The sequence below is a fragment of the Nocardia sp. NPDC004151 genome (assembly GCF_042874235.1).
GTDB lineage: Bacteria > Actinomycetota > Actinomycetes > Mycobacteriales > Mycobacteriaceae > Nocardia.
On record NZ_JBIAMR010000001.1, the window covers coordinates 575,268 to 689,060 of the forward strand.

Annotated in this window: 100 protein-coding genes, 5 tRNA genes and 1 other RNA gene (2 of these 106 running past the window's edge); 42 read left to right on the top strand and 64 right to left on the bottom strand. The window is 68.6% G+C overall.

The features are described from left to right. Positions 1-508, top strand: partial view of an FAD-binding oxidoreductase gene (locus ACFYTS_RS02630; RefSeq protein ID WP_387301081.1) — the final stretch only. Its footprint begins 923 nt before the window's first position; the window shows 508 of its 1,431 coding nt (coding positions 924-1,431); the start codon falls outside the window, past its left edge; the stop codon is at positions 506-508. Further along, positions 505-1,821, top strand: coding sequence for a class I SAM-dependent methyltransferase (locus ACFYTS_RS02635; protein WP_357275389.1), 1,317 nt, complete (start codon positions 505-507; stop codon positions 1,819-1,821). The genes ACFYTS_RS02630 and ACFYTS_RS02635 overlap by 4 nt, the downstream gene beginning before the upstream one ends. Positions 1,822-1,898: 77 nt before the next feature. Here the strand turns inward: ACFYTS_RS02635 and ACFYTS_RS02640 are convergent, their stop codons facing one another. The 5 genes from ACFYTS_RS02640 to ACFYTS_RS02660 all read right to left on the bottom strand — a co-directional run bounded on the left by ACFYTS_RS02640 (position 1,899) and on the right by ACFYTS_RS02660 (position 13,692). Further along, a complete protein-coding gene (locus ACFYTS_RS02640; RefSeq protein ID WP_387300817.1) occupies positions 1,899-3,383 on the bottom strand; it encodes an alpha/beta hydrolase in 1,485 nt (494 codons plus the stop codon). A 57-nt stretch (positions 3,384-3,440) separates the two neighbouring features. Next, positions 3,441-7,022 carry a protein kinase gene (locus ACFYTS_RS02645; RefSeq protein ID WP_387300819.1) on the bottom strand — a complete coding sequence of 1,194 codons (3,582 nt, stop codon included), beginning with the start codon at positions 7,020-7,022 and terminating at the stop codon, positions 3,441-3,443. A gap of 208 nt (positions 7,023-7,230) precedes the next feature. After that, positions 7,231-9,384, bottom strand: a complete 2,154-nt coding sequence (locus ACFYTS_RS02650) for a 3-hydroxyacyl-CoA dehydrogenase NAD-binding domain-containing protein (protein WP_357275383.1) — start codon at positions 9,382-9,384, stop codon at positions 7,231-7,233. 37 nt (positions 9,385-9,421) lie between these two features. Then, positions 9,422-10,633, bottom strand: a complete 1,212-nt coding sequence (locus ACFYTS_RS02655) for an acetyl-CoA C-acetyltransferase (protein WP_357275380.1) — start codon at positions 10,631-10,633, stop codon at positions 9,422-9,424. Positions 10,634-10,890: 257 nt separating this feature from the next. After that, complete coding sequence (locus tag ACFYTS_RS02660) at positions 10,891-13,692, bottom strand: DNA polymerase III subunit gamma and tau (protein ID WP_387300822.1); 2,802 nt, start codon at positions 13,690-13,692, stop codon at positions 10,891-10,893. 400 nt (positions 13,693-14,092) lie between these two features. Between ACFYTS_RS02660 and ACFYTS_RS02665 the strand changes: the two genes are divergently transcribed. Continuing rightward, positions 14,093-14,926 carry a hypothetical protein gene (locus ACFYTS_RS02665; RefSeq protein ID WP_357275376.1) on the top strand — a complete coding sequence of 278 codons (834 nt, stop codon included), beginning with the start codon at positions 14,093-14,095 and terminating at the stop codon, positions 14,924-14,926. A gap of 105 nt (positions 14,927-15,031) precedes the next feature. Further along, positions 15,032-16,327 carry an ammonium transporter gene (locus tag ACFYTS_RS02670; protein ID WP_357275374.1) on the top strand — a complete coding sequence of 432 codons (1,296 nt, stop codon included), beginning with the start codon at positions 15,032-15,034 and terminating at the stop codon, positions 16,325-16,327. A gap of 57 nt (positions 16,328-16,384) precedes the next feature. Here ACFYTS_RS02670 and ACFYTS_RS02675 read toward each other — a convergent pair whose 3' ends face one another. Then, positions 16,385-17,314, bottom strand: coding sequence for a neutral zinc metallopeptidase (locus ACFYTS_RS02675; RefSeq protein WP_357275372.1), 930 nt, complete (start codon positions 17,312-17,314; stop codon positions 16,385-16,387). Positions 17,315-17,843: 529 nt separating this feature from the next. On the opposite strand from ACFYTS_RS02675, the gene ACFYTS_RS02680 reads away from it, so the two are divergent. Together ACFYTS_RS02680 and ACFYTS_RS02685 are read left to right on the top strand one after the other, a co-directional pair. Next, positions 17,844-19,445: a DUF2207 family protein gene (locus tag ACFYTS_RS02680; protein ID WP_387300825.1), complete on the top strand. Its 1,602-nt coding sequence runs from the start codon at positions 17,844-17,846 to the stop codon at positions 19,443-19,445. Positions 19,446-19,670: 225 nt separating this feature from the next. Further along, positions 19,671-20,456 carry an immunity 49 family protein gene (locus ACFYTS_RS02685; RefSeq protein WP_387300827.1) on the top strand — a complete coding sequence of 262 codons (786 nt, stop codon included), beginning with the start codon at positions 19,671-19,673 and terminating at the stop codon, positions 20,454-20,456. A gap of 21 nt (positions 20,457-20,477) precedes the next feature. Here ACFYTS_RS02685 and ACFYTS_RS02690 read toward each other — a convergent pair whose 3' ends face one another. The 6 genes from ACFYTS_RS02690 to ACFYTS_RS02715 are packed head-to-tail and all read right to left on the bottom strand — an operon-like array spanning position 20,478 to position 27,222. Continuing rightward, a complete protein-coding gene (locus ACFYTS_RS02690) occupies positions 20,478-23,174 on the bottom strand; it encodes a fumarate reductase/succinate dehydrogenase flavoprotein subunit (RefSeq protein ID WP_387300829.1) in 2,697 nt (898 codons plus the stop codon). After that, positions 23,174-23,935: an ABC transporter ATP-binding protein gene (locus ACFYTS_RS02695; protein WP_357275363.1), complete on the bottom strand. Its 762-nt coding sequence runs from the start codon at positions 23,933-23,935 to the stop codon at positions 23,174-23,176. The genes ACFYTS_RS02690 and ACFYTS_RS02695 overlap by 1 nt, the downstream gene beginning before the upstream one ends. Beyond that, entirely contained in the window at positions 23,932-24,798 is an 867-nt protein-coding gene (locus tag ACFYTS_RS02700; protein WP_387300832.1) for an ABC transporter permease, read from the bottom strand. The genes ACFYTS_RS02695 and ACFYTS_RS02700 overlap by 4 nt, the downstream gene beginning before the upstream one ends. Then, positions 24,795-26,183: an ABC transporter substrate-binding protein gene (locus ACFYTS_RS02705; protein WP_387300834.1), complete on the bottom strand. Its 1,389-nt coding sequence runs from the start codon at positions 26,181-26,183 to the stop codon at positions 24,795-24,797. The genes ACFYTS_RS02700 and ACFYTS_RS02705 overlap by 4 nt, the downstream gene beginning before the upstream one ends. A 22-nt stretch (positions 26,184-26,205) precedes the next feature. After that, positions 26,206-26,433 (bottom strand): ferredoxin family protein, encoded by a 228-nt coding sequence (locus ACFYTS_RS02710; RefSeq protein ID WP_357087910.1) that lies wholly within the window; start codon positions 26,431-26,433, stop codon positions 26,206-26,208. Beyond that, complete coding sequence (locus tag ACFYTS_RS02715) at positions 26,434-27,222, bottom strand: GntR family transcriptional regulator (RefSeq protein ID WP_387300836.1); 789 nt, start codon at positions 27,220-27,222, stop codon at positions 26,434-26,436. It lies immediately after the preceding gene. Between the two features lie 708 nt (positions 27,223-27,930). On the opposite strand from ACFYTS_RS02715, the gene ACFYTS_RS02720 reads away from it, so the two are divergent. Continuing rightward, the gene (locus ACFYTS_RS02720) at positions 27,931-29,205 is read left to right on the top strand and encodes an ROK family protein (RefSeq protein WP_387300838.1); all 1,275 of its coding nucleotides are present in this window, start codon (positions 27,931-27,933) and stop codon (positions 29,203-29,205) included. Positions 29,206-29,248: 43 nt separating this feature from the next. Here the strand turns inward: ACFYTS_RS02720 and ACFYTS_RS02725 are convergent, their stop codons facing one another. Next, positions 29,249-31,591: an ATP-binding protein gene (locus ACFYTS_RS02725; protein WP_387300840.1), complete on the bottom strand. Its 2,343-nt coding sequence runs from the start codon at positions 31,589-31,591 to the stop codon at positions 29,249-29,251. A gap of 148 nt (positions 31,592-31,739) precedes the next feature. On the opposite strand from ACFYTS_RS02725, the gene ACFYTS_RS02730 reads away from it, so the two are divergent. Then, the gene (locus tag ACFYTS_RS02730) at positions 31,740-32,051 is read left to right on the top strand and encodes a hypothetical protein (protein WP_387300842.1); all 312 of its coding nucleotides are present in this window, start codon (positions 31,740-31,742) and stop codon (positions 32,049-32,051) included. 155 nt (positions 32,052-32,206) lie between these two features. Here ACFYTS_RS02730 and ACFYTS_RS02735 read toward each other — a convergent pair whose 3' ends face one another. The 19 genes from ACFYTS_RS02735 to ACFYTS_RS02825 form a co-directional block, all read right to left on the bottom strand. Next, entirely contained in the window at positions 32,207-33,343 is a 1,137-nt protein-coding gene (locus tag ACFYTS_RS02735) for an LLM class flavin-dependent oxidoreductase (RefSeq protein ID WP_387300844.1), read from the bottom strand. Next, positions 33,340-34,149 (bottom strand): DUF1684 domain-containing protein, encoded by an 810-nt coding sequence (locus tag ACFYTS_RS02740; protein WP_357275344.1) that lies wholly within the window; start codon positions 34,147-34,149, stop codon positions 33,340-33,342. The genes ACFYTS_RS02735 and ACFYTS_RS02740 overlap by 4 nt, the downstream gene beginning before the upstream one ends. After that, complete coding sequence (locus ACFYTS_RS02745; RefSeq protein WP_357275342.1) at positions 34,146-35,510, bottom strand: NtaA/DmoA family FMN-dependent monooxygenase; 1,365 nt, start codon at positions 35,508-35,510, stop codon at positions 34,146-34,148. The genes ACFYTS_RS02740 and ACFYTS_RS02745 overlap by 4 nt, the downstream gene beginning before the upstream one ends. A gap of 12 nt (positions 35,511-35,522) precedes the next feature. Beyond that, positions 35,523-36,599 (bottom strand): LLM class flavin-dependent oxidoreductase, encoded by a 1,077-nt coding sequence (locus ACFYTS_RS02750; RefSeq protein ID WP_357275340.1) that lies wholly within the window; start codon positions 36,597-36,599, stop codon positions 35,523-35,525. Continuing rightward, on the bottom strand, positions 36,599-38,221 hold the full coding sequence (locus ACFYTS_RS02755) for a dipeptide ABC transporter ATP-binding protein (protein ID WP_387300847.1): 1,623 nt from the start codon (positions 38,219-38,221) through the stop codon (positions 36,599-36,601). Before ACFYTS_RS02755 ends, ACFYTS_RS02750 begins: the two co-directional genes overlap by 1 nt. Next, positions 38,218-39,096 carry an ABC transporter permease gene (locus ACFYTS_RS02760; protein WP_387300849.1) on the bottom strand — a complete coding sequence of 293 codons (879 nt, stop codon included), beginning with the start codon at positions 39,094-39,096 and terminating at the stop codon, positions 38,218-38,220. The genes ACFYTS_RS02755 and ACFYTS_RS02760 overlap by 4 nt, the downstream gene beginning before the upstream one ends. Then, positions 39,089-39,262, bottom strand: a complete 174-nt coding sequence (locus ACFYTS_RS02765) for a hypothetical protein (RefSeq protein ID WP_357275333.1) — start codon at positions 39,260-39,262, stop codon at positions 39,089-39,091. Before ACFYTS_RS02765 ends, ACFYTS_RS02760 begins: the two co-directional genes overlap by 8 nt. Beyond that, complete coding sequence (locus ACFYTS_RS02770; RefSeq protein ID WP_387300852.1) at positions 39,255-40,214, bottom strand: ABC transporter permease; 960 nt, start codon at positions 40,212-40,214, stop codon at positions 39,255-39,257. Before ACFYTS_RS02770 ends, ACFYTS_RS02765 begins: the two co-directional genes overlap by 8 nt. 4 nt (positions 40,215-40,218) lie before the next feature. Further along, positions 40,219-41,853 (bottom strand): ABC transporter substrate-binding protein, encoded by a 1,635-nt coding sequence (locus ACFYTS_RS02775; RefSeq protein WP_387300854.1) that lies wholly within the window; start codon positions 41,851-41,853, stop codon positions 40,219-40,221. After that, a complete protein-coding gene (locus tag ACFYTS_RS02780) occupies positions 41,850-42,920 on the bottom strand; it encodes an LLM class flavin-dependent oxidoreductase (protein WP_387300856.1) in 1,071 nt (356 codons plus the stop codon). The genes ACFYTS_RS02775 and ACFYTS_RS02780 overlap by 4 nt, the downstream gene beginning before the upstream one ends. Next, a complete protein-coding gene (locus ACFYTS_RS02785; RefSeq protein WP_387300858.1) occupies positions 42,917-43,420 on the bottom strand; it encodes a GNAT family N-acetyltransferase in 504 nt (167 codons plus the stop codon). The genes ACFYTS_RS02780 and ACFYTS_RS02785 overlap by 4 nt, the downstream gene beginning before the upstream one ends. Then, positions 43,417-44,403, bottom strand: a complete 987-nt coding sequence (locus tag ACFYTS_RS02790) for an ABC transporter substrate-binding protein (protein ID WP_357275323.1) — start codon at positions 44,401-44,403, stop codon at positions 43,417-43,419. The genes ACFYTS_RS02785 and ACFYTS_RS02790 overlap by 4 nt, the downstream gene beginning before the upstream one ends. A 28-nt stretch (positions 44,404-44,431) precedes the next feature. Next, a complete protein-coding gene (locus tag ACFYTS_RS02795; RefSeq protein WP_387300860.1) occupies positions 44,432-45,196 on the bottom strand; it encodes an amino acid ABC transporter ATP-binding protein in 765 nt (254 codons plus the stop codon). After that, on the bottom strand, positions 45,189-46,070 hold the full coding sequence (locus ACFYTS_RS02800) for an amino acid ABC transporter permease (RefSeq protein ID WP_357275319.1): 882 nt from the start codon (positions 46,068-46,070) through the stop codon (positions 45,189-45,191). The genes ACFYTS_RS02795 and ACFYTS_RS02800 overlap by 8 nt, the downstream gene beginning before the upstream one ends. Before the next feature lie 46 nt (positions 46,071-46,116). Further along, positions 46,117-46,665, bottom strand: a complete 549-nt coding sequence (locus ACFYTS_RS02805; protein WP_387300862.1) for a flavin reductase family protein — start codon at positions 46,663-46,665, stop codon at positions 46,117-46,119. A gap of 113 nt (positions 46,666-46,778) precedes the next feature. Further along, entirely contained in the window at positions 46,779-47,492 is a 714-nt protein-coding gene (locus tag ACFYTS_RS02810; protein WP_387300864.1) for a hypothetical protein, read from the bottom strand. Between the two features lie 204 nt (positions 47,493-47,696). Continuing rightward, positions 47,697-48,416 carry a hypothetical protein gene (locus tag ACFYTS_RS02815; protein WP_357275311.1) on the bottom strand — a complete coding sequence of 240 codons (720 nt, stop codon included), beginning with the start codon at positions 48,414-48,416 and terminating at the stop codon, positions 47,697-47,699. Between the two features lie 156 nt (positions 48,417-48,572). Next, positions 48,573-49,271 (bottom strand): hypothetical protein, encoded by a 699-nt coding sequence (locus tag ACFYTS_RS02820; protein ID WP_357275309.1) that lies wholly within the window; start codon positions 49,269-49,271, stop codon positions 48,573-48,575. Positions 49,272-49,387: 116 nt separating this feature from the next. Beyond that, positions 49,388-49,966: an HhH-GPD-type base excision DNA repair protein gene (locus tag ACFYTS_RS02825; RefSeq protein ID WP_387300866.1), complete on the bottom strand. Its 579-nt coding sequence runs from the start codon at positions 49,964-49,966 to the stop codon at positions 49,388-49,390. 96 nt (positions 49,967-50,062) lie between these two features. On the opposite strand from ACFYTS_RS02825, the gene ACFYTS_RS02830 reads away from it, so the two are divergent. After that, positions 50,063-50,881 (top strand): methyltransferase domain-containing protein, encoded by an 819-nt coding sequence (locus tag ACFYTS_RS02830; RefSeq protein WP_387300868.1) that lies wholly within the window; start codon positions 50,063-50,065, stop codon positions 50,879-50,881. Positions 50,882-51,047: 166 nt separating this feature from the next. Here ACFYTS_RS02830 and ACFYTS_RS02835 read toward each other — a convergent pair whose 3' ends face one another. Then, positions 51,048-52,355: an aminotransferase class I/II-fold pyridoxal phosphate-dependent enzyme gene (locus ACFYTS_RS02835; protein ID WP_387300870.1), complete on the bottom strand. Its 1,308-nt coding sequence runs from the start codon at positions 52,353-52,355 to the stop codon at positions 51,048-51,050. Between the two features lie 140 nt (positions 52,356-52,495). Continuing rightward, an RNA gene (ffs, locus tag ACFYTS_RS02840) (signal recognition particle sRNA small type) lies at positions 52,496-52,590 on the bottom strand. A 101-nt stretch (positions 52,591-52,691) separates the two neighbouring features. Here ffs and ACFYTS_RS02845 point away from each other — a divergent pair. From ACFYTS_RS02845 to ACFYTS_RS02860, 4 genes are all read left to right on the top strand, one after another. Beyond that, positions 52,692-53,729: a hypothetical protein gene (locus ACFYTS_RS02845; RefSeq protein WP_387300872.1), complete on the top strand. Its 1,038-nt coding sequence runs from the start codon at positions 52,692-52,694 to the stop codon at positions 53,727-53,729. 54 nt (positions 53,730-53,783) lie between these two features. Beyond that, positions 53,784-53,869 (top strand) — tRNA-Ser (locus ACFYTS_RS02850). 711 nt (positions 53,870-54,580) lie between these two features. Further along, positions 54,581-55,372, top strand: coding sequence for a DUF2637 domain-containing protein (locus tag ACFYTS_RS02855; RefSeq protein WP_387301083.1), 792 nt, complete (start codon positions 54,581-54,583; stop codon positions 55,370-55,372). A gap of 28 nt (positions 55,373-55,400) precedes the next feature. Beyond that, a complete protein-coding gene (locus ACFYTS_RS02860; RefSeq protein ID WP_357275297.1) occupies positions 55,401-55,826 on the top strand; it encodes a hypothetical protein in 426 nt (141 codons plus the stop codon). Positions 55,827-55,895: 69 nt separating this feature from the next. Here ACFYTS_RS02860 and ACFYTS_RS02865 read toward each other — a convergent pair whose 3' ends face one another. Further along, a complete protein-coding gene (locus ACFYTS_RS02865) occupies positions 55,896-57,305 on the bottom strand; it encodes a WS/DGAT domain-containing protein (RefSeq protein WP_357275295.1) in 1,410 nt (469 codons plus the stop codon). Positions 57,306-57,402: 97 nt separating this feature from the next. On the opposite strand from ACFYTS_RS02865, the gene ACFYTS_RS02870 reads away from it, so the two are divergent. Next, positions 57,403-59,022 carry a cytochrome bc complex cytochrome b subunit gene (locus tag ACFYTS_RS02870; protein ID WP_387300875.1) on the top strand — a complete coding sequence of 540 codons (1,620 nt, stop codon included), beginning with the start codon at positions 57,403-57,405 and terminating at the stop codon, positions 59,020-59,022. A 214-nt stretch (positions 59,023-59,236) separates the two neighbouring features. On the opposite strand, the gene ACFYTS_RS02875 is transcribed toward ACFYTS_RS02870, so the two are convergent. Next, entirely contained in the window at positions 59,237-59,446 is a 210-nt protein-coding gene (locus ACFYTS_RS02875; RefSeq protein ID WP_357275290.1) for a DUF397 domain-containing protein, read from the bottom strand. A 382-nt stretch (positions 59,447-59,828) separates the two neighbouring features. Between ACFYTS_RS02875 and ACFYTS_RS02880 the strand changes: the two genes are divergently transcribed. The 3 genes from ACFYTS_RS02880 (at position 59,829) to ACFYTS_RS02890 (ending at position 62,205) form a co-directional block, all read left to right on the top strand. After that, positions 59,829-60,326 carry a DUF309 domain-containing protein gene (locus ACFYTS_RS02880; RefSeq protein WP_387300877.1) on the top strand — a complete coding sequence of 166 codons (498 nt, stop codon included), beginning with the start codon at positions 59,829-59,831 and terminating at the stop codon, positions 60,324-60,326. A gap of 98 nt (positions 60,327-60,424) precedes the next feature. Then, positions 60,425-61,384 (top strand): tRNA glutamyl-Q(34) synthetase GluQRS, encoded by a 960-nt coding sequence (gene gluQRS / locus ACFYTS_RS02885; RefSeq protein ID WP_387300879.1) that lies wholly within the window; start codon positions 60,425-60,427, stop codon positions 61,382-61,384. 50 nt (positions 61,385-61,434) lie between these two features. Continuing rightward, entirely contained in the window at positions 61,435-62,205 is a 771-nt protein-coding gene (locus tag ACFYTS_RS02890) for an RDD family protein (protein ID WP_387300881.1), read from the top strand. A 96-nt stretch (positions 62,206-62,301) separates the two neighbouring features. On the opposite strand, the gene ACFYTS_RS02895 is transcribed toward ACFYTS_RS02890, so the two are convergent. Continuing rightward, positions 62,302-62,862 (bottom strand): DUF4190 domain-containing protein, encoded by a 561-nt coding sequence (locus ACFYTS_RS02895; RefSeq protein ID WP_387300883.1) that lies wholly within the window; start codon positions 62,860-62,862, stop codon positions 62,302-62,304. Positions 62,863-62,926: 64 nt separating this feature from the next. Here ACFYTS_RS02895 and ACFYTS_RS02900 point away from each other — a divergent pair, with 64 nt between their 5' ends. Next, the gene (locus ACFYTS_RS02900) at positions 62,927-63,697 is read left to right on the top strand and encodes a queuosine precursor transporter (RefSeq protein WP_387300885.1); all 771 of its coding nucleotides are present in this window, start codon (positions 62,927-62,929) and stop codon (positions 63,695-63,697) included. Between the two features lie 42 nt (positions 63,698-63,739). Here the strand turns inward: ACFYTS_RS02900 and tgt are convergent, their stop codons facing one another. From tgt to ACFYTS_RS02925, 5 genes are all read right to left on the bottom strand, one after another. Further along, positions 63,740-64,990, bottom strand: coding sequence for a tRNA guanosine(34) transglycosylase Tgt (gene tgt, locus ACFYTS_RS02905; RefSeq protein WP_387300887.1), 1,251 nt, complete (start codon positions 64,988-64,990; stop codon positions 63,740-63,742). A 102-nt stretch (positions 64,991-65,092) separates the two neighbouring features. Then, complete coding sequence (locus ACFYTS_RS02910; RefSeq protein WP_387300889.1) at positions 65,093-67,057, bottom strand: ABC transporter ATP-binding protein; 1,965 nt, start codon at positions 67,055-67,057, stop codon at positions 65,093-65,095. Next, entirely contained in the window at positions 67,054-68,787 is a 1,734-nt protein-coding gene (locus ACFYTS_RS02915) for an ABC transporter ATP-binding protein (protein WP_387300891.1), read from the bottom strand. Before ACFYTS_RS02915 ends, ACFYTS_RS02910 begins: the two co-directional genes overlap by 4 nt. A gap of 189 nt (positions 68,788-68,976) precedes the next feature. Next, on the bottom strand, positions 68,977-69,516 hold the full coding sequence (locus tag ACFYTS_RS02920) for an Rrf2 family transcriptional regulator (RefSeq protein ID WP_357275274.1): 540 nt from the start codon (positions 69,514-69,516) through the stop codon (positions 68,977-68,979). A 36-nt stretch (positions 69,517-69,552) separates the two neighbouring features. Then, positions 69,553-70,140 (bottom strand): TetR/AcrR family transcriptional regulator, encoded by a 588-nt coding sequence (locus ACFYTS_RS02925; RefSeq protein WP_357275272.1) that lies wholly within the window; start codon positions 70,138-70,140, stop codon positions 69,553-69,555. A gap of 217 nt (positions 70,141-70,357) precedes the next feature. Here ACFYTS_RS02925 and ACFYTS_RS02930 point away from each other — a divergent pair, with 217 nt between their 5' ends. After that, positions 70,358-72,685 carry an MMPL family transporter gene (locus tag ACFYTS_RS02930; RefSeq protein WP_387300893.1) on the top strand — a complete coding sequence of 776 codons (2,328 nt, stop codon included), beginning with the start codon at positions 70,358-70,360 and terminating at the stop codon, positions 72,683-72,685. Between the two features lie 71 nt (positions 72,686-72,756). Here ACFYTS_RS02930 and ACFYTS_RS02935 read toward each other — a convergent pair whose 3' ends face one another. Further along, positions 72,757-73,866 (bottom strand): FAD-dependent monooxygenase, encoded by a 1,110-nt coding sequence (locus ACFYTS_RS02935; protein ID WP_387300895.1) that lies wholly within the window; start codon positions 73,864-73,866, stop codon positions 72,757-72,759. An 89-nt stretch (positions 73,867-73,955) separates the two neighbouring features. Between ACFYTS_RS02935 and ACFYTS_RS02940 the strand changes: the two genes are divergently transcribed. After that, positions 73,956-74,522 (top strand): TetR/AcrR family transcriptional regulator, encoded by a 567-nt coding sequence (locus ACFYTS_RS02940; protein ID WP_357275267.1) that lies wholly within the window; start codon positions 73,956-73,958, stop codon positions 74,520-74,522. A gap of 114 nt (positions 74,523-74,636) precedes the next feature. Here the strand turns inward: ACFYTS_RS02940 and ACFYTS_RS02945 are convergent, their stop codons facing one another. The 5 genes from ACFYTS_RS02945 to ACFYTS_RS02965 all read right to left on the bottom strand — a co-directional run bounded on the left by ACFYTS_RS02945 (position 74,637) and on the right by ACFYTS_RS02965 (position 77,059). Next, complete coding sequence (locus ACFYTS_RS02945) at positions 74,637-75,158, bottom strand: hypothetical protein (protein WP_387300898.1); 522 nt, start codon at positions 75,156-75,158, stop codon at positions 74,637-74,639. Between the two features lie 143 nt (positions 75,159-75,301). After that, positions 75,302-75,775, bottom strand: a complete 474-nt coding sequence (locus tag ACFYTS_RS02950; protein WP_387300900.1) for a hypothetical protein — start codon at positions 75,773-75,775, stop codon at positions 75,302-75,304. A gap of 138 nt (positions 75,776-75,913) precedes the next feature. After that, positions 75,914-76,001, bottom strand: a tRNA-Ser gene (locus ACFYTS_RS02955). 54 nt (positions 76,002-76,055) lie between these two features. Continuing rightward, complete coding sequence (locus tag ACFYTS_RS02960; RefSeq protein WP_357275930.1) at positions 76,056-76,493, bottom strand: nucleoside deaminase; 438 nt, start codon at positions 76,491-76,493, stop codon at positions 76,056-76,058. A 26-nt stretch (positions 76,494-76,519) separates the two neighbouring features. Then, entirely contained in the window at positions 76,520-77,059 is a 540-nt protein-coding gene (locus tag ACFYTS_RS02965) for a tRNA adenosine deaminase-associated protein (protein WP_357275259.1), read from the bottom strand. 58 nt (positions 77,060-77,117) lie between these two features. On the opposite strand from ACFYTS_RS02965, the gene ACFYTS_RS02970 reads away from it, so the two are divergent. After that, positions 77,118-78,068, top strand: a complete 951-nt coding sequence (locus ACFYTS_RS02970; protein WP_387300902.1) for a prephenate dehydrogenase — start codon at positions 77,118-77,120, stop codon at positions 78,066-78,068. A gap of 65 nt (positions 78,069-78,133) precedes the next feature. Here the strand turns inward: ACFYTS_RS02970 and ACFYTS_RS02975 are convergent, their stop codons facing one another. Beyond that, entirely contained in the window at positions 78,134-78,736 is a 603-nt protein-coding gene (locus ACFYTS_RS02975) for a putative glycolipid-binding domain-containing protein (protein ID WP_357088043.1), read from the bottom strand. A 273-nt stretch (positions 78,737-79,009) separates the two neighbouring features. Between ACFYTS_RS02975 and ACFYTS_RS02980 the strand changes: the two genes are divergently transcribed. The 4 genes from ACFYTS_RS02980 (at position 79,010) to ACFYTS_RS02995 (ending at position 82,236) form a co-directional block, all read left to right on the top strand. Then, positions 79,010-80,152 (top strand): DNA (cytosine-5-)-methyltransferase, encoded by a 1,143-nt coding sequence (locus ACFYTS_RS02980; RefSeq protein WP_357275927.1) that lies wholly within the window; start codon positions 79,010-79,012, stop codon positions 80,150-80,152. A gap of 38 nt (positions 80,153-80,190) precedes the next feature. Continuing rightward, complete coding sequence (locus ACFYTS_RS02985) at positions 80,191-80,610, top strand: very short patch repair endonuclease (RefSeq protein ID WP_357275255.1); 420 nt, start codon at positions 80,191-80,193, stop codon at positions 80,608-80,610. 124 nt (positions 80,611-80,734) lie between these two features. After that, a complete protein-coding gene (locus ACFYTS_RS02990; protein WP_357275252.1) occupies positions 80,735-81,496 on the top strand; it encodes a DUF998 domain-containing protein in 762 nt (253 codons plus the stop codon). Positions 81,497-81,522: 26 nt separating this feature from the next. Then, positions 81,523-82,236 carry a maleylpyruvate isomerase family mycothiol-dependent enzyme gene (locus ACFYTS_RS02995; protein WP_387300905.1) on the top strand — a complete coding sequence of 238 codons (714 nt, stop codon included), beginning with the start codon at positions 81,523-81,525 and terminating at the stop codon, positions 82,234-82,236. 55 nt (positions 82,237-82,291) lie between these two features. Here the strand turns inward: ACFYTS_RS02995 and ACFYTS_RS03000 are convergent. The 3 genes from ACFYTS_RS03000 to ACFYTS_RS03010 form a co-directional block, all read right to left on the bottom strand. Continuing rightward, positions 82,292-82,364 (bottom strand) — tRNA-Arg (locus ACFYTS_RS03000). Positions 82,365-82,400: 36 nt separating this feature from the next. After that, positions 82,401-82,490, bottom strand: a tRNA-Ser gene (locus ACFYTS_RS03005). A gap of 88 nt (positions 82,491-82,578) precedes the next feature. Then, positions 82,579-83,268 (bottom strand): dienelactone hydrolase family protein, encoded by a 690-nt coding sequence (locus ACFYTS_RS03010; protein ID WP_357275248.1) that lies wholly within the window; start codon positions 83,266-83,268, stop codon positions 82,579-82,581. Positions 83,269-83,455: 187 nt separating this feature from the next. Between ACFYTS_RS03010 and hisC the strand changes: the two genes are divergently transcribed. Continuing rightward, a complete protein-coding gene (gene hisC / locus ACFYTS_RS03015) occupies positions 83,456-84,532 on the top strand; it encodes a histidinol-phosphate transaminase (protein WP_387300907.1) in 1,077 nt (358 codons plus the stop codon). Between the two features lie 87 nt (positions 84,533-84,619). Further along, the gene (locus ACFYTS_RS03020) at positions 84,620-85,420 is read left to right on the top strand and encodes an alpha/beta fold hydrolase (protein ID WP_387300909.1); all 801 of its coding nucleotides are present in this window, start codon (positions 84,620-84,622) and stop codon (positions 85,418-85,420) included. A gap of 56 nt (positions 85,421-85,476) precedes the next feature. Here the strand turns inward: ACFYTS_RS03020 and ACFYTS_RS03025 are convergent. The 3 genes from ACFYTS_RS03025 to ACFYTS_RS03035 all read right to left on the bottom strand — a co-directional run bounded on the left by ACFYTS_RS03025 (position 85,477) and on the right by ACFYTS_RS03035 (position 87,410). Then, positions 85,477-85,561 (bottom strand) — tRNA-Ser (locus ACFYTS_RS03025). A gap of 65 nt (positions 85,562-85,626) precedes the next feature. Beyond that, positions 85,627-86,139: a MarR family winged helix-turn-helix transcriptional regulator gene (locus tag ACFYTS_RS03030; RefSeq protein ID WP_387300911.1), complete on the bottom strand. Its 513-nt coding sequence runs from the start codon at positions 86,137-86,139 to the stop codon at positions 85,627-85,629. Between the two features lie 92 nt (positions 86,140-86,231). Next, positions 86,232-87,410 carry an alpha-hydroxy-acid oxidizing protein gene (locus tag ACFYTS_RS03035; protein ID WP_387300913.1) on the bottom strand — a complete coding sequence of 393 codons (1,179 nt, stop codon included), beginning with the start codon at positions 87,408-87,410 and terminating at the stop codon, positions 86,232-86,234. A 291-nt stretch (positions 87,411-87,701) separates the two neighbouring features. Here ACFYTS_RS03035 and ACFYTS_RS03040 point away from each other — a divergent pair, with 291 nt between their 5' ends. After that, entirely contained in the window at positions 87,702-88,694 is a 993-nt protein-coding gene (locus ACFYTS_RS03040) for an NAD(P)H-quinone oxidoreductase (protein ID WP_387300915.1), read from the top strand. 21 nt (positions 88,695-88,715) lie between these two features. Here the strand turns inward: ACFYTS_RS03040 and ACFYTS_RS03045 are convergent, their stop codons facing one another. Continuing rightward, on the bottom strand, positions 88,716-89,921 hold the full coding sequence (locus ACFYTS_RS03045) for a cysteine desulfurase-like protein (protein ID WP_357275234.1): 1,206 nt from the start codon (positions 89,919-89,921) through the stop codon (positions 88,716-88,718). 228 nt (positions 89,922-90,149) lie between these two features. Between ACFYTS_RS03045 and ACFYTS_RS03050 the strand changes: the two genes are divergently transcribed. The 7 genes from ACFYTS_RS03050 (at position 90,150) to ACFYTS_RS03080 (ending at position 97,004) form a co-directional block, all read left to right on the top strand. Then, positions 90,150-90,746, top strand: a complete 597-nt coding sequence (locus tag ACFYTS_RS03050) for a bacterial proteasome activator family protein (RefSeq protein WP_357275232.1) — start codon at positions 90,150-90,152, stop codon at positions 90,744-90,746. A 142-nt stretch (positions 90,747-90,888) separates the two neighbouring features. Next, complete coding sequence (locus tag ACFYTS_RS03055; protein ID WP_379103279.1) at positions 90,889-91,713, top strand: ABC transporter permease; 825 nt, start codon at positions 90,889-90,891, stop codon at positions 91,711-91,713. A 7-nt stretch (positions 91,714-91,720) separates the two neighbouring features. After that, positions 91,721-92,542 carry an ABC transporter ATP-binding protein gene (locus tag ACFYTS_RS03060; protein WP_379103277.1) on the top strand — a complete coding sequence of 274 codons (822 nt, stop codon included), beginning with the start codon at positions 91,721-91,723 and terminating at the stop codon, positions 92,540-92,542. Next, positions 92,539-93,462: a glycosyltransferase family 2 protein gene (locus ACFYTS_RS03065; protein WP_357275225.1), complete on the top strand. Its 924-nt coding sequence runs from the start codon at positions 92,539-92,541 to the stop codon at positions 93,460-93,462. Before ACFYTS_RS03060 ends, ACFYTS_RS03065 begins: the two co-directional genes overlap by 4 nt. Before the next feature lie 280 nt (positions 93,463-93,742). Further along, entirely contained in the window at positions 93,743-94,849 is a 1,107-nt protein-coding gene (gene rsgA / locus ACFYTS_RS03070) for a ribosome small subunit-dependent GTPase A (RefSeq protein ID WP_387300918.1), read from the top strand. Between the two features lie 123 nt (positions 94,850-94,972). After that, positions 94,973-96,322, top strand: coding sequence for a sensor histidine kinase (locus ACFYTS_RS03075; RefSeq protein WP_387300920.1), 1,350 nt, complete (start codon positions 94,973-94,975; stop codon positions 96,320-96,322). A gap of 34 nt (positions 96,323-96,356) precedes the next feature. Further along, positions 96,357-97,004 (top strand): response regulator transcription factor, encoded by a 648-nt coding sequence (locus ACFYTS_RS03080; RefSeq protein ID WP_357275219.1) that lies wholly within the window; start codon positions 96,357-96,359, stop codon positions 97,002-97,004. Here ACFYTS_RS03080 and ACFYTS_RS03085 read toward each other — a convergent pair whose 3' ends face one another. Together ACFYTS_RS03085 and ACFYTS_RS03090 are read right to left on the bottom strand one after the other, a co-directional pair. Beyond that, entirely contained in the window at positions 97,005-98,531 is a 1,527-nt protein-coding gene (locus tag ACFYTS_RS03085; RefSeq protein WP_387300922.1) for an alpha/beta hydrolase, read from the bottom strand. It abuts the gene before it with no gap. 11 nt (positions 98,532-98,542) lie between these two features. Then, the gene (locus ACFYTS_RS03090; protein ID WP_357275215.1) at positions 98,543-99,718 is read right to left on the bottom strand and encodes a serine hydrolase domain-containing protein; all 1,176 of its coding nucleotides are present in this window, start codon (positions 99,716-99,718) and stop codon (positions 98,543-98,545) included. A gap of 224 nt (positions 99,719-99,942) precedes the next feature. Between ACFYTS_RS03090 and ACFYTS_RS03095 the strand changes: the two genes are divergently transcribed. Next, entirely contained in the window at positions 99,943-100,791 is an 849-nt protein-coding gene (locus ACFYTS_RS03095) for an SDR family oxidoreductase (RefSeq protein ID WP_387300924.1), read from the top strand. Between the two features lie 66 nt (positions 100,792-100,857). On the opposite strand, the gene ACFYTS_RS03100 is transcribed toward ACFYTS_RS03095, so the two are convergent. Together ACFYTS_RS03100 and ACFYTS_RS03105 are read right to left on the bottom strand one after the other, a co-directional pair. Then, positions 100,858-102,762, bottom strand: a complete 1,905-nt coding sequence (locus ACFYTS_RS03100) for a glycosyltransferase (protein ID WP_357275211.1) — start codon at positions 102,760-102,762, stop codon at positions 100,858-100,860. Between the two features lie 94 nt (positions 102,763-102,856). Continuing rightward, on the bottom strand, positions 102,857-103,405 hold the full coding sequence (locus ACFYTS_RS03105) for a GtrA family protein (protein WP_357275208.1): 549 nt from the start codon (positions 103,403-103,405) through the stop codon (positions 102,857-102,859). Positions 103,406-103,503: 98 nt separating this feature from the next. Between ACFYTS_RS03105 and ACFYTS_RS03110 the strand changes: the two genes are divergently transcribed. Next, positions 103,504-104,475 (top strand): glycosyltransferase, encoded by a 972-nt coding sequence (locus tag ACFYTS_RS03110; RefSeq protein ID WP_357275206.1) that lies wholly within the window; start codon positions 103,504-103,506, stop codon positions 104,473-104,475. Beyond that, positions 104,472-106,037, top strand: a complete 1,566-nt coding sequence (locus ACFYTS_RS03115; RefSeq protein WP_387300927.1) for a DUF2142 domain-containing protein — start codon at positions 104,472-104,474, stop codon at positions 106,035-106,037. Before ACFYTS_RS03110 ends, ACFYTS_RS03115 begins: the two co-directional genes overlap by 4 nt. An 80-nt stretch (positions 106,038-106,117) precedes the next feature. On the opposite strand, the gene rfbB is transcribed toward ACFYTS_RS03115, so the two are convergent. Beyond that, positions 106,118-107,122, bottom strand: a complete 1,005-nt coding sequence (gene rfbB / locus ACFYTS_RS03120; RefSeq protein ID WP_387300929.1) for a dTDP-glucose 4,6-dehydratase — start codon at positions 107,120-107,122, stop codon at positions 106,118-106,120. A 435-nt stretch (positions 107,123-107,557) separates the two neighbouring features. On the opposite strand from rfbB, the gene ACFYTS_RS03125 reads away from it, so the two are divergent. Next, positions 107,558-108,274 carry a hypothetical protein gene (locus ACFYTS_RS03125; RefSeq protein ID WP_357275200.1) on the top strand — a complete coding sequence of 239 codons (717 nt, stop codon included), beginning with the start codon at positions 107,558-107,560 and terminating at the stop codon, positions 108,272-108,274. Between the two features lie 153 nt (positions 108,275-108,427). On the opposite strand, the gene ACFYTS_RS03130 is transcribed toward ACFYTS_RS03125, so the two are convergent. Beyond that, positions 108,428-109,429: an alpha/beta hydrolase gene (locus ACFYTS_RS03130; protein ID WP_357275197.1), complete on the bottom strand. Its 1,002-nt coding sequence runs from the start codon at positions 109,427-109,429 to the stop codon at positions 108,428-108,430. Positions 109,430-109,677: 248 nt separating this feature from the next. Between ACFYTS_RS03130 and rfbA the strand changes: the two genes are divergently transcribed. Then, positions 109,678-110,553 (top strand): glucose-1-phosphate thymidylyltransferase RfbA, encoded by an 876-nt coding sequence (gene rfbA / locus ACFYTS_RS03135; protein ID WP_357275195.1) that lies wholly within the window; start codon positions 109,678-109,680, stop codon positions 110,551-110,553. Between the two features lie 3 nt (positions 110,554-110,556). Continuing rightward, positions 110,557-111,141, top strand: coding sequence for a dTDP-4-dehydrorhamnose 3,5-epimerase (locus ACFYTS_RS03140; RefSeq protein WP_357275193.1), 585 nt, complete (start codon positions 110,557-110,559; stop codon positions 111,139-111,141). Between the two features lie 197 nt (positions 111,142-111,338). On the opposite strand, the gene ACFYTS_RS03145 is transcribed toward ACFYTS_RS03140, so the two are convergent. Continuing rightward, entirely contained in the window at positions 111,339-112,829 is a 1,491-nt protein-coding gene (locus tag ACFYTS_RS03145; protein WP_387300932.1) for an MFS transporter, read from the bottom strand. Positions 112,830-112,889: 60 nt separating this feature from the next. Between ACFYTS_RS03145 and ACFYTS_RS03150 the strand changes: the two genes are divergently transcribed. Next, positions 112,890-113,303, top strand: a complete 414-nt coding sequence (locus tag ACFYTS_RS03150) for a MarR family transcriptional regulator (protein ID WP_357275189.1) — start codon at positions 112,890-112,892, stop codon at positions 113,301-113,303. Between the two features lie 11 nt (positions 113,304-113,314). Here ACFYTS_RS03150 and ACFYTS_RS03155 read toward each other — a convergent pair whose 3' ends face one another. Then, positions 113,315-113,793: the 3' portion of a helix-turn-helix transcriptional regulator gene (locus tag ACFYTS_RS03155; protein WP_357275186.1), read on the bottom strand. 394 nt of this gene lie beyond the right edge of the window; the window shows 479 of its 873 coding nt (coding positions 395-873); its start codon lies off the right edge, out of view — the gene reads right to left on this strand; it ends in the stop codon at positions 113,315-113,317.

A 113,793-nucleotide genomic window follows, 5' to 3' on the forward strand; every position in this document is an offset into this window, starting at 1 on the left:
CTCCAGCTTCTACTGGAAACTCATCGCCCTCGACCACAAGTACGGCATCGGCGACAAGATCGAGGCGCGGCACGGGAATCCGCCCCGCGAACGGGTGGTGCAGGACATCGAAGTGCCGCTCGAGCACACCGCCGACTTCGTGGAGTGGTTCCTGCGGGAGATCCCGATCGAGCCGATCTGGCTGTGCCCGTTGCGATTGCGCGACAGCGACGGCGAACGGCCCTGGCCGCTCTACCCGCTGGAACCCGACCGCACCTATGTGAACGTCGGCTTCTGGTCGGCGGTGCCGACCGTGCCCGGACAGCCCGAGGGCGTGGCCAACCGCGCCATCGAACGCAGAGTGTCCGAACTGGACGGTCACAAATCGCTGTATTCGGACTCCTTCTACGACCAGGATGAATTCGCCGGCCTCTATTACGGCGGCGGCGCCTACTCCTCTCTCAAGAAACGCTACGACCCGGATTCTCGTCTACTGGATCTGTATTCGAAGGCGGTGCAACGCAAGTGACCACGTACAAGGACCGTTCCGACGTATTCGCCGAGCTCGGAACCAAACTGAGCATTGCCGAGATCTTCGCGACCCTGCTCGACGGCCCGGTGCCCATCCGCCTGACCTGTTACGACGGCAGCACCGCCGGACCCGAGGACTCCGAATTCGGCCTCGAGATCCTCACGCCCCGCGGCGTCAACTACATCGCCACCGCGCCCGGCGACCTCGGCATGGCGCGCGCCTACATCGCCGGGGACCTGATCGCCCACGGCGTCGAACCCGGCGACCCGTACGAACTGCTGAAGGCCATGGCGAGCATGAAGTTCCGCCGCCCCACCGCGCTGCAGCTGGTCGTCATCGCCCGTTCCCTGGGCTGGGAACTGCTCAAGCCGGTGCCCCCGCCGCCGCAGGAGGCCATGCCGCGCTGGCGGCGCATCGCGCTGGAGGGACTGCGGCACAGCAAGACTCGCGACGCCGAGGCCATCCACCACCACTACGACGTCTCCAACACGTTCTACGAATACGTGCTGGGCCCGTCCATGACCTACACCTGCGCCGCGTACGAGGACCCGGCCTGGACGCTGGAACAGGCGCAGGAGAACAAGTACCGCCTGGTCTTCGAGAAGCTGAACCTGAAGCCCGGCGACCGACTGCTCGACATCGGCTGCGGCTGGGGCGGCATGGTGCGCTACGCCGCCAAACACGGTGTCCACGTCATCGGCGCGACCCTGTCCGCCGAACAGGCCGAATGGGCGCAGTCCAAGATCGCCGAGGAAGGCCTGTCCGACCTCGCCGAGGTGCGGCACTCCGACTACCGCGACGTGCACGAGGGCAATTTCGACGCGGTGTCCTCCATCGGCCTGACCGAACACATCGGCGTGCACAACTACCCGGCCTACTTCGACTACATCAAGTCCAAGCTGAAGGTCGGCGGCTTGTTCCTCAATCACTCCATCACCCGGCCGGACAACACCCGCATCACCAAGGCGGGCGACTTCATCGACCGCTACGTCTTCCCCGACGGCGAACTCGCGGGCTCCGGGCGCATCATCTCCGAGATCCAGAACGTGGGCCTCGAGGTGCTGCACGAGGAGAACCTGCGCGAGCACTACGCCCTCACCCTCGCCGAATGGTGCGACAACCTGGTGAAGAACTGGGACGACGCGGTCGCCGAGGTCGGCGAGGGCACCGCCAAGGTGTGGGGCCTGTACATGGCGGGCTGCCAGCTCGGGTTCGAACGCAATGTGGTGCAGCTGCACCAGATCCTGGGCGTCAAACTCGCCGCGGACCAGACCTGGACGGTGCCCCTCCGCCCCTGGTGGAAGGCATGACTCTCATGGGCTCTCAGGGGTAGTCCCCCGAAACCCGGAGGACGGGCGTGCGGCCGGTGCCGCGCGCCCGTTCCCTCTCACGACGACAGGCCGGGCACCGGAAGCCCCAAACGGGCTGTCAGCCAAGGGAATGACGACGTGAAGGCCGAGGCGGCGAACTGCCAGGTGTGACCGCCGACCGTCGTGTGCACGGTGCAGTCGATGCCGACCTTGCGGCCCGCGTCGCACAGTTGCTCGGCGGCGCCTTCCTCGTTCGCGTCCTGGACGCCGTCGCGGCCGCCCTTGCCGATCTGTTCCTCGCTCACCTTGGGCGCGCCGGGGAAGTTCCGCGGCTGTCCGTTCGGTGCGCCGTTCGCGCCCGCGTTGTTGGTGCGCTTGGGTGCGGTCAGGTCGTCGAACAGGCCGACCACGCCCGTGTAGGGGCCGTGCTTCTCCATGACCGTCAGCGGATCGAATTGCGCCCAGGCATCGGCGTTTCCGCCGTACAGGCGTTTGATGGTCTGCTCCTTGGAGCCCGCGGTCGGGCCCAGGTCACCGGCGATGTCGACGAAGGTGCCGAACAGGTCCGGATGCATGACGGCCAGGTCGACCGCGCAGGTGCCGCCCATGGACCAGCCCACCACCGCCCATTGCGCCGGATCCTTCGAGACGCCGAACTCCGACTCCACGTAGCCGGGGACGTCCTTGGTGAGGTGGTCGGCCGCGTTGCCGCGCGGGCCGTTCACGCATTCGGTGTCGTTGTTGAAGCTGCCGCCGGAATCGACGAACACCAGCACCGGCGTCTGCCCGCTGTTCTTGGCCGCGAAAGCGTCCACGGCGGGCATGATCTGGCCGCTGCGGACCCAGTCGGCCGGAGTGTTGAACTCGCCGCCGATCATCATCACGGCGGGCAGGGCGGGCGGTGTGTCACCGGCGAACCAGGCGGGCGGCAGGTACACGTATTCGCGCCGATGCCGGAAGTCGCTGCCCGCCTCCGGAATATCCACCTCCACGATGCGCCCGGTCCCCACATCCGTCTTGCGCAATTCGGCGAGCTCGTCCAGATCCACCTGGTGCGGTAGCGGATCGGCGTTGAGCGCGTCCCAGGCCGCCTGCACCGTCGGGTAGTAGCCGACCCACTGGTTGAGCACCACGCCCGTGTACAGCAGCGCCGCCGGGACCGCCAGCACCGCCGCGATCCGCTGCCACCAGCCGCCGGTCCGCAGTCCGACGATCGCGGCCACCAGTCCGGCGGCCGTCAATCCGATCGACGCCCACAACAACACCGGCGCCGGATCCGAGGCCAGTCCCTGATCGTCCACGAAATCCCAGGCCGCCCACGCCGCCGCGACGCCGCCCACCGCGCACACCGGCATCCACAGCACCCACCAGCGCCGCGTCGCCCGCGCGAACGCGATCACCAGCAGCAGCACCGCCACGAACGCCACCACCTGCGGCACCCACCCGTGCAATAGCGAAACCCCGTGGTGGAAGCCCCCGTAGCCGCTGCGGGCGGCGGGCGGGTGCGGCGCGGGCGGCGGCCCGAGCGGCGGTGACTGCGACGGCGCATGCGGCGAGAACACGACGGCGATTGTGTCCGCCGTTCCTCGAGAAACGCTGTGAATACCCTGCGACCCGTCCTACAGCAGTGAATCCAGGAAGCGGCGCGGCGCCTCCTGACCGTCCGCGTCCAACGGCATCTCGTGCCGCATGGTCCGCAGGATGGTCAGCACACCCGGCCCGGCATCCAGCAGCGGCCGCGACCAGCCCAGCTCGGCGCACCGCAGCACCACCGGCGTGAGCGTCGCGATCGACTCCCCGAGCCAGCCCGCCGTGGAGAGGCACTCGGCCAGCAGCAGCGCCGAATCGAGTTCGGCCCGGGGCCGGTGCTGTTCCTGGATCCGGGCGTGCAGGACGCGGGCCCGTTTCACCACGGTGTCGTCGGTGCCGAGCGGGGCCAGGTCGTCGGTGGCGCGGTCGTCGCCGCGATAGTGGCGGGCCAGCAGCGCCCGGATGGTGGCGATCTCCTCGGCCTCGGCGGTCAGCACCGCCGCACCGGTGGCATGCCGCGGTGTGCGCGCCATCGGGTCGGTGACCAGGCCCGCGCTCAGTGAATCGGCGGGCAGGCCCAGCCGCAGGCGCTCGGCCCGGACCTGCGCGGCCAGCCGGGTGAGCTTACGGTCGGCGGCTATCCGCGCGCCCTCGTCCAGGCGAACCGCGGCGGTCTCCAGGTCGCCGCGCACCGCCTTCACGCGCGCGCCGCTCACGAAGATGGTGACCAGGAAGTCGACCGGGCCGACGCGGGTGGTCAATTCGTGGCTCTGATCCAGCAGCCGCTCGGCGCTGTCCAGATCGCCGCGGCGGTAGGCCACCTCGCCCAGCAGCGCCGCCGCCACCCGCACCGCGTCCGACCGGGACCCGGCGCGATCGCGGGCGGTCTGCCAGGCCTGTTCGAAACACCGTGTGGCGGTGGCGATATCGAGCTGCTCGTAGGCGGCGTCGCCGCGCGCGCACAGGCCGAACACCTCGCCCAGCGGGTCGGCCGAGCGGGCGTGGAACGGGGCCGCCCAGTCCTGCATGCCGCGCGCGCCCTCGAAGTCGAAACCGCACAGCCGCACGAACGAGGCCAGGTTCGCAGCCGTGGACACCGTCCACGCCGGGAGATCGTCGGCCAGCTTCAGGCATTCGGTGATCTTGTCGAGCACGCCCTCGGTGCGGTCCCGCGCCACCTGGTCGGCCGCCGCCAGCACCGCCGCCTGACAGCGCTGGGTCACCGCCTCGGCATCGTCGGTGCCGCTGCGCGCCAGCATGTTCGACAAACGGCCCAGCGCGGTCCGCGCCGCCCCGGACTGCTGCAGATTCACATTCGCCCGGGCCAGCGCCATCAACAGCTTGGACCGCGAAGTCACCTGCTGGACCGGCAGTTTCGACACGGTGCCGAACAGGGTGGCCAGCCGCGAACTGTCGATCAGATCCATGCCGCCCTTCTCGACCAGGTCCAGCGCGTACTTCAGATCGGTGGCGGCCAGCGCGTGATCCACCGACTGCTTGATCAGATTGTGTTCGGCGAACCAGCGAGACGCCTTGCCGTTCAACTTCTTCAACTGCCCCGGCTGCGCCCGGTCCAGCCGGGCCCGCAGATGCTCGGCCACCATCGGCTGCATGCGGTACCAGCTCGGATCGTCGGGAATCCGGTGCACGAACAGCTCACGCTGCTCGGCCTCGTCGAGCAGATCCGCGGCGTCCGCCGCACCCGACAGCGCCTCGGCCAGCGACGCGTTCACCCGCTCGGGAATCGCTATGTCAGTGAGGAATTCGAGCATGCGCGGCTCGATGGCGCCGAGCACGTTCTCGGCCAGATACTCCCGGATCGCCTTGTTGTCACCGGAAAGCCCGATAATCAGCCGGTCGACATCGTGATCCGCCGCGCGCAGCGACAATCCCGCCAGCTGGATCGCGGCCGGCCAGCCGTCGGTGGCGGTGTGGATCTGCTCGACCTGCCGGTCGCTCAACTCCAATCCCAGCCGATCGACCAGGATTTCCCTGGTCTCCGCCTCGGTCAGCCGCAACTGCGGGGACCCGAGCTCGATCAGCTCGTCGGCCACCTGCAGACGGCTCAACGGCAGCCCCGCCCGCTCCCGGCTGGTGATGACGAAACGCAGTTCGTGCGAACAATTGTCGAGCAGTGACGCCATCACCCGCTGCGCCCCGGCGTCGGTGATCCGATGCCAGTCGTCCACCACCACGACCACCGGGGTCCCGCCCGCCCGCACCTCATCGATGAGCGCCGACACCGCGTACGGCACCGCCTCGGCGGGCCGCTCCTCCAGCAGCTGTTCCAGTCCCACGCCGATCTCCGGCCGCACCTTGCGAATGGCCGCGATGATGTGGGCCAGCAGCCACACCTCGTTGTCGTCGTCGCGGTCGATGCCGATCCAGGCCACCGGCATCCCGCGATCGGTGAGCTCGGCACACCACTGCGCGGCCAGCGTGCTCTTGCCGAATCCGGCCGGGCCGTGGATCACCGCCAGCCGGCGGCGGCCGCCCGACCGCAGCGGCTCCAGCAGCCGGGGCCGGGCGATCGGTTCCCGCGCCGGCGTCGGAGGCAGGAATTTCGTTGTGGCCGTGGGCGGCAACGTATTGCCGGTACTGAACACCGCGCTCGGATTGCCGGTCGGGCGCAGCGTCAGCGACCGGTTGCGCGGCGCCGTCACCACGGTGTGCCTGCGCTGGGTCGAATACGTCGGCGCCGAGGGATCATGGCCGTCCGCACCGAGTTCCGCGCCGTCGATCAAGGCCATCTCGTCCGGCACCTGACCGTGGTCGCCCTGCACTGCGCGCAGCAGCTCACCGAACTCCACCGCGCTGACGGGCCGATCCCGCGGCTCCGGCGACATGGCCGCCTCGATGGCCGCGGCCACATCCGCCGGGATCTCCAGTTCCCGCAGGTCCGGCACCGGCTGACTGGTGATGCGCAGGAACTGCGCCACCACCTTCTCCCCGGCCTGCCGCTCGAACGCGGCGTGCCCGGTCAGCAGCGCGAACAGGGTGGAACCGAGCCCGTACACATCGGAACGCACGGTCGGCTCGTCACCCTTGAGCACCTCGGGCGCCGTGAACGCGGGCGACCCGGTGATCAAACTCGTGGTCGTGCGGAAACCGCCCGGGATACGCGCGATTCCGAAATCGGTGAGCTGCGGTTCCCCGTACCGGCTCAACAGCACGTTGGCGGGCTTCACGTCCCGGTGCAGCACCTCGGCGCGATGCGCGGTCTCGATGGCCCCCGCCAGCTTCACCCCGACCCGCAGCGAATCCACCCAGGACAGCGGCCCATTGTCGTGCACCACCTGTTCCAGGGAACCGCGGGTCGCGTACGGCATCACGATGTACGGCCGCCCGGTCGGCGTCACGTCCACCTGGAGGATGTCCACGATGTTCGGATGCCCCGACAACCGGCCCATGGCGTGCTCCTCGCGCAGGAACCGCTCCCGGCTCTCGTCGTCGATCTCCGCGGAGAGCACCTTCACCGCCACCACCCGGTCCAGGGCACGCTGGCTACAGCGGTACACCACCCCGAACCCGCCCCGGCCGATCTCCTCCGCGTCGAACAGGCCCATGGCCTCGAGTTCGTCGTCGATGTTCACGGGAACGTATGCCTGCGTGGAGTTTTCGGGAGACGCCTGCTCACGCCGCGAGCCGTCCCGGCGCGCCTGTGAGTTCATCTCCACCACCTCGACCTGGAACGAGTAACCGTGTCCGCCCGCGCATATTCAACGTAGCGCGGACCGCTCGGGCGTGTGGACCCTTTCGGTCTCGCGCCCACCGCTGTACACATACCCGTACAACACTCGGCCCGGGCCGCGTATTCGCGACCCGGGCCGGGTATTTCACATGCTCGAGCGCCGGTGGTTCAGCGCTCGCGCACGGTTACTACTTGCGCAGCGAGGCCGGAACCTCGAAGCGGCTGCCGAACTTGGCGGCCAGCTCGTCGGCGCGGGCCACGAAGGCTTCCTGTCCACCCGGGTAACCGACGATGAACTGGTGGGTGCCACCGGTCCAGGCCGGGAAACCGATGCCGAAGATCGAGCCGATGTTGGCGTCGGCGGTCGAGGTCAGCACGTTCTCGTCGAAGCACTTCTGGGTCTCGATGGCCTCCGCGAACAGCATGCGGTCCTTGAGATCCTGCAGGGTGACGCCCTCGGGGAGGGTGGTCGAGGTGCCGAAGGTGGAGCGCAGCTCCGACCAGATACCGGTGGCCTTGCCGTCGGTGTAGTCGTAGAAGCCCGCGCCGCCGGCCTTACCCTTGCGGTCGAACTCGCCCACCAGCTTGTCGAGGATCTTCGCGGTCGCGCCGGAAGCGGCGTCGATCTCGCCACCGGCGGCCACGACGGCCTCGGCGGTCTCCTTGTAGATCTTCTGCATGGTGGTGAAGTTCAGCTCGTCCGACAGCTTCAGCGGCGCCGCCGGGTAGCCCGCCTGCAGACCGGCCTGCTCGATGGTCTGCGGGTCGACGCCCTCACCGAGCATCATGATGGCCTCGTTGATGAACTTGCCGATCACGCGCGAGGTGTAGAAGCCGCGCGAATCGTTCACCACGATCGGGGTCTTGCGGATCGCGAGGGTGTAGTCGTACACCCGGGCCAGCGCCTCGTCCGAGGTCTTCTCACCCTTGATGATCTCGACCAGCGGCATCTTGTCGACCGGCGAGAAGAAGTGGATGCCGATGAAGTCCTCGGCCCGCTTCACGCCATTGGCCAGCAGGGTGATCGGCAGGGTCGAGGTGTTGGAGCCGAGCAGCGCGTCGGCGTCCACGATGTCCTCGATCTCGCCGAAGACCTTCGCCTTGAGCTCCGGGTTCTCGAACACGGCCTCGATCACGAAGTCCACGCCCGCGAAGTCGGCCGGGTCGGCGGTCGGCTTGATGCGGTCCAGGAGGGTCTTCGACTTCTCCTCGGTGGTCTTGCCGCGGGAGAGAGCCTTCTCCTCGAGCTTGACCGAGTAGTCCTTGCCCTTGTTGGCGGCCTCGATGGTGACGTCCTTGAGGACGACGTCGATGCCGGCCTTGGCGGTGACGTACGCGATGCCCGCGCCCATCATGCCCGCGCCGATCACGCCGACCTTCTTGATCTCACGCTTCGGCACGTCCTTCGGACGCGAACCGCCGTTGTTGATGTGCTGCAGGTCGAAGAAGAACGCCTGGATCATGTTCTTGGCGACCGGGCCGGTCAGCAGGGACACGAAGTAGCGGGACTCGATCAGCGACGCGGTGTCGAAATCGACCTGCGCGCCCTCGACCGCGGCGGCCATGATGGCCTGCGGCGCCGGCATGTTCTGGCCCTTGAGCTGCTTGCGCAGGTTGGCCGGGAAGGCCGGGAGGTTGGCGGCCAGCGCCGGGCTGGACGGGGTGCCGCCCGGGATCTTGTGGCCCTTGACGTCCCAGGGCTGCACGCCCTTGTCCGGGTTGGCCTTGATCCACGCCTTGGCGGCCGGGACCAGCTCCTCGATCGAGCCGACGACCTCGTTGATCAGGCCGGTGGCCTTGGCCTTGGCCGGGGTGAACTTGTTGCCCTGCAGCAGAACGCCCATCAGGCCGTTCGCGATGCCCAGCATGCGGGTGATGCGGGTGACGCCGCCACCGGCCGGGAGCAGACCGAGGGAGACCTCGGGCAGGCCCAGCTGCACGCCCTTCACGTCCGCGGCGATGCGGTAGTGGGTGGCCAGGGTGATCTCCAGGCCGCCGCCCAGGGCAGCGCCGTTGATCGCGGAGACGACCGGCTTGCCCAGCTTCTCCAGGCGACGCAGGTCAGCCTTGATGGTGGTGAGCTCTTCCATGATGGAGGCCGCGTCCGCGGGGGTGGTCTTCATCATGTTCTTCAGGTCGCCGCCGGCGAAGAAGGTCTTCTTCGCGGAGGTGATGACGACACCGGTGATGTCGTCCTTCTCGGCCTCGAGGCGATCGACGGTCGCCTTCATGGAGTCCTTGTAGAGCTGGTTCATGGTGTTGGCGCCCTGGTTGGGGTCGTCCATGGTCAGCACGACGATGCCGTCGGCGTCCTTTTCCCAGCCGATCATGTTCTCGGTCATAGTGTTTCGTGTCTCCCTAGAGAAAAGTCGGTGGGCGTCAGACGCGCTCGATGATGGTGGCGACACCCATGCCGCCGCCGATGCACAGGGTGATCAGGCCGTAGCGGGCGTTGCGACGGTGCAGCTCGTCGACCACGGTGCCCGTGATCATCGCGCCGGTCGCGCCCAGCGGGTGGCCCATGGCGATCGCGCCGCCGTTGACGTTCAGCTTCTCGTCCGGGATCTGCAGGTCCTTCTGGAACTTCAGGACGACGGAGGCGAAGGCCTCGTTGATCTCGTAGAGGTCAATGTCCTCACGCTTCAGACCGGCCTTGGCCAGCGCCTTCTCGGCGGCCGGGGTCGGACCGGTGAGCATGATGGTGGCGTCGGCGCCGGAGGTGCCGGTGGCCACGATGCGGGCGCGCGGGGTCAGGCCCGACGCGGCGCCGGCCTCTTCGGAACCGATCAGCACCATGGCGGCGCCGTCGACGATGCCCGAGGAGTTACCACCGTGGTGCACGTGGTTGATGGACTCGACGAAGTGGTAGCGCTGCATGGCCACCGCGTCGAAGCCGCCCATCTCGCCGATGCCGGCGAAGGCCGGGTTCAGCTTGCCGAGGTCGGCGGCGGTGGTGCCGGGACGCATGTGCTCGTCGTTGTCCAGCACGGTCAGACCGTTCAGGTCCTTGACCGGGACGACGGAGTTGGTGAAGTAGCCGTTCTTCCAGGCGTTGGCGGCCAGCTCCTGCGAGCGCACGGCGTAGGCGTCCACGTCATCGCGGGTGAAGCCCTCGATGGTGGCGATCAGGTCGGCCGAAATGCCCTGCGGGACAATGTAGCTGTCGTAGCTGGTCTTCGGGTCCATGAACATGGCGCCGCCGTCGGAGCCCATCGGCACGCGGGACATGGACTCGACGCCACCGGCGATGACCAGGTCGTCGAAGCCCGAGCGCACCTTCTGGGCGGCCAGGTTGACGGCCTCGAGGCCCGAGGCACAGAAGCGGTTGATCTGGAAGCCGCCGACGGTGTCGGGCAGGCCCGCGGTCAGCACGGTGGTGCGGGCGATGTCCGCGCCCTGGTCACCGACCGGCGAGACGACACCCAGGATAATGTCCGAGATGCGAGCCTCGTCCAGGTTCGGGAAGCGCTTCCGCAGCTCCTGGACCAGACCGGTGGTCAGGTCGATCGGCTTGACCGAGTGCAGCGACCCCCCACGGTTCTTGCCGCGCGGGGTGCGGATGGCCTCGTAAATGTAGGCCTCTGTGGTCATATCGGAGTTTTCCTCTCTTGGGTGCGCCGTCACCGCGTTGTGCGGGCCGTGCCGTAGCCATACCTCGCCGACCGGCCCCACGACCGATCGCCTTTGACGCTGTACAAACAACGTCCCGAGCCGGTTTGTTGACGCTCCGGTAACCCGTACGCCTGGGCATACCTTAGAACCTCGCGAAACCGATACTCACGGCCACCCGATCATAGTACCGAACTATGCGAACTCCGGTTAACTTAAGTTGGCACCCGAGGGAACTGTCAACCCTCCAGAGGTGTGGCGCCCAACTCCTGCACCAACAACGCTAGGGCCACCTCATCCGGGTCGCGGCGCTCCTCCGGAGGCACCGGCTTGGCCGACTCCTCCAGCATCTCGCGCTCCTCCTCCGGCGTAGTAGCAGGTGGGACGCCGTCATAACCTACCGGCGAGTAGTCCACCGGCCCCGGATCGTCCGGAAGGTCCGGCCCGTCGGGCAGCGGAATATCGTCCTCCGGCGGCGCGAAACGGGCGCTCTCCCGCTCGAACGAATCCCCGCCCGCCGGCCCCGGATCCGCGGGCGCGGGAGCCGCCGGAGCGGACGCGGGGGCGCTCCCCCACCCGGTCGCCGGAGCCGGTTCGGCGACCGGCGCCGCGGCCGCCTTGGCCTGACTCGGCCGCGAGAACTTCTGCGCGGCCTTCTTCGGCTCCGCGGGCGCGGTCGCGGGCGCCCGGCCCGCCGGGGCCTTGGCGGCCGCGCCGCCCGACCCGGCTCCCCCGACTTCCCACTTCACCCCGTGCTCACGGCCCAGCACCGCCTTGACCGCCGACTGCACGGCCTCCAGGTACTGCGGCTGCGACAACCGCTGCGCCAGCGGCGCGTGCTGATGCGCCAGCACGATCGTCTCGCCCTCGACCCGGGCCACGCTCGCGCCGGACAGCAGCGCGTGCACCGCGGCCCCGAACTCCCGCACCTTGGCCCGGATATCCGCCCAGGCCTCCTCGACCTGCTGCAGCACATCGTCACCGACGGGGCCGGCGGCCGGGACGACCTCGGCAGCCGGAGCCGGCCCGGAGGTCGGCTGGGCCTGTCCCTGCTCAGCAGTGGCGACACCCGCTTCGGCGACCGCCGGGCCGGACGAAGAAGGCTGCGCGACAGCATGGTCGGCCGCGGGAGCGGACGGCGGGGCGGCCACGGCGGGCTGCGCGGGAGCGGCGGCCTCGGCCGCGGCGGTGCTCGTGGGCGCGGCCGCGGCTACCGAATTCGCGGCCGCTTCCTGCTGCGGCGCTGCCGCTTGCCCGGACTCGTGCTCCGGCGCGACGTTCCCGGTAGTCGCGGATCCGCGTGAAGCCTGTTGCGCCGCAGCACGTTCGGCGGGATGAGCAGGCTGCGGGGCCACCGCCGCGGCAGCGCTCTCCTGAACGGGGGCGGGGGACGGCGGCGCGACCATCGCGGGCACCGGGCTCGCGACCGGCGAGAGCTCGGGCGGGCGGATCGTGGTTCCGGTCGGACTCGGATTCGCGGAATCCACTGCGGGAGAATCGGATCCGCTCGAGGGCATGGTCTGTGCGGGCGGGGCGTCCCCGGCCATCGGAGCATTCGGTTCCGTGGCGGGAGCGGCCAAGGTCTGAGCGGGCGGCGCCGGAGCCACCGCGGGGGCCACCGGAGCTGCGGCCGCCGAGGGCGAATCCGGCGCGGCCGGAGTGGCCGGAGCCGCGACGGGCGAGGCGGTCCGGGGCGGAACCAACTCGTCTGCGACGGAAGGCGCGGGCGTGCCGGACTTCTCGGCCCGCATGGCGGCCAGGGCGGCGGCTCCGCGGCGGGCGTTGCCGCCTCCGGTAGCGGGCGGAGCCGCGGCCGGGGCCGACGCTGCGGACGCGGCGGTGGGCGCGGCGCCCTGGGGCTGCTGCGACGCGGCGGGGAGTGCGCCGCTTGCCATTCGGCGCTCGAGGAGTTCGAGGCGCTGGAGGGTGGCGGTCTCGGCGTCGGAGGCCGCGGGCAGGAGCATGCGGGCCGCGATGACCTCCAGCAGGAGGCGGGGGTTGGTGGCGCCGCGCATGTCGCCGAGGCCCTCGTGCAGGAGTTCGGCGTGGCGGGCCAGGGTGGCCGCGCCGAGGCGGTCGGCCTGGGCGCGCATGCGGTCGATGACGTCGCCGGGGCCGGTGACCAGGTTGCGGTCGGTGGCGTCGGGGACGGCGCGCAGCAGGATCAGGTCGCGCAGGCGCTCGAGCAGGTCGGTGGCGAAGCGGCGGGGGTCGTGGCCCGCCTCCACCACGCGGTCGATGGTGCCGAAGAGGGCGGCGCCGTCGGAATCGGCGAGGGCGTCGACGGCATCGTCGATCAGGGCGATGTCGGTGACGCCGAGCAGCGACACCGCGCGCGGATAGGTGACGCCTTCCGCGCCCGCGCCCGCCAGCAGCTGGTCCAGCACGCTGAGGCTGTCACGCGGGGAGCCGCCGCCCGCGCGAATGACCAAGGGGTACACCGACTCCTCGACCCGCACGCCTTCCTGGTCGCAGATCTTGCCGAGCAGTCCGCGCATGGTGGCGGGCGGGAGCAGCCGGAACGGGTAGTGGTGGGTGCGCGAGCGGATGGTGGGCAGCACCTTGTCGGGCTCGGTGGTGGCGAAGACGAAGATCAGGTGGGCGGGCGGCTCCTCCACGATCTTGAGCAGCGCGTTGAAGCCGGCCGTGGTGACCATGTGCGCCTCGTCCACGATGAAGACGCGGTACCGGGATTCGGCGGGTGCGTAGAAGGCGCGGTCGCGCAGTTCGCGGGTGTCGTCGACACCGCCGTGGCTGGCGGCGTCGAGCTCGATGACGTCGAGGTTGCCCGCACCGCCCGGACCCAGCGCCACGCACGACGAGCACACGCCGCAGGGGGTGGAGGTCGGTCCCTGTTCGCAGTTCAGCGAGCGGGCGAGGATGCGCGCCGAGGAGGTCTTGCCACACCCGCGCGGTCCCGAGAACAGATACGCATGACTGATCCGCCCGGTGTCGAGCGCCGTACTCAGCGGATCGGTGACGTGCTCCTGACCCACCACTTCAGCGAACGTTGCCGGTCGGTACTTCCGGTACAGAGCCACGGGGAGAGGTTACCGGTGCGCCCCGACAGGTGGTGACATGCGGCCGAACCACCAGCCGCCCTGAGATGTGATGCAGATCACATTCCATCCCGAGCTCCGGTCAAAACCGACCGACCCGGACTGATACCCGGTCAAATCGGATAGCAAATTCTCCGCGTCGTTTTGAAACGGTAATTGTCGAACCCACATTTCCTGCAACGACACCAGATACAGACCTGCGTTCTGTTTCAAGACCACAGAGCGGACATAACGATTCTGTGAATCGGTGCGGCAAGAACGCAACCCCTTGGCTACCGTAGACATCGGCAACTTCGGTAGCCAAACCTTCATCAGGTTGGTTGCCCCGGCCGGTCCCTCATCCCGACCGGGGCACAACCAAATCCTCCGGAGGACATGCCCCGTGCCTTCGCACGACGACATCGCCACCGCCTGGCTCTCCAGCACCGAATTCGCGGACGACAGCGCCGCCGTCGGACTGCTCAGCCGGGCCATCAGCCCGCACGATTACGACATCAAGCGTGATTCGCTACCGGTGTCGGCCGCTGCCGATCCGGCCACCGCGGGCGCGATCCTGGAACTGCTGCAGCGTCGCCAGGTGCCGACCCTGGCCGCCATCCGCACCCACATGGTGCAGAACGACATGCGGGCCGAGGCCGAGCGCATCGAGCGGCTGGGCCGCCGGGCGCAGCGCAGCATCGACGATTTCGGGCGGGTTCTGGCCAAAGCGACCGACGAATACTGGACCGTGCACGGCACCGGTCCGACCCGGCGCGACATTCTGCTCACCGAACCTGTGATCGCCCTGATCCGCGACCGGGTGGGTGACATCCCGCCGACCGCCATCAAGCACCTGTGGCTCATCGAGCGCGCGCAGCGGTCGGGCTGGATCGCCTACAGCGCCGAGCCCCGATCCCTGTGTGCCGGAAGGCGTTTCTTCGGCCTCCGCTACGGCAACCGGGTCTCGCTGCGGCCGGTGAACATGATCGGCACTCTGGTGGCGGCCTACCTGCGCGACCAAGTGGCCGAGAACGGGCGCCCGCCGCGCTGGTCGGTCATGGCCTACGAGCTGCGCGACGACCGGGGCCGGCGGGTGTTCAATGACACAGCCGACGCCCGCGCCCAGCAGCGGTGGCTCGTCACCGCGGAATGGATGGCGCTGGAGGACGGAAATCCGGTGCCCGGCCCGCGGGGATTGCGCGCGCTGGCCAAAAAGGCCAGGGAACAGCGCAGCTGACGCTGTTACGGGGAGGTATCGGACTCCTCATTTTTGTAACAGCGCCTTAACGTGAGTTTTCGGTAACTTCCACGCAACGCGATCACGCGCAGAAGGAGTTACCGCATGACACCCCACATCGACGCGGCGTCGACCGCCTGGCTGCTGGCGGCCACGGCGCTCGTGCTGTTGATGACACCCGGCCTCGCGATCTTCTACGGCGGCATGGTGCGGTCCAGCGGTGTGCTCAACATGCTGATGATGAGCTTCATCTCGATCCCGCTGGTGACGGTGGCCTGGCTGCTCGGCGGGTACAGCCTGGCCTTCGGCGATGACGCGGGCGGCGGAATCATCGGCGACCTCGGGCATTTCGGGCTCGCCGGAATCAACCCCGACACCGTGCACGTGGTGGACAAGACCACCGGCGCGGGCGTTCCGGAGCTGTTGTTCGTCACCTTCCAGCTGACCTTCGCGATTCTGACCGTGGCCCTGATCAGCGGCGCGATCGCCGATCGGACCAAGTTCTCGGCGTGGATGATCTTCGTGCCGGTGTGGGCGCTGATCGTGTACGCGCCGATCGCGCACTGGGTGTGGACCTCGGACGGCTGGCTGAGCAAGGTGGGCGCGCTGGATTACGCGGGCGGCCTGGTGGTCGAGATCGCTTCGGGCGCTTCGGCTCTGGCGATGGTGTTGGTGCTGGGCCCGCGTCAGGGCTTCAAGGTGGACGCGATGCGCCCGCACAATCTGCCGTTCGTGGTGCTGGGTGCGGGCCTGCTGTGGTTCGGCTGGTTCGGCTTCAACGCGGGTTCGGCGCTGACCGCCGACGGCACCGCCGCGGCGGTGTTCCTGAACACGCTGGTGGCGGGCTGTCTCGGCATGCTGGGCTGGCTGGTGGTCGAGGCGCGCCGCGACGGCAAGCCGACCACCTTCGGTGCGGCGTCGGGTGCGGTGGCCGGTCTGGTCGCCATCACCCCGTCCTGCGGTGAGGTGAACACCATCGGCGCGATGGTCGTGGGCCTGGTCGCGGGCGTGGTGTGTTCGTTCGCGGTGGGCTGGAAGTTCAAGGGCAACTACGACGATTCGCTCGACGTGGTGGGCGTGCACTTCATGGGCGGCATCGTCGGCACGCTGCTGATCGGCTTCCTGGCCTCGGCCGTCATGACCAAGGGCCCGGCGGGCCTGTTCTACGGCGGCGGGCTGGGTCAGCTCGGCAAGCAGGCCGTGGGCGTGGTGACGGTGGCGGCGTTCGCGTTCGGGATGACGTTCGCGCTGGGCAAGGTGCTGGACAAGCTGGTCGGCTTCCGGGTCACCAAGGAGGACGAGCTGGGCGGCGTCGACTTCGCGCTGCACGCGGAGACCGCGTACGCCGAGGGCGTGCACGGACATTCGCCGAATCGCATCGGCAAGCCGCTGGGCCACTGAGCCCGAAGCCGTTTCGAGCCCCGTCGCACTTCGCGGCGGGGCTCGAGTGTTTCGCGGTCAGTTCACCTTGCTCGCGGCGGCGCTGAAGGTGTTGCACTGCATGGCGCGGTCCTTGTCGTAGCCGATCTCGAACCAGCCGCCCATGCTCTGCGCGGTGCCGTGATCGCGCATGTCGCCGGGTGCGTCGCCGCGGTGGTAGGCGTCGTTGCGGGCCACCCCGATCTGGGCGCTGGTCAGCGAGCCGCCGTTGCCGGAGGACGACAGGTACATGCCGTCGAAGCACTGGGCCTGTAGTTCGGTGCGGCGTGACAGTTCCAGCCCGGTGTCGCTGCGCGATCCGGCGTCGCGGCGCTGCTGGTGCACCTTGCCGAGGATGCCCGACTGCGCCTGGACGTGGTGGCCGTACTCGTGGGCGAACACCGAGAGATAGACGACCCAGTTGTTGCCGAAGATATCGGTCTGCAGCTGACTGATCGGCATGTAGATGGTCATGTCCGCCGAGCAGTAGAAGGCCGCGAAGTTACTGCTGTTGCCGGTGCACAGGGTGGTGATGCCCGCGGTGTCCGCGGACACGTTCAGCTTGGGTGCGGGGAACGGCAGATTGATCTTGTCGAACAACGGTTTCCACGCCGTGTGCAGGCAGTCGGCCGCGGTCTCGAAGAACTTGCGCGCCACCTCGACCTGGGTGCCCCACTGCGAGTACGCGCATGTGGCGGGCAGCAGCGTGTAATCGGGGTTCGTCAACAGCGGATTGTCGGCGGTGGCCGCGACACCGTGGTTCTCCCCGGCGTCGCTGGAATAGCCGGTCTTGACGTTCGACCCGGAACCGATGGAGTTCAGGCCGGTGGTGACGGCGGTGCGCAGCAGCACACCGGACACCAGCAGCACCAGGATCACGACGAGCGTCCCCACCCGGCCGCGTCTCGGCGGCGCGGGCCGGGCCACCGGAATCGCGCCGGTCGGCGGCGCGGCGGTGGGCGGCGGCATGGGCGCGCGATACGCGGGCCGCCCCTGACCGGTGGACGGGTATCCGGGTTGTGCGTACCCGGGTGGCGGCGGAAATCCCTGCTGCGGTGGGTAACCCGGCCGAGCGGGGCCCTTGCCCGGCTGGGCGGGATATCCCGGGCGAGGTGCGCCGGCTTGCTGCGGGTGACCGGAGTAAGGCGGGGGCTGATGGCCTGGCTGCGGCGAATATCCGGGTGGCCGTTGATATCCGGGCGGCGGCGGATACCCGGGCTGAGGCTGGTATCCGGGCGGCGGCGCGCCTCCGGGCTGACCTGCGGGACGGCGCGGGACCGCCGGGAATCCGGGTTGCTGGACGGGCTGCTGCGGATTGCCGTGCGGCTGTGGGTTTCCAGGAGGCGGCGTGGGCCGGCGACCCGGGGGCGTCGGTCCGTGCTCGGACGGTGGGCGAGTCAACCCCCGCACCCCCTCGTTCCTCAGAGATAACCTGCCGGCTCCATAGACCTGCGACTTGCCGCTGAGGAAGGATAGCAAGCTGGCTAGAGTGCCAGTCATGCAGATTTTTCGGGGGGCCGCCCTGGTCGCGCTGCTGCTCGCGCTGGCGGGTGTGGCGGCGCCGGCCGTGTGGGCGCAGCCGGCCGGTGTGGATATCACCGCGGAGGTGAATCTGGGCGACGACGGTCTGCTGCGGGTCACCGAAACCGTGAAAGTCCCCGAGGGCGGGGAGTTTCGGCAGGTGCTGCCGCTGCGCGTGCAGGTGAACCCGAGTGTGCTGCGCACGTTCGAGGTGACCGATGTGTCCGCCGAGGGGGACGGCGAGGCGCATGTCGCGGACGATCTGTTCACCATCTCCGCGCGACCGGGCACGGCCACCTTCGTATACACGGTGCACAACACCGTCAGTGACGCTTCGGGCGCGCAGGTGTTCCAGTGGACCGGTGTGCTGAACACCGATGTGGCGTCGATCAATGCGACGGTGTCGAGCCCGAGCTTCCGGATGGGCGTCACCAAGTGCACGGTCGGCCCGCCCGGAAATCCGCAGAACTGCGGCGATATTCGGGTCGAGCCGGACGGTTTCGCGCATCTGGAGAAGACCGACCTACGCAAGGGCGACATTCTCGATGTGACCTTGCAGTTGCCGCCGAACACGGTGCGGGCCAATGCCGATGTGCGCGACGACAACGCGCCCAACGCGTTCTCGCCGACCGGTCCGGTGTGGGCCGCGTTCGGCGCGCTGCTCGCGGCGGTGGCCGCGGCGGCCGGATACGTGTTGTGGTCGCGGCGTTCCGCGCCGGTCGCCGCCGAGACCCTGGATCCGCTGGTGCGGACCGGCGATCACGTGCAGTTCACGTCGCCGGACGGTGTGCTGCCGAGTACGGCGGGCCTGCTGCTCGACGGCCACGCCGATGTGCCGGACATGGCGTCGACCGTGGTGGATCTGGCGGTCCGCAACTACCTGTGGGTGACGGTCGCCGGTGACGCGGATTGGCGCTTCTCCCGGGTGAATCCGCCCGACGAGCAGCTGACCGCCTATGAGCGCGCGGTGTATTCGGCGCTGATCCCGGAGGGCGCGGACGCGGTGCTGCTGTCCGAGCGCCGCGGGCAGGTGGACGCGAAGGCGGTGCGCGCCGCGCTGATCGACGATGCGGTGACGGCCGGGGTGTTCATCGACCGCACCCGCCGCGGTTTCGAGTTCTGGCTCGGGATCGCGCTGATCGTGGGTGGTCTCGCCGCGACCGCGGCGCTGGCGCTGGGTCCGCAGCGGCACGCCCTGATCGGTGTCGCGCTCGCGCTGGGCGGGGTGGCCGCACTGCTGCTCCCCCGCTATCTGCCGTCCCGCACCGCGATGGGCCGGGAGCTGACCGGCCGGGTGCAGGCCATGCAGCGCGGGCTGGACGCGCTTGCGCCGCGGCGTATTCCGGGGGCGGATCAGGAGCTGGCGTTCTCTCGGGCGCTGCCGTTCCTGGTGGCCGCGCGCCGCGGCGATCAGTGGGTGCGCACGTTCCGGGACCTGGATCCGACGGCGGACGGGAGTCCTGGGCTGTACTGGTTCGGCGGGTTCGAGGGTGATCGCAGTCTGCAGCGATTCGGCGCGCACTTCCCGTACTTCATCACCGCGGTCGAGGGGTTGTTCCGGCCCGGCAATCAACGGTGACACACCCCCGGCGACCGATATACCAACCGATGTAGCAGGGTTCGCCATTCGCTATTGTCACGGCGTGAGCAATCGATTGGCAAAATTGGTGGGAACACCGATCATCACTGAAGTCCGATGATCGATCGCCATATCGCACTAACAGCCCAGGAACTTAGTTATCCAACAGCTATTCGACCGACCGATGCGGGTTTCGGCCGCGCCTTCCGGGTACGGACCACGGCGTTGCGCGCTGAATTCCTGGCCGCGCAACCGCAGGCGGTGCTCGCCGACGTGGCCTGGAGTTCCCGGGCCGTCGCCGGCTATCTGAGCCTGGACGATCCGCGCGGCGAGTCGGCCCGGCTGCGCCAGGCCGTCGCGGATACCGCAGCGGCGTACACCGCTCGGCTGCGCTCGGCCGCACGGCCCGCCGGGCAGGAGCCGATCGCGGTGACGCTCGCGCGCACGCGGTGGTCGGTCCCCGCGTGCGGCGGCGTGGTGCCGCCCCCGCCGGTGGCGGATCTGCTGAACGGCCTGTGGGCCGCCGTGATCGACCGCGATCGCGAGCTGCTCGCCTATCTACTGGGCGCGCCGGGCAGCCCCGGTCACCCGCTGGCGGTGACCACGCGCACCGGGCAGCCCGGGGAGCAGTGCCTCTATCTGTGGGCCGATGCCTGGCAGCGGGCCTGGACCGGCGATCCGGCGGCGGAAACGATCATCGTGGACGGGATCGAGGCCGCGGTGGACGCGCAGCAGGCCGGCGGTGACGACTACGCGCTCATCATCGCCTATTCGGCGCTGTGCCTGCTGGACGCGGTCCTGCGCGGCGACCCGGCCGAATTCGAGACCGCTCTGGTCGAGGGTCTCGAATTCCACCGCCGCTTCTGGGACACCCCGCGGCGCGGCCTGGATCCGGAGGGATTCATCGCGTGGCCGCTGCTGGCGGTGGTGTGCTTGGCGGTCGATCGCGGGTTGAGCCCCGGGGTCTCCACCGGGTACCTGCCGACGGGGTTGATGTACCGCACCGCGTAACCGGTTCGCCAGCGACCGCTCTCACCGTTCGGCGTGCACCGCCAGGGCCCGCCGGGCGTAGGCGCGCACGTCGGCATCGCTGTCGGCGTAGGCGGTTTCGAGTGCGACACGGGCCGCCTCGGACTCCGGCCAGACGCTGAGGGTCAGCACCGCGGCTTTGCGGATGTCCGGGTGGATGTCGGTGAGCGCCGCGCTCAGGGCGGTGACGGCGCGCTCTGGGCCGACCCCGGCCAGCCCGCGCGCCGCGCCCTCCCGGATCTGCCAGGCCGAATCACTCAGCGCGGCGGTCAGGATCGCGGTATCGGCATCCCCGCCGAGCCGGGCGAGCGCGGTGAACGCGGCGGCGCGCACGAGCGGGTCGCGATCCAGGGTGAGCGCGCGCACGGTGTCGACGCCACCCTGGCCGATGGTGGCCAAGCCGCGGGCGGCGGCGATGCGGACCTCACGGTTGTCGTCGTGGGCGGCCGCGGTCAGCGCGGGCCAGTCGTCCAGCGACACCAGCGCGTGCACGGCCTGGATGCGGACGCGGTGGTCGGCGTCGACCGAGGCCTTGCCGAACAGTTCGGCCGTCCCGGCGCGCAGCGAACGCAGCAGATCCACGACGGCCGCGCGCACGAACGGGTCGGGCGAATCGGTGTGCTCCGCGAGCCCTGTTGCGGCGGGCAGGATTTCGGCGAGTTCACGCAGGCCCGCCACGGCGGCGGCGCGCACCTCGGCGTCCTCGTCGCCGAGTGCCGCGACCAGTTCGCCGGCGAATCCGTCGGGCGTGTTCTCGGTGAGGACCGCGAGGGCGGTCGCCCGCACCCGTGGATCCGGATCGGACAGGAAGGGCCGCAATTCCGCGACGCCGGGCGCGTCCAGGCTCAGCAGCAGCGCGATCCGCGGCGCGACAGCGTCTTTCGCCGTGCGTCCCGTGGGGGCGTGCGAGCGCACCTGGGCCCCGAGGTTGGGCGGGGTGCCGATCAGGGCGGGCTGCTCGACCGGGATGACCGCCGTGTCGGTGCCGGGCAGATCGTCCAGCCCCGGCACGGGCACGAAATACGGTGCGACGGGCCGCTTCAGGAACTCCATGTCCCCGTCGGCGGTCTTGCGCAGGTTGAGGTGGTACCGCCATTCGACGTCGTCGCGGGCGGGCAGGTCGGCGCGCTCGTGATAGAGCCCCCACCGGGATTCGGTGCGGGTGAGCGAGGAGCGGGCGGCCATTTCCGCGCAGTCGCGGATGAAGCTGACCTCGGCGCAGCGCATGAGTTCGTGCGGGGTGCGCGCGCCCATGGCGGTGAGGTCGCCGCGCATGCGGTCGAAGGTCTCGATGGCGAGGGAGAGTTTGGCGGCCGTCTTGGGCGGGGCCACATAGTCGTTCACGAAGCGGCGCAGCTTGTACTCGACCTGCTGCTGCGGCGGCCCGTCGGGTTGGCGCAGCGGCCGGTAGACGAGCTCGTGGGCGGCCGCCAGCTGGTCCGCGGGCAGCTCACCGGGTTCGGGCAGCTCGTCGAGGGTGGAGGCGGCGTGCGCTCCGGCGAGGTCGCCGTAGACGAACGCGCCGATCATGTAGTTGTGCGGCACGCAGGCCAGGTCGCCGGCGGCGTAGAGGCCGGGCACGGTGGTGCGGGCGTTCTCGTCGACCCAGACGCCGGACGCGGAATGCCCACCGCACAAACCGATCTCGGAGATGTGCATCTCGATGTCGTGGGTGCGGTAGTCGTGGCCGCGATTGGCATGGAAGGTGCCGCGGGTGGGGCGTTCGGTGGTGTGCAGGATGTCCTCGAGGGCCTCGAGGGTTTCGTCGGGCAGGTGCGAGACCTTCAGATAGATGGGCCCGCGCGCGGATTCGATCTCGCGTTTGACCTCGGCCATCATCTGACCGGACCAGTAGTCCGAGTCGACGAACCGCTCGCCGAGCGCGTTGACCTGGTATCCGCCGAACGGGTTGGCGACGTACGCGCAGGCCGGGCCGTTGTAATCCTTGATCAGCGGGTTGATCTGGAAGCATTCGATCCCCGACAGCTCGGCCCCGGCGTGATAGGCCATGGCGTACCCGTCGCCCGCGTTGGTGGGGTTCTCGTAGGTGCCGTAGAGGTACCCGGAGGCGGGCAGCCCGAGCCTCCCGCACGGCCCGGTGGCCAGGATGACGGCCTTGGCCCCGACCGCCACGAATTCCCCGGTGCGCGTGTTCAGGGCGGCCGCGCCGACCGCCCGCCCGTTCTCGGTGAGCACCCGCACCGGCATCAGCCGGTTCTCGATACGGATGCGCTCGCGCATCTTCCGCTGCCGCAGCACTCGGTACAGCGCCTTCTTGACGTCCTTGCCCTCCGGCATGGGCAGCACGTAGGACCCGGACCGGTGGACCCGCCGTACCGCGTATTCGCCGTAGGCGTCCTTCTCGAATTTCACGCCGTAGCGCTCCAGCCGCTGCACCATGGCGAAGCCGCGGGTGGCGGTCTGATAGATGGTGCGCTGGTTGACGATGCCGTCGTTGGCGCGGGTGATCTCGGCGACGTAGTCCTCGGGTTCGGCCTTGCCGGGGATGACGGCGTTGTTGACGCCGTCCATGCCCATGGCCAGCGCCCCGGAGTGCCGGACGTGCGCCTTCTCCAGCAGCAGCACGTTCGCGCCGGCTTCGGCGGCGGTGAGGGCGGCCATGGTGCCGGCGGTGCCGCCGCCGATGACCAGCACGTCGCAGTCGAGGCGGAGGGTGTCGTCGAGATCGGGGATTTCCATTACTTCGTCGCCTCCGTGAGCTCGCCCGAATGGTTCAGGGCGGCAATGATTTCGGACCGTAGGGCGGTGCGGTCGACGCCGGTCTCGCGCGGCCGGGGGACCTCCGGCAGGGCGCGCAGGGGTTCGCCGGCGCGGCCGAGGACGGCGATGCGGTCGCCGAGCAGCAGGGCCTCGTCCACGTCGTGGGTGACGAAGACGACGGTGGTGGGGTGGCTGTCCCAGGTGTCGACGAGCAGGCGCTGCATGGTGTCGCGGGTCTGGGTGTCGAGGGCGCCGAAGGGCTCGTCCATCATGACCGCGCGCGGCGCGCCCGCCAGGCCGCGGGCCAGCTGCACGCGCTGGCGCATGCCGCCGGACAGCGATGTGGGCAGGAAGTCGGCGAAGCCGGTGAGCCCGATCTCGGCGATCCAGCGGTCGGCCAGTTCGCGGCGTCCGGCGCGCGGCGCGCCCCGCAGCCGCAGTGCCAGTTCGATATTGGCGCGCACGGTCTTCCAGGGCAGCAGCGCGTTGTCCTGGAAGACGACGGCGCGGTCGCGGTCGGTGCCGGTGACCTCGACGCCGTCGGCGAGCACCCGGCCCGCGTCGGGGCGCAGCAGTCCGGCCAGGGCGCGCAGCACCGTCGACTTCCCGCAGCCCGAGGGTCCGGTGAGGACGAGGATCTCGCCGGGTCGCACGGTGATCGACAGGTCGTCGATGATCGGGGCTCCGGTGTAGGAGAGCCGCACCCGGTCCAGGGTCAATCCGATTCCGGCCGTGCTCATTTCGCCTCCTCGTCGCCGCGCGGCAGCCAGTGGGTGACGCGCCGCCCGAGCAGTTCCACCGCGGCCGAGGTGGTGTAGCCGAGCACGCCGATGGTGATGATGCCGACGAACACTCCCGGGTAGTCGACGATGGTGTACGCCTGCCAGGTGCGGTAGCCGACGCCCAGCCGCCCGGAGATCATCTCGGCCGACACCACGCAGATCCAGGCCACGCCGATGCCGACGGAGAGCCCGCCGAACACGCCGGGCAGGCTGCCCGGCAGCACCACCCGCCACAGCACGTCCCAGCGGTTGCCGCCCTGGGTGCGGACGGATTCCTCCCAGATGGTGGGCAGCGCCCGCACCGCGTGCCGGGTGGCGACCAGGATCGGGAAGAAGGCGGCCAGGAAGGTGATGAACACGATCCCGGCCTCGTCGTCGGGGAACAGCAGGATGGCGACCGGCACGATGGCGATGGCCGGAATGGGCCGTGCCAGTTCGGTGAGCGGTCCCACGGTGTCGGCGAACCAGCGGGAACGGCCCAGTGTCACACCGGCGCTCACGCCGATCACGGCGGCCAGACCGAAACCGCTGAGGATCCGGATCAGCGACTGCCCGAGGTCCAGATAGTAGGCGTCGGTGCCGAGCTGATGCCGGAAGGCCCGCACGATCTGGGTGACGGTCGGCAGCGTGTCGAACCGGACCCAGAGTCGAATGTGGTTGGTGGTCAGGAACTCCCAGGCACCGATGGCGGTCAGCACGGACAGCGCCCGCACGATCCGCGACCGCCACACCGCCCGCCCGGCCCGCGGGCGCGCCACCGGCGGTGCGGCCGGGGCGAGGACGGGGGCCGCCGCCGGGGCGGCGACCGCCGGGGCGCTCATACCCGGACCTCGTTCACGGCCTGGTCGTAGCCGACGATCGCGCCCGCGGGGTGCTTGGCGAGGTACCGCTGCGCGGCGGCCGGGGTGGTGAAGGGCAGGTAGTTGTCGCCGTCGCGCACCCAGATCGCCTTGTCCGCGAACCAGCGGGTGCCGAGTTCGGCGTCCGGGACGTAGGCGGCGCGCACCGTCTTGCCCTGTGCCCGAGCCTGTTTCACTGCCCGCAGCAGGGCGGTGGGATCGGCGAGCGACTGCGTCGTGTCCTGTCCGGCGAGCCAGAGCTCACCGCCGGACCCGGGCAGCGGATTGGCGTTGTTGGCCAGTTCCGCGTCGTAGTTCAGCCCGCGTTCCTGGTATGCCCGCTGCAGCGCGGCCGGGTCGACGAACTTGTCGATGTCGAGGTCGGCGAAGTCGCCGATCGATTTCAGGTACGGAACATCGCCCTTGAATGCCGCCAGCAGCGACGGCTTCAGCGTGGTGTCGAAGGAGGTTCCGCCCGGCCCGTTGTAGAGGTACACGACCTCCGGGGCCAGTCCGGCGTTGTCCGCGACGGTCTGCGCCGCCTCCAGGGGGCGCTGGTGGATGAAGTCGGTGGCGTCGAGCTGGGCTTGCAGGAAGGCATCGAGCACCTCCGGGTGCTGCTTGGCGTAGTCGCGGCGGGCGACCACGCCGTGGAAGGTCGGGACGTTGAGTTCCGCGCCGTCGTAGAGCAGCTTGGCCTTGTTCTGGAACACCAGCAGGCCGGGCCAGGCCACGAACTGCGACAGCGCCGCCACCTGACCGGATTCCAGTGCGGAGGAACCGATCTGGGGCTGCTGGTTGAGCACCTCCACTCCCGACTTGGGGTCGATGCCCGCCCGGGTGAGCGCCTGGACCAGGGTGCCGTGCCCGGCCGAGCCGACGCTCGCCGAGATCTTCTGCCCGGCCAGATCATTGATGGACTGCGCCTTCGAGTCCGGTGCGACGACCACCATGTTCAACGCGCCCTTGGGGTTGTAGCCGGTGATGGACACCAGCTCCGTGCGGGAGCGCTCATTGGCCTGGGTGCGGGAGCCGTTGATGAGCAGCGGGTAGTCGCCCATCGAGCCGATGTCGATCTTCTCGGCCACCATCTGCGCGGTGATGGGCGCGCCGGTGTCGTAGTCCTGCCACTCCACCTGGTATTTCGCGCCGCCCTTGGCGCTCAGCGTGTTCAGGCGTTGTTCCAGGAAACCCTTGGCCTTCAACAGGGTTCCGGCGGTGACGGTATTGATGGTCTTGGACTGGTAGCCGATGACGACCTTGACGGTGTCACCGTTGCCGGCGTTCTCGAGCGAGCAGCCGGACACGGTCAGGGCGAGGGCGGAGGCGAGGGCCGCGGCGATCACGCGGGCGGGGCGGTACTTCATGGGTTTCCTCAGCGGGTTGGGCTCAACGCAGCAGGTAGGGCATGTTGACGGTGACGGCGCCGGTGGGACAGCGGGCCGCGCAGGGGCCGCAGTACCAGCACTCGTCGACGTGCATGTACGCCTTGCCGTTGTCGGGGTTGATCGCCAGCGAGTCCAGCGGGCAGATCTCCACGCACAGGGTGCAGCCCTGGATGCACAGCGATTCGTCGATGGTCACCGGGACATCCGCCCGGTTCTCGGCCAAAGCCATCTAGGTCAACCTCCAGTCGGTGCCCGGGTCGGCATCGGGTGAGCGTTCCGGCGGCCGGATCAGGCTGCCGCGCATGGTGATCCGGTCGCCGCGCATGCGGATGTACTCGAGGTCGACCGGGCGGCCGTCCTCCAGCGAGGTGAGGCGCTCGAGCAGCAGCAGCGCGCCGCCCTCTGGCATCTGCAGGGTCATGGCCGAGTGCGCGTCGGCGATGATGGCCTCGAGGGCCAGTTCCGCCGAGCCGAGCGGGCCGCCGCTGATCTGCTCGATGAGCGCGAACACGTCATTGGTCTCGAGGTCGCGGGTGACGACCTGGTCGCCGATGTCGGGGACCAGGTAGGTGAGGTCCAGGCTGAGCGGCAGGTCGCCGAACCAGCGCAGCCGCTCGATGTAGACCGCCTGTTCACCGGGTTCGAGCCGCAGCTTGCGGGCGACCGCGGGCGGCGGGGTGACCCGGCGGGCGGCGCGCACCTCGTTGCGGACCTCGCCGTGGCCGCGCAGCGTCTCCTTCAAACCGAGCAGGGCATCGAGGCCGTGGTCGTATTTGCGGCGCGCGACATGCGTTCCGATCTTCGGGGCGCGCTCGATCAGACCTTCGTCCTTGAGCAGCGCGAGCGCGTCGCGAACGGTGTTGCGGGACACGCCGAATTCCGCGGACAGCGCCGCTTCGGCGGGCAGTGCGTCGTCGAAGGCGCCCGCGTGGATCTGCTGACGCAACACGTCGGCCACGTGTCGGGCGCGATCCGCCCGGCGTTCGGGGGCGCGCAGCGGTACCGGTTCCGGCGACACCTCGACTCCTTTCCACGCCGTTGACCTGCGGTTTCAGAACTGTAGCGGCGAAAATGGGGCCGTCCGGGCCGCTCACCACGCCCCGGCGCCGGCGATGCGGTTCTGCGCCGCCGGCCCGAACGCGCGGCCTGCCGGAATGCGGTCGAATCGGGGTATTGCGCCACCCGCTCCGGGAGCGTGCGCCTTGGAATCACACTGAGCGGAATGCGTGTGCGCGACAGCGGACTTGAGTGGGGTGGGGTTTCGGGCTGCTGCTCGGGATACGAGAAGAGAATGTGGCGTGCGCCACTCGTCGAGACCGATCCGACGCATGCCGCGGATGGCTTGAAATATCAACCGCCGCAAAAGATTCGGTAGCTACTGAGGTTGCCAGGAGGGTTTCGCACCGACGCGCCGTGACAGGCCCGGGACTGCCGGGAGGATCGCGCTTGCCTTCCGTTCTCCGTGATCGGAATGATACTTTGATCCTATGTCTGCCAGTCGCCCTTCTTCCGCGCCGCGGGTCACGTATGTGACCGTCGCGCTGGGCGTTCGGCTGCCGCGGCAACGGGAACTGTGTTGTCCCTGCCGTCGCGCAGTCGAGTTCTGACCCCGATAACCAGGCATTTCCGCCGGTCGTCGTCCGGGTTCCTCGCTGCACCGCTGAAACCTTCATGTAGGCATTCGTCCACCCGTCGACCGGGTGGACCGCAGCAAGGATTCGACACAGTGTCCAGCCCCACGCTCGACCGCACCCATACCGCCGTCTCCACCGCGACCGCGCGCCCCGCCCCGGCGCGCCCGGCCGTGCCCCCGGAGTTGCGGATCACCGACAACCCGGCGGCCGCCGTGCTGCGCGCCGCCACCCGCGGCCCGATCTTCCGCGATATCGCCGCACAGACCACGGGTCTGAGCATCGCCACGGTGAATCGCCAAGTGTCCGCGCTGCTTACGGCCGGACTGCTGCGTGAGCGCGCCGATCTGACCGCGTCCGGCGCGGTGGGCCGCCCCCGGGTGCCGTTCGAGGTCGACACCGACTCGTACGTGACGCTGGGCGTGCACATCGGTTTCACCGTGACCCGCATCGTGGCCGCGGACCTGTCCGGCCGCATCCTCGGCGGGCTCGAGATCGCCACGCCCCAAACGGGTCAGGACGCGGCGCTGACCATAGTGGCCCGCAGCGCCAAGGCCTTCCTGGACCGGCTGCCCCGGCGGCGGCCGCTGTGGACCGGCGTCGCGCTGGCCGGTCGGGTGGATCCAGCGGCCGGTGTCGTCGACCATCCCCGCCTGGGCTGGCAGGCCGCGCCGGTGGCGGCGGTCTTCAGCAGTGTGCTGGACCTGCCGGTCTCGGTGTCCGCGCACGTCGAGGCGATGGCCGCGGCGGAGCTGCTGCTCACCCCGCGCGACCCGGCCGAGGAGAATCGGCCCGGCAGCAGCCTGTTCGTGTACGCCCGCGAAACCGCCGGTGTCGCAGTCACTCTGCACGATCGTGTGCACACCCCCACCAATGGCCCGGGCTCCATCGCGCATCTCCCGACCGGCTCCGACGCCGATTGCACCTGCGGCCGGCGCGGCTGCTTGGAGGCCACCATCGGTGAGCGCGCCCTGCTGGAGCGCGCCGTGCGCAAGGGCATCCTGCCCAAGCCGGAGGCCCCGCGCCGCCCGGCCGTCACCGATCTGTACCGGGCCGCCGACGCGGGCAATGCCGATGCCCGCGACCTGCTCATCGAGCGGGCCGAAATCCTCGGCCGCACAGCGGCTCTGGTGCGTGACATGTTCAATCCGGACCGGGTGGTGCTGGGCGGCCAGGCGTTCACCGGCTGGCGACCGGGCATGGAGCGGGTCGCCAAGGCCTTCGCGGAGTCGACCACGCTGCCCGCGGCGGATCTCCGGATCAGCCGATTCGGCGGCCGGGTGCAGGAATTCGCGGCGGCGGTCACCTCGGTGAGCGCGTTCTACGCCGACCCGCTCTCGGCCATGCGCCGCGCCACGCGGACCCGCTAGCCCACCGAACACGAAGTCCCCGCCGGGTGATCCCGGCGGGGACCTACGTCGACTCTCCGCCTCGGAGGGCGTGATCGGTGGCGAACCATACGGCGACCTCGGCTCGGCCGCTCGCCCCGAGCTTGCCCGCGATGTTGTGCACGTGCACCTCGGCCGTCCGCTCGGAGATCCCCAGCGCCCGGGCTATCTGGCGGTTCGTCCGGCCGCGCGCCACCAGCGCCGCCACCTCACGCTCGCGCCTGGTGAGCAGCGGCTTCCCGGCTCGGTGCGGAATCGAGACGTCGAGATCGTCGAGGACCTCGGCGAGGTATCCGGCGGTGTCGGATCGCACCCGATCCGCACCGATCAGGCGGTGTTCCTCGAAGGCTGCCGGGCCGAGTGTGGCGACCGCGTTGCCGAATGTCTCTGTCAGCCACCGCATCCCGAACGGAACCGTCATGGCGCCGATCGTGGCGGCGAGGGCCTCGGCGGCGCCGAGCAATTCGGCCATGCGCGTGATTCTGGAACCGCTCAACGCGACGGCGGACGCCACCATCAGACCGACGCTGGCCCCGTACAGCCCGCCGGCATCGAGGAAGGCGATCAGGCAGACCCGTGCCTCGGTCGTGGCCTCGTCGATCCGACCGGTGCGCCACGCCGCTACCGCACGGATCAGGGCCGCCCAGCCCAAGGCCTCGCGATCCCCGATCACCCGCATGATCCGGTCGGCCGCCTCGGCATCGCGGGCGGCCGCGACGTAGTCTTCCTTCCCGAGTTCGACGCCCGCGAGCATGATCAGGCCCCAACCGTGGGCCAGTCCCCCGGTCTCACCGGCGTCCGTGATGAGCGCCAGGGACTCGTGGATCAGTCTCTCGGCAGGGGCCAGGTCGTCGCCGAATGCTGCTGTCAACCCTCGATATTGCAGTGCGCGAGCAAGACCGCGACCGTCGCCGAGCCCTCGGAATGCCGCCGCCGAGAGATCCAGCGCCGCCGCGGCGGCCGCCCGGTCGCCATGGATCATCGCCAGGTCACCGACCCCGACATGAGCCCAGGCGGTGAACCATTCGTCGACCTCACCAGACATCGCGAGGGCTGTCGCGAGCCACCGCAATCCCTCTCGGAAATGACCGTGCAGCTGCCAGAAGTGCGCCAGCGCGCCGGCGAGTCGGATCGCGGTGCCGGCATCGCCGGACTCGATGCTGTGGGACAGCGCCGCACGCAGGTCGGGGTGCTGGGCCTCCAACCGGTTCACCCACGCATGTTCCGCATAGGTCCGGAAGGCGGCGGCGGCGCGCTCGGCGAGATCGCGAAAGTAGGACGCGTGGACATGCTGTAATTCGCCCAGGTCCCCCGATGCGCGCAGATGCGCACGGCCGTAGCTTTTCACCGTCTCCAGCAGGCGATACGGCGCCGGTCCCCCGGCGGGGTCGAACGAGACCAGCGATTTGGAGACGAGACCGGCGAGGAGTCCCGCGCAGTCCCCGTCGGACAGTGCGCGGCCGACCCCGTCCACCTCCTCGATTCCGAAGCTGCCCGCGAAGATCGCGAGTCGGTCGAACAATGTCCGCTCTGCCGGACTCAGCAGTCGGTAACTCCAGTCCATGGTGGCGACGAGCGTGCGATGGTGCCGGAGGGCGGCCCTGTTTCCGCTGTTCAGCAGCCCGAACTGGTCGTCCATGTGGGCCGCGATCCGCTCGACGTCGAGCGATGCGGCTCTCGACGCGGCCAGCTCGATCGCCAGGGGGAGGCCGTCGAGATAGCGACAGATCCGCGCGGCTCCGGCCGCGGTCGCCGCGGTCATCGTCAGGTTCGGCTGCACCGCTCGAGCCCGCTCGAAGAACAGCGCAACGCTCTCCGCCCCGGTCACGACCGCGAGATCCTGATCGCCGGTCGCTGACGGCAGCGCGAGTCCTCCGACTCGCACAACGCCCTCACCCGGTATCTCGACGAGTTCCCGGCTCGTGGCCAGAATCCGCAACAGGCCGCAGCGCTCGAGCAACTCCGTCACCACGTTCGCTACGGACTCGACGACGTGTTCGCAATTGTCGAGCACGATCAGCGCGGCCGACGCCTCGAGACGGACCGCCAGGGAATCGGTGAGGGAACGCCGGCGATGCTCCGGAACCCCCACGGCCTCGGCGATGGCGTGCGGCACGAGCGCGGGGTCGGTGATCGAGGCGAGTTCGACCAGCCAGCAGCCGTCCACGAAATCATCGCTGCGCGCCAGCGCCACCTCGAGCGCGAGTCGGCTCTTACCGGCGCCACCCGGCCCCGTGATGGTGACGAATCGATAGGTCTGGAAGAGGTCCCGGATCTTCGCGAGATCGGCATGACGTCCGACGAAGCTCGACAGCGGCGTCGGGAGATTGTTCAGCGGAGGAGAGAACTCCCAATCGCTGGGCGTCACTGTCGGAGCTTACGCGTACCTCACCGGTGCCCGGAAGTACGTGATTCCCCCAATAGCGGTCCGACGCGGCCCGGACCGATTCTGATCTGGAGAGTCGGTCACAGCCCGGCGATCGCGACGGCATCGACAATCGATCGAGGTGAGAGCAATGAGTTGGGACAGCACGCACGAATGGTGGCGGGCACTGCACGACGTGGCCGCGGAGATCGAAAGCCGACGAGACGGCGAGTTGCCCTGGCGCCCGGAACACGCCACGGTGTTCGGCGACCCGGACGGACTGATCGCGGCGCTTCGCTACCGCTGGAAGCTGACTGTGCAAGCGCACGAGGAGGAACTCGCCGGCGCGAACGGTGAGGCGTGCGAGCGCGAGCTGGTCGACGCCAATCAGGGTGTGTTGCGGGTCTTGCGGGCGGCCGGAGAGCGCGAACCGGCCGCCGCGCCGGCGTTCGCCGCGGCCTGAATCCGTCGCACCTCGGTTCGCGCCCGGGAGGCCGGGCCGGATGGTCCACGATCCGGCCCGGCCCCGGGTCCCGCCCCACGCGCGAGGCCCTGTGCGCGCGGTGCGGGGTACCGCCACCCGCCCCGGAGTCCCCTTCCGGACGAGCGGCGGTGGTCTCAGGCGGCGCGCGCCTGCGGGGACAGCCCCCACTCGCGCGCCAGCAGGCGGTGCGACCGCACCCGGTCATCGTGGTCGAAAGCCACACTGGTGACCAGGATTTCGTCCGCGCCCGTCAACTTGCGCAAGGCGTCGAGGCGTTCGGCGACGGTGGCCGGGGAACCCACCAACTGGGTGGTCACCCGATCGTCGATCAGCCGCTGCTGCGGACCCGACAAGGCAGGCGCGCTCTCGGGATCGAGGTAGTCGGCCGCTCCCGCGCCGCTGCGGATGGAGTACACCCAGTGCCCATAGCTGGAGGCCAGGTGCCGGGCGGTGGCGTCGTCCTCGGCGACCAGCACATCGGCGGACACCACCAGATATGGCCGCGGGAAGCGGGCCGACGGCCGGAACGCCGCCCGGTACGCCTCCACCGTCTCGACGATGGTGCCCGGCGACACGTGGTAGTTCGCCGCGAACGGAAGCCCGAATCGCCCTGCCAGTTGCGCGCTTTCGCCGCCGCTGCTGCCGAACAGCCATGGTTGCACCTCGGCGCCCTCACCGGGGACGGCGTGCAGTTCCACACCGTCGTCGGTCACGAAGCTGCCGTCGAGCAGCGCGAGGATCTCCTCGACCTGTTCGGTGTACGGCAGCGGCCGCGCCCCCGGCAGGTGCAGGGTCTCCAAAGCCGCCTTCACCCTGGTGAAGTCGAGCAACTGACCGGGGTAGAACGGGGGTGGGAGCACTACGCCGTCGCGGACCTCGGTGGGCCGCGGTGGGGCGGGCACCGGCGGCACGCCCGCGGATCGCAGCTGTTCGGCGCGCTGCCCCGAGCGACCCAGCCCCAGATCCAACCGGCCCGGGTAGAGAGCGTCGATGGTGCCGAAGGCCTCCACCACCGAGATCGAGGTGTGATGCCCGAGTTGCACGGCGGCCGAACCGACCCGGATGGTGTCGGTGGCGGCGGCGATCAGTCCGATGAGCGTCGTCGGCGCGGAGCTCGCGACCCGCACGAAGTGATGCTCGGCGACCCAGAACCGGTGGTAGCCCAGCTTTTCCGCCTGCCGGGCCAGGTCGACCGTATTGCGGAGGGCCTGCCGGGGCGTCGAGCCCGTGCTGATCGGCGACAGGTCCAGGACCGAGAGCGGGATGGTCACAGCGACCGCCCCCGCCGCGGATCCTGTTCGCCCGCTTCGACGGCCAGCGGCAGCCGGTTCTCCGCCGGGGCGATCGGGCAGGTCGCGTAGTCGGTGAAGGCGCAGGGCAGGTTGACCGCGCGATTGAAGTCGAGCAGCAGGCTGCCGTCCGCCGCCGGCCGGGACAGATCCAGTCGCCGCGCGCCGCCGTAGGTGGTGACGCCGCTGGTGGCGTCGGTGAACAGCACGTGCAGGCCGAGGGCCTCACTGCCGAACACCACCAGTTCGCGCCGCTCGCCGCCCAATTCGACAGTGACCGTGCCGGTGGCGGTGTGGTGATGCTCGAGACCCTCCACGACCGCGCCGGTGGTGACGACACGGGTCTGCGCGAAGGGCTCGAAATAGCCGGTCACGATCCACCGCTGCTGCGGTTCGTAGACGGGGATCTCCGTGAACGCCGCCAGCGTCGGCGCGGCGGGATCGTGCACACGCAGCGCGAACCGCCCGGTCCGCCGGATCACCTCGATGATGCGGTCACCGGTGTGGACCTGGAGCCCCGGCGCCCCCTCGCCGGGCGTGATCGCGGCCTTGCCGCTCAGCGCCACACCGTTCAGCAACAGCTCGGGCTGTCCCGAATCGACCGTGACATAGACGTTCTCGCTGTCGGCGTGCCAGCGGCCGGGCAGCCCGTCGACCGTCTCCTGGTCGGCCCCCAGCCAGTGCAGCCCGGTCAGGCTGAGCCAGCCCAGGGGTTGGCGCGCCCAGGCGGCGCGTTCGGCGCGGAAGGCGGCCCACTGCTGGTCGTAGGCGGTTTCGATGGCGGTCATGAGGCGCGTACTCCTTCGGTGCCGTGATGGGGGTGGCGCAGGCCCAGGTGTTCGCGCAGGGTCGCGCCGGTGTACTCGGTGCGGAAGCTGCCCAGGGACTGCAACTCCGGGACGACCTTGTCGACGAATTCGTCGAGCCCGGTCGGGGTCAGATGCGGAACCAGGACGAACCCGTCCGCGGCATCGGATTGCACGTAGCGGTCGATCTCGGCGGCCACCTGCCGGGGCGTGCCGACGAACTGCTGGCGGGCGGTGGTGGCGATGATGAGGTCCCGGATGGACAGCTGCTCGGCGGCGGCCTTGGCCCGCCAGGCCTCGGCGACGGCGCGCGGGTCACGGGCGTGACGCACCCGCCCGCGGGTGATGTTCGCGTCGTCCACGGGGTCGATGTCGGGCAGCGGGCCGTCCGGGTCGTAGGCGGAAAGGTCACGGCCCCAGACCTGTTCGAGGAAGGCGATGGCGGTCTGCGGCGTCACCTGCTGCCGCCGGATGTACCGGGCGCGTTCGGCGGCGTCCTCGGCGGTGTCGCCGAGCACGAAGGCGGCGGCGGGCAGGATCTTCAGGTCGTCGCGGGCCCGGCCGTACTTGGCGAGCCGGTCCTTCACGTCGCGGTAGAAGCGCTGTCCGTCCTCGAGTTCGCCGTGTGCGCTGAAGATGACATCGGCCTTGGCGGCGGCGAATTCGCGGCCTTCGTCCGAGTCGCCCGCCTGGATCTGCACCGGGTAGCCCTGCGGGCCGCGCGGCAGGACGAACTGGCCTTCGATCTCGAACTGGTCGCTGCTGATCCGGGCCTGCGGGACGGGCTGGGCGAAAATGCCGCGCTCCCGGTCGATCACGAGGGTGTCGGCGGGCCAGCTGTCCCACAGCGCGCGGGTGGCCTCGACCACCTCGTGTGCGCGGGTGTAGCGCTTGGCGTGCTCCAGGTAGCCGCCGCGCCGGAAGTTCTCGCCGGTGAAGGCGTCCGAGGAGGTGACGGCGTTCCACGCGGCGCGGCCGCCGGACAGGTGGTCCAGCGAGGCGAATTGCTTTGCCAGTTCGAACGGTTCGTTGAAGGTGGTGTTGATGGTCCCGGCCAGCCCGAGGCGGGTGGTGACGGCCGCCAGCGCGTTGAGCACCGTGAAGGTGTCGGGCCTGCCGACCACGTCCAGGTCGTGGATGCGGTCGCGGTGTTCGCGCAGCCGCAGCCCCTCGGCGAGGAAGAAGAAGTCGAACAGGCCGCGTTCGGCGGTGCGGGCCAGGTGCACGAAGGAGTCGAAGTCGATCTGGCTGCCCGAGTCCGGGTCGGTCCAGACGGTGTGGTGGTTGACGCCCGGGAAGTGGGCGGCCAGGTGAATCTGCTTGCGTATCCGATGATCCGGCATGGCGGTGACTCCTCAGGCGTGGGCGTAGCGGCCGGCGGGCCGGGGCAGGCCCAGACGCTCGCGCAGGGTGGGGGTGAGGGCGGGCAGCTGCGGCAGGGCGGCGGCGAGCGCCAGCGGGCGCAGCACCACACCGTCGGCGGCGCAGTCGGTTTCGACGCGGCGCAGGATGTCGCGCAGTTCCGCGGGGGTGCCGATGTGGAAGACGGTGGCCGGGGCGGGCGAGGCCGTCCAGTCCTCCAGTTCGGCGACCCCGAGGGCGGCGGCGTCCGCGGTGTCGGCGAGGTGGATGTCGAGGTCGAGCAGCACCCGCACCCGGTTCGGGTCTCGTCCGGCGGCGGCGATGGCGGACCGCAGTTCGGAGCGGGTGGCGGCGGCGGTCGCGAGATCCGGTGCGGCGATCCGGATCAGGTCGGCGCGGTGCACGGCGACCCTCGTGCTGTGCGGGTCGGCGGCGCGCACGGCGAGCGGCGGCCGGCCCTGCGGCGGACGCGGGGTGATGGACGGTCCCTTCACCGAGAAGTGCTCACCCGCGAAGTCGATGTAGTGCAGCCGGTCGCGGTCGATGAACCGGCCGGTGGCCTGGTCGCGGATCTCGGCGTCGTCCTCCCAGCTGTCCCACAGCCGGGTCACCACCTCGACCGCCTCGTCCGCCTCCTCCCAGCGGGAGCGTTCGTCCTGTTCGGGCTTGCGGCCGAACAGCCGCGCCTCCCCCGCCCCGACGGACACCTCCCAGCCCGCCCGGCCCGCGGCCGCGAAGTCCAGGCTGGCAATGGCTTTGGAGAGGTGGAAGGGCTCGGTGTGGGTGACCGAGGCCTGCGGGATCAGGCCGATGCGCCGGGTCTCGGCGGCGGCACGCGCGGCCACCGCCACCGCGTCCAGGCGGCCGATGGCCCCGGCGGATTGCAGGGTGAAGGAGTCCGGCAGGAACGCCAGCTCGATTCCCGCGTCCTCGGCGGCGCGCAGCGCGTCCACCCAGTACCGGGCGTCGAAGAGGTCTTCGGCGCGGGAGTCGGCGCGCCGCCAGGAGGCGGGGTGCGCGCCGGTGCCGGACAGTTCCAGGCCCAGCAGCAGCGGAGTCGGATGCGGCATCAGGCTGTCCTTTCGAGCGGTAGCGGGTGATCGGGGGTGGCCGCCCGGGGGACGGCCGCGAGTAGTTCACGGGTGTAGGCGTGTCGCGGTCGGTCGAAAACCTCGGCGGTCGCGCCGGTTTCGACGACACCGCCCTGGCGCATGACGGCGACACGATCGGCCAGGCGACGGACCACGGCCAGGTCGTGGGAAATGAACAGGTAGGCCACGTCCAGTTCGGTCTGGAGTCGTTCGAGCAGGTCGAGGATCTGCGCCTGCACCGAGACGTCCAGAGCCGAGACCGGTTCGTCGAGCACGACCAGTTCGGGGCGCGGGGCCAGCGCACGGGCGATGGCGACCCGCTGCCGCTGCCCGCCGGACAACTCCGCCGGGCGCCGATCCAGGAAGGCGGCGGGCAGCGCGACCTGATCCAGCAGTGCGGCCACCGCGGCGCGGCGGCCGCGCCGATCGCCGATCCCGAACGCCTGCAAGGGTTCCGCCACGATTCGCCCGACCGTCAGCTTCGGGTTCAGCGAGACGTACGGGTTCTGGTAGACGACCTGGACGCGACGGCGCAGCGCCCGCAGGTCCGAACCGCGGAGGGCGGTGACGTCCTGCCCGTCGAAGGTGACGGCGCCCGCGTCGGGCGCGGTCAGCCGGGCGATGATGCGGGCCGTGGTCGACTTGCCCGAGCCGGATTCGCCTACCACGGCGAGGGTTTCACCACGATGGACCTCCAAGGACACGTCGTTCACCGCATCGACGGTGAAATCCCTGGTGACGCGGAAGGACTTGCGCAGACCGGTCGAGGCCAGCAGCGGGGTCCCGTATTCACGAACCGGACGCGCGGGCTGATCCGCACCGAGGCTCGGCACGGCGGCGATCAACCGCCGCGTGTATTCGTGTTGCGGATTGCCCAATACCTCCGCCGCCGTGCCGGTCTCGACGATCAGGCCGTCCCGCATCACCGCGATGCGGTCCGCCCGTTCGGCCGCGACCGCCAGGTCGTGGGTGATGAGCAGCACCGCCGTCCCCGATTCCGTGGTCCGCGCGGCCAGTAGGTCGAGAATGCGGCGCTGCACGGTGACGTCCAGCGCGCTGGTCGGCTCATCGGCGATCACCAGTTCGGGCCCGCAGGCCAGCGCGATCCCGATCAGTACCCGCTGCCGCTGTCCGCCCGACAGGTCCTGGGGATACTGGCGCGCCCGCAGTTCGGGACGATCCAGCCCGGCCTGGTCGAGGATCTCGACCGCCGCGAGGTCGGCGGTGCGGCGATCGGCCCGGTCGTGGATGCGCAATACCTCGCCCACCTGCCGTCCGATGCGCAGCACCGGATTGAGCGAGGTGCCCGGATCCTGAGGGACGAGCCCGATGCGCGCGCCGCGAATCCGTTGCAGCGCGCGCGGAGACGCCCGGTCGATCCGCTCTCCGTCGAAGGTGATCTCCCCGGCGGTGATCACGCCGCCTTGGAGCAGCCCGATCACCGCGTGCGCGAGAGTGGATTTGCCCGAACCCGATTCACCCACCAGCGCGAGCGTCTCCCCGCGCCGGACCTGGAGCGAGACGCCGCGCACGGCGGGTGTCGCTCCGCCGCGGCCCCGATACTCGACCTGTAGCCCCTCGATGTTCAACAGCTCGGTCATCGGGCCTCCTTCTGCAAGGCGCGGGCGATCCGCTGGGTGGACAGCACCAGCACGACGATGACCAGCCCCGGCAGGGTGGTCAGCCACCACGCGGTGGCCAGGTAGCCGCGGCCCTCCGACACCAGCGAGCCCCACTCCGGCGTGGGCGGCACCGCGCCGTAGCCGAGGAAGCTCAGTGACGCCACGAACAGCGTCACCACGCCGAAGTCGACGGCGGCCAATGCCGCCACCGGCCCGTACGCATTGCGCAGGATGTGGCGGAACAGCACGATGTGCCAGCGCACACCGGACGCGAACGCGGCCTCCACGTAGGGCGCGTTGCGCACCCGCAGTACCTCGCCGCGCATCACCCGGGCGAACCTGGCGATCAGCGAGATGCCCACGGCGATGGCCACATTGCGGGTGCCCAGCCCCAGCACGGTGATGGTGGCCAGGGCGAGCAGCATGTCGGGAATCGAGAGCACCACATCGACCGCGCGCATGATCGCGGTGTCGACCACGCCGCCCGCCGCACCCGCGACCAGGCCGATCAGGGCGCCGGTCACCAGCCCGATCAGCACCGCGAACACGGTCGCGCTCAACGACAGTGCCGCGCCGTGCACCACCCGGGTGTACAGGTCACGCCCGAGATTGTCGGTGCCGAACCAGTGCTGGAGGCTGGGGCCGCGCAGCTTCTGCGCGGGCACGCCCCGCAGGGGGTCACCGCTCGCGAAAACGGCCGGGGCGACGGCCCAGGCGCACACCAGCGCGACGACCGCGCCCGCCGCGACGGTTCCCGGATTGCGCCGCGCCCACGACGCGGCAGCCGTCCCACCGGCGATGGCCTCGCGTCGGAACGTCCGGTCGGCCTCGGGCCGGAATGCCAGGTCAGACATCGGACCACTCGTCATCCGCGTCCCAGAAGGCGATGCCCGGGTCCAGCAGGGGGTGGGTCAGGGTGATGACCCGCAGCGTCGATCGCGGTCCGCGCGAGCAGCCGCGCAGTCGCGCGCGCAGATCGCGGATCACATGCCGGGGCGGGGTCGGCGAACGGTCAGGCATGAGCACGCTCCTTCGTCGAGTTCCGGTGCACCACACGGGGGTCGAGCAGGGGGTAGGCGAGATCAACGAGCAGGTTGACGGTCACGAAGGCCAGGGCGGCGAACACGACGATGCCCTGGACCACCGGGATGTCCTGGCGCAGTACCGATTCCTGCGCCAGTCGGCCGATGCCCGGGCGGGAGAACACCGTCTCGGTGACCACCGCCCCGGCCAGCACGGTGCCGGTCCACAATCCCGACACGGTCAGCGCGGGGGCGGCCGCCGGGCGCAGGACGTGGCGCAGCTGCACCCACCAGCGGGACGCGCCCTTGGCGAAGGCGACCTCGACGAACGGCTGCCGCCAGGTCGCGACCAGGCTCGCGTGGAGGACCTGGGCGATGACCGCCCCCACCGGGATGGCCAGGGTGATCGCGGGCAGGATGGTCCCGCCCAATCCGGTGCCGCCGAACGCGGGCACCAGCTTCAACCGGAACGAGAACAGTTGCAGCAGCAGCAATCCCACCCAGAAGCCCGGCATCGACGCCCCGACCGCGGGTAGCGAGGTGAGCAGCCCGCGCAGCCGGGGACGCTCGGTGTACGCGGCCGCCAGGGCCAGCGCCCCGCCGGCCGCCACGGCCAGCAGCAGCCCGATCGCCGCCAGCGCCAGGGTCGAGGGCAGGGCGTCGCCCAGCGCCCCGGTGACGGTCTGACCGGTGGAGATGGAGTGGCCGAGGTCGCCGCGTACCGCGTGCGACAAGGCCGTCCAGTACTGGGCCCACAACGACTGGTCGAGACCGTAGCGGGCCCGCATCTCCGCGATGGCCGCGGCGTCGACGGGCGTGCCGGTGGCCGCGTCGGCCGCCAGCGCCACCGGGTCGCCGGGCAGCAGGTACAGCCCGGCGAAGGACAGCGTGAACGCCGCCCACAGCACGCCGATCGCCTGCAGTACCCGTCCGATCACGTAGCGGCCCATGGGTTTACCGTGCCAGCCAGGTATCGTGGAACTGCAGTCGCGCGGAGGCCTCGAACTTCACCCCGGCCACCGCCTTGCCGACGCCGATGGCCTGCGAGAGTTCGATGGTCGGGATCCACAGGCCCTGGTCGAGGACCGCGGTCTGGGCGTCGCCGATGATGCGGGCGCGCACGGCCGGATCGGTGGCCGACAACTGTTGGGCGAGCAGCGCGTCGAGGGGTTCGGCGGGGCCGCGAGCGTTCAGGTTGCGCTGGTCGACCGCGAAGGTGGTGCGCAGGATGTCGCCGTCGGCGCGGGTCGAGTTGTAGTAGTTGAAGTCGAAGTCCTTGGTGTTCTGGCGCACCGTCGATTCCGCCACCGACAACGGTTCCAGCCGCAGGTCGAAGCCGACCGCCCGCAGCTGCTGCTGGGTCAGCTCGAGAATGGGCTGATTGGCCGAGAACACGGGGGCGAAGATGACGCCCGCGCTCAGCCGCTGCCCGTCCTTGACCCGGATGCCGTCCGCGCCCGGCGCCCAGCCCGCCTGGTCGAGCTGCTTCTTCGCGGCGTCCGGGTCGAACTTCACCCGGGCCGAAAGATCCACATAGCCGGGCGTTTTGGAGGCGAGCACGCTGCTGGCCGTCTTGAACTGCGGCCCGAGCACGGTGTCCACCAGTTCCTTGCGGTTGATGGCGGGCAGCAGCGCGGCCCGGACCGCCGGATCGCGCAGCACGCCCCGGGTCACATTGGCCTGCAAGCCGAACGGGACGCCCGGGTTGGCGGTGAACTGCACGCGACCGCCGCCGCCCTCGATCTGCGCCACATCCTGCGGCAGCGCGTCACTGATCGCGTCGAGCTGGCCGGAGGCGAGGCTGCCGGTGCGCACCCCGGATTCGGGGACCACGGTGAACACGATCTTGTCCAGATGCGCCTCGCCCTGACCGGCGAAAACCGCGGAGCCCCAGGCATACCCGGCCCGCTTGGCCAGGGTGGCGGAGGCGTTCTGCTTCCACTCGGCATAGGTGAACGGGCCGCTGCCGATATTGGTCCCCAGGCAGCGCTCCTCGGCGGCCTTGGCGGCGGTGGCCTCGGACTGGACGCCCAGCTGCGGGGTCGAGGTCGCCTGCAGGAACTGCGCGTTCGGCCCGGCGAAGTCCACCCGCACGGTGCGCGGATCCAGCACCGTGCTGCCCGCGTACCCGGCCAGGTAGCTCGCGGCCAGCGGCGCCTTCGCACCGCCGAGCGCGACGATCGAATCGAAGTTCCGGCGCACCGAGTCCGCGGTGAGCGGGGTGCCGTCGCTGAAGGTGACCCCGTCGCGCAGATGGAAGGTGAACGACCTGGCATCCGGGGAGACGGTCCAGGTGTCGGCCAGCCACGGCTTCAGCTGACCGGTCTCCGGGTCCTGATCGACCAGCGAGTCCACCACCTGCCGGGTCACGTAGATCGTCTGATTGGTCGACGACTGCGCGGGATCGGAGCAGGTCGGGGCCGATGACAGGCCGTACCGCAGGGTGCCGCCCGCCTGCGGCGGACCCGCCGGCTCACCGCTGCCGGTGGCGGCGTCCCCGCCGCCGCACCCGGCGAGCGTGACGGCGGCGGCGAACACTCCCGCCAGGGCCACGGGGCGGGTGGTGCGCGTGAGCAGGGAACGGGTCATCGGGGATCTCCAGCGGGGTAACGGTCGGCGCCAAGCGGTCGGCTCGGGATGCGGCGGCGGAGTTCGGGGGCGACCTCGGCCTGGAACAGTTCGAGGCTCTCGCGGTGCTCGGCCTCGGTCCGGCCGTCCGCGTCCGCGCTGAGGTGGATGACCTCGTGGCCGAATCGCTCGTGATAGCGGCTCACCTTGTCCAGCACCTGTTCCGGGCTGCCGATGAGCGCCGAGGACCGGGCCGCGAAGTCCTCGACGGAGGCGAACACGATGGGCACGTCGAACTTCCGCGCCACCGCCTGCCGCGCCTCGAAGACCGGTCGATACCGGTCGAGCGCCTCCTGCGAGGTCCGGGTCACCAAAAAGCCCGCCGTGCCCGCGCCCACCAGCGCTTCGGCCGGGTCGTGGCCGTAGGCCGCCCAGCGTTCCCGGTAGTGGTCGATCAGTTCGGCGTACGGCTCGATCGGGTAGGTGACGTTCGCGGAGAACAGCGGATCCCCGTGCAGCGCCGCGTAATCCGCGGATTCACGGCTGGTGGCGCTGCCGTGCCAGATGCGCAGCCGCGGCTGCAGCGGCCGGGGCAGCGCCTTGGCCTCGGTCAGCGCCGGCCGGAACCGGCCGGACCAGGTGACGCTGTCGCTGTCCCACAGCTTCCGGAACAGTTCGTAGCCTTCGCGATTGCGATCCCACTGGTCGTCGGTGGTGACGTGGAACAGCTTGGCCTGCGCCGCGCCGTTGCCCTTCCCGATGATCAGTTCCAGCCGGCCGTCGGAGAGATTGTCCAGCGTCGAGTAGTCCTCGAAGGCGCGCACCGGATCCAGCAGGCTGAGCGTGGTGACACCGGTGAACAGCGCCAGCCGCGAGGTGACGGCCGCGAGGTGGCTGAGCACCACCGGCGGGGCCGCGGAGATGAACGGATCCTCGTGCCGCTCCCCCACCGCGAAACCGTCGTAACCGAGCTCCTCGGCCAGACGCGCGCTCTCGACGACCCGCCGCAGCCGCTGCCGAGGCGACTCGGTCCCGCCGGTCACCGGGTCCGGTGTGTGGGTGATCAAGGTCAGCAGGAGGAACTTCATGCCGGAATCGCCTGCTCTCCGGCGTCGAGGAACTTCTCGAACGGGTGCACGTAGCCGACTTCCTTGCGAACATCACGCGGCAGCGCGGTATAGCCGGCCGCCGTGTACAAAGCGACCGCCTCCGGCTGACGCGGACCGGTGGTCAGGTAGATGCGCCGATACCCGCGCCGCGCGATCTCGGCTTCCAGCTGGTCGAGCACGAACCGCCCCAGCCCTTTTCGCCGATGCGTGGCCGCCGTCCAGATCCGCTTGAGCTCGGCGGTCTCGGCGTCGTACCGCTGGAACGCGCCGCCCGCCACCGTTTCCCCGTTATCCACAACTATCAACAGGTCGCCCTGTGGAGGAGCGAAGTGACTGGCCGAATACCCGGTCAGATCCGCGTGCACCTCCCCCGGCGTCCCGCCGTACCGGCTGCTGTACTCGATGGCGAGCTCCGCCAGCAGCGGCGCGGCCAGGGGATCGTGTTGCCCGACATGGAAGACCCTGCGCGACATGCTCATCCCTTCTTCTTGGGCAGTCCGGGCGGATTGATCCGCGACTGCGGCACGGCCTCGCCGCCCAGGCCCCAGCGGTCCAGCACCTGCTTGTAGAGCCCGTTGTCGATGGCGTACTGGATGGCGGCCCGCAACGGCTCCGCCAGTCCATTGCCCTTCTTGGTGAGGACGCCGATCTCGGCCTGGAGCGCGTCTCCCGCGCCCGACAGCGTGGTCACCACCTTGGTCTGGCCACTGGACGCCGAGTGGTACTGCGCCGAGGGATTGGGGCCGAGGTAACCGTCGAGGCGACCGGAGGCCAGCGCCAGGTAGTAGTCGCTGGTCTTCTCGTAGTAGGCGATATCGATCTTCGGCAGGCCCGCGGCGAGGTTGTCGTCGTTCCACTTCACCAGCAGCTGTTCCTGGTTGGTGCCGGAGCCGACGCCGATCTTCTTGCCCGCCAGCGACTTCCGGTCCTGGTAGGCCCAGTTCGCGTCCTTGGGGACTTCCAGGGCGATATTGTCGAGCCGGTAGGTGGCGAAGTCGTACTTCTCCTTGCGCTCCTCGGTGACGGTGGCATTGCTGATGAAGACGTCCGCCTCGCCCGAGTCGATCTTCACGAAGTTCTGCGCCCAGTCCCCCACCCGGGTCTCCACCTTCAGGCCCAGCAGATCGGCGAGCAGGGAGGAGACGTCGGCCTCGGAACCGATGGGGGTGCGGTCGTCGGTGGCGTAGAAGCGCAGCGGCGGCGTCGCGCCGACCGATCCGGTGACCACCAGCGTGCCGCGATCCCGGACGGCGGCGGGCAATTGCGCGGCGAGCGCGTCCACCTTGGCCGCGTGCACCCGGCCCGACTGCGCCGGGGACAGGTCGTAGTTCAGACCGTTGACGGTGTTGGAGCTGGGAGCGCCGCCATCGCCGTCCTTGCCACAGGCTGTCGCCGCGAACAGGCCGAGCACGGTGAGTGCGGCGAGAGCGGTGATCCGTCTGCGACGGTGCGACTTGGGCATGAGCGGGTTCCTTATCCGGCGTTGGGGGTCAGAGCACGTGGGCGAGAAAGGCTTTGGTGCGGGGATGAGTCGGGGCGTCGAGCACCTGCGCGGGCGGTCCCTGCTCGACGACGCGGCCCGCGTCCAGCAGCACCACCGTGTCGGCCACCTTGCGGGCGAACCCGATCTCGTGGGTGACGATCACCAGTGTGGAACCGCCGCGCGCGAGATCCTCGAGCACGTCGAGCACCTCGCCGACCAACTCCGGGTCCAGCGCGGAGGTCGGCTCGTCGAACAGCACCACCTCCGGCCGCAAGGCCAGCGCCCGGGCGATGGCCACCCGCTGCCGCTGCCCGCCGGACAGCCGGCCCGGATACTCGCCGGCCTTGTCCGCCAACCCGACTCGCGCCAGCAGTTCCAGCGCCTCGGCGTTCACCTCGGCCTTGGAGCGGCGTTGCGCGGCCACCGGCGCGAGCGTCACATTCTCCCGAACCGTCAGGTGCGGAAAGAGATTGAAGTTCTGGAACACGAACCCGATCCGCGCCCGCTGGCGCAGGATCTCGCGCTCGTGCAGTTCGTAGAGTTTGCGGCCCTTGCGGCGGTAGCCGACCAGCTCGCCGCCCACCCGCACGGTGCCGCCGTCCACCTGCTCGAGATGGTTGATGGTGCGCAGCAGCGTCGATTTGCCCGAGCCGGACGGACCGAGAATGACCGTGACCTCGCCGGGCCGCACCGTCAGGTCGATTCCGGACAACACTTCGGTGCGGCCGAAAGACTTTCGGATACCACGTAATTCGATCGCGAATTCACTCATCGCCGGTTCCTCTCGCGAAGCGCCGTTCGATATAGAACTGAATGACACTGAGCACCGTGGTCAGCAGGATGTACCAGACCGTGGCCACCATGAGCAGCGGCACCACCCGGCCGTTCCGGCCGTAGATGACCTGCACCTGATAGAACAGCTCGGCGATCGCCATGGTCGACACGATCGAGGTGCCCTTGAAAAGGCTGATCACCTCATTGGCGGCATTCGGCAGAATTCCGCGCATGGCCTGCGGCCCGACAATGGTGAAGAACTGACGCCGCCACGGCAGCCCGAGCGACCGCGCCGCCTCCCACTGCCCGGCGTCCACCGAGATGATGCCCGCTCGGATGATCTCCGCCGAATAGGCCGCCTGATGCAACGCCAAACCGATGACAGCCGCGGTGAATCCGCTGATCACGCCATTGGTCTGGAATCGCGCGAACTCCGGGCCGAAGGGAATGCCCAGCGACAGCGTCTTGTACAGATAGGCGAGGTTGAACCAGAACAGCAGCTGCACGATCAGCGGAATCGACCGGAACGCCCAGATATAGGTCCACGCGATCGCCTTCAACACCGGATTCTTCGACAGGCGGCCGACGGCCAGCCAGATACCGAGGAAGAACCCCAGCAAGGTGCCCCAGAAGGTCAGCTCGAGGGTCACTTTCAGCGCCGACAGCACCGATTTCGCGGTGACGTACTGCGCGAACGTGCCCCAGTCCCAGCCCGGATTGGTGATCAGCCCGTGCGCGAACTGCGCGACCAGCACCAGCGCGACGGCCCCCGTGACCCAGCGCCACGGGTGGCGGGTGCGGACGACGGACAGATCACCGTCCTCGGCTCCGGTCGCCTCCGCCGTCTGCGCGGATACCGCCAGGGTGCTCATGGACACCGACGATACGAAGCCCGGCACACCCTGTCGCCGGTCCGGCTCAGGCTGAATTCAATTGCGCCTCAATCGATTTCCCGGAAAGTGCGCGGAAATCACTGCGATGGAAGACCAGGGGCTCGGACTCCGGGCTGACGCCCACCCGATGCACCCGCAGCAGCACCACGGCGTGATCTCCCGCCGGAACCTGCTCGTACACCGAGGTTTCCAGCCAGGCCGTCGCCCCCGCCACGAACGCGGCGTTCCCGTTCCCGCCCCGCAGCTCCACATCCCGGAACCGGTCTCCACGCTTGGAGCTCAGACCTCGCGCCGCGCTCTCCTGGTCGCTGCTGAGCAGACTCAAGCCCAATCGGCTCGCCTGCTCCAGCCGCGGCCAGGTCTCCGACGAGTATTGAATGCACACCGACACCAGGGGCGGATCCAGCGATACCGGCACGAAAGTGCTGGCCACCAGCCCGTGCGGCGTTCCGCCGAGCCGGGCGCAGAGCGCCACCACAGCGCTGGGGAAGTGCGCGAAGGTCTTCCGGAGATCGGTCCCGTCGACCGGAGTGAGCGCGGCTGCCGCGCCGTGAATCGAGGTCAGGTCACCCATCGATCCACTCCAGCATCGGCCGCGGCGCGGCGACAGGATTGGGCTCACCCCGATTACAACGACGAACCCCGCCCGGCGGGTGCCGGACGGGGTTCGGGATGCTGCTGTGCGACTTACTTCGGCGCGACCAGGTGCGGCTGGTTGATGGTGACGAAGTAGTTGTAGGCGGAGGCGATCGCGACCGGGGCGGTCACGAGCAGGTTGCCCGCGATGGTGCCCAGGAAGCCGACGGTGCTCGCGCCGATGAAGCAGCCGGCCAGCGGGCCGACACCGAACATCGTGGCCAGCGGGGCCGTCGCGGCGGCGAAGACGACCGCGCCCATGGCGCAACCGACGGCCGCGCCGCCGAGGCCACCGACCAGAGTGCCGACGGTGGCGCCCAGGGAGATGGTGTCCTTCATACGGTTCCAGGCGGCCTGCTCACGGTCGTAGTCCGACTTCCACGGAGCCTGGTCCTCGTAGGGCAGGTTGACGTCCTTGGCCTCGGCGACCGGCTTGTAGGTCGCGTGGTCCATGTCGTACTGCGGAGTGAGGGTCGCGGTGTGGTCGGAGATCTCCGCGGCGATCGGGAACTCGAAGTCGTCCACGCGGAAGTTCAGCGGCATACCGGCCACGACGGTGCCGTCCACGGCCTTGATCTTGAAGACACCGTTCTCGACGACCAGCGAGCCGGAATCGGTCCGGATGACGCTATTGGTCTCGGAAGTGGTTGCGGTGTAATTGATCACCCCGTTGTCAGCGGCCGGAGCGGCGTTGACGGTACCGGCGGTGACGCCCATGGCAGCGGACACCAGGGCCGCGGTCGCGGCGAAAGTCTTGAAGCGCATTTCTCGGTTTCCTCATCAGGCAGTCCGCGTGGTTGGACCGCATGATCGAAACGGGTCGACGCGAACGAAATATGTCGCACGGGTGCTCACACGGTGAACACTCCCGAATTGCGAAACCCGCCCGGTCGAATGACCGAGCGGGCTGTCCCGATGAGGTGATCGCTGATGCCTGTTGCGCCCCTTGCTCTTTACTCGGACCGAGTGTTACTTGGCCGGAGCCGGAGCGGTGATGTGCGGCTGGTTGATGGTGGTGAAGTACTGGATCGCGGCGGCGATGGCGACCGGCGCGGTGATCAGCAGCTGACCCGCGATGGTGCCCAGGAAGCCGACGGTGGCCGCACCCACGAGGCAACCGATGACCGGGCCGGCGCCGAACAGCGCGGCCAGCGGGGCCGAGGCCAGACCGGCGACACCGAAGCCGAGGACGCAGCCGACGGCCGCGGCGCCCAGACCACCGACCAGGGTCGCCACGGTGGCGCCCAGGGAGATGGTGTCCTTCATACGGTTCCAGGCGGCCTGCTCACGGTCGTAGTCCGACTTCCACGGAGCCTGGTCCTCGTAGGGCAGGGCGACATCCTTGGCGACCGGCGCGTAGGTGGCGTGGTCCATGTCGTACTGCGGAGTGAGGGTCGCGGTGTGGTCCGAGATCTCCGCGGCGATCGGGAACTCGAAGTCGTCCACGCGCACCTTCAGCGGCATGCCGGCGACGACATTGCCGTTGGCGGCCTTGATGACGAAGTTGCCGTTCTCGACGACCATGGAACCGGCATCCGTACGGATGACGGTGTTGGTCTCGGAGTTGGTGGCGGTGTAGTTGATCACGCCGTTGTTATCGGCGGCGGGCGCGGCGTTCACGGTGCCGGCGGTGACGCCCAGAGCGGCGATGACCAGCGCGGAAACCGCGGTGAAGTTCTTGAGACGCATGTGTTCGAAAATCCCTCGTGAGATGAGCGGTGTGCCCCGGGGAAACCAGATCAGGTGTATCCCCGGGGCCCAGTGATGGAAACCGGCCTTTACAAACGCCATGTGGCAGCTTGGTTCCGGCGCGGTGAACCTTTGCCCATCGGTTGCCGAAAAAACCTATTTGGGCGCGGTGAACGGCTGGTTGATAGTGGTGAAGTACTGCACCGCAGCGGCGATCGCGATCGGCGCGGTGACGAGCAATTGACCGCCGATGGTGCCCAGGAAGCCGACCGTGCTCGCACCGATCAAGCAACCGGCGAGCGGTCCGACGCCGAACAGCGTGGCCAGCGGGGCCGTCGCCGTCGCGAAGGCGACGCCGCCCAGGACGCAGCCGAGGGCCGCGCCGCCGAGGCCGCCGACCACGGTGCCGATGGTCGCGCCCGCGGAGATGGTGCTGGTCAAGCGGTTCCAGGCGGCCAGCTCACGGTCGTACTGGGTCTTCCACGGCGCCTGATCCTCGTAGGGCAGCGCGACCGGCTTGTACACCGCGTGCGCCAGGTCGGCCTGCGGCGTCAGGGTGGCGGTGCGGTCGCTGATTTGCGCCGCGATCGGGAACTCGAAATCGTCGATCCGGAACTTCAATTCGGTGCCGGCGACGGTGGTTCCATTCGCCGCCTTGACCTTCAGCGCACCGTCCTCGACGACCAGCGAGCCGGCGTCGGTGCTGACCACCGTGTTGCCCTGCTCGGTGACCTGGGATGTGTAGTTGATCGTGCCGTCATCGGTCTTGGCCGGACCGGCGTACGCGGTGCCGGCGGTGACCCCCGTCGCCGCGACCAGCAATGCCGCGATCCCGGCGAATTCCCTCATCTTCATTTTCTGTACTGCTTCCACTGCCGAGAACTGAACTGTCGGCGGCAAGCATCTGTGAACCCCCTGTGAAACTGGAGGTTAAAAACCAGCTTGATTCGATGCCGTGGAAGTGAGGGAGATTACTTCGCCTTGGCGGCGGCCTTGGCCTGCTTCTTGAATTCCCGCACCTGGGTGAGGGATTCGGCGTCGGTGACGTCGGCGACCGAGCGGCGGGAGCCGTCCTCGCCGTACGCGCCGGCCGCCTCGCGCCAGCCGGCGGCGGCCAGACCACGCTGTTTACCCAGCAGGGCGAGGAAGATCCGGGCCTTCTGGTCACCGAAGCCGGGCAGTTTCTTGAGCCGTTTCAGGACTTCCTTGCCGTCCGGATCGCCGTCGGTCCACAGGCCCGCGGTATTGCCGCCGTAGTTGTCCAGAATGTACTGGGCCAGCTCCTGGACCCGTCGTCCCATGGAGCGGCCGTAGCGGTGAATGGCCGGCGGGGTAGCGGCCAGCTCCTCGAATTCCGCGGGATCGGCGGCGGCGATCCGATGGATATCGAAGCCGCCCATGCGGTCGGCCAGTTTCCACGGCCCACGGAATGCGTGTTCCATCGGAAACTGCTGATCGAGCATCATCCCGACCAACAGGGCGAAATCATCGGTCGAAAGCAGCTCGTCGGCATCGGATTCCTGCGCAATACACAGCGTGCGGCTCACCATGCATCGATCATCCCATTCATCTTGCGTTGCGGTGACGCGGGTCACGACTAGGCTCGGCATATGCCCGACACCATGGCTGATTCTTCAGTGCGAACCGTGCCGCAACCTGGTGCGGACTCAGGACTGCGACCGGACCGTTTCGACCGTGACGGACAGGACCAGCTCGTCGACGTCCACGATCTACAGGCAGCGCTGCCGGGTATCCGGCGCCTGCGGGCCTGGGCCCACCAGGCCCTGGCCACCCGCCCCGGCGAGAGCGCCGTCGACATCGGCTCCGGCGCCGGGTCGGAGGTGCTGACCCTGGCCGAGCTGGTCGGGCCGACCGGCACCGCGCTCGGCGTCGAACCCGACCCGAACCTGCTGGCCACCGCCGAACGCCGCGCCGCCCAGGCCGGCTCCACCGCCACCTTCGTCAGCGGCGACGCCTACGGCCTGCCCGTCGGCAGCGAGAGCTTCGACGTGGCCCTGTGCGAACGCGTCTTCCAGCACCTCACCGCCCCTGCCCGCGCGGTCGGGGAGATCGCCCGCGTGCTGCGGCCCGGCGGCCGGGTCGTGGTGATGGACACCGACTGGGGCTCGGCCATCGTGCACCCGGGTGACCGGCACGTGGTGCACGAGGTGATCGAGACCATGATCGCGGGCACCACCAACCCGTTCGCGGGCCGCCGCCTGTCGGGGCAGCTGGCCGCGGCCGGACTGGTCGTCGACGAAATCGGCTCACACGCCCTGATCCAGGACCGCAGCGTCGGCGCGGGCGCACTGGTCGCCCGGGTCGCGGATCGCGCGGTGGCGCGGGGCTCGATCAGCGAGCCCCAGCGCGATCAGTTGCTCGCCGACCTGGAGGCCGGAGCCGCCAGCGGCGACATCCACCTGTCGGTGACCATCTTCGCGGTGCTGGCGCACAAGCCGAACTGAAACAACTCGGGCGCGCATCGATTCGATGCGCGCCCGAGCAGCGAAAGACGTTTCGCGACAACTGATTTCGGGAGGCGAGGGTAACTCGCCGGGGACGCCCGAAATGGTCAGCGGCACCCCGCCGCCGGCACGGGTCGCCAGTAGTTCACGGCACCCATGCCGCCCGCTAAAGGCGCGGAGAGGCGGGGGAGCTCATGAGTTTCTCGGAGGCGGCCAGCAGGACGCAGGTGGCCAGGCCGTCCATCGCCTTCTCCAGCTCACCGAGAGACGGGAAGCTCGGCGCGATGCGAATGTTCTTGTCCTCCGGGTCCTTTCCGTACGGGTAGGACGAACCGGCCGGGGTGAGCGCGATGCCCGCGTCCTTGGCCAGCGCCACCACCTTGCTGGCGGTGCCCTCCAGCACGTCGAGGCTGATGAAGTAGCCGCCCTTGGGCTCGGTCCAGGACGCCACCTTCGACGCGCCCAGCCGGTCCTCCAGAATCCGCAGCACCAGTTTGAATTTCGGCTCCAGGACGGCCCGGTGCTTCTGCATGTGCTCCCGCACGCCCTCGGCGTCGCCGAAGAAGCGCAGGTGCCGCAGCTGGTTCACCTTGTCCGGGCCGATGGTCTTCTTGCCCAGGTGCTTCAGGTACCACTCCACATTCGCGGTGGAGGAGCCGAAGAAACTCACGCCCGAACCCGCGAAGGTGATCTTCGAGGTGGAGGCCAGCACGAACGGGCGGTTCGGGTTGCCGGCCGCCGCGGCCATACCCAGCACGTCCAGCACCGGTTCGGCGGTGTCGGTGAGCGGGTGCACCGCGTAGGCGTTGTCCCAGAACAGGCGGAAGTCCGGAGCCGCGGTGGGCATCGAAACCAGTTCGCGGGTAACGGCTTCGGAGAACGTGACGCCGGTCGGGTTGGAGTAGTTCGGCACCGCCCACAGACCCTTGATGCTCGGGTCGGACGCGACCAGCTCCGCGATCAGGTGGGTGTCGGGGCCGTCGTTCTTCATCGGGATCGGGATCATCTCGAAGCCGAGCGACTCGGTGATCGCGAAGTGCCGGTCGTAACCCGGGACCGGGCACAGGAACTTGAGCACCGGCTCGTCCGCCCAGCGGCGCTCCGAATCCGCGGTGCCGTACAGCATGGCGAACACCAGCAGGTCGTGCATCATCTCCAGGCTGGCGTTGTTGCCGGCCAGCAGATTCGACACGGGGATGCCGAGCAGTTCGCCGAAGATCGCGCGCAGCTCCGGCAGGCCGTGCAGGCCACCGTAATTGCGGACGTCGGTGCCGTTGGCGTCACGGTAGTCGGCGGCGCCCGGCAGCTCGAGGAGTCCCTGCGAGAGGTCCAGCTGCTCGGGCGAGGGCTTACCCCTCGTAATGTCCAGCGTCAGCTTCTCGGTCTTGAGCTTCGCGTAGTTCGCGGTCTGCGTCTCGTGTTCCGTCACGAGTTCCGCATGACTCATCAAACCGAATTGCGTCTGCCGAGGCATCTGAGCGCCCTTCCAATGGCGTGGGATGTATGTCCAGGGTTGCGCGCACCGCGAACCCAACCGCCCAGGTTACTAGGCGGCGTATCCGATTCGGCAGGGATATCTGTACTTCCGTCACCCGCACGACCGGGCCGGAAAAAGAAAGGGGACCCAGCGCACCCGGCAGAGCCCGTTGACCCTTGCTGCCTTCCGGCCCTGGGGGAGTTCACAGGATGCGCGCCGCGCTGGATCCGTCGGCCAGTGTAGCGGCTCACCGAGCCCGGTGCCGCCCGGGGTCGATACGATGCCTGCGATATGCGGGGTCGCCCGCGATTTTCCGGAGGGGTAGAGACGAATATGACGAGTTCCGATCCAGGAGCCGGTGCGCCGCACGACCCGCAGAAAGCCCAGGAGACCGCCCAATGGTGGGCCACCGCGCCCGCCGCCGGGGAGGGCCGGCCGGTTCAGGGTGCGGACCCGACGATGCTCAATTACGCCGCCGGCGGCATGCCCCCGTACACGCCACCCGCCCAGCCCCTTCCGACCGGGCAGTCCGCGCCCGGCTACCCGCAGCAGCCGACGCCCGGCTACCAGCAGCCCATGACCGACGCCTACGGCCAGCCCCTGTCCGGCGGCTTCCCGCAGCAGCAGTTCGCCCAGCCCCCGGTCCCGCCGCCGGGTCAGGGCTATGGCTATCCGGCACAGCCGCCGCGTTCGGGCGGCAATAAGACCGGTTGGATCATCGGCGGGGTGATCGGCCTGGTGGTGATCGTCGGCGCGGTGATCGGCGTGGTCGCGCTCAGCGGCAGCGACAGCCCGTCGCCGCTGGGCGGGGACAAGAAGAAGGCCGCCGGGAAGTACTCCATGGAGGGCATCACCAACGGCTGCACCGTGATCGACACCTCGGTGCTCAACAAGTGGGCCGCCAACTCCAAGGGCACCCCCGAGCACTCCGAGACCAAGCCCACCGACTACTCGGGCGGCCGCTTCGACTGCCGGGCCGGCAACGAGGAAACCTCCAAGACCGACAAGTACGCGATCGCCAATACCGCCGACCTCACCCTCAACGTCTCGCTGCTGAGCGGCTCGTCGAGCGCCTACAACCGCCCCGAATACGACATCTGGAAGACCAGCGACACCGGCACCACCGGCAGCGGCCGCACCGCCGGTGACGTGAACGGCATCGGCGAGGCCGGCTACTGGGCGGCCAAGGTCGACGACTACTCCTCCTTCACCACCACCGACTACACGGTCGCGGTCAAGGACGACAACGCCTCGGTGAAGGTCAACATCCGCCTGCGCATGGGCAAGGGCCAGAGCGTCAGCAAGGACGAGATCGCCCAGGTGTGCAAGGAGCAGGCCCAGAAGGCGCTCAGCAATCTGAAGAAGAAGTAGCCGCCGACCACTGCATTTGCTTCCACCAGGGGTGTACCCGGTATATTGCTCGACGGAGGATTCGCCTAGTGGCCTATGGCGCTCGCCTGGAACGCGGGTTGGGTTAACAGCCCTCAGGGGTTCAAATCCCCTATCCTCCGCTTCGAAGGCCCCGGTCGGACTCAGTCCAACCGGGGCCTTCCGCATATCCGAAGCCGACCCGGCGCGGTGCAATGCGCGGGCTACCTCGTCGAGAGCGGATTCCAGCAGGCTCAGGCAGTGGTTTGGGTCCGGGAGCGCGGCGGGGTCGGCGAGGCCGGGCGGTCGGTACTGAAGACGACGGCATGACCCGAGACTCGCTCGGGGAGCCGGTCGATCAGCGTGTTAGTTACGTCACAGCTCTGACGCTGCCCGTCGATGCGATCTCCCCGTACTCGGTTGAGAAGTGGATCAACTCGGGTGGTCGGTTCGAGCGCCGCAGGCCCATGTCGGTCACGGTCGATGTCTCGTCCGGCGAGACCGGCCGATCGCCGATGCCGAGGCGTTCGACGCCGCGTGGGTCATGGTGTCGCAATCGTCTGAGAGAGTTCGCTTTTGGATGGCATGCTCGACCGCTTGCGACCGCGCTCGCGTCAGAACCCAACGAGCAGAAGGACATTACGGATAATCATTACGAAACACCCATAGGCTGATGATTACAGCACTTCCGGCCATTGCCGAAAGTCTTGACCTGTTGCAGTAGAGGGGCTTTCAGGCAATAGTTCACCGATTTCAATCGCCGCAGATTAGAACTCGGGACCCCAAAGCATCTGAAAACAAGACGATGCGCAATAGACGACCGACCGCGCGGTACCCTCGCCGCCATGGTGACGATGACTACCGCAGGATCTACGAATGGCGAAGTGCGAGTAACCCCGTCACGTGGGACGGGAGGCACGCTCCGTCGACTGAGTTCGTTCAGACCCCGGCTGGCCCATGCTTCGCTGTTGGTGACTTCGGTGGTGGCAGTCAAGTCATTCCAGATGTCTTTTGCCGCGTTGCACCAACTTTCGGTGCGTAATCTGGTTCCGCCCGATCTCGCTTCGAATGTGCCGATCGCCATCGATGGCTTGGTGATCGCCTCGATCATCGCCACCGCCGCATTCCGGCAATGGAGCGTCGGCTGGTGGTACTCGACCGCCTTGTTCGCTCTGTCGACTCTCGTCTCGATCGCCGGGAATATCCAGTACGCCCACGAGATCGGCGGCAGCGTCGTGCCGATGTGCCTTTACGCCGGCATGCCACTGACCATGCTGTTCGCCGTGCATCTCACGTTGATGCTCTGGGAACGCGGCAAGCAGGTCGCAGCGGAAAACGCGGCCGAGCTGGAGGCCTCCGACCTCGCGGACGAGATCGAGGTGTCCGAGCTCGAGGATGTAGTCGCCGCGGTCGAGCACGACGACCCGGAGCCCGCACCCGAGCTCTGCGATGCGGCGCTCGACTGGCAGGAGACGGGGCGCGCCAAGGACCCATATCCCGCGGCTCAGCCGAGGCTCTATCCACTGGAATCCGCGGCACCCGGATATTCCCTGGGCCAGACCGCCGGCATCAGCACCCAGCACAGGCCCGTCCCGCTGGACGCCGACGAACGGCGCCAGTTCTACATGACCGCTGCGCAAATGTAGTGCACCACCGACCCTTCTGGAGCGAAGTATGGCGATGAACATGTGGCAGGACCAGGGAGTAGATCAGTTCCGGGAGATCGCGATCCGGCTGGCTTCGATCATCCAGAACAGTCTGGATCGATCGGGTGCGATGACTCAGTTCACCGAAGCATTCGGTAACGTCGAATCATTCACCGATCTGATGATCGAATACTCCGGTCGGTGGTTCAGCGAGACGGGCGGGCGCTCGACTTTGATGGGACCCGAAATGTTCTGGATGTTGTCGGAACCCGCACCGCGCCGCAACCCGGCGGTCGGTATGCGAATCCAGGACGTCGGTGGCGAATCCGACAGCCACTCCGGCCATCGCGCGCGAAAACTATTGTTGATCTGTGTTTTCGAAGCACTCACCCACACCCAGTGGGGTGCACCCGATAGCCTGTCCGAGCATCCGCTGATCAACGGAATGGTTTAACTCTCCACCGAACTCCACCTCGAAGGCCCCCGCCGGACTCGATCCGCCGGGGGCTTTCGCATTCGCGGTTCAGCGCAATGCGCGCGCAACCTCGTCCAGAGCGGATTCCAGCAGCTCCGAGTAGCGGTCCGGATCCGGAATCACGGTGGGGTCGGCGTGCACGGAGACGGTGACGGTGTCACCGAGACCGGTCACACCGTGGGTGAGGTGCATGACCGCGCCCAGGGCCGGGAACCCTGCGGTGAAACGCACCGCACCGCCGCCGAACTCGAGATCCGCGGGACCGCGGTCGACGCTGGAAACCACGGTGTGACCCGAAACTCGTTCGGGGAGTATGTCGATCGGCGCGTTGGCTACATCGCGGTGGAGGATCGGGGCCGGCAGGACGGCGGTCACCGCGTCCGGCGCGTGCTGGAGGGGGTGGGCGGCGCGGGTGCGGCGGGCGGTCAGGTCGGCGGCGATACGGTCGGCGCGGGCACGCGGCCGTGGTTCGGCGAGGGACAGATCGACCGAGAGGTCGCGGTAGGCATTGCGGGCGGGACGGTCCGGGCCGTCGGTTCCGAGCGCGGCGACCGCCATGGGCACCTGGGCGCGGAGTTCGGCGACGGCCGCGTCGTGGTCGCGGAGATAGCGTTCGAGGGCGAAGGAGATGGCGGTGAGGGCGACCACCGTGACCGAATGGTCCTGGGCGCGCAGGCGGGTCTTGTCGCACACCAGCATTCGCACGATATGCGCTTGCGGGGGTGCGCCGGCGCCGTTCAGGAGGGTCGGTTCGACATCGGGGGCCGGGGGCGGGAGTTCACCGGCGGCGGTGAGATCCGCCAGGCCGCGCTGGGCGCGGACGGCGGCCAGGCCGCGAATCATGGTGCGCGCCATGTCGATCGGGATAGTGGGCAGAGCGAGAGCCGAGGCGAACGCGCCGGTCGCCGTGTCGCGCACGCGGCGGGGCAGCGAACGGAGGAGGAACGCGGCCGAAGGACGCGGCACGGGTGCCGCCGGAACGTCGCCCGTACCGAAGAGCGCGCGAGCGATGGCGGCCGCGCGACGCCCGTCGGCCAGGGCGTGGGACAGCTGAAGCACCGCTACGAGGGCGGACTCCCCGGCAGCGAATCCAGGCACGTCCCGAACGTTTCGGAAGACGTGCAGTCGCCAGGGGCGTTCATTCGCCCGCACGCCGGTGCCGAGCAGGGTGCCAAGTTCGTCGGTGAGCGTCGCCCAGGTGGCATCGCCGAGGTCGTGGTCGACGAACTGATCGGCGGTGAATTCACAAGTCGCCCACATCGGATACGCGATATTCGCGGGAGCGTCCAGCACGTGGACCAGCAAATCCGGGATGTGGACCACCCGGTTCGCGACGGCCGTCCGCAGCCGCTCGGCGTCGCACCCCGTGTCGGCGAAGCAGTAGAGCAGAAACAGATCGTTGCGGGTGCGCGCGGACAGCCAGTACATGGTGGCGTCCCGGGCGGCCAGGGAATTCACCCGACGACCATAACGAAAACCCGATGCGCTGCGGAGACGGCAGTGCTACCGTTTGTAGTAGAAGCACTGGCACTGTCCCGGGGGCGGGGTGACCGCTATGGCAACCACCAACAAGATCGCCGGTCGACTTGGGAAACAAGCCGATGAGATGGATCAGCGGTACCAGGGTGCCGCATTCCTGAAACGATCGATCAACAAGGTATTTCCGACTCACTGGTCGTTCCTGCTCGGTGAAATCGCGCTGTACAGCTTCATCATTCTGCTGCTCTCCGGCGTCTATTTGACCTTGTATTTCGACCCCTCCATGGGCGACGTCACCTACAACGGCTCCTATCAGCCGCTACGCGGGGTCACCATGTCGCGGGCCTACGAGACCGCGCTCAACCTCTCGTTCGACGTACGCGGCGGATTGTTCGTCCGGCAGGTGCACCACTGGGCCGCGCTGCTGTTCACCGCGTCGATGATCGTTCACATGTGCCGGATCTTCTTCACCGGCGCCTTCCGCAAACCCCGCGAGGCCAACTGGGTGATCGGTGCGCTGCTGTTGATCATGGCCATGTTCGAGGGCTTCTTCGGCTACTCGCTGCCCGACGACCTGCTCTCCGGCACCGGCCTGCGCGCCGCCTTCGCCGGGATCACCCTGGGCAGTCCGGTCATCGGCACCTGGCTGCACTGGCTCATGTTCGGCGGAGACTTCCCCGGCACCATCATCATTCCGCGCCTCTACATCGCGCACGTGCTGCTGCTGCCCGGAATCATGCTGGCGCTCATCGTTGTTCACATCGCGCTGGTCTGGTATCAGAAGCACACCCAGTACCCGGGGCCCGGACGCAGCGAGAAGAACGTCATCGGCACCCGCATCGTCCCGGTCTTCTCACTGGACCAGGGCGCGTTCTTCGCCTTCACCCTGGGCGCGCTCGCGCTCATGGGCGGACTGCTGCAGATCAATCCGATCTGGAATCTCGGGCCGTACAACCCTTCCCAGGTCTCGGCCGGCACCCAACCCGACTTCTACATGATGTGGACCGACGGGTTCCTGCGCCTGTTCCCGGCCTGGGAGGCGTACCCGTTCGGGCACACCATCCCCGGCGCGTTCTCGGTGGCGCTGTTCATGCCGCTGATCTTCACGCTGATCATCGCCTACCCGTGGATCGAGAAGCGGCTCACCGGCGATCGGGCCCGGCACAACCTGTTGCAGCGCCCGCGCGACGTCCCGGTGCGCACCGCCATCGGGGCCATGTCGCTGAGCTTCTACCTGATCCTCACCCTGGCCTGCGTCAACGACATCATCGCCTTCAAGTTCGACATCTCGCTCAACGCCACCACCTGGGCCTTCCGCATCGGCCTGCTGACCGTCCCGGCGCTGGCCTACGCCGCGGCCTACCGGCTGTGCATCGGACTGCAACGCGCCGACCGCAGCGTGCTCGAGCACGGCATCGAAACCGGCGTGGTGCGGCGACTTCCGCACGGCGAGTACATCGAGGTGCACCAGCCGCTCGGCCCCGTCGACGAGCATGGCCATCCGATCCCCCTGGAATATCAGGGCGCCCGCGTCCCCCAGAAGTTGAACCAACTCGGCCTCGCCGGCAGCCCGGGCACCGGCGCGTTCTTCTGGGCCGATCCCCCGGAGGAACGCGAACTCAACGCCGCCAACGAGCACGCGGCCGAGCGCGCCCAGCTGGCTGTATTGCGCGACGCACAGGAGAGCACCCGCTGAGACTCCGGGCTCAAAAGTTCGCGGCCGTCCCGATTCTGGACTGACGGAGCGGGGGAGCGAAGCGGAGGAGCGGAGGAGGGAAGAATCGGGACCAGGGGCCGCGAACCCGCCCGGAGCAAAGCGTAGGGCCAATGATGAAGCCCCCGAGTCTCCGGGACTCGGGGGCTTCTCGTTTTTCCCGGCGGGGCCGCGGCAGGCCGCATAGGGGCTGCGATCAGGCCCGCTTGAACTCTCCGTCGGAGACGCCCGCTACGAAGGCATCCCACTCGCCCGGGGTGAAAGCCAGAATCGGCCCGGCGCCGTGGTCCTTGGTGTCCCGAACCGCGACATTGCCGTCGCGGAGAAACGCGACCTCCACGCAGTTGCCGTTGGGGCCGCTGTGTTTGCTCTTGCGCCAAACGGCGCCGGTGAAATCCACCTTCACGGTACTAGCTCCTTTTCTGCGTCAAGCTTGGAATCCTGCTGGCATCGAACCTGGCGACCGCGGGATCGCTCGAAAACACGAATCTCCGGGGCTCGCCGCGGGTCGCACGCAAACGCTCCGTACCACCTATCTCTGCACTTCGCGATGGGAATGCGCCCCCGATGGCCGTTCCCGCGCTAAACCCTAGCAGGGTTCGTCATTAGGAGATCGCATTCTTTCGTTTTCAATCAGCAAATTTGTGGCAAGGTTAGCCAGCAAATTATTTGCAAGAAATTAGCCCCGGTTTGAGGCTATTGAATTTCAAACATGAGAATTCCTTCGCTCACGCCTCGGGTACCCCGGGTGGACCGGGATACGCGGGGCATGGGGAATCATGGGGAGCATGCCCCAGCAGTCACCGGAGGACGCCGGACGGGACCGTGACGACGACGGCCGTGCCCGGAATGCCCGTCCTCGTGACCGTTTTGGGCGACCCCTCCCTTTCGGCAGCCCCGGCATCCCTCGCATTCCCGATGACCTGGACCTGCCGCCGGCCGAAACCCTCGACTATGCCCAACGTCTGCTGGACGAGGGCCTGGCTTTCAACGCGCACGAGGTACTGGAGGCCGCCTGGAAAAACGGTCCGTTCGCGGAGAAGTCGCTATGGCAGGGCCTCGCGCAATTTGCCGTTGGACTCACCCACATTCAGCGGGGAAACCCCCAGGGAGCGCGCACTCTGCTGGAACGGGCGTCCGAACGCCTCTCCGCCTACGGATCCGCGCCCTACGGCATCGACTCGCCCGGCCTGGTGGACCGTGCGCACACCTTACTCATGGCCATTGAGCAGGGAAAACCCATCTCCGACACGGACCTTCGAGCTCGGCTCACACTCCCGCGCTGAATTCGCAATCCCGTAGTCCCGCCGCACTCGAGGTGCGCACCGGCACGAAGGCGAAGGGTCGGCCGCGCTGCGAAGGATGCGAACTACCATCGACAGACATGCCGACCGACCCCGCCCCAGCAACGGCCGCCCACCCCGGACGGCGGCCCGGGGCCGGTCGCTTCGCACCGAGCCCGTCCGGCGATCTGCATCTGGGCAACCTCCGCACCGCACTGCTGGCCTGGCTCTTCGCCCGCTCCACCGGACGCGAATTCCTCATGCGGGTGGAGGATCTGGACCGCGTCAAAAAGGGTGCGGCCGAACGCCAACTCGAGGACCTGGCCGCCATCGGCCTGGACTGGGACCCGCCCGTGGTGTGGCAGTCGCAGCGCCTCGCCCGCTATGACACTGCTGTCGCACGCCTCACCGAGGCGGACCTGACCTACGAGTGTTTCTGCACGCGTAAGGAAATACAGCAGGCGGTGACCGCGCCGCACGGCCCGATGGGCGCGTACCCCGGCACCTGCCGCAACCTCACCGAGCGGGAGAAGCAGCGTCGGCGTGACGAGGGCCGCCCCGCCGCGCTGCGCCTGCGCGCCGACCGCACCGAATTCACCGTCACCGACCTCCTGCTCGGCGAATACCGCGGCGCCGTGGACGATCTGGTGCTGCGGCGCGGCGACGGCACCCCCGCCTACAACCTCGCCGTCGTGGTGGACGACGCCGAGCAGGGCATCGACCAGGTGGTGCGCGGCGACGACCTGCTGCCCTCCACGCCGCGACAGGCGTATCTGGCCATGTTGCTAGGCCTGCCCGTCCCCGTATTCGCCCACGTCCCGTTGGTACTCAACGCCTCCGGGCAACGGCTCGCCAAGCGCGACGGGGCGGTCACCCTGCGCGATCGGACAGCCCTCGGCGAATCCCCGCGATACGTGCTGAGCGCGCTCGCGGCGTCGCTCGGCTACGACGGCGCAATCACGCCGGCCGATGTCCTGGAACGATTCCGGCCGGAAAACCTCCCAAAAGAACCCTGGAGACTCGACCCCGACGGGTTGTTGCAACCCAGCTGGTGTCCGTAACGTACGCACTCGACCAGATCCCGAACGAAATCGACGAGGACGGCGGAACAATGACGAGCGGTGGGTACGACCCCAACCAGTATCCGGGCGGCCAGCCGTACGGGCAGCCGCAGCAGCCACAGCAGCCGTACGGTCAGCAGCAGCCCTACGGGCAGTCCGACCCCTACGGCCAGCAGCCGCAGCAGCCTTACGGCCAGCAGCCCTACGGCCAGCAGCCCGACCCGTACGGTCAGCAGCAGCAGCCGCAGTACGGCCAGCAGCCGCAGCAGCCGCAGTACGGCCAGCAGCCGCAGCAGCCGTTCGGTCAGTCCGACGCCTACGGCCAGCAGCAGCCGTACGGCCAGCCTGCCTACCAGCCCTACCCGGACGGCGGCCAGCCCGGTTTCGGTGGCGGTTTCGGCGGCTCGCAGCCCGGTGACCTGTGGACCCGCTTCGCGGCCCGCATCATCGACGGCCTGATCATCGGCATTCCGGCGGGCATCATCCAGGCGGTGCTGCCCAGCAGCATCGCGTGGCTGTGGAGCGTGCTGGTCCCGGTCATCTACTTCGGCTACTTCATCTTCATGGAGACCCAGCAGGGCGGCCAGACACTGGGCAAGAAGATCCTGAACCTGCGGGTCGTCGGCCCCGGCGGCGCGCCGCTGGACCCGGCCGCCTCCGCCAAGCGCAACCTGTTCATGATCGTGCAGCTGGTCCCGTGCCTGGGCACGCTGGTCGGCCTCGGCATGGCGATCTACATCGCCATCACCATCGAGCAGAGCCCGACCAAGCAGGGCTGGCACGACCAGTTCGCCGGCGGCACCCAGGTGCTGAAGGGCTGAGGCTCTTCCCTCCGCTGAACGCAATGGGGCGCATCCTCTCCGGATGCGCCCCATTGTCATTGGTGCGCCACATCATTCGCGCACCGCGCCGGTCTCTCAGCTGGAGCCCGTCGCGCTGGCGATGAGAAAGATCAGGAACCCGCCCAGTCCCAGCACCGTCCCGGCCGCGCCGACCCAGATGCCGCCGAGCGCCAGGCCGCGCCCCTGCTGCCCGTTCGTCTTGAGCTGGTTGAACGCGACGATGCCCAGCACCAGTCCGACGATCGAGACCACCGGCAGGAAGGCGCAGAAGAACATGGCCGGGATGCCGATGATCGACACCACCAGCGACGCGATGGCCAGCGAACTGGTCTGCTGCGTCGGCGACGCGTACCCGTAGGGCTGATAGCCCGGGTAGCCGCCGTAGCCCGGGGGCTGCGGCGTGGGCTGCTGGCCCGCGCCCGGATAGCCCGGCGTCGGATTCGCCTGCGGCGGCGGATAGCTCGGATACACCGGCTGTGGCGGCGGGGTCAGCGGCGGCTGCTGATACTGCGGCCCGGAGGTGTAGCCGGGCGGAGGCGGCGTCGATTGCTGCGGCGCCGCGGGCGGAGTCTCGGGCGCGACGCCCTCACCCCCGTACTGCTTCCACCACTCGTCGGAATCGCCAGGATTCGTCATTCGTCCAGCCTAGGGCACCCCAGCTATCCATACCCCGCGGTCGAGGCAGGGGATACTTTCGAGCGTGAGTGATATCGAAACGGTCGAAACCGACCGATCTGGACACCCCACGCCGCAACACGCCGCATTCGCGGACGCGGCGGGGGGATATTTCACGCCGGTGGCGGTGGCCTTCACCGCTGTCCTGCTGATTTCCAACGTGTGCGTCGCCAAGGGCGTCCAATTCTTCTCCGGACAGCACTTCTCCCTGGGCCCGCTGACCATCCTGCCGATCACCATGGACGGCGCGTTCTTCCTCTTCCCGATCGCCTACGTCATCGGCGACATCCTCAGCGAGGTGTACGGCTTCCGGGCCACCCGCCGCACCGTCTACTACGGGTTCGCGGCGCTGCTGCTGATGATCGTCTGCTTCCAGATCGTCATCAAACTGCCCACCGGTGACCTGCAGCAGAACCCGACCTCCTTCGGGGACGTGCTCGGCAATACCCCGCAGCTGGCGCTGGCCGGGATCACCGGCTACTTCGTGGGCCAGTTCCTGAACTCCAGCACGCTGGTGCTGATCAAGGAGCGCACCAAGGAGAAGCATCTCTGGGCGCGACTGCTCGGCTCCACCATCGCGGGCGAGTTCGGTGACACGCTGGTGTTCTGCTCGATCGCGGCGACCGCCATCGGCATCAACACCTGGGGCGACTTCGTCAACTACGTGATCGTCGGCTTCATCTGGAAGACCCTCGTCGAGGCGTGCGTGCTGCCGATCAGCTACCGCTGCATCGCCTTCCTCAAGAAGCGCGAACCCTCCTACCGCCCGCGCGAGCGCTCGGCCATCTACGAGTGACGCGGACCGACCCTCCGAAGCTGGCGGCCGCGTCGAATTCCCTTATTGCCCAGGGGCTTTGATGCGGCCGCGCCAGCGGCCCAGGAACTCGGCCTGATATTCGTCGAAGTAGCCGCCGTCGATGCTCTCGCGGACGCGATCCACCAGACGCACCGTGAACCGCTCGTTGTGGATGGTGCACAGCGTCGAGGCGAGCATCTCCTTCGCCTTGAACAAGTGATGGATGTAGGCGCGCGTGTAGTGCGCGCAGGTGTAGCAGTCGCAGGTCTCGTCGATCGGCGTGAAGTCGCGCTTGAACCGGGCCGTATTGATATTGAACCGGCCCTCGTCGGTGTACAGCGCCGCATTGCGCGCCACGCGTGAGGGATTCACGCAGTCGAAGGTGTCCGCGCCGTTCTCCACCGCGGTGAAGATGTCCTCCGGCTCGCTGATGCCGAGCAGGTGCCGGGGCTTGCCCTCGGGCAGTTCGTCGCAGCACCAGCCGACGATGGTGCCCAGATTGTGCTTCTCCAGCGCGCCGCCGATGCCGTAGCCGTCGAATCCCGTTCCGGCCGCGCCCCGCAACTCCTCGAGGTCGCGACAGGCCTTGCGGCGCAGGTCCTCGTACTGCGCGCCCTGGATCACGCCGAACAGCGCCTGATACGGCCGATGCGAGCGCGCCTCGGTGAGCCGCCCGTGCTCGTCGAGGCAGCGTTTGGCCCACAGCCGCGTACGCTCCAGCGATTCCTCCTGGTAGCCACGGGTGTTCATGAGCGTGGTGAGCTCGTCGAAGGCCATCATGACGTCCGCGCCCAGCTGATGCTGGATGCCCATGGACACCTCGGGTGTGAACCGGTGCTTGGAGCCGTCCAGGTGGGAGCGGAAGGTGACGCCGTCGTCGTCGACGTGCGCCAGCCGCTCCTTGCCCTTGGCGATCACGTCGTCGTCCTGCACGCCGACCGATTCCATGGCCAGCACCTTCTTGAAGCCGACGCCGAGCGACATGACCTGGAAGCCGCCGGAGTCGGTGAACGTCGGGCCGTGCCAGTTCATGAACTCCGCCACACCCCCGGCCTCGTCCACGATGTCCGGGCCGGGCTGCAGGTAGAGGTGGTAGGCATTGGCCAGCAGCGCCTGCGAGCCGAGTTCCTTCATGGTCTCCGGCAGCACGGCCTTGACGGTGGCCTTGGTGCCGACGGGGATGAAGGCGGGTGTCGCAATATCGCCATGCGGCGTACTGATCACACCGGTCCTGCCGTGCCGCCCTTCCAGGCGGGCACCGACCTTGAACGAGAACTCGGAGGCAGCAGACACCGAGCTATCCTCTCACTTCGTCAGCCGAGTGATTTTCTTCGCTCCACGAAAGTGGCCTGGCCCACACACCTTCGTGCGCGGGCCAGGCCATGGGAGCGAGGGTCATTTGGTGAGGACGACCGCGTCCGGCTCCGGATCGTCCACATTGTTGCCCTCACCGTCGGTGATGGCGGCGGCGAACTGGGCGTTGTAGAGCCGGTGGTAGAAGCCGCGGGCGGCGAGCAGTTTCTCGTGCGTGCCCTGCTCGACGATCTTGCCCTTCTCCATCACCACGATGGTGTCGGCGTCGCGAATCGTCGAAAGCCGGTGCGCGATCACGAAACTCGTGCGGTCCCGGCGCAGCGCCGCCATGGCGTGCTGCACCAGCAGCTCGGTCCGGGTGTCGACCGAGCTGGTGGCCTCGTCCAGGATCAGGATGGACGGCTTGGCCAGGAACGCGCGGGCGATCGTGATGAGCTGCTTCTCGCCGGCGCTGACACCGGAGCCCTCCTCGTCGATGACCGTGTCGTAGCCCATCGGCAGCGCGTGCACGAACCGGTCCACGTAGGCGGCGCGGGCGGCCTCGAGGATATCCTCCTCGGAGGCGTTCGGATTGCCGTAGGCGATGTTCTCGCGGATGGTGCCGCCGAACAGCCAGGTGTCCTGCAGCACCATGCCCATGCGCGAACGCAGGTGGTCGCGGGTGATGGCGGTGATGTCGACGCCGTCGATGGTGATGGCGCCGGAATCCACCTCGTAGAACCGCATGAGCAGGTTGACCAGGGTGGTCTTGCCCGCGCCGGTCGGCCCGACGATGGCCACCACGTGCCCGGGCTCGGCGACCAGCGAGAGGTCGTCGATGACCGGGGTCTCCGGCTCGTAGCGGAAGGACACGTCCTCGAACGCGACCCGCCCGCGCTCCAGCGGCCGCGAGTCCTCCGGATCCGGGTCCGGCGACTGCTCCTCGGCGTCGAGGATCTCGAAGATCCGTTCCGCCGACGCCACACCCGACTGCAGCAGGTTCATCATCGAACCGATCTGGGTGAGCGGCTGGGTGAAACCGCGCGAGTACTGGATGAACGCCTGCACCTCGCCCAGCGACAGCTGACCCGACGCCACCCGCAGGCCACCGACCACGGCGATCAGCACGTAGTTCAGGTTCCCGAGGAACATGATGGCGGGCATGATCAGCCCGGAGATGAACTGCGACTTGAACGAGGAGTTGTAGAGCTTCTCGTTGGTCTCGTCGAACTTCTCCCCCACCTCGCGCACGCGACCGAAGGCGCTGACCACCTCGTGGCCGGTGAAAGCCTCCTCGACCTGAGCGTTCACCTCACCGGTGAACTTCCACTGGTCCACGAAATGCGGCTTGGAGCGCTTGGCGATCTGCGCGGTCACGATGACCGCCAGCGGCACGGTGAGCAGCGCGATCAGGGCCAGGATCCAGGAGATCCAGAACATCATGATCAGGATGCCGATCACCGACAGCACGTTGATGATCAGCTGCGACATGGTCTGCTGCAGCGTCTGCGCCACATTGTCGACGTCGTTGGTGACGCGCGAGAGCACGTCGCCGCGCGGCATGGAGTCGAAGTAGCGCAGCGGCAGCCGGTGGATCTTCTCCTCGATCTGCGCGCGCATCCGCTTCACGGTGCGGTTGAGCACCACGATCAGCAGCTGCGCCTGCAGCCAGCCGAACAGCGCGGAACCGATGTAGAGCGCCAGCACCCAGGCCAGCACCTGCCCCACGGCGGTGAAATCGATTCCGGTGCCGGGGATCACGTCCATGCTGGCGAGCATGTCGGCGAAGGTGGTGTTGCCGCCCGCGCGCAGGCCCTCGACCAGTTCGTCCTTGCTCTGCCCGGCGGGCAGCTGCTTCCCGACCACGCCGTCGAAGATGAGGTTGGTGGCCTTGCCGAGGATCTGCGGACCCAGGGTGTTGAGCACCACCGAGCCGACCGCCAGCACGAACACCACGATCAGATAGGCCCGATCCGGCGCGAGCAGGCGCAGTAGGCGCTTCAGCGACGGTCCGAAGGATTTCGCCTTCGCGTCCGGCGCACCGGGATTGGGGGCTCCGGGCCTCATCGCACCTCCTCCGCGCTGAACTGCGATTCCACGATCTCGCGGTATTCGTTGCAGTCGAGCAGCAACTGGTCGTGGGTGCCGATGCCGGCCATCGCGCCGTCCTCCAGCACCACGATCTGGTCGGCGTCACGGATGGTCGAGATCCGTTGCGCCACAATGATGACCGACGCGTTCGCGGTCTCCGGCTTCAGGGCCTCGCGCACCCGCATGTCGGTGGCGACGTCCAGGGCGGAGAAGCAGTCGTCGAACAGGTAGACGCGCGGCTTGCGCACCAGCGCGCGGGCGATCGCCAGACGCTGTCGCTGACCGCCCGAGACGGTCGTACCGCCTTGCGCCACAGGCGTTTCCAGCCGCTGCGGCATCTCCCGCACGAAATCGGCGGCCTGCGCGATCTCCAGCGCGTGCCAGAGTTCCTCGTCGGTGGCGTCCGGCTTGCCGTAGCGCAGGTTCGAGGCCACGGTGCCGGAGAACAGGTACGCCTTCTGCGGGACCAGGCCGATCTCGGTGCGCAGCGTCTCCAGCGCCAGCTCACGGACGTCGGTGCCGCCCACGTGGACCGCGCCGTCGGTGACGTCGATGAGCCGCGGGATCAGGTTGATCAGCGTGGTCTTGCCCGCGCCGGTCGCGCCGACGATCGCGGTGGTGGTGCCCGGCTTCGTCTGGAAGCGAATGGCTTTCAGCACCGGCTTCTCCGCGCCCGGGAACTTGAACTCGGCGAACTGCAGGTCCACCTTGCCCGGGTCGTCCTTGAACGCCTGCGGCACCTGCGGTTCCGACACCGAGGATTCGGTGTCGAGCACCGCGCTGATCCGCTCCGCCGACACCGCGGCGCGCGGGGCCATCATGGCCAGGAAGGAGGCCATCATGACCGCCATCAGGATCTGCATGATGTAGGCCAGCATCGCGGTGAGCGTGCCGATCTGCATGTCCCCGTTGTCGATCGAATGGCCGCCGAACCAGATGACGCCGACCGTGGTGACGTTCGAGATCAGCATGACCATCGGGAACATCAGCGCCATGTACTTACCGACATAGAGCGACTGCTCGGTCAGCTCGCTGTTCGCGACACCGAAGCGCCAGGTCTCCTGACGTTCCCGCACGAACGCCCGCACCACGCGGATACCGGTGATCTGCTCGCGCAGCACCCGGTTCACCGCGTCGATGCGGTCCTGCATGCGCCGGAAGCCGGGCACCATGCGGGTGATGATGAAGCCCATCGACAGCGCCAGCGCGGGCACCGCGATCAACAGCAGCCACGACAGCTGCATGCTCTCGCGCAAGGCCATGAAGATGCCGCCGATGCACATGATCGGGGCCATCACCAGGATGGTCGCGCTCATCAGCACCAGCAGCTGCACCTGGCCGATGTCATTGGTATTGCGGGTGATCAGCGACGGCGCGCCGAACACGCCGACCTCCCGGGCGGAGAAAGTGCCCACCCGGTGCAGCAGGGCCGCGCGCATATCGCGGCCCGCGCCCATGGCGGCCTGGGCGCCCAGATAGACCGAGGCGGCCTGGGCGATGATCTGGATGGCGGTCACCAGCAGCATCCAGCCGCCGGTGGACCAGATATAGCCGATATCGCCCTTGGTGACACCCTGGTCGATGATGTCGGCGTTCAAGGTGGGCAGATACAGCATGGCGATGACCGAGATCAGCTGGAGCACGACGACCCCCGCCAACTGATTGCGGTAGGGCCGCATGGAGGTGCGTAGAAGTCGGATCAACATGATGCTGGCAGGCTACCGCCATCCTCGAACGCTCGCCGCGACCTTTTCTGTGTCTGATTGCCCCTCCGCTGCGCTCCGGGGCGGGTTCGCGGCCCCTGGTCCCGATTCTTCCCTCCTCCGCTCCTCCGCTTCGCTCCCCCGCTCCGTCGGTCCAGAATCGGGACGGCCGCGAACATCCGCGGCTTCTGCCTAGATATCGGGGTGATCCAGGTCACGCCATTCGCCCGAGGTGGGCTCAGCATGCGCGCCGGCCACTGATCCTGCGGCCGAGCGAGGGCGGCGGGTCCAGGCGTCGGGGTCGTGCAGCAGTTCGTCCAGGAAGGACGGCAGCAAGTCGTGGGCGATGTCGGCGATGGTGACGCGCTCGAGCACGGAACGAATGTTCACACGTAGCCCGATCCAGACCCGCTGCAGCGGTTCGGCCGCGCCGGTATAGCTGACGTCCTCCGGCCGTTGCCCGCGCACCGAGGCCAGCGGGCCTTCCACGGCGCGGATCACATTCGCGATGCTGATCTCGGCGGCCGGGCGGGCCAGCCGGTAACCACCGTCCGGACCGCGGCGGCTGATCACCAGATCGCCCTTGCGCAGATCCGCGACCACCGACTCCAGCACCTTCGGCGGAATGTCCTGGGCGGCGACGATCGCGTCGGCCTTCACCGAATCCGGTTGCCCCTTCGCGATTTCGACGAGGGTGCGCACCGCGTAATCGACCTTCGCGGTGATGTGCACGGAAACTCCTGAAATCGGACCGGTGGTGTGAAAACCCTATCGCGCTGGATACAGCACACCGAGTGCGGCATTCAGCAAGGTCGTCTCGACGTGGTCGACATCCATGTCCGGGACGATCTCCTGGGTCATCATCGCGGTGCTGAGCACCTGCATGGCCGCGGCGGCCCGCAAGAGGGTGTCGGCGTCCGGATCGGGTCCCGCCATCCACCGGCACATGCGGTGATGCAACTCGATCATGTCGGGGTAGCGATTGCCGAGCGCGTTGACGATGGCGACCGTGTCGCGCATGCACAGCGCGCCCACCTGACGGTTGGCCAGGGTGGAGTGCAGGCGCTCGCGAATCACCGCTCGGACGTTGTCGGGAGTTGCGGGCAGGTTGTCGAGGCTCGCGACCTGATCCCGCACTTCGTCGAACATCGGCTCGATGATCGCTACCAGCAGATCGACCTTCGAGGCATAGTGATAGTAGAGCGAGGCTTTTGTGATTCCCACCGCATCGGCGACCTCGCGCAAACTGCTGTGGTCGAACCCTTTGCTGGCGAATAACTGCAGAGCGGCGTCGCGGATCGCCTCTTTAGTGCTTCTACCTGCGACAACGGTCCCGGAACCGTTCTGGCCACCCATGCACTCATCCTCTCACTCGTGCTCGAAATGCGATCAACGCCACCTGGAGTCGAGGTTGTTCCTCCACTTAGCTCCTCGGTAGTCTACCTACCGCACGGTAGGCAGATTTCGTTTCGTGAAGGCGGGGAGCGGTAGCTCCCGGCGGCAGTGTTGTCTACGCGCTCGCACACCAGCACCCCTGTTCAGCCCGCACAAACCATCGCCCAGGAGACTCCTCGTGTCCGTATACCTCTATCGGTGGGGAAAGTTCGCCTTCCGCCGTAAATGGATCGTCATCGCGGCGTGGATCGCCGCGTTGTTCGTGATCGGCGGTGTCGGCGGCTCCCTGGCCAAGCCGTTCCAGGACTCCTTCACCATGCCGGACCTGCCATCCGAGCGGGCCACCAAGATCCTCGACGAGCATTTCCCGGGCGCCTCCGCCGGCTTCGACCAGAATGCCGTCAACGGCACCTACGTGATCGCCGCGCCGAACGGTCAGAAGCTGACCGATCCCGGCAACGCGGCCGCGCTGCAGGCCTTCGTCACCAAGCTCGGTGAACTCAACATCATCGACAAGACCGCGCCGCTGATGAACCCGGTCGACATCACCAAGAAGATCGGTGAGCGCGCTGGAATCGACTGCCTCGCCGCCGACCGCTCCAACCCGGCCTTCGCCGCGAACTGCTCGAGCGCACCGCTGAACGTGCTGAACGAGGAGCACCCGGACTCGGTCGCGACCATGCAGGTCAAGTACACGATCCCGAAGTACTCCGACCTCACCGCGGCGGACCGTGAAGCCGCCTACAAGGTCGGTGACGACGCGCGCGCGGCCGGCCTGCAGGTCGAACTCATCGGTTCCATCACCCAGGATCCGGGCGGCTCCAGCGGCGCCTCGGAGATGATCGGCATCGCGGTGGCCCTGGTGGTCATGGTGATCGCGTTCGGCGCGATCGTGGCGGCCTTCGTGCCGATCCTCACCGCGCTGGTCGGTGTCGGCACCGCCATCTCCGTCATCATGTTCGGCACCCACTGGCTGACCGTGCCGACCTTCACCCCGATCCTGGCCTCGATGATCGGCCTGGCGCTGTCCATCGACTACGCCATGTTCATCGTCTCCCGGTACAAACACGAACTGGCCGTGTCGAATTCGCCGGAGGAGGCCGCGGGCACCGCGGTCGGCACCGCGGGCTCGGCCGTCATCTTCGCCGGTCTGACCGTCATCATCGCGCTGGCGGGTCTCACCTTCGTCCGGGTCAGCTTCCTCACCTCGATGGGTATCTTCGGCGCGGTCTCCGCGGCCATGGCGGTGCTGGTGGCCGTCACCCTGATGCCCGCGCTCATGGGCGCGTTCGGCCGCTTCCTGTTCAAGCCGAAGCTGCCGCTGGTCGCCCAGCACGATCCCGAGGACGACACGTCGGTCACCAACGGCCAGCGTTTCGCCCGCCTCATCGGCAAGGCGCCCGCGCTGACCCTCGGCATCTCCGTGGTGCTGCTCGGCCTGCTCGCCGCCCCCGCGGTGAACCTGCAGCTGGGTCTGCCCGGCGGCGACTCGATGCCGCACGACACCACCATCCGCAAGGCGTACGACCTGCAGACCGAGGGCTTCGGCGAAGGCTCGAACGGCACCCTGATGGTGGCGGTCGACCTCAGCAAGACCCCGGAGAACCAGCGCACCGAGGCGCTGAACGCGTTGCGCGACAAGCTGGCCCACTACCCGGGCATGGACTACCTGACGGTGGCCCAGCACAGCCAGGACGGGCAGGCCGCCATGTTCATGGGCGTCCCGCACGCCGGACCGAACAACAAAGAGACCAAGGACCTGGTCAAGGACGCACGCAATGCCGAGTCGGAGCTGAAGGCTCAGTACGGCATGGAGTACGGCATCACCGGTACGACCGCCATCTTCGCGGACGTCTCGCAGGCGCTGCTGGTCAAGATCATCCCGTATCTGGCGATCGTGGCGGGCGCGGCATTCATCCTGCTGCTCTTGGTGTTCCGCTCCATCCTGGTGCCGCTGACCGCCGCGCTCGGCTTCCTGCTCTCCATGGCGGCCACCTTCGGCGCGACCGTGCTCATCTTCCAGGACGGCAAGTTCGGCCTGGTCGAACCGCACCCGCTGGTCAGCTTCCTGCCGATCATGTTGATCGGCTTGGTATTCGGTCTCGCCATGGACTACCAGGTGTTCCTGGTGACCCGCATGCGTGAGGAATACGTGCACGGCAAGTCCGCCAAGGAAGCCATGATCAGCGGCTACCACCACGGCGCCCGCGTCGTGACCTCCGCCGCCATCATCATGATCTCGGTCTTCAGCGCATTCATGCTGCAGGACAACGTGGTGGCCAAGTCCATGGGCTTCGCCATGGCGGCGGGCGTCTTCTTCGACGCCTTCATCGTCCGCATGGTGCTCATCCCGTCGCTGCTCGCCCTGCTGGGCGACTCGGCGTGGTGGATCCCCAAGTGGCTGGACCGCATCCTCCCCGACATCGACGTGGAAGGCGCCAAGCTCACCGAGCTGAAGCAGTCCACCGTCCCCGCCGAGACGAAGGAACACGCCACGATCGGCTGATCGACGCGTCGCACGCTCGGCCCCCACCCGGATTCCGGGTGGGGGCCGAGTTCGTTTGCGCGCCTGGTTCGTCAGCGCAGGAAGCGGACGGCAGCGTTGCGGAGCGCGATACCGGCGGCGGTGCCGGGAACCATGAGGGCGGCGGCCGCGCGGAAGCCGCGCTGCCTCGGTTCGACGAGCTCGCGGTGGCGGCGCTCGTAGGCCACCAGAGCGTGCCGGGGGTCATCGGGTGTGCGGGTGAGTTCCTCGGCCAGGGTGTGCGCACCCGCGATGGCGAGGGTGGTGCCGTCGCCGAACAGGGAGAGCGAGGATCCGGCGTCGCCGAGCAGGGCGACGCGGCCGATCGACCAGTGCGGCAGACTGATTCGGCTCACCGAGTCGAAGTAGATGTCGTCGGCGGCCTGGAGGCGGTCGAGGAGATCGGTGAAGATGCCGGTACGGCCGGTGAAGGCCGCGGCGACCAGGCGTTTGTGTTGCGCGAGGTCACGGTGGTCGAAGCCGGGAACAGCGGACTGCCGGAACATGAAGGCGGCCACGGCTTTCCCCCTGGACGGGTGGACGGTGATCGCGCGGCCCGGCCGGTTGAACATGACCACTTCACGTTCGTCGTCGAAGACCCGGTCGACGGGCAGGGTGGCGGCGTACATGCCCAGGTGGCGGAGGAATCCGGCCTCGTCGCCGAAGACCAGCCGCCGGACGTTCGAATGCAGTCCGTCGGCTCCGATCACGTAGTCGTAGCGGCCGGTGCCGCCGCTCCGGAAGTGGACGTCCACCCCGCCCGCATCCTGCGTGATCGCCGAAATCGACTCTCCCCAGCGGACTTCGGCCTTGTCGCGAGCCGCATCGAGCAGGACCCCGGCCAGGTCCGCCCGAGCGACCTCCACCTCCCGGTCCCCCGCACCGCCCTGAAAAGCGCTGAGCCGCAACCCCGACCGCTTCCTGCCGGTCTCGTCCACGAAGCTCATCCGATCCACGGCCGACGCCGCCGCCCGCAGCGCGGGCATCACCCCCATGGCCTCGACCACCTCGACCGCCGGCCCCTTCACATCGATCGGGTTGCCGCTCGACCGCTGCCCGCGCGCCCGCTCGACCACAGTCACATCGAACCCGCTGCGCCCCAGCCAATACGCCAGCGTCGCCCCCGCGATCCCCGCCCCGGAGATCAGCACGGCCTTGCTCATCGTCATCACCTCCAGCCAAAGTGGACGATTTTCGTCCACTTTTCAGACGGTACAGTAACCGGAAGAATTTCGTCCACTTATTGCCGGAGGTGAGGACAACGGCCGAGCTCAGGTCCGATGCCCGCAACAACCGCGACCAGATCCTGGCCGCCGCCCAGCTCGTCTTCCGGGAGCAGGGCGCCAATGTCTCCATGAAGGACATCGCCGACGCCGCCGGCGTCGGCGTCGGCACCCTCTACCGGCGCTTCCCCGACCGCGGCGCCCTCATCACCGCCGCCGCCCACTCCTACCTCTCGGCCCTCTCCGACCTGGCCGCCACCGCCGAACGCGAAGCCCCCACCCCCTTCGAAGCCCTCACCCGCCTCCTCCGAACCTGCGCCGAACTCCGCCTCGGCGCCCTCGCCGCCGCCATCGAACCCACCCTCCACGCCGACATCAAGGCCGACCCCACCCTCACCGAAGTCCGCGCCACCATCACCGACCGCATCGACAACCTGACCACCCGAGCCCACGCCGACGGCACCCTCCGCCCCGACGTCACCCCCGCCGACATCGGCCGGCTGATGACCCTCCAGATCTACGCCACCCCCGACGAGCCCTACCCCACCGCCGTCAACCGAGTCCTCGACCTCCTCCTCGACGGCCTCCGCCCCTGAAAAGAAAAGCCCCGCACCGGTTTCCCAGCGCGGGGCTACTCCTTCGATCAGAGTCCGAGGGCCTTCAGCAGGCCGCCGACACCCGGAATGGAATCGGCTCTTCCAGATATCGGTTCAGAGTCCGAGCAGCTTCAGCAAGCCACCGATCACCGGGATCGAGCTCGCACTGCCCGTTCCGGTGGCGGGCGGCGCCGGGCAGCTCGGTCCACCCTGAACAACATCGATGGGACCCAGCAATTCGAGGCCGCCACCGGTATTCGTGGCCGAATCCCACGCGCCCGCATAGATGTTCGTCGACTGGGCCACATCCGGCTTCCATTGAACGGTCAGATCCTGACCCGTGACCATCTGTGCGACGGCGAAAGTCCTGGCATTGCCGCCGGCCGACGATACGTCACTGAAGATGAACTCGTGGTACCCACTGGGAGCCCGATTCAGCAGTGCGGTCTGGTCCGCGACAGGCAACGTAATCGTATAAGTGGAACCGACACAGTACGCCGACGACTGCGAAACGCTCATCTGCGCGGATGCGGTCGTGGCCGCGACAACCGTTGCCACCCCCAAGGTCACGAATCCGGCTGTTCCTATCCCCGCCCAACGAATTCGAGTGTTCTTCATACCGACCCCTTCGCTCATTCGACGCCCCAACGATCGACGTCCATGCACGAAGCTACTGCAGCCCACCGACAAAATCGGACGGCCCTATTCAACCGTCATCGCACGAAATCGCCTGCAGCATAGTGCAATTACAGGCACGCGAAAGACGCCGACAGATTGAATCACCTATTCATTTCGCGGGCGTTGATCCAGCGGGTGACGGAGGGCAGGGAGGCGAGGATGGCCACACCTAGATAGAGGGCCATGAAGCCGAGAGACCAGGCCAGTACGAAAGGGCTCGCGGGCACATGCCGCTGCCACTCGAGCACCTGTTCGGCGAAGAGCGGAACGAAGCCGAGAATGACCAGGACTCGGCCTACCGCCGTGCGACGCAGCAGCAAGATGCCGCCGGGGATCAGTAGCAAGGCAGCGATCGGCCCGCACACCATCGACGGCAGCACACCCATGAGCTTCCGCATCTCATCCGAGTAGCTCCACCACAGGTGGTACTGCGCAGCACTTCCCAACGCGGTGAGCACCCCGAACCCGAGGGCCGCAACCCCCGCGAGAACCCCGGCAGCGCTGTCCACCCGAGGCGGCACGTGCTGCGCGGGGTACCAGTAGGCCTGGCCAGGCTGATTGTGCGGGTAGGACATCGAAGCCTCCAGGCTACTCGTTCGCACGGAAAGTTCTGCGTTGCAAGCAATCCTGCGAGCCAAGGCTTAAACAAACCTTTTCGCCCGGATAAATAGAAGAAGCCCCTCACCTGTGTGAACAGGTGAGGGGCTCCTCAGCGGTGGCGGAGGGATTTGAACCCTCGGAGGGGGGTTACCCCTCACACGCTTTCGAGGCGTGCTCCTTAGGCCGCTCGGACACGCCACCGGTGGTGACTTTACAGGAGGACCGTGCGGAAACCGAAATCGGCTGGAGAGGGGGCTAGGGGCGGTGGGATCGGAAGAAAGAGTCCAGGAGAGCGGCGCATTCGGGTTCGAGGACGCCGGCGCGGACCTGGGGGCGGTGATTGAGACGTCGGTCACGGACCACGTCCCAGAGGGAACCGACGGCACCGGTCTTGGGCTCCCAGGCGCCGAAGACGACGCGGGAGACGCGGGAGAGGACCAGGGCGCCGGCGCACATGGTGCAGGGCTCGAGGGTGACGGCGAGGGTGGCGCCCTCGAGGCGCCAGCCGTCGCCGTGGACCCGGGCGGCGGCGCGCAGGGCGAGGACTTCGGCGTGGGCGGTGGGATCGCCCAGGGCTTCCCGGGCGTTGGCGGCGCGCGCGAGTTCACGGCCGTCGGCGTCGAAGACGACCGCGCCGACGGGAACGTCGCGCGGATCGGCCGCGGCGGCGGCGGCGATGGCGGCCCGCATCATCGCCTCGTCGGAGGCGAGCGAGCCGGTCAACGCGGGAGCTTGTCCAGGACCGCCGAGAACTCGTTGGCGAAGCCGAGACGCTGGGCGATCATGCCGAGCTGCTCGTCGGGGTACAGGTCGGTCTCGGCCAGGATGACCGACAGCACCGGCTCGGGCAGGCCGAGATCGGACAGCACGCCGAGGTCGCCCTCCTCCCACGGTTCGACGTCGTCGAGCTCGTCGGGGTCGATGTCGGGGATCTCGATATTGAGCTCCTCCAGCACATCGGCCGCGATGTCGTAGTCGATGGCGGCCGTGGCATCCGACAGCAGGATGCGGCTGCCGGTGGGGCCCGGGCGCAGAATGATGAAGAACTCGTCGTCGACGTCGAGCAGGCCGAACACCGCGCCGGAACTTCGCAGCGCGCGCAACTCGTGCTCGGCCGCGGACAGACTGGACAGGGACGCGTCGCTCAGCGGCGTCACCTTCCAGTTGGCTTCCTCACGGACAACGGCCACCGCGAACCCTTCCACGTCGTCGAAGTCGTCCGACGCCGCCCTGTTCGTGCTCGAGCGTTGTGCTGCCATGCGCGCAACGGTAGTCCGCTTCGGGGGAAATGTTGAAGTCGTATGCGAATCTGATCGCATGACGGGCACTTCGAAACCAGCTGTCTGCGTCCTGGGTACCGGTTTGATCGGCGGTTCGGTCCTGCGGGCCGCCGCCGCCGGGGGCTACGAGGCCTTCGGCTACAACCGGTCCGAGGTCGGCGCCAAGGCCGCCCGGATGGACGGCTACGACGTGATCAGCGATGTGGAGGCGGTGCTGTCGCGCGCCGCCGGACGCGACGCGCTGATCGTGGTCGGCGTGCCCATGCCCGCCATCGACGCGGTGCTCTCCGATGTGAAGACCTTCGCACCCGACTGCGTGCTCACCGACGTGGTGAGCGTGAAGGCCCCGGTCGCGGCCGCCGTGCAACGCCACGAACTGAGCGCCCGCTACGTGGGCGGTCACCCGATGGCCGGGACCAGCGAATCCGGTTGGGCCGCATCCACTCCCGACCTGTTCAAGAACGCCGCCTGGGCGGTCAGCGTGGACCCGGGCGTGCACGCCGACAACTTCCGGCGTGTCGCCCAGCTCGCCCTGGACTGCGGCGCGGTGGTGGTCCCGGTGCTGGCGGTGGAGCACGACCGCGCGGTCGCCCGCATCTCGCACCTACCCCACGTGCTCGCCGAGGCGCTCGCCATCGAAGGCGCCAACGGCGGCCCGCTGGCGCTCGGTCTCGCGGCGGGCTCCTTCCGCGACGGCACCCGCGTCGCCGCCACCTCCCCCGAACTGGTCCGCGCGATCTGCGAACCCAATGCCGCCGCCCTGCTGGACGTCCTCGACGACACCCTCGAGGTGCTCACCCAGGCCCGCGACAGCCTGCGCGCCAACGGCACCATCACCGAACTGACCGAGGCCGGTCACGACGCCCGCACCGACTACGACGACAACGAACGCTGGCCGATCACCGACATCACCCCCGGCGAACGCAACTGGCTGACCAAACTCATCGACGCCGGCCGCTCAGGCGGCGTCCTCACCTCCCTCGACTGATCGCCGAGTGGCACATCCTGGAGCCGAATTCGGACGAAACCCCTCCAGGGTGCGCCACTCGACGGCTAGATGCGTTCGGCCAGGCCGGGATAGTCGAGGAGGAAGCCGTCTTGGTCGACGGTGACGGTGGCGGACGAGACGGGGGACAGCACGTGGATGCCGTCCGGGCCGCTGCTGTACGTGAGGCTGGCCTCCTGCACCAGCAGGTCCGGTAGCCGCACGTAGACGACCGGAACCTGGACGTCCTCGCTCGCTCGGGCCAGCCCGTAGCGGCGGATCGGGAGCGTGTTGAAGAACGGGCTCAGCACCACGTCCACGTCCAGCGCCCCGCCGAAGGTGGAGCGCACATGGGTGTTTCCGGCGTCGATCAGCCAGTAGTCCTCCTCGTCGCGCGCGATCGAGGCGTGGCGTTCGCCGGTGGCCAGGGTGCTGCGCAGCGACAGCCGCTTGGTGACCCCGGATTCATCGGTGACCAGGTCGTAGGAGGCGCTGAACGCGGGATGGTCCTCGCAGTCGCCGGCGATGATCCGGCCCGCGGCGCGAATCCGGTTGCCGCTCAGCACCACCCGCACCGATTCCATGCGTGAGGCGTTGTGTGCGCGCCAGGTGAGAATGGCCGGCCACCGCGGCGCCACCGGCTTGGCGTCCTCACTCCCGTTATCCGTCACGCCTATAACCGTAGTTGCAGGCCCCGGCTCGTCCGAGATCCCCGGCCGGTATCACTCCCATGACCGGACATCGTGATCAACATGCAATGGTGCGGAGCGGTTCTCGGCGTTTCCGCACGCCGGCGCCCACTGATCGACCGCCCGAGTGATAGCGACCGGCTCTGGAGTCCGGCTCCGGCGGGCGTTGTGCTCGGTGTGGATGAGGGACTCGAGTAACGTGCTCTGCGGCACGGGGACTCCGGGGTGAAAGGGACTGTTGTGACGGGCGCGCGGATGGTCGGCCTGTTCGCCGGCATCGGTGGGCTGGAACTCGGGCTCGCGGCCCACGGGTGGCGCAGTGAACTGCTCTGCGAGATCGATTCGGGCGCGCAGGCCGTGCTGGCGGCGCATTTCCCCGGCGTGCCACTGCATTCGGACGTGACCAAGCTCCGTGCGCTGCCGTCCGGGATCGAGCTGGTGGCGGCCGGATTCCCCTGCCAGGACCTGTCCCAGGCCGGGCGTACGGCCGGAATCACCGGCTCCCGTTCGGGTTTGGTGGACGAGGTGTTCCGGCTGGTCAAGCGCAAGCGGGGGCCGCGCTGGCTGCTCATCGAGAACGTGCCGTTCATGCTGCAGCTCGGCGGCGGCGCGGCCATGCGCCACATCACCGACGCCCTCACCGAACTCGGCTACACCTGGGCCTACCGGGTGGTGGACGCGCGCGCGTTCGGGCTGCCGCAGCGGCGGGAGCGGGTGCTGATGCTGGCTTCCCGCACCGAGGATCCGCGGCCCATCCTGTTCGGGACCGACGCGGGCCCGCGGGAGGTCGGCGATCCGGCGCACGATCCGTGCGGCTTCTACTGGACCGAGGGCAATCGCGGACTGGGCTGGGCGGTGAACGCGGTGCCCACCCTGAAGGGCGGTTCGGGCCTCGGCATCGCCAGCCCGCCCGCCGTCCGGCTGCCGTCGGGGGAACTGGTGACGCCGGGCATCACCGACGGGGAACGGTTGCAGGGCTTCGACCGCGACTGGACGACTCCGGCGCTGGAGGTCCCGGGCGTGCGTCCCGGGCATCGCTGGAAGCTGGTCGGCAACGCGGTGAGCGTGCGCATGGCCGAGTGGATCGCCGGGCGCGTCACCGACCCCGCCGACGACCCGATCCCCGAGGGCGAACCGCTGACCCGCCGCAGCTGGCCGACCGCGGCCTGGGGGCATCGCGGGGAGGTGCGTCGGGTTCCGGTGTCCACCTGGCCGGTTCACGCGCCGTACGAGGACCTGCGCTGGTTCCTCGACGATCCCCGGCTGCTCTCGGCCCGGGCGACCGCCGGATTCCTGCGCCGCACCCAGATGGGTTCGCTGCGCTTCCCCGAGGGCTTCCTCGACGATGTCGAGAACCATCTCGAGCGCATGGGAGGCGCTCCCGTCAAAGCCGCGTGAACCTTGCCGGCCTTGTCCGGCGCGGCAAGGATGGCCGCATGACGGATGCGCGGCCGGGCACCGACGCGGCGACCAGCGCCCGTATGGCCAAGCAGCGCCGCGTGGGGACGAAGCCGGAGCTGGCCCTGCGGCGGGAATTGCATCGGCGCGGCGAGCGCTACTTCGTGGACCGGGCGCCGCTGCCGGGACTACGGCGGCGAGCGGACATCGTGTTCCCGCGGCGGAAGGTGGCGGTCTATGTGGACGGGTGCTTCTGGCACAGCTGTCCCAAGCATGCGACTCGCCCGAAGAACAATGCCGAATGGTGGGCCGAGAAGCTGGCGGGGAATGTGGCGCGCGACCGCGACACCGATGCCCGCCTGGCGGCGGCGGGCTGGACCGTGGTGCGGGTGTGGGAACACGAGGCCGCCGAATCGGCAGCCGACCTGGTGCTGACCGCGTTGTCGCGCGGCGTGTGACGTCCGTGTTAACCGATGGGCGACAATGGACGTAGCAACCGGACCAGCCAACCAGTCCGGACGAATCGAAAACTGCCGGGCAGGGCAGTACGAGTGAGCGAGGCCAGCGAAAGCGAGCGCGGTGATGCCAACCGAGCAGAAACTAGCCGAGGCGGCTCCGAGCACGACCGTGCTCCAGCCGCGATGGCGACGGGCACTGCGATGGTTCATCGCGATCTTGATCGCGGTCGCCGGACTCGGCTACTCCTCCTGGGTCCTGGAATTCATCCTGCCCATCCAGAGCAACCCGACCAACACCTTCCTCAGCCAGCTGGCCGAGAAGGGCGCACCGTTCCGCTGGGTCTTCACCACCGGTGACACCGTCTCCGGCTCGCTGCTGGTGGTGGCGGGGCTGGGCGGCGTGCTGCTGTTCTCGCGGCGGCTCTACGCCACCATCGGCTGGGTGGCGCTGGCCTGCTTCGGCGCGGCGACCATCGCGGACGCGCAGTGGCCGATCGTGCCCGACGAGCCGGGCGCGCCCAAACGCTATGTGGATACCGGACTGTTCCCGCAGCTGCACCAGATTCACGCGCTGACCAGCACCCTGGCCGTCTTCTCGATCTACATCGCGATGATCGCGTTCACGGTGGCCGCGTTCAAGTACCGGCGCTGGCCGATCCTGCGGCACACCGGGTTGTGGATTCTGATCGTCGGCTCGGTGGTGACGGCGTGGATGCTGATCGCCGACAACCTGCCCGGCAACTACGGCCTGGGCATCGCGCAGCGCATCCAGGTCGGGGCCATGTCCCTGTGGCTGGTGGCGCTGGCCGTGCAAATCGTTGTGGCCGAACGCGATTCCGGGACGCCGTCCCGGCACCGGCACACCGCGCGCGCGTCCGGCCGCTGACCGCCCGCAGCGGTTAGGGTCGGACCGTGACCAGCGACGCGCACCTCGCCGACACCGCCGCCCAGCTCGACACCGTCGCCGCCGCGACCGAGCGCCTGCTCCCCGCGGTCGCCGCGCTGAGCGACGCCGACCTCGTCGACCCCTCCCTGCTGCCCGGCTGGACCCGCGGCCACGTGCTCGCGCACCTCTCCCGCAATGCCGACAGCCTGGTCAACCTGCTGCTATGGGCCCGCACCGGCATCGAAACCCCGCAGTACGCAAGCCAATACCTCCGCGACTCCGATATCGAGGCCGGTGCGCCGCGCTCGCTGCGCGACCAAATCGAGGACCTCACCGCCTCCGCCGAACGCTGGCTCGCGCTGGCCCGCGTCATGCCCGCCGACCGCTGGACCGCCACCGTCCGCAACCGCATGGGCGGCGAGATCCCCGCGACCCGCGTCATCTGGATGCGCCTGCTGGAGGTGGAGATCCACCACGTCGACCTCAACATCGGCTACACCCCCGCCGACTGGCCCGAGGACTTCACCGCCCGCCTCCTCGCTCAGTCCCTCAGCGAGGTCAAGCCCGCCGACGGAGCGGGCTTCACGGTCACCGCCACCGACACCGGCTACACCGGCGCAGTGGGCACTCAGGGCCCCGAAATCACCGGCCCCGCCGCATCCCTGGCCGCCTGGCTCATCGGCCGCGCCCCCGGCGACGACCTCACCGGCGATCTCCCCGCCCTCGCCGCCTGGAAGTAGCCGCACCCGCCAAAAGCCAAGGGCCCCACACCGTTTGGTGTGGGGCCCTTGTTTGTGCGCCCGAAGGGATTCGAACCCCTAACCTTCTGATCCGTAGTCAGATGCTCTATCCGTTGAGCTACGGGCGCATGTCTATTCAAATGTCCACCCGGCGTACCGGGCAGTGGCGGAGGCGAGAGGATTTGAACCTCCGGTCCCCGTGAAGGGACAACTCATTAGCAGTGAGTCCCATTCGGCCGCTCTGGCACGCCTCCTGGTGCCCCTCTTCGAGGGCGCCGGTTCCTTTCGAACCGCCGGGACAGAAGATTACACAGCGGGTGACCAATAGGCCAAATCGGCTGGTCAGCGTAGGTGCGAGTCGAACCATTCGTAGATTCTGGTCTGTGCGTCGAGCACGGAGACGTCGTCGAGGGCGGCGGGGTCGAAGCCGGGTTGGTCGGGGCGGTGGTGGAGACCGGGGTAGGTGACCACCAGGGTGGCGACGTCGGCGCGGGCGGCGGCCTCGCGCAGGCGGTCCACCTGATCGGGCGGCGTGCGCGGGTCGTCCTCGCCGAAGAGGCCGAGCCAGGGGGCCTGGAAGGCGGGCGCGGCGGCGAGCAGGGCGACGGCCTGCTCGGTGAGGGGCGTTTCGATGCCGGGGGCGGCGACGCTGACGGCCGCGCCGACGCGGCGGTTGGTGGCGACCAGGGCGGCGGCGGTGCCGGCGGAGTCGAAGCCGAGGACGCCGATGCAGTCGCGGAAGACGCCGTGTCCGGTGAGCCACTCGAAGCAGGCGTCGAAGTCGGCGAAGAGGTCGTCGCCGAAGACGCGGTCGAGGCTGCCGTTGGCGGGGCGGTGGAACAGGTCGGGGGCGATGACGGTCCAGCCGTCGGCAGCGAGCGCTCGCATGAGTTCCAGCAATGGCTCGGTGAATTCACGTGATTCGTGCAACACCACGATGCCGCCGCGCGTGTGTCCCTCGGGTTCGAGCACGGTCAGCGCTATCGCGGTGGTGTCGTGCACAGGGGCCAGTTCTCGATAGATGCCCGACATAGGGCCACTGTAGTTGCGCTAGGTAAAAACGAGATAAATCTTTCCGCCGGTCAGGAGGGCCGGAGATATTCCAGCCGAGCGCGATTCGAGCCCGGCTCGGGGCGGGCGAGCAAACCCCGGCCGGCATTCGCGCAAGCCGGACGACACCCCCGGGCGACCCCGCCGGCACTGGACATAGGGTGGAGGGGTGAGCGCGCACATTCGCCCGGACCTCGATGCCATCCCCGCGTACGTCGCCGGCAAGACCCACCCCGGCGCGGTGAAGCTGGCCAGCAACGAGACCACCTTCCCGCCGCTGCCGTCGGTGACCAAGGCCATTGCCGAGGCGGTCGAGCTGTCCCACCGGTACCCGGACAACCACGCCATCGAATTGCGCGGCGCCATCGCGGATTTCCTGGGCGTGGAGCTGGAGAACGTGGCGGCCGGGTGCGGCAGCGTCGCGCTGTGCCAGGAGCTGGTGCAGATCACCTGCCGCAACCCCGACGACGAGGTGCTGTTCGCGTGGCGCTCGTTCGAGGCGTACCCGATCGTCACCCAGGTGGCGGGCGCGAAGGCGGTGCAGGTGCCGCTGGACGATGAATTCACCCACGACCTGGACGCTTTGGCGGCGGCGATCACCCCGAAGACCCGCGTGGTGTTCGTATGCAACCCGAACAATCCGACCGGCACCGCGCGCGGCCGGGCCGAGATCGTGGAGTTCCTCGACAAGGTGCCCTCCGACGTCCTGGTGGTGCTGGACGAGGCGTATTTCGAGTACGTGCGGATACCCGCCGAGGACTTCCCGGACGGCGTCGAACTGGGCCGCACGCGCCCGAACGTGCTGGTGCTGCGCACGTTTTCGAAGGCGTACGGCCTCGCGGGGCTGCGCGTCGGCTACGCGGTCGGCGCGCCCGAGGTGATCACCGCGCTGATGAAGGTGCACATCCCGTTCAGCGTCAGCCGGGTGGCGCAGGCGGCGGCCATCGCGTCCCTGGAGGCGCGGCCTGAGCTGATCGAGCGCACCGATGCGGTTGTGGCCGAACGGGATCGCATGCGCGCCGCGCTGCTGGCGGCGGGCTACCGGGTGCCGGTGAGTCACGCCAACTTCGTCTGGCTGCCGCTGGGCGACCGCAGCGCCGAATACGGGGCGGCCAGCACCGAGGCGGGGGTCATCCTCCGGCCCTACGGCACGGACGGCGTGCGCGTCACGGCGGGCGATCCGCACGAGAACGACGCGTTCCTGGAGTTCGCCACCGATCCGGCGACGATCGCGCGCTTCATCTAGAACACGTTCCTGTTAGGGTCGGCACGCGCCTCGAATCCACACCGGCGCAACCGAAGACCTGACAGGGGGCGCTGCCGCATGCCGTTCGTGACGACCGAAGACGGGGCGAAGATCCACTATCGCGACACCGGCGGCGACGGCCCGGCGGTGCTGCTGATGCACGGCTTCTTCCAGGACACCGAGATGTGGGCCGCCCAGGAGGCGTCCCTGGCTCCGGACTACCGGGTCGTCACCATCGACGCGCGCGGCCACGGCCACACCGAGGACCCGGCCGAGCCGTTCGACAACTGGCGGTTGGCCTGGGACGCATGGGCGGTCGTCGATCACCTCGGCCTGGACCGGCTGGTCGTGGGCGGCCTGCTGCAGGGCGGCTGGATCGGCATGCGCATGGCGCTGCTGCAGCCCGCGCGGGTGCGCGGCCTGATCCTGATCGGCACCCGGGCGGACGCCTACGACGATGCGGAATCCGTTGGCTTCGAGATGATCATCATGAACCAGTGGATCCTGGGCGACGTCCCGCTGGAGCCCATTGCCACCCCGATCGCGGTGCAGATGATCGGTGGCACCCGCGAACAGCGCCGCTACTGGCTCGACAAGTGGAACGCCTCCGATCGGCGTCGGCTCGAGCAGGCCGGACGCTGCCTCATCGACCGCGAGTCCATCGTCGACCTGGTCAAGGACATCACCGCGCCCGCGCTGCTCATGCACGGGGTGCAGGATCAGATCCACAGCCGCCGCCAGACCGAGGAACTGGCCGCGCAGCTGGGCGGTCCGACCCGGGTCGAGACCATCGAGGGACTGGGCGCGGCCCACTCGGTGCCGTTCACCCACCCCGAGGTCACCGACCCGATCATTCGCGACTGGCTCGCGAATCTGCCCGCCCGGTAATGCGAAATGCTGGCGGCCAAGGGGTATGAAATCCCTTGGCCGCCAGCATCTTCACGCGGAAGCGGAGGGATTTGAACCCCCGGTTGCTTTCACAACGCTCGCTTTCAAGGCGAGTGCATTCGGCCGCTCTGCCACGCTTCCAAGCGGACTGATGGTAACTGATGGCGCGTGCGGTCGGCCTGCCGCTTCCAGATCCGCGTAGCCGGTCACTCCAGATCGGCGGCCGACCTGGTGTCGGCGCGGTGGTCGGCGGCCAGATTCACCAGGTCCAGGGCCGCGGCCACGGCGGCCAGCTGCTGCGGTGTGAGCAGGTCCACGAAGAACCGGCGGACCGCGGCGACGTGGGCGGGCGCGGCGGTCCGCAGGCGGCACAGGCCCTCGTCGGTGAGCTGGGCCAGGACACCGCGGCCGTCGTCCTCGCAGGCGATGCGGCGGACCATGCGCTGCGCCTCCATGCGGCGGATCTGGTGGGTGAGGCGGCTGCGGGAGGACAGCACGCCGTCGGCCAGGTCGCTCATGCGCAGGGCGCGGCCGGGGGCCTCGGAGAGTTTGGTCAGGATGCGGTACTCGGCCAGGGACAGATCGCAGTCGCGTTGCAGCTGCCGGTTGAGGTCGGACATGAGGCGCTGGCTGCCGTCCATGTAGGCGTGCCAGGCACGCTGCTGCTCCGGGGTGAGCCACCTCGGTTCGAGCGTATTCCGGCCCGCGGCCGCGGCCATCGGCTCATTGTTGTGACGGCGTGTGATCGCCCCTCCTCAGCTCGGCGGTCCCGCGCGGTTTTCCACCCGCAGAATTCCTCCGCGCGCGCGGGCTAAACGCGGTAGGACGAGATCATGGTGCGGCTCAGCTCGTGCGGACCGCGGCAGCCCGAAAGCCCCATGGCCGCATCGAAATCCGCGAGCAGGCAGCGCAGCGCGTGGCGCACGCCGTCCGCACCCGCCAGGCCCAGGCCGTACACCCAGGGGCGGCCGTAGAGGACGGCCTTGGCGCCCAGGGACAGCGCGATCATGACGTCGGACCCGGTGCGAATACCGGAGTCGAAGAGCACGTCGGCGCGATCGCCGATGGTAGCCACGATGGTCGGCAGCGCGTCCAGCGCGCCGACCGCCCCGTCGACCTGACGGCCGCCGTGATTGCTCACGATCACCGCGTCCGCGCCCGCGTCCACCACCTGGCGGGCGTCGTCGGGGTGCAGGATGCCCTTCACGGCGATCGGCAGTTCGGTCCAGTCCCGCAGCCGGGCGAGGTCCGCCGGGCGCAACGTGTGATTGCCGAACAGTCCGGACCAGGTGAGCACGGCCGCGCGCAGCGCCTCCTCGCTCTCCTCCGGCGGGGCGCTCAGCTTGGCCCGGAAGACCGGATCGGACAGGTAGTTGGCGATGCCCTGGCCGTGCAGGAACGGCAGGTGGCCGTGCTGGAGATCGCGGGGCCGCCAGCCCAGCGCGGGGGTGTCGGCGGTGACGACGATGGCCTTGGCGCCGGACCTCTCGGCGCGTTCGACGAAGGAGCGGGCCAGCTCCATGTCATTGGGCCAGTACAGCTGATACCACCAGGCCCCGGCCCGGGCGCCCACGTCCTCGATGGTGGAGGAGGCGGCGGTGGACAGGCACATGCCGATGCCCAGTTCCTTGGTGACGTCGGCGACCAGGGTCTCGCCGCGCTCGCGCAACAGACCCAGCACGCCGACCGGTGCGGTGAGAATCGGTGCGGCCAAACGGGTTCCGAGCACTTCGACCGAGTGGTCGCGCGTACCGGGCCCGCTCGCGCCGCGCAGCACGCGCGGCAGCAGCCGGTACTTCTCGAAGGCGGTGAGATTGGCGTGCGCCGTCCGTTCGGAGGAAGCGCTGCCCGCCACATAAGCGAAGGCCGCCGGATCGAGCTCTTCCCGAGCCCGCTCTTCCAGGCCCGCCGCGGTCATCGGGAGCGCCGGGACAGCGCCCGCCAGACCGGCGAGATAGATCTCGTTCTGGAAGTCGACGAAACTGCTCATGCCCCGGAACGCTAGTACTTTCGACCCGGCTGCGTATCGGGTCGAAAGTACTGGGGGCCTATCGGCGGTTTCGGACGCGGACCAGGGCGCGCGGGGCGTCGTGGGCGACGAATCCGGACATCGCCATGGCGGCCAGGATGACCATGCCGCCGAGAACGGTCAGGGTGGTGATCATGGAATCTCCTTTCGAATCCCTCCACACACGGTGCCGGTCGAAGCTGAGAGGATGCTGTACCGCGCCCGAGGGTGGCCTGACAGTAATCGGTGCGGCTCGGTCGTAGGCTCGTTTTCATGTATGCGGTGACACTCGACGGTTTCGGTGGGCCAGAGGTCATGAAGTGGGCGCAGGTGGACGACCTGCCCGCGCCCGGACCGGGCGAAGTGGCGATCGATGTGACGGCCGCGGGGGTGAACCGCGCGGACCTGCTGCAACGGCAGGGCCTGTATCCCCCGCCGACCGGCGCGAGCGAGATCCTGGGGCTGGAGGTCTCCGGGACCGTCGCGGAAGTCGGTCCCGGCGTGCGGGATTGGCGTCCCGGCGATCAGGTGTGCGCACTGCTGGCCGGCGGCGGTTACGCCGAACGGGTGAACGCGCCCGCCTCTCAACTGCTGCCGGTACCCGACGGTCTGGACGTGGCGGCGGCGGCCGCGCTGCCGGAGGCGGCGGCCACCGTGTGGTCCAACCTGGTGATGACCGCGGGCCTGCACAGTGGGCATTTGCTGCTGATTCACGGCGGCGGCAGCGGTATCGGCACGCACGCCATCCAGGTGGCGCGGGCGCTGGGCGCGCGGGTGGCGGTGACGGCCGGATCGCAGTTCAAGCTGGACCGGTGCGCGGAATTGGGCGCGACGGTGCTGATCAATTATCGCGAGCACGATTTCGTGACCACGCTGCACAGCGAATATCCAGGCGCCGACATCATTCTCGACAATATGGGCGCGTCCTATCTGAAGCGCAATGTCGACGCGCTCGCCGAGGACGGGCATCTGGTGGTGATCGGCATGCAGGGCGGCGTGCAGGCGGAATTGAATCTGGGCGTGCTGCTGGGCAAGCGTGGCTCGGTGCACGCCACCAATCTGCGCCGCCGTCCCGAGCACGGGCGCGGGTCGAAGGCGGAGATCATCACCGAACTGCGCCGCCACCTGTGGCCGTTGATCTCCGACGGCACCGTGGCGCCGGTGGTGTCGGCCGAGGTTCCGGTGACCGAGGTGGCGCGGGCGCACCGGCTGCTGGACTCCGAGGAGACCGTCGGCAAGGTGATCCTGCAGATCCGCGAGGTCTAGGGCCGGGGTGGCGCCGAGATCCTAGGTGTCGAGGGCGGCCAGCGCGCGGCCGAGCTGGTCGATCTCGAAAGTCGTTGTGTAGGGCGCGAGTCCGATGGTCACCGCGCCGCCCTCGTCATTGACGCCCAGGGCGTCGAGCAGGCGGCTGCCGCCGTGGGAGCCGCTCAGCGTGCCGATGCGGGCGTCGGCCAGCTTGGCGGAGACCTTCTCCGCCTGCGTGCCCGCGATGGTGAAGCTCACCGTCGGGATGCGGGTGGAGGCGCGGCCGATCACGGTCAGATTCGGGATGGTGTCCAGCACCGCCATCAGATGTTCGAAGAGGTGGTCGTGATAGTCCTGCAGCGAGGTGATCGACATCTCCAGGCGTTCCCGGCGGGTGCCGGTGGCGCGCTCGTCCAGGGAGGCCAGGTAGTCGATCGAGGTGGTGAGCCCGGCCAGTAGCGCGTATTGGTGGCCGCCCACCTCGAGCCGTTCCGCGCCCTTGGCATAGGGATTCAGCGACATGGACGGAATCCGGTCCAGGAAGGCCGGATCGCGGAAGACCAGCGCGCCGATCTGCGGGCCGCCCCAGGCCGGAGCGCTCAGGGCGATCACGTCGGCATTGAGTTCGTCGATGTCGAGGAGCGCGTAGGGCGCGGCGCCGAAGCAGTCGGCGACCAGCAGGCCGCCGACCTCGTGCACGCGGTCCGCGGCCACCCGGACCGCGGGCGCGGAGCCCACGATGGGTGAGGCGGCGGTCAGCGCGACCAGGCGGGCGGTGGGCCCGATGAGCTCCTCGAACTGCCAGGCCGGCATCTCGCAGGTCTCGATCTCGACCTCGGCCCAGCGCACGTGCGCGCCATAGCGATTCGCGATGCGCAGCCAGGGCGCGACATTCGCCTCGTCATCCAGGCGCGACAGCACGATCCCGGTGCCCAGACCCAGCCGGGAGCTCAGCGATTCGGCCAGCCAGGCCAGCAGGACCGCGCGATCCGGGCCGAGCACCACGCCCGCCGGATCGCCGCCGACCAGATCGGCGACGGCCTCGCGCGCGGCCTCCAGGATCGCGGCGCTGCGCTTGGCCGCACCGTGCCGATTGGAGTGCGAGAACGCGGAGGTCCGGAAACCCGTTGAGACGGCCCGGGATACCGAATCCGGGACCAGCATGCCCGCTTGAGGGTCTAGATGGATCCAGCCGTCGCCCAGGGACGGAATCAGGCCCCGCACCCGTGCGACGTCGTAAGTCATGCTGGCCACTCTAAAGGGAGAGGGCACGGCTGGGTAACGGTAGGGATGGAAGCGTCCGCGCAGAAAGGGACGACCTGCATCTACCGAACAAACTGGACGGGACTGTGTTTATATCGCCCCTCCGCTTCGCTCCGGGGGGTCTGGTCACACTTCGCGGCGGGTCATCGGCGTGTTACGAACCGAGGTGTGACTTAGCGGGCTCGGTACGGATTGGGCAGGATGGGAGACATGACGCAATCCGATGGGGTGCCGGAGAACATTGTCGTGATCGGGCCCGAAGGGAAGCCGCTGTTCATCCCGGCGGCGGCCCAGATCGGCGGCGAGCCGGTGGAGATCACCGGACAGGTTGTCGGTGACGAGAATTCGGGCATTCTGGACAACTCCCAGGAAAAGGAGGAGTCGCTCGCCGACATGGTGGAGCAGCCCGCGAAGGTCATGCGCATCGGCACCATGATCAAGCAGCTGCTCGAGGAGGTCCGGCACGCACCGCTGGACGACGCCTCCCGCACCCGGCTGCGCGAGATCCACCGCACCTCCATCCAGGAACTGGAAACCGGCCTCGCCCCCGAACTCCGCGAGGAGCTGGAGCGGCTGGCCCTGCCCTTCACCGACGAAACCATCCCCTCCGACGCGGAACTGCGCATCGCCCAGGCCCAGTTGGTCGGCTGGCTGGAAGGCCTCTTCCACGGCATCCAGACCGCTCTGTTCGCCCAGCAGATGGCGGCCCGCGCCCAACTCGAGCAGATGCGCCAGGCCCTCCCGCCGGGGATGAGCCACGGCGACCCCCGCGGACAACAAGGTTCCGGCGGCGGTCAATACCTCTGACAGCCCGTCCTGCCGCCGATACATCACGGTCGGCGGCAGGTTCTGCGCGCAAAGCGATTGCCATTAGATAGGGTCGGGTGCTGTGCCTGCTGCTGCTCCCCCTGACTCGGCGAAGACCGACGTGCGCCCGGACACTGAAATAGTGCCGCTCGTGTCGGACTCCCAGTCCTTCGGTCGCGCCTTCAAGGATTTTCGCGACGGGTTCTCCCAGCGTGAACTATGGCTGGCCCTGGGGTGGCAGGACATCAAGCAGCGGTACCGGCGTTCGGTGCTGGGCCCGTTCTGGATCACCATCGCCACCGGTTTGCAGGCCGCCGCCATGGGCGTGCTCTACGCCACACTGTTCGGGCAGTCACTGAGTTCGTATCTGCCGTACGTGACAGTGGGTTTGATTGTCTGGAATGTGATCAATGCCAGCATTCTCGAAGGCTCGGATGTCTTCATCGCGAATGAGGGCTTGATCAAACAGCTGCCGTCGGCGCTGAGCGTGCACGTGTACCGCTTGGTGTGGCGGCAGTTCCTGTTCTTCGCCCACAACCTGATCATCTACGCGGTGATGGTGCCCGCGTTCGGGATCTGGCGGCATCTGCACTGGTCGGCGCTGCTGGCGATTCCGGCCCTGGTGCTGCTGTTCCTCAATGCCATCTGGGTGACGATCGTGTTCGGCATCTTCAGCACCCGCTATCGGGATCTGGCGCCGATCCTGGGCAGCACCACCCTGATGTTGTTCGTGCTCACCCCGGTCATGTGGAAGACCTCGGCGCTGTCGGGCACCGCCAGCGATCGGGCCAAGCTGGCCGAACTGGTGCCGACCTTCCACTACCTGGAGATCGTGCGCGCGCCCCTGCTGGGAGACCCGATCCACCTGCGCAGCTGGATTGTGGTGGTGGCGATCACCGTCGTCGGCTGGATAGTCGCGATACTGGCTATGAAGAAGTTCCGTTCCCGAGTCCCCTACTGGGTGTGAAGGCTCAATGACCGACCATGTGAGTATCGAGACCCAGAACGCGTGGGTGGAATTCCCCATCTTCGACGCCAAATCCCGTTCGCTGAAGAAGGCGGTACTGGGTTCGGCCGGTGGGGCCATCGGGCGCAACCAATCCGATGTGGTGGTCGTGGAGGCGCTGCGGGATATCTCGCTGTCGCTGAAGGAAGGCGATCGCGTCGGCTTGGTCGGCCACAACGGCGCGGGCAAATCGACACTGCTGCGGTTGCTCTCGGGCATCTACGAACCGACCCGCGGCAGCGCGCGGATTCGCGGCCGGGTGGCGCCGGTCTTCGATCTCGGCGTGGGCATGGACCCCGAGGTCTCCGGCTACGACAACATCATCATTCGCGGCCTGTTCCTCGGTCAGACCCGCAAGCAGATGCTGTCCAAGATCGACGAGATCGCCGAATTCACCGAACTGGGCGACTATTTGGCGATGCCGCTGCGCACCTACTCGACCGGTATGCGGGTGCGTCTGGCGATGGGCGTGGTGACCTCCATCGATCCGGAGATCCTGCTGCTCGACGAGGGCATCGGCGCGGTCGACGCGGAATTCATGAAGAAGGCGCGGGTGCGTCTGCAGGAATTGGTCTCGCGCTCTGGCATTCTCGTCTTCGCCAGCCATTCCAACGAGTTCCTGGCCCAGTTGTGCGACCGCGCCATGTGGATCGATCACGGACAGGTGCGCATGCAGGGCGGCATCGAGGACGTGGTGCGGGCCTACGAGGGCCCGGAGGCGGGTGATCACGTGGCGCAGGTGCTGCGGGATCTGGAACGTGAACGTGAACCGGAACGGAACCCCGCATGAGTGAGTCATCCACCCCCCTTTACGGCGACGAGGCCCGCATCGTCGCCATCGTGGTCACGCACAAACGCCGGGAACTGCTCGCCGAATCGCTGAAGGTGCTGAGCAGCCAGACCCGTCCGGTCGACCACCTGATCGTGGTCGACAACGGCAACGAGGCCGAGGTGGGCGAGCTGGTGCAGCAGCAGCCCATCGAATCCACCTACCTGGGTTCGGAACACAATCTGGGCGGCGCGGGCGGTTTCGCGCTCGGCATGCTGCACGCGCTCACCATGGGCGCCGACTGGGTCTGGCTGGCCGACGACGACGGCCGGCCCGAGGGCCCCGACGTGCTCGCCACCCTCTTCGACTGCGCCGAACGGCACTCGCTGGTCGAGGTGTCGCCGGTGGTGGCCGACATCGACGACCCGGACCGGCTGGCCTTCCCGCTGCGGCGCGGCGTGGTGTGGCGGCGACTGCGGTCCGAGCTGGGCGACGAGGACTTCCTGCCCGGCATCGCCTCGCTGTTCAATGGCGCGCTGGTGTCCGCGACGGCCGTCGACAAGATCGGCGTGCCGGACCTGCGGCTGTTCGTGCGCGGTGACGAGGTGGAGGTGCACCGGCGGCTGGTGCGGTCCGGGCTGCCCTTCGGCACCTGCCTGCAGACCGCCTACCTGCACCCGAACGGCTCGGCCGAGTTCAAGCCGATCCTGGGCGGGCGCATGCACACCCAGTACCCGGACGATCCGGTCAAGCGGCACTTCACCTATCGCAACCGCGGCTACCTGATGGCTCAGCCCGGCATGCGAAAGCTGTTGCCGCAGGAGGTCGCCCGCTTCGGGTGGTTCTTCCTGGTGCAGCAGAAGGACCCGGCCGGGCTGATGGAGTGGCTACGCCTGCAGCGGATGGGCCGCCGGGAGCAGTTCGACAAGCCCTCGTCGTAGGTGAGTCCAACTCTCGGACGCTCAGGGGTGAACCCATGAAACCCCGAAGGACCGGGCGAGAAAATACGTTGCGCGCAACGGGGACAGGCTGCGAAGCTTGTCCCCGTTCTTGTTGGGAGCGGTCGCCTCGGTGACGGCATGAGGAGAGATGGGAGGTGGAGTTTCGTGACGACGACTGTGCGGATTGCCGTGCCCGCGTTCACGCGCGCGGTGCGCGCCTCCACCTCGAATTCCCCTCGCTGAGTCCATGATCCGGGCTCGGCCCGTCGAAGGACTCCACATGTCTACGGTCGATCTCGACCTGCTCTCCCCCTACGGCTGGAACTCCGCCCTGGCCGCCGATTATCTGCCGCTGCTGGGCGAGGACCTGATTCCCGCCCGTGTGATTCGCATGGATCGCAGTGAATGCGATATCGCCGCCCCGCTGCCCACCGCCGACTACCAGAGCCGTTTGACGGCCGCGGTGGTCCGCGCACAGCTTCCGCGCTCGGATTCCGAGGTCAGCGGATTGTGCACCGGCGACTGGGTGGCCATCGACCGCGGCCGCACGGTGCGGGCCCTGCTGCCGCGCCGGACCGCCATCGTCCGGGCAGCGGTCTCCGGGCAGCCCGAGTCCCGCGCCAAATCCGCCCATCAGGTGCTGGCCGCGAACGTGGACACCGTGCTGGTGTGCACCGCCGGTGACGGGGACGTCGATCTCGGGCGCATCGAGCGGCTGCTCGCGCTGGCCTGGGAGTCCGGCGCCCAACCGGTGGTGGTGCTCACCAAGGCCGATCTGGCCCACGATATTCCGATCGAAGACGTCCGTGCCGCCGCGCCCGGCGTGACCGTGCTGGCGGTCAGCGCGTCCGGCGGTGTCGGCATGGACGTGCTGACCTCCCTGCTGTCCGGCACCGTCGCCCTGATCGGCCCCTCGGGTGCGGGCAAGTCCACGCTGGCCAACGCCCTGCTCGGGGCGGATGTCTTCGCGACCCAGGCGGTCCGCGAAGGCGACAAGCGCGGCCGGCACACCACCGTGCACCGCGAACTGCGGCCGCTGCCCGGCGGCGGCACCCTCATCGATACGCCGGGCCTGCGGTCGGTCGGTCTCTGGGATGCCGCGACGGGTCTGGGCCGCACCTTCAGCGACGTCGAATCCCTGGCCGGACTGTGCCGGTTCGCCGACTGCGACCACCGCACCGAACCGGGGTGCGCGGTGCTGGCGGCCATCGAATCCGGTGAGCTGCCGCAGCGGCGCCTGGACAGCTTCCGCAAGCTGAGCCGGGAGAACGACTGGCTGGCCTCCCGCACCGACGCCCGGTTGCAGGCCGAGCGCAAGAAGGTGTGGAAGGACATCAACAAGAGCCAGCGCAGGCTCTACAAGGAACGCGGCGGCAAGCAACGCTGACCGGGCACGGAAGCGGCGCGCCGGGGTGAACCACCGCGGCGCGCCGAACCGGCCGGTTGGCGCCGGACAGTACCCGGCGGAAGGCCCCGACTGTGCCCATTCCACAGCCAGTAGGTTGGTGGCATGACCGCCGACCCGACGCCGGAGCCCGGCCCGGATCCCCGGGCCGGCGGCACGGCGGTGGATGCTCGGCGCGATGGCGAGTCCGGCGACACCATGCCGACCGCGCGACGCTGGACGGCGAATCGGTTACGGGCGCTGCCCGGGAGCATCGGCTATCTGCTGATCGGCGGTGTCACCGGAGCCGCGGCCATCCTCGCGACGGTCGGGTTACTGCTGGTGGCGGCCACCAGCCTCCTCGGCGTGGGCATTCCGGCGATTCCCGAATTCCTGCGGCTGATCCGACCGCTGACCGCGTTCGAACGGCGGCGGGCGGGGAAACGGCTGGGCGCGCCGATCCCGGTGGCATACCGCCCGATGACCGGCGGACTGTGGCAGCGGCTGACGACCGCCTTCCAGGATCCGGCGAACGGGCGGGATATCGCGTGGCTGTGCCTGCACGGGGTGCCGGGCATGGTGGTGGCGCTGTTCGCGGTCGGGCTGCCGTGGGGCGCGCTGAATCAGCTCACGATTCCGATGTATTGGCGGATCGTGCCGCCGGGGACGGTCGAGAGCTTCGGTTTCGTCGTCGATTCGTGGCCGCTGGCGGCGGTCAGCGCCCTCATCGCGATTCCCTTGGCGGCCTTGGTCCTCCAGCTGCCGACCGTGGCCCGGTGGCAGGCCCTGCTGGCGCGGACGCTGCTCGGACCGTCGCCGGGCGCCGACCTCGAGGTTCGGGTGGCGGAACTCACCGCTACCCGCGCGGCCGCACTGGACGCGCATGGAGCGGAACTGCGGCGCATCGAGCGGGATCTGCACGATGGGGCGCAGGCGCGGATCGCGGCGGTCATCATGCAGCTCGGACTGGCCGATCAACTGCGGCAGCGGGATCCGAACGCGGCGGACGAACTGGTGCGCAAAGCCCAGGACACGGCTGAGGCGGCACTCGCCGAACTACGGGACGTGGTGCGCGGCATCTACCCGCCGGTGCTCGCGGATCGTGGCCTGACCAGCGCCATTTCGGCCCTGGCCGCCCGCTCGCCGATCCCGTGCATCCTCGATGTCGGCGAGGAGGCGAGCGCCCCGATCGGGCGACGGCCGGCGGCGGTGGAGGCGGCCGCGTATTTCGTGATCGCCGAAGCGCTGACCAATGCGACCAAACATTCCGGGGCTCGACAGCTTCGAGTCGGCCTCGGGGGTACCGCCGAGGTCCTGACCGTGGAAGTGCACGACGACGGTGTCGGAGCGGCGGTCGAAGCCGAAGGCGGCGGACTGGCCGGAATCCGGCGGCGAGCCCAGGCGCTGGACGGCCGGATGCTGCTCAGCAGCCCGCCGGGCGGACCTACCGTGGTGCGGGTGGAGCTGCCGTGTTGATCATGAGGGAAAGCGGTGAGCGGGTGATGGCGTCATGCGGGTGGTGATCGCCGAGGACGACGCGCTGCTGCGCGAGGGACTGGCGCTGTTGTTGAAGACCGCCGGTATCGACGTGGTCGCGGCGGTCGACAATGCCGACGATTTCCTGCGGGTGGTCACGGCCGACCGGCCCGACGCGGTGGTGGTGGATGTACGGATGCCTCCCACCTACACCGACGACGGACTACGGGCAGCGGTGCGCGCCAGGCAGATTCATCCCGGCCTGCCGGTCCTGGTGCTCTCGGCCTGGGTCGAGGACAGCTACGCCGCCGAACTGCTCGGCGACGGGGCGGGCGGGATCGGATATCTGCTCAAGGAGCGGGTCGGGAAGGTGGATCGCTTCCTGGATTCGCTGCGCCGGGTCGCCGAGGGCGGGACCGCCATGGATCCCGAGGTGATCTCCCAACTGCTGGTGCGGCGCAAGACCGACGATCCGCTGGCGGGCCTCACCCCGCGTGAGCGGGAGGTGCTGGCGCTCATGGCCGAGGGGCTCGACAATGCCACCATCGCCGAGCGCCTCGTGGTCACCGAAGGCGCTGTGCTCAAACACATTCGGAGCATCTTCGCCAAGCTGGGGCTGTTCGCCGACGAGGTGGGGCACCGGCGGGTGCTGGCCGTCCTCGCCTATCTGAACGCCGGCTGATCACTCGTCGCGGCAGGTGAGGTCGGAGGCCGGCAGGACGCCGTCCGCCAGGTAGGTGTTCACGGCGTCGTAGACGCAGGCGTTCGGGTAGCGGCCCAGGATCGAATGGATGCCGACGTCCTGCAATGTCACCATGCGGGAGCCGGTCAGCGCCCGGTGCATGGCGAGCGCGCCGCCGTAGCTGGTGCGGGTGTCGCCGGTGGCCTGGACGATCAGGGTGGGCGCCGCATTGGCGATGGCCGTGGGTGATTCGGCGGGCGGGGCCCAGAACGCGCACGGCGTGATGTTGTTCGCCAGTGCCCCGAAGACCGGCTGGGTGGCGCGGGAGGCCTCGAGGTTGCGCCAGTACCAGGCCGGATCGCGGGGCGCGCCGACATCGCCGCAGAGCACCGCCATCGACGGTGACATGTCGCGCGGCTGGGCGCGCAGTATCACGGCCAGGCTGCCCGCCAGGTTCTCGTCCGGCTCGACCCGCTGCCCGTCGGCGGCGTCGGCCAGTTCCCGGACCTGTTGTGCGGCACGGCCGTAGTTCTGCGGGGAGTCGAAGGCGATGTAGAGCACCAGGGGCAGGGAGTGCGCGTCGACGTCGAAGTCGCCGATCCGGATGGGCTGGGTCGCGGCGCGCGCGATGAGCCGCTGGACCAGGTCACGGACGGCGGCCGCGGTCGCGCCGAGGTGGTATTCACCGTCGCGTTCGGCGGTCCAGGCCGCCCAGGCGTCGAGCGCGGCCTCATTGGGCGCGCCCATGTCCTGCACCATGCCGACCACGCCGTAGCGGTCGGGGTCGACACTGCCGTCGAGCACCATGCGGTCGGACCGGTCCGGGAACATCTGCATGTACACCGCACCGAGGTAGGTGCCGTACGAGGTGCCCACGTAGTTGATCCGGCTTTCACCGAGCACGGTGCGGATGACGTCCATGTCGCGGGCGGTATTGCGAGTGGTCATGTGCGGCAGCCGATCTCCCTCGGCGGCCGCGCACCGCGCCGCCAGATCGGACTGGGTCGCGACGGATTCGGCGAAACCCTTGGCGTCGACTCCCGCGAACTGCAATCCGAAGCCGGTCGGCCAGTGGCAGTTCACGGCGTCGGACCGGCCCACGCCGCGGGGATCCATGCCGATGAGGTCGTAGCGGGCGCGGACCTCGGGAGTCAGGGCCTTGCTGGTCTCCACGAAGTAGTCCAGGCCCGCGCCACCGGGACCACCCGGATTCGACAGCACGACGCCGCGCCGTCGCGCCGGGTCGGTGGCGGGAATACGGGAGATGGCGACGGTGGTCGTACGGCCCTGCGGCTCGGCGTAATTCAGCGGCACGGTGATATCGGCGCACTGCCCGCCCATACCGTCGAGTTCCGGAATGTCGCAGGAGTTCCAGTCGAGCTGCTGGTGGTAGTAGCGGTCCAGGGGCGCCGCGGCGGCAGGAGGCTCGGTGACGGCGGCCGTGGTGAGCGCGGCTCCCGCCGCCAGCCCGGTCACCGCCAGCGCGGCCAAGCCCCGTCGAGTGCGGGCGATCTCGCGAAAACGCACGGAGGTTCCTCTCACGAGCAGAAGGCGGAGTCGAAGACCTTGGTCACGACCTCGGAAGCGGCCCGGTCGGCCAGGAGCTGGTTGACGGTGACCACCACGGCGGTGCCGTCGGCGGCCACACCGGTGTGGGTGCCGAAGCCGGGAATGCTGCCGCCGTGACCCCACACCTCCTTGCCGCACGAGCTCGCGTGGTGGATCAGTCCGAGCCCGTAGCCGGAACCGGGTTCGCCGCGATCCCAGGGGACCGTCCGCTTCATCTCCGCCAATTGGGCCGCGGGCAGTAGTTTCCCGGCGAGCAGGGCGGTGAAGAAGCGGTTCAGGTCGGCGGGCGTGGCGATCATCGCGCCCGCGGTATCGGCCCAGGACGGGTCCAGCTCGGTGAAGTCCTCTCGGCGGCCGTCGATTTCGTGGTATCCGCGCGGATGCGGTCCCCGGATCCCGGTCTCGCGCGAGTTCGGGAAGTAGGTGTCGCGCAGGCCCAGCGGCTCCAGGATGCGGCGCTCGACCTCGGCGGCGGCCGGGCGACCGGTGGCCTGCTGGATCAACATGCCGAGCAGGATGTAGTTGGTATTCGTGTAGACCGAGCGCGCGCCGGGCTCGAATTGCGGCGGCATGGCCATGGCGATGCGGACCAGGTCCGCCGGTTCGTAGTGGGACCGGCGGAGTTGATCGGAATCGGCGGTCAACTGCCCGGACCCGGGCGCGGCGGGGTCGCGGCCCGCCAGGTATTCGGGCAGGCCGCTGGTGTGCTGCAGCAGCTGCCGGACCGTGACGCGGTTGCCGTCATTGCCGTTGCCTCGCACCACGCCCGGTAGATAGCGCTCTATCGGGGCGTCCAGTTCGACTGTGCCCTCGCCCACCAGCTGCAGCACCACGGTGGCGACGAAGGTCTTGGTATTGCTGCCGATCCGTACCCGCGCATCCTCGGGGATCAGCGCACCGGTGCTCAGGTCACCTACGCCCGCCGTGAGCACGTGATGACCGTCCGGTCCGTCGAACACGACCTGCGCGCCCGGGAAGCCGCCGCGGACCACGCCGTCCAGGGCCCGGGTGACGGTGCGATAGAGCTCCTTGCGAGCGGGTTCACCGCTCCCGGGGTCGGTGCCGCACGCCTGGGCCGCGAGGACGGCCAGGACCCCGACACCGGCCAGCAGAGCCCGCCCGCGTGGCCGCCGCAATCCACTCATGGAAGATATTCCTCCTGTTCAGACCGGGTTTTCCGGCCCTTTCGAGGGTAAGGACGCGCTCGGGTGCGGCCCATGCCCCGAGCACCCGGATCGTGGTCGTGTCGGCGGCCAGGCGCTTGGTAGTGCCAGCACTACTGCCCGAGATGCGAGAGTTCCGGCCCGCCGGCCCGGTCAGGCGCGGATGATCGGATTCAGGGCGACAACAGCAGAAGAGGAGTGGATCCATGACCGGAGCACGGAAGCCGCTGGCAGGTCGGACCATGATCATGTCGGGTGGCAGTCGCGGAATCGGGCTCGAGATCGCCAAGCGGGCGGCCGCGGACGGCGCGAACATCACCATCATCGCGAAAACCGATGTGCCACACCCGAAACTGCCCGGCACCATTCATACCGCGGCCGCCGAACTGGAGACCGCGGGCGGCACCGTCCTCAAATACCTCGGCGACGTGCGCGATGACGAGGCCGTCGCCGACGCGGTACGGCAGACGCAGGAGCGGTTCGGCGGCATCGACATGGTGGTGAACAACGCCTCGGCCATCGACATCTCCCCCACCGAGCTGCTGCCCATGAAGAAGTACGACCTCATGCAGGACATCAACTGCCGCGGCAGCTTCCTGCTGTCCAAGCTCAGCATCCCCGCACTGCGGGATTCCGCTCAGGCCGGGCGCAATCCGCACATCCTGACATTGTCACCGCCGCTCAACCTGGACCCCAAGTGGGCGGGCATGGCCCTGGGCTACACCATCGCCAAGTACGGAATGTCGCTCACCACGCTGGGTTTGAGCGAGGAGCTGCGCAAGTACGGCATCGGCGTGAACTCCCTGTGGCCGCGCACCACCATCGCCACCGCGGCCGTCCAGAACCTGCTCGGCGGCGAGGAGATGATCTCCACCTCCCGCACCCCCGACATCTACGCCGACGCCGCCTACCTGGTGCTCACCTCCCCCGCCAAGGACACCACCGGGAACTTCTTCATCGACGACGAAGTCCTTGCGGCACACGGCATCACCGACCTGGACAAGTACCGCGTCACTCCGGGCGACGGCCCCCTCACCACCGACCTGTTCCTCTGACCTCAGCCGCCGCGGAAATGAAACATGGCCCGGGACACGATGTCCCGGGCCATGTTCAGCCGAATATCAAGCGGTCTTGTCGATTCCGTAGAGACGTTCCCAGTTCTCTCGACTGGTCAGCTCCGGCATCGCGCCCCGCCAGCGGCGCTGCAGGTCCGGCAGCTCCTTGCGGAGCTGACGCAGCACCCGGTAGGTGCGGATCAACAGACGGCGGGCGGTTTCCTTGTCGCGCACGCGAACTCGGACACCGGACTGCGAGGCATCGGTGACGACCACGTGGTTGAACAGACCGACGTGCCACCAGTGGGCGTCCTCGCGGGTGACCGCGACGGGGCCCGGAATGACACGGCCGGTCCACTGGTTGAGCGCGCGCTTGTAGAGCACCAGCAGCGGGTGGCTGGGCTCGCCGCCCGCGCGGCGGACGTGCAGGTGGGCGTTGGGAACCGGGGAGGTGGCCGCGGGGTGCTTGGCGGTCTCCGGGTAGTCGGAGCGGGAGCCGCGGGCCTTGGCCAGCGCCTCGATGCCGCCGTCGCGCAGCGTCTCCGGGCCCTTCAGGTAGTCCTCGATGCCCTGCAGGGTGGTGTGCGCCAGGCCGTACTGCATGCCGACCAGGTACTCGGCGATCTCACGGAACAGCTGGCGAGTGATCGCCTTGCTATCCAGGTCGTGGTGCAGGGAAGACACGATGAGCGAGTTGCGCGAGGAGAAGTAGCGCGCCCAGTCGTCGAAGTCCTTCCAGTAGAAGTCGGCGTGCCACACGGCGGCATTGGGCAGGGTGACGGTGACGAAACCGTTCTCCCGCGCGCGCAGGCCGTATTCCACGTCGTCCCACTGGAAGAAGATCGGCACCGGCAGCCCGATCTTCTTGACCACCTCGGCCGGGATCAGGCAGGTCCACCAGGCCTGATAGCCGGCGTCGACGCGGCGTTCCTGGTGCTTCTTCAGCATGGAGGTGTTGCGCAGCGCCTTGGCCACCTTCTGGCCGTGGCGCAGCTTGCCCAGATTCGTCTCCTCCGCACCGACATTGAGGAAGTCGGGGTTGAACAGGAACAGCATCTGCGCGCCCACCAGGGTGGGTTCCACGGTCAGATTGGCGAAGGCGTTGAGCCGCAACACCGTTTCCGGCTCGCACAGGATGTCGTCGTCCATGAGGATGACGTCGGCGTGCTCGTTGGCGCCCGACACCTCGTAGAGGCCGCGGGTGAAACCACCCGCGCCGCCGAGGTTGGGCTGCCGGATGTAGCGCAGCTTGTCGCCGAACCTGGGCTGGGTCTCGGTGAACAGCGCCTGGTCCTGCACCAGGTCGGTGCCCTGGTCGACCACGTACACGGCGTCGATGAGCGACAGCACGGTCGCGTCGGAGGCCAGTGCCGCAACGGTATTCGCGCAGTCCTGGGCCCGGTTGAAGGTGCAGATGGCGATGGCCACCGGGCGCACCTGCTCGGGCGCGGCCGCGGTCCACTCCAGATCGGTGATCACGGCCTCACCGCCGAGCGCCTCGATCTCCAGCCAGATCGCACCGCCGTCGACGTACATGTCCAGCGGGGCGAGCAGCGTCACCCGGCCGGTCTCCTTGATCACGGCGGTGTCCACCACCCGGCGGTGTCCGGCGATGTCGGAGGCGGCCAGCCGCACCCGCACCTTGCCGGTCACCTCGAGGGTCAGGCCCACTTCGACCTCGGTGACCGTCGTCCAACGCTGCCAGTAGGCGGCGGCGAAGCGCCCGAAATAGGTGTTGGTATTGACCGACGCGCCCTTCTCCAGGCGCAGGGTCCGCCGTTCCCGGGTGACCTTGCCCTTGGCCACCGCGTACAGGTCGTCGCTGATCTTGGGGGCGGGACCGGTGAAGATCCCGCGGGCCAGCACCAGCCGATCCGGCGCGGCATGTTCCGCGCGCAGGGAGGCGGGGGCCTCCCCGGTCGCCTTCCGATCCTCGGTTTCGGTCACGGCCTGCCCAGCCGACGCATCCATGAATCCCTCGACATCCTTTGAATACTCTAGACACCGGCTCATCCGACGTGGTCGCACCGCCACTGTCACGCTCGGCGGCCCGACACTATCAGTGTCAGGCGTTATTCGTTCCCGAGGCCGGATTGGTGAAGACGAATTTCCCGTAGGCCCAGAATCGGAAGCCCATGGCCACGGCCTGGCCGATCAGCGTGCCGGAAACGTTGTCCGCCAATGGACTGTCCAGCCCCAGCACATAGCGGGAGAAGCCCAGACAGCCCAATTGCAGTCCGATGGCCATCACATTCAGCGCGGCATAGGTGAGGATGTGCCGCGCCCCGGTATCGCCGTCGTGATCGGAGTAGGTCCACCACTTGTTGCCGAAATAGGTGACCACCGTGGCCACGCCGATCGCGATGATCTTGGCGACCAGCGGGAGACGGAACAACGGCCCCTCACCGCCCAGGAAGACCAGCAGGTTGTAGGTGCCCGCGTCGACCACGAAGCCGATCGCACCGACCACCAGGAAGGCCCCGCCGCGCTGCAGCAGGGCCCGGACCTTCCCGGTCAGGGAAGTATTCGGCGATATGCCGGCGCGTCCGTTGCCGGTGTTGACCCCGGGCTTTCCGAGGTCTTCCTGTTCCGCCGTGGACTCGTTCGCAGACACCGGCCGACGGTACCCCAACCCCGCAGCACCCATATATCTGTGACGGTCGGGTACCCTCCCCGGTGTTCATATTCGCCTCCGATCAGAGGATTGACCGGGTGGACTCCACCGAGCTTCGTATAGCCGCCATCGTGCCGTGTCACAACGAAGAGGCCGCCGTCGCGAAGGTCGTCACCGACCTGCAGGCCGCCGTCCCGGGCATAGTCGTCTACGTCTACGACAACCTGAGCACCGACGCCACCGCCGATAAGGCGCGCGCGGCCGGGGCGATCGTGCGCACCGAGAACCGCAAGGGCAAGGGCAATGTGGTGCGCCGCGCTTTCGCCGATATCGAGGCCGATGTCTATCTGATGGTCGACGGCGACGACACCTACGACGCCGCCGCCGCGCCGGAGATGATCCGCACCCTGCTCGCGGGCCCCTACGACCACGTGCTGGGCGTGCGCCGCGAGGTCGAGGCCGGGTCGGCGTACCGGGCCGGACACGAGACCGGCAACAAGGTGCTCAACGGCGTGGTCGGCAAGGTGTTCGGCGAGAACGTCGAGGACATGCTCAGCGGCTACCGGGTCTTCTCCCGCCGCTTCGTGAAGTCGTTCCCCGCGGTGTCGCGCGAGTTCGAGATCGAGACCGAACTGACCGTGCATTCGCAGCACCTGGGCGTCCCGCAGACCGCCGTGCCGGTCGGCTTCCGGGACCGGCCCGCGGGCAGCGAATCCAAGCTGCGCACCTACAGCGACGGCTTCAAGATCCTGCGCCTGATCGTCGGCCTGGCCCGGCACGAGCGGCCGGTCGCCTTCTACGGCCTGTTCGGCACGCTGTCCTGGCTGGTCTCGCTGGTGCTCATCACGCCGATAGTGATCGAGTTCTACGAGACCCACCAGGTCCCGCGCTTCCCGACCCTGTTCCTCGGTTTCACCCTGCTGCTGCTCGGCAGCCTGGCCTGGACCGCCGGCCTGATCCTGGACGGCATCCGCCGCTCCCGGCACGAGGCGGCCCGCCTGATGTACCTGCGGTACGCCGCGGTCGGCGAGACCGAACCCGGCGGCCACTCCGGCGGTCCCGTTCGATGACGGAGAGCACCACCATCGCGGCACCCGAGAAGATCCCCGCCGAATCCGAGGCCACGGCCGCGCAGCCCGAGCCGAAGACCGCCGGGCTGCGTCGCGCCGCGATCGGCGTCGAACGCCGATTCGGTTCGGCTGCCGTGGCTTTTCTGCTCATCGCGGGCGTCTTCGGCGCGGTGTGGTCGGTGCTCACGCCCCCGTTCTGGGGCCACGACGAGATCACCCAGTTCGGACGCGCCTATCAGGTCGCGCACGGCGGGTTCCTGCCGCAGAAGATCCACGACGACCGCGGCCCGGCCTGGGGCGGCGACGTGCCGGTCAGCATCGACGCGCTGATGAGCTACGCCTTCGTCGACTACCAGGACAACCCGGACGAGCCGGAGCCCATGGTCCTGGACCCGCACGTCTACGACCAGCTCGGCTCGGCCGCCGTCTCGGCGGACACCACGCCGGTGTGGTTCACCAACACCGCGGCCTACTCCCCGATCCCGTACCTGCCGCCCGCGGCCGGGATCCGGATCGCCGAGGCTCTCGACCTGAACGTCGGCGGCATGGTGCTGGCCACCCGCTGGGCCGGACTGCTCGCCTACCTGCTGATCGTCGGATTCGCGCTGCGGGTGCTGCGCGGGCACCGGGTGCAGTGGCTGGCCTTCACCGTCGCGGTGCTGCCGATCGCGCTGTTCCAGGCGGGGACCGTCACCGCGGACACCGTCACCAACGCGCTCGCCCTGCTGGTGTCGGCGCTGGTGGTGAAGGCCCTGTTCCTCGGTGAGCGGCTGAGCAAGCCGGAGACGGTGGCCGCGCTGGCCACCACCGTGCTGCTGCCGGTCTGCAAGCCGACCTATGTGCTGATCGCCATGCTCACCGTGCTGATCCCGGCCCGCCGCTTCGGTTTCGGCGACGGCGAGCGGGTCGCGGTGTGGCAGCGGGTGCTGCCGTGGGCGGCCGCAGGGCTCGGCGCGGTGTCCTTCGCGGGCTGGATGAAGATCGCCGCCCCGACCGGTGACGGCATGAGCCTGATGCGGCCCGAGAAGCAGTGGGGTACGGTGCGCCCCGGCGACCAGCTGCACGGCATCCTCAGCGATCCGTTCCACTTCCTGCGGATCTTCGGCGACAGCATCGCCCGCCGCGACCAGCACTGGTTCACCCAGTTCTTCGGTGAGCTCGGCTTCTCCTACGTGGAGGTGCCCGCCCTCACCATCCTGGCGGCGCTGCTCGCCTTCGGCATGAGCCTCGGTGCGGCCGAGCGCTTCTCGCCGACCGGCGCGGACCGCAAGCGGACCTGGCTGGTGCTGCTGACCATCGCGGCCAGCGTGGCCATGATCTACGTGACGCTGTACATGTCCTTCACGCCGGTCGGCTACTTCATCATCGACGGCGTGCAGGGCCGCTACTTCGTGCCGCTCGCGGTGCTGGGCCTGGCGGTGCTGTTGCGCTGGGTGCCCTTGCGGCTCGCCGACGCCGCGGGCCGGGTGCCGGCGCGGGCGGCGGCGTTCACGGTGGTGACGGCGACGTCGGTGGCGCTGATCGCGGCCGTGGTGAAGTACTCCACTCTGGTCTGGGGCTGACCCGAAACATCCGTGACCTGCAACGATCAACGCCGGGGCGAATTGCCCCGGCGTTGCTGTTTCGGGTCGGTCAGGACCGTCTAGATCACCTTTTCGCCCGCGTCGGCGTACGCGGATTCGGTCGCGGCCTTCTGTGGCCGCCACCAGGATTCGTTGTCCCGATACCAGTCGATGGTGGCTTCCAGGCCCTTGCGGAAGTCCCGATACTCGGGTTCCCAGCCCAGTTCGGTGCGTAGCAGCGAGGCGTCGATGGCGTAGCGCAGATCGTGGCCGGGGCGATCGGTGACGTGATCGAAATCGTCCGCGGCGCGGCCGAATGCCTCCAGGATCAGCTCCACCACGGACTTGTTGTCGCGTTCGCCGTCGGCGCCGATCAGATAGGTCTGGCCGATTCGCCCGCGCTCCAGGATTTCCCAGACCGCGCTGTTGTGGTCGTCCACGTGAATCCAGTCCCGCACCTGATGTCCGGCGCCGTAGAGGCGGGGCCGGACGCCGTCGATCAGATTGGTGATCTGACGCGGGATGAACTTCTCCACATGCTGGTAGGGCCCATAGTTGTTGGAGCAGTTGGAGATTGTGGCCCGCACCCCGAAGGAACGCACCCAGGCGCGGACCAGCATGTCACTGGAGGCCTTGGTGGCCGAATAGGGACTCGACGGGTTGTAGGGCGTGTTCTGATCGAATGCCGCCGGATCGTCGAGTTCCAGGTCGCCGTACACCTCGTCGGTCGAGATGTGGTGGTAGCGCACCTGGTGGCGGCGCACGGCCTGGAGCAGCGAATAGGTGCCGACGATATTGGTCTGGACAAACGGCCACGGGTCGGCCAGCGAATTGTCGTTGTGTGATTCGGCGGCGAAATGCACCACCGCGTCCACACCCCCGACCAGGCGATCCACCAGCGCGGTATCGGCGATGTCGCCGTGCACGAACTCGATTCGGTCCGCGACCGGGTCGAGTGAGGCGCGGTTGCCCGCATAGGTGAGTTTGTCCAGCACGGTCACGTGGACACCCGCGCGCCGCGTCACCGTCTGGTGAACGAAGTTCGCGCCGATGAAGCCGGCCCCGCCGGTTACGAGCAATCGCACACCGAAACACTACGACGGCCGCGGCGAACCTCGGCGGTGGGTCCGGAAAGTTGCGATCCCCTACACCCGCTGGGCGACCCGTGTGCGCGGAATCGGTCATCCCGTTGAAACAAATACACTTAATTGAAAGGGGGCCGCTCGGTCTACATTTCGCAATTCGGTGCTCCGACCGCGACATTCGGGCACGCAAGGTCACGACTGCGCCAATGACGCGTGTGACCTTCGTCACAAGGATCCGCTGAGGTAACGATTGCGGCGATCGTATATCTGCGCGAAAACCTTTCCTATGCAGCACTTTTCCCCTACCTTACGAACCGCGCGATCGACTTGGTGAACAGAATTTGAACGAACGGTCACAACGGGTTCACCGCTCGTTAGCTGTCCTCGATTTCGATTCGTGTTGTCCCCCCGAGCTCTTCGATGAGGTTTCTACAAATGCTGATGAGGAAATTCGCCGCCACCGCGGCGCTGGTGTCCGCTGCCATGGCCGTCACCGCCGGCACCGTGAACGCCGCCCCCGCCGAGGAGGCCGGTGCGATCAACTACACCGCCACCACCTCCGAGACCAACACCATCATCCGTACCGACGCGGGCTCGATGGCTGTCGAGAACGGCAACTTCGTTATCAAGGCCGCCAACGGCAACATCGTCGCCGGCATGCCGCTGAAGCTGCAGGTGGACGACTTCACCTTCCCGATCGCGGCGGAGATCTCCGACCACACCGCGACCCTGACCCCGCAGTACGACATGGACCACGCGACCTACACGCCGCAGAACGTGAAGGACGTCGCCCTCCCCTACGAGGACCAGGCTCCGTGGAAGTCGGACTACGACCGTGAGCAGGCCGCCTGGAACCGCATGAAGGACACCATCGCGCTGGGCGCCACCGTCGCGACCCTCGTCGGTGGCCTGGGCGCCGCGGCCGTCGGCTGCGTCCTCGGCTTCGGTGTCGCCGGTCTGGCTTCCGCCCCGCTGGCCGCGCTCTTCGGCGCCGGCCCGGTCATCGGCTGCCTCGTCGGCGCCTCGACCATCGGCTTCCTGGGCACCATCGCCGGTCAGCTGCTGATCACCGCGCCGGTCGCCATCGCCGCCGCGATCCAGTACTTCACCACCATCAACGGCCCGCACATCTCCCCGGCTCCGGCCAAGTAATACGTCGGCCCCGGCCGAGTAACTGCGCGCTGTACGTCGAAACCCCCCGCCCGGGTCATCCGGGCGGGGGGTTTCGCGTTGTTCGGGGATGTGGGGCCCGAGGTCTGTGCCCCGAGCCCCACATCATCGAATCACGCTGTGCGCATCACCGATTCACGCGGTGCGGGCGATGCTTCCGGATTCGACGCGTTCGCGGACGAACCGCGCCACGTGTGCCAGGGCGGCCCGGCTCTCGGGCATGTTGGGGAAGATGGCCGGGAACGCGTGCACCTGGCCGCGCCAGATCTCCAGCGTGGCGGGCACACCCGACTGGGCCATCCGCTGCGCCATCACCTCGCTGTCGCGGCGCAGCACCTCGTCCTCGGCGATGATGAGCAGGGCGGGCGGCAGGCCCGCGAGCACATTGTTGACCGGCGACATCCGGGGATCCAGGCGGCCGTCGACCTCCGCGCCGATCTTCACCACGGATTCCAAGGCGGACAACGGGATCAGCGCGTCGCGGTGGTAGTTGGGGTGGGCGCGCTTCTCGGTGCAGTCCAGGTCCAGCGCGGGGCTCAGCCCGACCAGGCCGGCCGGGACCGGGAGTCCGGTGTCGCGGGCGCGCAGGGCGGTCGCGAAGGTCATGTAGCCACCGGCGGAGTCGCCCGCGAACACCACCCGGCCGGCCGGAACCCCGTGTGCCAGCAGCCATTTGTAGGCGGTGAGGCAGTCGTCGACGGATCCGGAGATGTCGGTCTTGGGCAGCTGCCGGTATTCCACGCTGACCACCGGCAGTCCGGTGCGCCGGGCGAGGGACGCGACCACCGGGCGGTGGGTGTCGAGTCCGCACAGGAAGAAGCCGCCGCCGTGCATGTACAGCACCGCGCCGTCGCGCAGTGACTTGCTCGCCCCGGCGGGCCGCACGATCTCGATGCGGAAGCCCTCGAGCCGCACTTCCTCCCGTTCCACGCCGCGCGGGGTGGGGCGCAGTTTGGCGAGGCTGTTGATCACGGTGCTGACGACCGGCATCGAGCCCACGGTGACCGTGGCGCGGTCACCGGCGGGCCGGATCACGGTACGGGAGAATGCGGTCAGGGTGCGCGCGGCGGCGCTGATACGGTCCGGGTTCTCGACTTCGTCGCGGGCCACAGCGGTCCCGTCATAGGGCAATGCCATCGCGCACCTACCTCGTTGTTGGCGCGCCGAGCCGTTCGACCGGAAGGACCGATTGGTTGGCTCGGCACCCGGCGCGCGGAGAGTCGGCGCTGACATCTCACATAGCGTTATTTCAGAACACCATGGGAACGTGACCTACGCAACAGTTATCGCCGGATTCGTCCGCTGGTAAACGGGCGTGATCGATCCGAGGTCCAGTCGGAACCTGACCGCCACGGTTCCCGGCAGAACTGGCAGACTGTCGTGACATGCGCGGAATCATCCTGGCCGGGGGCACCGGATCGCGGTTGCACCCGATCACGCGCGGGGTGAGCAAACAGCTGGTCCCGGTGTACGACAAACCGATGGTGTACTACCCCCTGTCCACCCTCATGCTGGCGGGGATCCGGGACATCCTGGTGATCACCACCCCCGAGGACGCGGACGCCTTCACCCGGCTGCTCGGCGACGGCAGCCGCTTCGGGGTGAACATCTCCTACGTGGTGCAGCCCGAGCCCGACGGCCTGGCCCGCGCCTTCGTACTCGGCGCCGATCACATCGGCAACGACAGCGCGGCACTGGTGCTGGGCGACAACATCTTCCATGGACCAGGCCTGGGCACCCAGCTGCAGACCTTCCACAACCTCGACGGCGGCGCGGTCTTCGCCTACCGGGTCTCCGACCCCACCGCCTACGGCGTGGTCGAATTCGCCGACGGCCGGGCCATTTCCATCGAGGAGAAGCCGGCCCGCCCGCGCTCCAACTACGCCATCCCGGGGCTGTACTTCTACGACAACGACGTGCTGGCCATCGCCCGCGACCTGAAGCCCTCGGACCGCGGCGAATACGAGATCACCGACGTCAACCGCGCCTACCTGGAGCAGGGCCGCCTGCACGTGCAGGTACTGGCCCGCGGCACCGCCTGGCTCGACACCGGCACCTTCGACTCCCTGCTGGACGCGGCCAACTACGTGCGCACCATCGAGGAACGCCAGGGTCTGAAGATCGGCGTGCCGGAAGAGGTGGCCTGGCGACTCGGCTTCATCGACGACGATCAACTCGCCCGGCTGGCCGAACCCCTGGTGCGCTCGGGCTATGGAAAGTACCTGATGGACCTGCTGGGCCACGGGCGAACCTGGGAGTAGGCAATGCGGATTCGGGAACTGTCGGTGCCGGGTGCGTGGGAGTTCACCCCCCGGCTGCACGGAGACGACCGCGGCGTCTTCTACGAGTCGTTCAAGGCCTCGGAGTTCGAGAAGGCGACGGGCCGGCCCTTCGATCTGCTGCAGGTCAATATCTCCACGTCGGCGGCGGGCGTGCTGCGCGGCATCCACTACACCGAGACCCCGCCCGGCCAGGCCAAATACGTGACCTGCGTGCGCGGCGCGTTCCTGGACGTGGTGGTCGACCTGCGCCGCGACTCCCCGACCTTCGGAACCTGGGACGCGGTGGTGATCGACGATGTGGAGCGCAAGTCGGTGTTCCTGGCCGAGGGCCTGGGGCACGCGCTGTTGTCGCTCGAGGACAACTCCACCGTGAACTACCTGTGCTCGCTGGAGTACTCCCCCGAATTCGACCGGGACCTGGACGCTTTCGACCCGGACCTGGCCATCGCCTGGCCGACCGTGGGCCGCGACGGCGAGCCGCTCACCTTCGTCCGCTCCGACAAGGACGCCGCGGCTCCGCGCCTGGCGGAGCTCCCCCGCCTCCCCGGAACTTCAGCGCACGGCTGAGAGCCGTCGCCGGTCATGCATGCGGGCCGGCGGTTGGGTGCCGAACCGATTTTGGCCGTCCCCGATGAGTTACCCCAACCGTCACCGAATCAGCGGACACGTCAGATACGTCATCGGGGCGCATCGCGTAATGCGATGCGCCCCGATTTCTTTGACGGCTCCGCCCGTGTGAGCTGCGGGCGGAGTCACCACAAGCGTCAGCCGACCAGTTCGACCTCCGCGTCGCGGTCCGCCCGGCGAGCCCGGACCTTCGGCAGGAAGGCCGTGAGCGCGACCAGGGCACCGACGATGGCGACGCCGGCCGCGAACTGCAGGCCCGGCCGGTAGGTGTCGAGCATGGTGGCCGGGGTCGGGTGGCTGGGCACCGACGAGGTGACGATGGCGGTGGTCACCGCGAGCACGATGGCCGCGCCGACCTGCATGGCGGTCTGCAGCACACCGGCCGCCAGGCCCTGTTCGTCGTCGTCGATACCGCTGGTGGCCTGAATGTTGATGGCCGGGAAGCCGACCCAGCCGATACCGACCAGCAGCACCGCGGGCAGCAGCACCGTGAGGTAGTCCGGCGCGGTGTCGATGCGCAGGTACAGCAGGTAGCCGATGCCCATGATCACCATGGTGATCGCGATGATCGGGCCGGTGCCGAAGCGGTCGACCAGCTTGTCGGAGACGAAGGCCGAGGCGACCACCAGCAGACCGACCGGCAGCAGCGCGAGCGCCAACTTCAGCGGCGACCAGCCGAGGGTGTCCTGCAGGTACAGGGTGGTGATGAACTGCCAGCTGAAGTACGAGCCGCCGACCGCGATGATGGCCAGGCTGGCCCGGACCAGGGTGCCCTTGCGCAGGATGCCCAGGCGGACGAGCGGGTAGCGCACCTTGTTCTCGACGTAGACAAAGGCGGCGGCGAGCACGGCGCAGGCGACGAACGAGCCGATCGTGCGGACCGAGGCCCAGCCCGCGGCGGGCGCGGAGACGACGGTGTAGACCAGAAGCAGCATGGTGGCGGTGGACAGCAGCGCGCCGAGCAGGTCGTGGCCGCCCTCTTCGGCGGGCTTGTCCTTGGGGACCAGGACATACGCGGCGGCCAGGGCGGCGAGCGCGATCGGGACGGGCAGCAGGAAGGTCCAGCGCCAGCCGAGCCCGGTCATCAGGCCGCCGAACAGCAGGCCCATGGAGTAACCGCCCGCGCCGAAGACGGTGTAGATGGACAGCGCCTTGTTGCGGGCCGGTCCCTCCGGGAAGTTCGTGGTGATGATGGACAGGCCGGTGGGCGCGGTGAACGCGGCGGCCAGGCCCTTCACGAAGCGGGTCAGGATGAGCAGCGCCGGCGAGCTCACCAGCGCGCCGGCCAGCGAGGCCAGGGCGAAGACGGCGAGGGCGATCAGGAAGACCTTGCGACGGCCCAGCAGGTCGGCGGTGCGGCCGCCGAGCAGCAGCAGGCCGCCGTAGCCGAGCACGTAACCGCTGACAAGCCACTGCAGGGTGGAGGTTTGGATGTCGAGTTCGGTGCCGATCGAGGGCAACGCGACGCCGATCATCGAGACGTCGAGGCCGTCGAGGAACAGCACGATGCACAGGGTGATGAGCATGCCCCAGAGCCGGGCGGTCCACTGCGTGGTGTCGGCCGCGGCGCTCACTGCGGGGCGGATCTCGGTGGAAGTCACGAGAGAGGACGGTACATGCGTGCGCATCAAATGCACAAGCATTTAATGCGGTGGCATGATTTCGCGGAAACGACTAGGATGACCCCCATGCCGAAGCCGACAGTGCCCGTCGACCGGCCTGTGACAACGTCTTTCGAGACGTCGGGGCTGGTGGGTGAGTGGCGTGAGCTCCTGGCCCGGCACGCGTCCACCTCGTGCGCCCTGGAGAAGGAACTGCAGGGCCGCCACCACATCGGGCTCAGCGAATTCGAGACCCTGGACCGCCTCATCGAAACCGGCAGCGACAGCTACAAGATGAGCGATCTGGCCAATGACATCTACCTCAGCCAGAGCGCGCTCTCGCGCACCGTGGCGCGGCTGGAACGCGACGGCCTGGTAGATCGCACGCTGTGCACGAACGATCGGCGCGCGATCTTCGTCTGCGTAACGGAAAAAGGGCGCGAACTGCACAAGCAGGCCGCGCCCACGCACCGTGCGGTGCTGGCCCAGACTCTGGGCTAGAGACCCGCGCCCTAGAGCGCCGCGCGCACCGACTCGATGATCGGAAGCGCGTCCACCGCAATGGAACTCACCGAGGCGAAGGCCTCGCGATAGCGGGCCACCTCGGGCTCCTTGTCGAGATACGAGGAACCGGTCAGCGATTCCACGTACACCACCGGCGGTTCGGTGGGTTCCCCTGCGGCGGTGGGGAATTCGAGCAGCACGAAGCGGCCCGCGTCCATGCCGTTGTGGTAGCCGCACTCGGCGCGCAACAGGCGCAGCCGGACATTGGGCAGCTCGCCGAGCTTGTGCAGCCGGTCGAGCTGGCCGCGGGTCACCTCGTCACCGCCGACGCGGTGCCACAGCACGGCCTCGGAGATCACCACGTCCAGCTGCAGCGGCGAATCGGCACGGGTGAGCAGGGATTGGCGCGCGGTCCGCACCCGGACGCGGCGGTCCAGCTGCTCGGGCGAGATGCCGGGGTAGGCCCCCGCCAGCACCGCGCGGTAAT

Excerpts from the sequence above, each read along its gene's own strand:
- ACFYTS_RS03080 (WP_357275219.1), top strand. The coding sequence starts at position 96,357 with ATGCGGGTGGTGATCGCCGAGGACGACGCGCTGCTGCGCGAGGGACTG.
- ACFYTS_RS03095 (WP_387300924.1), top strand. The coding sequence starts at position 99,943 with ATGACCGGAGCACGGAAGCCGCTGGCAGGTCGGACCATGATCATGTCG.
- ACFYTS_RS02945 (WP_387300898.1), bottom strand. The coding sequence starts at position 75,158 with ATGAGCGAAGGGGTCGGTATGAAGAACACTCGAATTCGTTGGGCGGGG.
- ACFYTS_RS02990 (WP_357275252.1), top strand. The coding sequence starts at position 80,735 with ATGCCAACCGAGCAGAAACTAGCCGAGGCGGCTCCGAGCACGACCGTG.
- ACFYTS_RS02650 (WP_357275383.1), bottom strand. The coding sequence starts at position 9,384 with ATGACCGAGAACATGATCGGCTGGGAAAAGGACGCCGACGGCATCGTC.
- ACFYTS_RS02680 (WP_387300825.1), top strand. The coding sequence starts at position 17,844 with ATGCAGATTTTTCGGGGGGCCGCCCTGGTCGCGCTGCTGCTCGCGCTG.
- ACFYTS_RS02690 (WP_387300829.1), bottom strand. The coding sequence starts at position 23,174 with ATGGAAATCCCCGATCTCGACGACACCCTCCGCCTCGACTGCGACGTG.
- ACFYTS_RS02960 (WP_357275930.1), bottom strand. The coding sequence starts at position 76,493 with ATGATGCGGGCCGCCATCGCCGCCGCCGCCGCGGCCGATCCGCGCGAC.
- ACFYTS_RS02810 (WP_387300864.1), bottom strand. The coding sequence starts at position 47,492 with ATGCGCTTCAAGACTTTCGCCGCGACCGCGGCCCTGGTGTCCGCTGCC.
- ACFYTS_RS02745 (WP_357275342.1), bottom strand. The coding sequence starts at position 35,510 with ATGCCGGATCATCGGATACGCAAGCAGATTCACCTGGCCGCCCACTTC.
- ACFYTS_RS02825 (WP_387300866.1), bottom strand. The coding sequence starts at position 49,966 with ATGGTGAGCCGCACGCTGTGTATTGCGCAGGAATCCGATGCCGACGAG.
- ACFYTS_RS02700 (WP_387300832.1), bottom strand. The coding sequence starts at position 24,798 with ATGAGCGCCCCGGCGGTCGCCGCCCCGGCGGCGGCCCCCGTCCTCGCC.
- ACFYTS_RS02855 (WP_387301083.1), top strand. The coding sequence starts at position 54,581 with ATGACTACCGCAGGATCTACGAATGGCGAAGTGCGAGTAACCCCGTCA.
- ACFYTS_RS02770 (WP_387300852.1), bottom strand. The coding sequence starts at position 40,214 with ATGGGCCGCTACGTGATCGGACGGGTACTGCAGGCGATCGGCGTGCTG.
- ACFYTS_RS03150 (WP_357275189.1), top strand. The coding sequence starts at position 112,890 with ATGCCGAAGCCGACAGTGCCCGTCGACCGGCCTGTGACAACGTCTTTC.
- ACFYTS_RS02970 (WP_387300902.1), top strand. The coding sequence starts at position 77,118 with ATGACGGGCACTTCGAAACCAGCTGTCTGCGTCCTGGGTACCGGTTTG.
- ACFYTS_RS02915 (WP_387300891.1), bottom strand. The coding sequence starts at position 68,787 with ATGTTGATCCGACTTCTACGCACCTCCATGCGGCCCTACCGCAATCAG.
- rsgA (WP_387300918.1), top strand. The coding sequence starts at position 93,743 with ATGTCTACGGTCGATCTCGACCTGCTCTCCCCCTACGGCTGGAACTCC.
- ACFYTS_RS02835 (WP_387300870.1), bottom strand. The coding sequence starts at position 52,355 with ATGCCTCGGCAGACGCAATTCGGTTTGATGAGTCATGCGGAACTCGTG.
- ACFYTS_RS02755 (WP_387300847.1), bottom strand. The coding sequence starts at position 38,221 with ATGACCGAGCTGTTGAACATCGAGGGGCTACAGGTCGAGTATCGGGGC.
- ACFYTS_RS02895 (WP_387300883.1), bottom strand. The coding sequence starts at position 62,862 with ATGACGAATCCTGGCGATTCCGACGAGTGGTGGAAGCAGTACGGGGGT.
- ACFYTS_RS02790 (WP_357275323.1), bottom strand. The coding sequence starts at position 44,403 with ATGCCCAAGTCGCACCGTCGCAGACGGATCACCGCTCTCGCCGCACTC.
- ACFYTS_RS02805 (WP_387300862.1), bottom strand. The coding sequence starts at position 46,665 with ATGGGTGACCTGACCTCGATTCACGGCGCGGCAGCCGCGCTCACTCCG.
- ACFYTS_RS03060 (WP_379103277.1), top strand. The coding sequence starts at position 91,721 with ATGACCGACCATGTGAGTATCGAGACCCAGAACGCGTGGGTGGAATTC.
- rfbA (WP_357275195.1), top strand. The coding sequence starts at position 109,678 with ATGCGCGGAATCATCCTGGCCGGGGGCACCGGATCGCGGTTGCACCCG.
- ACFYTS_RS02800 (WP_357275319.1), bottom strand. The coding sequence starts at position 46,070 with ATGAGCACCCTGGCGGTATCCGCGCAGACGGCGGAGGCGACCGGAGCC.
- ACFYTS_RS02795 (WP_387300860.1), bottom strand. The coding sequence starts at position 45,196 with ATGAGTGAATTCGCGATCGAATTACGTGGTATCCGAAAGTCTTTCGGC.
- ACFYTS_RS03125 (WP_357275200.1), top strand. The coding sequence starts at position 107,558 with ATGCTGATGAGGAAATTCGCCGCCACCGCGGCGCTGGTGTCCGCTGCC.
- ACFYTS_RS02845 (WP_387300872.1), top strand. The coding sequence starts at position 52,692 with ATGACGAGTTCCGATCCAGGAGCCGGTGCGCCGCACGACCCGCAGAAA.
- ACFYTS_RS02645 (WP_387300819.1), bottom strand. The coding sequence starts at position 7,022 with ATGAACTCACAGGCGCGCCGGGACGGCTCGCGGCGTGAGCAGGCGTCT.
- ACFYTS_RS02860 (WP_357275297.1), top strand. The coding sequence starts at position 55,401 with ATGGCGATGAACATGTGGCAGGACCAGGGAGTAGATCAGTTCCGGGAG.
- ACFYTS_RS02985 (WP_357275255.1), top strand. The coding sequence starts at position 80,191 with ATGACGGATGCGCGGCCGGGCACCGACGCGGCGACCAGCGCCCGTATG.
- ACFYTS_RS02910 (WP_387300889.1), bottom strand. The coding sequence starts at position 67,057 with ATGAGGCCCGGAGCCCCCAATCCCGGTGCGCCGGACGCGAAGGCGAAA.
- ACFYTS_RS02760 (WP_387300849.1), bottom strand. The coding sequence starts at position 39,096 with ATGTCTGACCTGGCATTCCGGCCCGAGGCCGACCGGACGTTCCGACGC.
- ACFYTS_RS02775 (WP_387300854.1), bottom strand. The coding sequence starts at position 41,853 with ATGACCCGTTCCCTGCTCACGCGCACCACCCGCCCCGTGGCCCTGGCG.
- ACFYTS_RS02730 (WP_387300842.1), top strand. The coding sequence starts at position 31,740 with ATGAGTTGGGACAGCACGCACGAATGGTGGCGGGCACTGCACGACGTG.
- ACFYTS_RS02925 (WP_357275272.1), bottom strand. The coding sequence starts at position 70,140 with ATGGGTGGCCAGAACGGTTCCGGGACCGTTGTCGCAGGTAGAAGCACT.
- ACFYTS_RS02780 (WP_387300856.1), bottom strand. The coding sequence starts at position 42,920 with ATGAAGTTCCTCCTGCTGACCTTGATCACCCACACACCGGACCCGGTG.
- ACFYTS_RS02740 (WP_357275344.1), bottom strand. The coding sequence starts at position 34,149 with ATGACCGCCATCGAAACCGCCTACGACCAGCAGTGGGCCGCCTTCCGC.
- ACFYTS_RS02675 (WP_357275372.1), bottom strand. The coding sequence starts at position 17,314 with ATGCCGCCGCCCACCGCCGCGCCGCCGACCGGCGCGATTCCGGTGGCC.
- ACFYTS_RS02870 (WP_387300875.1), top strand. The coding sequence starts at position 57,403 with ATGGCAACCACCAACAAGATCGCCGGTCGACTTGGGAAACAAGCCGAT.
- ACFYTS_RS03130 (WP_357275197.1), bottom strand. The coding sequence starts at position 109,429 with ATGGCATTGCCCTATGACGGGACCGCTGTGGCCCGCGACGAAGTCGAG.
- ACFYTS_RS03065 (WP_357275225.1), top strand. The coding sequence starts at position 92,539 with ATGAGTGAGTCATCCACCCCCCTTTACGGCGACGAGGCCCGCATCGTC.
- ACFYTS_RS03115 (WP_387300927.1), top strand. The coding sequence starts at position 104,472 with ATGACGGAGAGCACCACCATCGCGGCACCCGAGAAGATCCCCGCCGAA.
- ACFYTS_RS02880 (WP_387300877.1), top strand. The coding sequence starts at position 59,829 with ATGCCCCAGCAGTCACCGGAGGACGCCGGACGGGACCGTGACGACGAC.
- ACFYTS_RS02695 (WP_357275363.1), bottom strand. The coding sequence starts at position 23,935 with ATGAGCACGGCCGGAATCGGATTGACCCTGGACCGGGTGCGGCTCTCC.
- ACFYTS_RS02785 (WP_387300858.1), bottom strand. The coding sequence starts at position 43,420 with ATGAGCATGTCGCGCAGGGTCTTCCATGTCGGGCAACACGATCCCCTG.
- ACFYTS_RS03140 (WP_357275193.1), top strand. The coding sequence starts at position 110,557 with ATGCGGATTCGGGAACTGTCGGTGCCGGGTGCGTGGGAGTTCACCCCC.
- ACFYTS_RS03030 (WP_387300911.1), bottom strand. The coding sequence starts at position 86,139 with ATGGCCGCGGCCGCGGGCCGGAATACGCTCGAACCGAGGTGGCTCACC.
- ACFYTS_RS02980 (WP_357275927.1), top strand. The coding sequence starts at position 79,010 with ATGGTCGGCCTGTTCGCCGGCATCGGTGGGCTGGAACTCGGGCTCGCG.
- ACFYTS_RS03010 (WP_357275248.1), bottom strand. The coding sequence starts at position 83,268 with ATGTCGGGCATCTATCGAGAACTGGCCCCTGTGCACGACACCACCGCG.
- ACFYTS_RS03035 (WP_387300913.1), bottom strand. The coding sequence starts at position 87,410 with ATGAGCAGTTTCGTCGACTTCCAGAACGAGATCTATCTCGCCGGTCTG.
- ACFYTS_RS03050 (WP_357275232.1), top strand. The coding sequence starts at position 90,150 with ATGACGCAATCCGATGGGGTGCCGGAGAACATTGTCGTGATCGGGCCC.
- ACFYTS_RS02890 (WP_387300881.1), top strand. The coding sequence starts at position 61,435 with ATGACGAGCGGTGGGTACGACCCCAACCAGTATCCGGGCGGCCAGCCG.
- ACFYTS_RS02815 (WP_357275311.1), bottom strand. The coding sequence starts at position 48,416 with ATGCGTCTCAAGAACTTCACCGCGGTTTCCGCGCTGGTCATCGCCGCT.
- ACFYTS_RS02670 (WP_357275374.1), top strand. The coding sequence starts at position 15,032 with ATGACACCCCACATCGACGCGGCGTCGACCGCCTGGCTGCTGGCGGCC.
- ACFYTS_RS02820 (WP_357275309.1), bottom strand. The coding sequence starts at position 49,271 with ATGAAGATGAGGGAATTCGCCGGGATCGCGGCATTGCTGGTCGCGGCG.
- ACFYTS_RS03045 (WP_357275234.1), bottom strand. The coding sequence starts at position 89,921 with ATGACTTACGACGTCGCACGGGTGCGGGGCCTGATTCCGTCCCTGGGC.
- ACFYTS_RS02765 (WP_357275333.1), bottom strand. The coding sequence starts at position 39,262 with ATGCCTGACCGTTCGCCGACCCCGCCCCGGCATGTGATCCGCGATCTG.
- ACFYTS_RS03100 (WP_357275211.1), bottom strand. The coding sequence starts at position 102,762 with ATGGATGCGTCGGCTGGGCAGGCCGTGACCGAAACCGAGGATCGGAAG.
- gluQRS (WP_387300879.1), top strand. The coding sequence starts at position 60,425 with ATGCCGACCGACCCCGCCCCAGCAACGGCCGCCCACCCCGGACGGCGG.
- ACFYTS_RS02655 (WP_357275380.1), bottom strand. The coding sequence starts at position 10,633 with ATGACCACAGAGGCCTACATTTACGAGGCCATCCGCACCCCGCGCGGC.
- ACFYTS_RS02935 (WP_387300895.1), bottom strand. The coding sequence starts at position 73,866 with ATGAGCAAGGCCGTGCTGATCTCCGGGGCGGGGATCGCGGGGGCGACG.
- ACFYTS_RS02750 (WP_357275340.1), bottom strand. The coding sequence starts at position 36,599 with ATGCCGCATCCGACTCCGCTGCTGCTGGGCCTGGAACTGTCCGGCACC.
- ACFYTS_RS03075 (WP_387300920.1), top strand. The coding sequence starts at position 94,973 with ATGACCGCCGACCCGACGCCGGAGCCCGGCCCGGATCCCCGGGCCGGC.
- ACFYTS_RS02710 (WP_357087910.1), bottom strand. The coding sequence starts at position 26,433 with ATGGCTTTGGCCGAGAACCGGGCGGATGTCCCGGTGACCATCGACGAA.
- ACFYTS_RS03145 (WP_387300932.1), bottom strand. The coding sequence starts at position 112,829 with ATGCGCACGCATGTACCGTCCTCTCTCGTGACTTCCACCGAGATCCGC.
- ACFYTS_RS03090 (WP_357275215.1), bottom strand. The coding sequence starts at position 99,718 with ATGAGTGGATTGCGGCGGCCACGCGGGCGGGCTCTGCTGGCCGGTGTC.
- ACFYTS_RS03040 (WP_387300915.1), top strand. The coding sequence starts at position 87,702 with ATGTATGCGGTGACACTCGACGGTTTCGGTGGGCCAGAGGTCATGAAG.
- ACFYTS_RS02950 (WP_387300900.1), bottom strand. The coding sequence starts at position 75,775 with ATGTCCTACCCGCACAATCAGCCTGGCCAGGCCTACTGGTACCCCGCG.
- ACFYTS_RS02705 (WP_387300834.1), bottom strand. The coding sequence starts at position 26,183 with ATGAAGTACCGCCCCGCCCGCGTGATCGCCGCGGCCCTCGCCTCCGCC.
- ACFYTS_RS02965 (WP_357275259.1), bottom strand. The coding sequence starts at position 77,059 with ATGGCAGCACAACGCTCGAGCACGAACAGGGCGGCGTCGGACGACTTC.